This window comes from Nocardioides halotolerans DSM 19273 (genome assembly GCF_000422805.1).
Taxonomy (GTDB): Bacteria; Actinomycetota; Actinomycetes; order Propionibacteriales; family Nocardioidaceae; genus Nocardioides; species Nocardioides halotolerans.
In genome coordinates this window covers 185,996-301,338 of sequence record NZ_AUGT01000009.1, presented here as the reverse complement: position 1 = coordinate 301,338, position 115,343 = coordinate 185,996, and the positions used below count along the sequence as shown (strand labels likewise).

Here is a 115,343-nt window from a genome sequence, read left to right as displayed (position 1 = left end):
TCGAGCGCCTTGGCCGTGATCGAGCCGATGTAGCCGGCTCCGCCGGTGACCAGCACCTTCATCGCGAGACCTCCATGGGCCCCAGCGTAGGTGCGCCGGGCGCGCCCGTCAGATCCGCGCGGTCGCGGCACCGGCCCGCAGGCTGCGCCCGACGAGGACGGCCAGCGGGAACGGCACCACCAGCCACGCACCGGCCGCGAGGGCGATCAGGAGCGCGGTGGTCACGGATCGATGATGCCCCCCTGCTGGACACTTTCGGCGCATTCGCGCGCCACGGACGGGTGAGGATCCGTCCTCGCTGCGACGACGCGGGAAATCCTCCGGCACAGCGCCCGCAGCCGCGGGTCGGGATGCCGCGTCAGTGGTCCAGACCGGCCACCAAGCACCTGCTTGGGGAGTAACCCAGATCACCATTACCCGTTGGTAGGTCCGTGAGAAGACGCGGGTCTCGGGCGGCGTGACGTGACGCTGCTCGCCGAGACGCGGCTCTCCGTCATCACCGCGGCACCGCACCGAGCGCTGCGCTACCTGACGCCGACCGCGTTCGTCATCGACATGGCCGCCGTCTGCGTCGCGGGCGCCGCGGCCACGTTCGGCCGCGACCAGCTCACGATCTTCGACCCCTCGATCGTCCAGGTCTCCGACACCCTCGGCCTGGCCGGCCCGCTCATCATGGGCGGCTGGCTGCTGATGCTCTGGCTGGTCGGGGGCTACTCGCGCGACGTCTTCGGCGCAGGCACCGACGAGTACAAGCGGGTCCTCAACGCCAGCGTGCTCGCCGCCGGGCTGGTGGGGGTCGGCGCGTACCTCGCCAAGTTCCAGCTCTCCCGCGGCTTCTTCCTCCTGCTCTTCGCGATCGGCGTGCCGACGCTGATCCTCGGCCGGTTCCTCCTCCGCCGCGCGCTGTACGCCGCGCGCGCCCGCGGCGCGCTGCAGCAGCGCGTCGTCATCGCCGGCACGCCCTCCCACGTCGGCGACGTGGCGCGGGTGCTGCGCCGCGAGAAGTGGCTCGGCTACGACGTCGTCGGCGCGCTCGTGCCGCCGTCCGGTGACGCCGAGGAGACCTGCGCCGGAGTCCCCGTGGTCGGCACGCCCGACCAGCTCCTCCGGGCGATCGACCTGACCGAGGCCGACGTCATCTTCGTCGCCGGCGGTGCCCTCGACTCGGCCACCCAGCTGCGCCGGATCGCGTGGGAGCTCGAGGAGCGCGACGTGCAGGTCGTCGTGGCGCCGAGCGTCACCGACGTCTCCGCCGAGCGGGTGCGGGTCCGGCCGGTCGGCGGGCTGCCGCTCATGCACATCGACAAGCCGCGGGCCGTGCACGCCTCGCGCGCCGGCAAGCGGTGCTTCGACATCGCGGGCTCGCTGTTCCTGCTGGCGCTCTTCGCGCCGCTGCTCGTCGTCGCTGCGATGTGGGTCAAGCTGCACGACCGCGGGCCGGTGCTGTTCGCGCAGGAGCGCACCGGTCGCGACGGGTCGACGTTCCGCTGCCTGAAGTTCCGCTCGATGGTGGTCGACGCCGAGCAGCAGCTCGCGGCGCTGCACGCGCAGACCGGCTTCGAGGACGGCCTCTTCAAGATGGAGGACGACCCGCGGGTCACCCGGCCCGGTCGCTGGCTGCGCCGCTACTCCATCGACGAGCTGCCGCAGCTGGTCAACGTCCTCCTCGGCGAGATGAGCCTGGTCGGCCCGCGGCCGCCGCTGCCGACCGAGGTGGCGCGCTACGCGCAGGACACCGTGCGCCGGCTGCGCGTCCGCCCCGGCATGACCGGTCTCTGGCAGGTCTCGGGCCGCTCCGAGCTCGCCTTCGACGAGGCGGTCCGGCTCGACCTCTACTACGTCGACAACTGGTCGATGCTGCAGGACCTCACGATCCTGTTCCGCACCCTCGGTGCGGTGCTCGGCACCCGCGGCGCCTACTGAGCCGTCCGCCCCGGACTGAGCGACACTGAGCGGCATGAGCCGTCCTCCGCGCGCGCTGGTCACCGGTGTCAGCGGCCAGGACGGCAGCTACCTCGCCGAGCGGCTGCTCGCGGACGGCGTCGAGGTGCACGCGCTCTCCCCTGCCGACGACGCGCCGGTCGCCGGCGTACGCACGCACGCCGGCGACGTCGCCGACGTCGGCGCCACCCGCGCGCTGCTCCTCGAGGTCGCGCCCGATGAGGTCTACAACCTGGCCGCCGTCAGCTCGGTCGCGCGCTCGTGGGACGAGCCCGACCTCACCGCGCGGGTCAACGGCCTCGCCGCGGCCGGCCTGCTCGAGTCGGCGTGGCAGGTCCAGGAGCGCGAGGGCCGGCCGGTGCGCTTCGTGCAGGCCTCCAGCGCCGAGATCTTCGGGCTGCCCGACCGCTCGCCGCAGGACGAGGACACCCCCGTCCGCCCGGTGAACCCGTACGGCGCCGCGAAGGCCTACGCCCACCTCGTCGTCGACGTCTACCGCCACCGCGGCCTGCACGCCTCGAGCCTGGTCCTCTACAACCACGAGTCGCCGCGCCGGCCGGAGCACTTCGTGACCCGCAAGATCACCACCGGCGCCGCGGCGATCGCGAGCGGCCGGGCGTCGCGGCTGACCCTCGGCAACCTGGCCGCGGTCCGCGACTGGGGCTGGGCGCCCGACTTCGTCGACGCCATGGTGCGCGCGGCCCGGGCGGAGACCGCCCGCGACTACGTCGTCGCGACCGGCGAGAGCCACTCGGTGGAGGAGTTCGTCGCCGCGGCGTTCCGCTGCGTCGGCATCGCCGACTGGGCGTCGTACGTCGACGTCGACCCGGCCCTGCTGCGACCGGTCGACGCCGCCGCCCTCGTCGGCGACCCCACCCGCATCCGCGCCGACCTGGGCTGGCGCCCCACCGTCGCCTTCGACGAGGTCGTCCGGCTGATGGTGGAGGCCGACCTGGCCCGGGTGAGGGGATAGTCCCTGACCTTGGGGCCCCTGATGCGGACGACCAGGGGCCCGATCGTCAGGGACTATCCCGCCGGGGCCACCGAGGGCACGTGCGTCACCTGGTCCCAGGTGAACACGTAGGTGTCGCCGCCGGGGGGCACGGTGAGGACGAGGTTGGCGCCGCCCGCGGCGCCGCCGACGCCGTAGTTGACGTCCCACGAGTCGTTGATCGCGACCTTCCACTCGTAGCCGCCCTCGGGCAGCGTGAACGTGCCGTGCCACTTCCCGTCGGAGGTGTCGAAGGCCAGGTGGGTCGCCGCGCAGCCGGGCTGCCAGTCGTCGGGGCAGCCGAGCTCGGACTGCAGGCTCCCGGCCACCGTCACCGAGCCGACCGCCGGTTGCGGCGGCGCGGTGGTCACCGTGACGGGCGCGCTGGTCGCCTGCACCACGCCGTGCTCGCTCAGGACCGCCCGGTAGCGGACCGACGTGCCGAGCGGCAGCGCCGAGACGTCGTCGGTGGCGGTGTACGCCGGCGCCGAGGTGTCGGTGCCGAGGCTGGTCCACGGGCCGCCCGCGACGCTGCGCTGGAGCTCCACCGACTGGAGCGGCCGCTCGGGGTCGACCGTCGCGGTGAGCGCCACCGGGTCGATGCGGCTGACCGTGCCGCCGTCGGTCGGCGCGGCCATCGTCACGCGGGTGCGGGGGACGGTCGCGCTGCGCGGCGTCGAGCCACGGGTGTGGCCGCCGTTGTCGAGGACGGCCGCGCGGTAGGAGACGCCGCGACCCGGCGCGAGCGACGAGACGTCGTCGAAGACCTGGTAGGGGGCCGAGTCGTCGACGCCGATGGTCCGCCAGCCGCCGTGGCCGACCTTGCGCTGGAAGGTCACCTCGTAGAACGAGTCGCCGTGCACCTGCGCGGCGACGTGCATGCGCCCGTGGGACACCTCGGCCGGCGCGGGCTGGGCGAGGTCGATGCGCGGCGCGGAGTGCGACGCCGGGATCCGGCTGTCGGAGACGTAGACCGCCGTCGACAGCCCCGGCAGGCTCACCGGCAGCGTCCGGTCGTGGCCGGTCGCCAGGTGGGCCGGGCCCGCGCCGTACACCTTGTGGAAGCCGCCCTGGCGGACGAACGTCGGCACCGCCGCCGAGGCGGCCGACTCGCTGTTGTTGAGCGCGACGACGTACTCCTTCTGGTGCCGTCGGTCGACGCGCGAGAACGCGAAGACCCCGGGTCCGCTGGACGCGTGGCGCACCTGCTCGGCGCCGTCGCGGAGCGCCGGGTGCTGCTCGGTGAGCGCCGCCAGCGCCTTGATCGACTGGTACATCGGGTGGCCGGCGACGAAGCTGTCCTGCGCGTGGGTCCGGTCGGTGCCGATGAGGTCGTCGTCGAGGTAGTCGGGCACCTGGCTGGCGAACATCGTCTGGCGGGCGTCCTGGTCGCCGCCGGCGCCGGTGAATCCCTGCTCGTCGCCGTAGTAGACGACCGGGTTGCCGCGCGAGAGGTACATGAGCTCGTGCGCCAGCCGGTCGCGCGCGAGCAGCTCCGAGTCCGTGGCGCCGGGGTTGTCGGCCGTCAGGAAGTGCCCGATCCGGCCCATGTCGTGGTTGCCGAGGAAGGTCGGCAGCTCGTAGACGTTGGAGTCGCGGTCGGTGTACCAGTCGTCGTTCGCGAAGAACGCGGCGAGCTGCTGGTTGCCGAGCCCCTTCGACGCGAACCCGCGCGCGGCGTCCTGGAAGGGGAAGTCGAGGACGGCCTGCATGTCGTCGTGGGTCGTGTAGTGCGACGTGAAGCTCTTCTGGGCCGCACCGCTGCCGTCGAGGGCGACCTCGCCGAACATGAAGAAGTCGTCGTTGCCGTCGCGCGCGGCGATCTGCTGCATGCGCGGCCCGAACTCCTGCCAGAACTCGTCGTTGACGTGCTTCATGGTGTCGATCCGGAAGCCGTCGATGCCGAAGCCCTCGACCCACGCGCGGTAGATGTCGACCATCCCGTCGACCACCTCGGGCCGCTCGGTGAACAGGTCGTCGAGGCCGAAGAAGTCGCCGTACTGGCTGTCCTCGCCGGTGAACGTCGTGTTGCCGCGGTTGTGGTACATCGTCACGTCGTTGAGCCACGCGGGCGACTTGAGGTTCGTCTCCTCCGGCGTGAGCACCGGGTGGTAGGGGAACGACGTGTCGGCGTCGAGCGGTGGGAAGTCGTCGGACCCGGCGACGTCGCGGTCGTCGAACGGCTGGCCGCTCGCCGTTCGGTAGGGGCTCACGTCCTTCGAGACGTACGCCGTCCGGTCGCCCTCGGTGTAGCCGATCACGTCGGCGGTGTGGTTGGTGATGATGTCGAAGAAGACCTTCATGCCGCGCGCGTGGGCGGCGTCGACGAGCGCGGTGAGGTCCTGGTTGGTGCCGAGGTGCGGGTCGACCTGGGTGAAGTCGGTGATCCAGTAGCCGTGGTAGCCCGCCGACGGGCCGTCCTCGAGCTGGACCGCCTTGTTCTTGAAGATCGGCGTCAGCCAGATCGCGTCGGTGCCGAGCCCCTGGACGTAGTCGAGCCTCTCGCGCAGCCCCTTCAGGTCACCGCCGTTGTAGAACCCCTTCCTCGTGGCGTCGAACCCGCTCACCAGCGGGTCGCTCCCGAGCCCGCCGGTGTCGTTGCTCGCGTCGCCGTTCGCGAACCGGTCGCCCATGACGAAGTAGAAGTCCTGGTCGGTCAGCCCCGGCCGCGGCGCGTGCCGGGCGTAGCCACCGTGATGGTGGCCGTGCCCGTGGTGCCTGTGGGCGTCGACGTGACCGTGGTGGCCACTCGCGACGACGGGCGACGAGACGCCCAGGACCAGGGCCGCCGCCAGGGGTGCGGCAAGCAGGGTGCGCATGGGTTCCCTCCCGAGATGTGGACCACCAGCGTTGGTTGCACGCTAGGCCCGCCCGCCCCACCCGGCAAGGGGTCTCCTCCGCCTCACGCCGGTTGAGGTGCGGCGGCGTCCGGCTGCGGTCGTGCGGTGGTACGGCGCCCACGGTGGTTGAGGTGGGAGGCCGGCCACGGCCGAGCCTCGAAACCACCAAGCGAAGGCATCCGCTGAACCACCGCTGCCGCCCACCGCTGGTTGAGGAGGTCGCGCTAGCGACCGTCTCGGAACCACCAAGCGACGGCACCCGCCGCACCACCGCTGATCGAGCTTGTCGAGATCACCGCAGCGAAGGGCACGGAGCCGCCTCCGCCCGCTCTCGATGACCACTTATCGTCCACAACCACGGTCCCGGAACCCCTTGTCCACAGCCGGATTCGACCCTCCAGCAGGTGTCGGTGGTCGGTGCTGGAATGGGTCTCATGACAGCGCTCGCCCACCACACCCACCCGGTCACCCGGGCGGTCGCTGGCGTGCGCTCTGAACTGTCGGCAGTGACCGATGTCCCGCTGTGGTCGATGAACGCCGACGAGACCACTGCCGTGATCAGCGAGGTGATGGCCGCCGAGTCGCAGCTGGCCGAGCTCAAGGCGCGGCTGCTCTCCCACGCCACCCAGATCGAGCTCCCGAGCAACACGGCCGCATCGTCGACGGCGACCTGGCACGCCGCTACCACCCGCACCACCAGGGCCGCCGCCCACCGGTCGATGCGGCTCGCCGACGGACTCGAGAATCACCCGGCGACGCGGACCGCGCTCGCCGAAGGGCGTGTCCACGTCGAGCAGGCCGAGGTCATCCTCCGCGCCCTCGCCGACCTCCCCGACGACCTCGACCCAGCCATCGCCACCCAGGCCGAGGAGCGGCTGCTGGCGCTCGCCGGCCAGTTCGACGCCAAGGCACTGAAGATCCTCGGCCGCCGGATCCTCGAGATCGTCTCCCCCGAGACCGCCGACGCGCATGAGGCCAAGCTCCTCGAACGCGAAGAACGCGACGCCGCCGCAGCCACCCGGCTGACCATGTGGGACGACGGACACGGCAAGGTCCACGGCCGATTCACCCTCGACACCCTGCACGGCGCGATGCTCAAGAAAGCCCTCTTCGCCATCGCCGCCCCTAAGCACCAAGCCAGCAAGGGCCCGCTCGGGCAACGACGACCCACCCCCGAACGGCTCGGCCAAGCGTTCGCCGAGTACATCGAGCGCTACCCCACCAAGCGCCTCCCCAAGACCGGTGGGCTCAACGCCACCGTCGTCGCCCTCATCACCCTCGAGACCATCGAAGGACGCCTCAAAGCAGCCCAGCTCGACACCGGCGAGATGATCAGCCCCGGTGCTGCCCGCCGCCTCGCCTGCAACGCCGGGATCATCCCCGCGGTCCTCGGCGGGAAATCCGAAGTGTTGGACCTCGGCCGCACCCAACGCTTCGCCACCCCAGCCCAACGCCTCGCCAAAACCATCGAGGCCGGCGGCTGCGAGATCCACGACTGCGACTGGCCACCGGGTATGACCCACACCCACCACCTCAAGCGCTGGGTCGACGGCGGCACCACCAACCTCCGCGACCTGGTCTCCCTCTGCCCACACCACCACACCCGAGCCCACGACGAGACCTACCAGCTCACCCGACTCCCCACCGGCAAGTACACATTCCACCGACGCACGTGAGCCGGCCTCCGTCGTCGACGGGCGGGCGGCCCGCGTGGGACGCTGCCGACCATGGCTCGGGTCCTGTTCACGTCGTGCCCGGCCTACGGACACGTCCTGCCGATGCTGCCGCTGATCCGGGCAGCCGAGCGCGCCGGTCACGACGTCCACGTCGCGACCGGGCCCGACCTGGTCGGCGAGCTGACCAGCCGCGGCCTCGACGCGCACGCGGTCGGGCCGACGTGGGCGGAGGTGTGGACCGCGCACGGCGCGGTGTGGGCCGCCGAAGGCGCGCCCGACGAGCAGAAGATGATGGACGGGGTCGTGGTCCTGTTCGGTCGGCCCGCGACCGCACGGCTCGCCGACCTGCTCGCGATGGCGCAGGACTGGCGGCCCGACATCGTCATCCACGAGGTGCTCGAGGCGGCTGGGTCGCTGCTCGCGCATCGGCTCGGGGTCCCCGGGGTCGTGCACGGCATCGGGCCGATGTTCCCGCTCTACGCCGAGGTCCTCGGCCCGGTCGGCGCGGCGATCGGCGAGCCCGGCCTGTGGGAGCACGCCTCGTCGGAGGTGGCGCTCGACCTCTGCCCGCCGTCGCTGCAGCCCGACGGCCCGCTGCCCTGGCCGGCGGCCCGGCCGGTGCGGCCGAGTGCCGGTGAGCCCGGTGAGCTCCCGCCTGCGGTGGCGGAGGCGCTGGCCGCCGACTGGCCCGTCGCCTACTTCACCCTCGGGACGGTCAAGAACGCCGACGCGGCCGATTTCGCGGCCGGGCTGACCGCCCTCGCGGACTACGACGGTCTCGTCGTCGCCACGACCGGCCGGCCGCTCGATGCCGGAGACCTCGGCCCGGTCCCGGCGAACGCCGTGGTCGCGGAGTTCGTCCCCCAGGCAGCGCTGCTCGAGCGGGCCGACCTGCTGGTCTCCCACAGCGGGTCGGGGACGATGCTCGGTGGCCTCGTGCACGGCGTCCCGCAGGTCGCGCTGCCACGCGGGACCGACCAGCCGCAGAACGCCGAGCTCATGGCTCGCACCGGTGCCGGGGTGGTCGTCGCTCCGGAGGACTACTCCGCGGCCACGATCCGGTCCGCGGTCGGAGAGGTGACCGGCGACCCGTCGTTCCGGACGGCGGCCGAGCGCGTCAGCGACGAGATCGCCGCCATGCCCGACGCCGACGCCGTGTGGGCCGGACTGGCCGTCTGAGGGAGCTTGAAAGTCGGGTGAAGCCGGGGGGGCGGGCCGACTACGGTCCCGGTCATGACCTCGGAGGAGTTCGTGCCCGCCGGCTTCGAGCCGCCGACCTCGCTGGTGACCGACCGGTTCCGGCTCGAGCCACTCGGGCCGCAGCACAACGAGGCCGACCACGCCGCGTGGATGTCGAGCATCGAGCACATCCGCTCGACGCCCGGCTACTCGGAGAGCAGCACCTGGCCACCGCGCGAGGGGATGACGCTCGAGGCCAACCTCGGCGACCTGCGTCGCCATGCCGACGACTTCGAGCGGCGGGCGGGCTTCACCTTCACGGTGCTCGATCCGGAGGACGCGGACGACGTCGTCGGGTGCGTCTACCTCTACCCGTCGCGTTCTGACGAGGCGGTCGTCGTCGTGCACACCTGGGTGCGAGCCGACCGGGCGGAGCTCGACGTACCGCTCGCCGACGCCGTCGCGGCCTGGCTCAGCACCGACTGGCCGTGGGAGCGGGTGGACCGCCGCGGCCGCTGAGCGATCGCGTCACCGGTGGTCGAGCAGGCCCAGCAGGTAGGTGCCGTAGCCGCTCTTGACCAGCGGCTCGGCGAGCTCGCGCAGCCGGGCGTCGTCGATGAAGCCCATCCGCCAGGCGACCTCCTCGGGGCACCCGATCTTGAGGCCCTGGCGGTGCTCGATGGCGCGCACGTAGTTGCTGGCCTCGTTGAGGTCGTCGACGGTGCCGGTGTCGAGCCACGCCGCGCCCCGCGGCAGCACCTCGACCTGGAGCCGGCCCTCGTCGAGGTAGGTGCGGTTGAGGTCGGTGATCTCGAGCTCGCCGCGGGCCGACGGCTTCAGCGCCGCAGCCTTCTCGACGACGTCGGAGGCGTAGAAGTAGAGGCCTGGGACCGCGAAGTCGCTCTTGGGCTCCGCAGGCTTCTCCTCGAGCGAGAGCGCCTTGCCGTCGGCGTCGAACTCCACGACGCCGTACGCCGTGGGGTCGGCGACGCGGTAGCCGAACACCGCAGCACCCTCGAGGTCGTCGAACCGGTTGAGGCGGGCGCCGAGCCGGTCTCCGTAGAAGATGTTGTCGCCGAGGACCAGGCCGACGCGGTCGTCACCGACGTGGTCGGCGCCGATGATGAACGCCTGCGCGAGGCCGTCGGGGCTCGGCTGCACGGCGTAGGTGATGCGGACGCCGAACTGCGAGCCGTCGCCCAGCAGCCGGCGGAACTGCTCTGCCTCGTGGGGGGTGGTGATGACCAGCACGTCCTGGATCCCGGCCAGCATCAGCGTGGTGAGCGGGTAGTAGATCATCGGCTTGTCGTAGACGGGCATGAGCTGCTTGCTCACCGCGAGGGTGATCGGGTGCAGCCGAGAGCCCGTGCCGCCTGCCAGGATGATTCCGCGCATGGTGGTTCACCCTAGTTAGGCCGATCCGCCCGGAGAAATTAGGCTGATCGCCCGTGGCTGACCTTCTCGTGACCGGTGGCGCCGGCTTCATCGGCTCCAACTTCGTGCACCACGTCGTCAACAACACCGACAAGTCGGTGACGGTGCTCGACAAGCTCACCTACGCCGCGAGCCGCGAGTCGCTCGAGGAGCTCCCCCAGGACCGCGTCGAGCTCGTCGTCGGCGACGTCGCGGACGGCCCGCTGGTCGACAAGCTGTTCTCCGACCACGACGCGGTGGTCCACTTCGCCGCGGAGTCGCACAACGACAACTCCCTCGACGACCCGGGCCCGTTCATCCAGACCAACATCGTCGGCACCTTCACGCTGCTCGAGGCCGCGCGCCGCCACGACGTCCGCCTCCACCACGTCTCGACCGACGAGGTCTACGGCGACCTCGACCTCGACGACCCGAAGCGGTTCACCGAGGACACGCCGTACAACCCGTCGTCCCCCTACAGCGCCTCCAAGGCCGGCTCCGACCACCTGGTGCGCGCGTGGGTCCGCAGCTTCGGCGTGCGCGCGACGATCTCCAACTGCTCCAACAACTACGGCCCCTGGCAGCACATCGAGAAGTTCATCCCGCGGATGATCACCAACCTCATCGACGGCGTCCCGCCGAAGGTGTACGGCGACGGACTCAACGTGCGCGACTGGATCCACGCGGATGACCACTCCTCGGCGGTGCTGCGGATCCTCGAGCAGGGCCGCTCCGGCGAGACCTACCTCATCGGGGCCGACGGCGAGCGCAACAACCTCCAGGTCGTGAAGGCGCTGCTGGGGCTGTTCGGCCGCTCGGAGGACGACATCGAGTTCGTCACCGACCGCGCCGGCCACGACCGCCGCTACGCGATCGAGTCCGGCAAGCTGCGCGCCGAGCTCGGCTGGTCGCCGCGCTTCCAGGACTTCGAGGCCGGCCTCGCCGACACCGTCGAGTGGTACCGCACCCACGAGGACTGGTGGCGCCCCCACAAGCAGGCCACCGAGGCCTTCTACGCCACCAAGGGTCAGTGAGCCCGCAGAGCCCGCGAGGGACGAGCGGGCTCGTCGCGGGCGAAGGTCGAGAACGCCCCGCGACCGAGGAACGAGGTCGCGACGGGCGTCGAGACCACCGCAGCGAAGGCAGGGACTGAAACCATGGCCGACCTCTCCGTGGAGAAGACCCCGATCCCCGGGCTGCTCGTCGTCCGGCTGCCCCTGCACGAGGACAACCGCGGCTGGTTCAAGGAGAACTGGCAGCGCGCCAAGATGACCGCGCTCGGACTCCCCGACTTCGGGCCGGTCCAGCACAGCGTCGCCTACAACGCCCGGCGCGGGGTCACGCGCGGCGTGCACACCGAGCCGTGGGACAAGTTCATCAGCGTCGCGCACGGCCGGATCTTCGGCGCGTGGGTCGACATGCGCGAGGGCGACTCGTTCGGCGCGGTGTTCACGATCGAGGCCGACCCGTCGGTGGCGGTCTTCGTGCCGCGCGGCGTCGGCAACTCCTACCAGGTGCTCGAGGACGGCACGACGTACTCCTACCTGGTCAACGACCACTGGCGCCCCGGCCTGGCCTACCCCGCGCTCAACCTCGCGGACCCGACCGTCGCGATCCCGTGGCCCATCCCGCTGGGCGAGGCCGAGATCAGCGAGAAGGACCTCGCCACCCCGATGCTCGGCGACGTCGAGCCGATGAAGCCGCGCAAGACGCTGGTCGTCGGCTCGAAGGGCCAGCTCGGCACCGCCCTGCAGGCCGACTTCCCCGGCTCCGACCTGGTGGATCTCGACGAGCTGGACGTCACCGACCCCGAGCAGGTCGCCGCCTGGCCGTGGAACGAGTACGGCCTCGTGCTCAACGCCGCGGCCTACACCGCGGTCGACGCGGCCGAGACGCCCGAGGGCCGGCGTACGGCGTGGGCCGCCAACGCCGGCGCCCCGGCCACGCTGGCCCGGCTCGCGGCCGAGCACCGGTTCACGCTGGTGCACTACTCCAGCGAGTACGTCTTCGACGGCACCGTCGACCCGCACACCGAGGACGAGCCGCTCTCGCCGCTCGGGGTCTACGCCCAGACCAAGGCCGCCGGCGACGTCGCGGTGTCGACCGCTCCGCGCCACTACGTGCTGCGGACCTCGTGGGTGATCGGCTCGGGCAAGAACTTCGTCCGCACCATGCAGCAGCTGGCCGCCAACGGCGTCAGCCCGGCGGTGGTCGACGACCAGGTCGGCCGGCTCACGTTCACCGCCGAGCTCTCCCGCGCGACGAAGCACCTGCTCGACGTCGGCGCGGCGTACGGCACCTACAACGTCAGCAACGGCGGGGACCCCACGTCGTTCGCCGACGTGGCCAAGGCCGTCTTCGAGCTGAGCGGCCGCTCGGCCGACGACGTCTCGACGGTCACCACCGAGGAGTACTTCGCCGGCAAGGACCTCGCGCCGCGCCCGCTGCGCAGCGTGATGGACCTGTCCAAGCTCCGCGCGACCGGCTTCGAGCCCGAGGACGCGCGCGTCGCGCTCGAGAGGTACCTCGCCGGCTCAGCCTGACGCGGCGACGGAGCCGAGCGCTCTGCGCCTGAGCCTCGAAGCCCCGCGACGAGGGCACCCGACCGGGCCACCGCCGATCGAGCCTGTCGAGATCCCCCGCAGCAAAGGCACCCGACCGGGCCACCGCCGATCGAGCTTGTCGAGATCCCCGCAGCGAAGGCACCCGACCGGAGCCGGGCCCAGCCCCAGCTCACCAGGCTTCGAGGCTCGTCGCTGGCGCTCCTCGCACCTCAGCCACCGTAGTGCGCCACCACGACACAGCCGAGCAACGGCGCCCCTCAGCGGAGGCACCCGACCGGGCCACCGCCGATCGAGCTTGTCGAGATCTCCGCAGCGAGGGCACCCGACCCGTCAGCGGCGGCGGGTGAGGCCGGCGAGGGCCGGGCGGACGTCGACGAGGTAGACGAGCGCGGCCACGATGGTGGCGACGTTGATGATGACGCCGCCGACGGGGACGAAGGTCAGGGCGACCCCGAGGCCCAGGATGATCAGCCAGGCGGGCTTGGTGAGCTTGCCGGCGGCCTCGTAGGCGTCGCCCGAGAAGGTCAGCGCGCTGCCGAAGGCGAAGATCTTCACCACGAGGATCGCGAAGAACACGACCAGCCCGATCGTGCCCTCGATGGCGAAGACGCTGTCCATAGCAGGAAGCCTAGTGGTCGGCAGGGACGACGAGACCCCCGCAGGAGTCCTGCGGGGGTCTCGCGTAGTGCGGCGCTGCCGGCGGAGCCGGCCAGCAGGTCACTTGGCGGCGGTGGCCTTCTTGGCCGGAGCCTTCTTGGCGGTGGCCTTCTTCGCGGGGGCCTTCTTGGCCGGAGCCTTCTTGGCGGTGGTCGTCGTGCCGGTCGACTTCTTGACCGGGCCCGGGTCGACGGTCGCGGAGGTCTCCTTGCGGATCCGCTTCACGACCTTCTCGCCGCGCTTGGCGAGCTTGTCGAAGGTGCCGGTCGCGGTCTCGACGTTGACCGTCACGAACTTCTGCGCGTCGTTCTGCAGGTCGGAGACCCGCTTCTCGATGGCGGTACGGCGAGCCTTGGCGTCCTTGGACAGCTCGTCGACGCGGCTGGTCACCACAGTGGTGGCCTGCGAGCGCAGCGCCTTCGGCTGGAACTCGAAGTCCTTGACCGACTTCTGGGCGGTGGCGAGCGCCTTCTGAGCGTCCTTCTGGGCGGCCTCGAAGCGCTTCTGCGCCTTCTTCTGCGCCTCGGAGACGTACTCGCGCACGGTCTCGAGGGCGAGGTCCGCGGCGCCGACGCCGGCGTGCAGGCCGCGCTGGGCCTCGGCCTTCAGGTCGGACACGTTGAGGTCGAACTTGGTCTTGGTGGCCATCTTCTTCACTCCTTCTCGGTGGTGGTTGCGTCTGCGGCGGGCGCGTCGTCCGTGCCCTGCGCCGTCTCGTGGGCGCCGTTGAGCGCCAGGAACGAGGCGTAGACATCGAGCAGCGACTGCTTCTGACGCTCGGTCAGCCGGGTGTCGCCGAGCACGGCGAGCTCGACCGAGCCCCCCACCCCGTCGACCGGGTTGACGATCCCGGCCCGGACGTAGAGCGACTCCGCGGAGATCCGCATCGCCTTCGCGATCTGCTGGAGCACCTCGGCGGAGGGCTTGCGCAGACCGCGCTCGATCTGGCTGAGGTAGGGATTGGAGACCCCCGCCTGCTCGGCCAGCTGGCGGAGCGACAGCCGCGCCTGCAGCCGCTGCTCCTTGAGGTAGTCACCGAGCGCCTCGGCGGTCTTGTTGACCTGTTCGCCGACCCGCTCGACCCGTCCCTTTGCCATGTCTCCATAGTGCTAACTGGAGTTAGCAAATGCAAACTGAGGGGGTGTGCGTCGAGTCACATCCTCAATGCTCACGAGGGAAAACGAGGAGTGCGACTGCCAGCAGGAAGCCGCACAGGCTGACCAGGTCACCGGCCGTGAGGCCGTGCGACCCCGAGAACGAGTGCAGCACGCGGCCTTCCATCGAGTGGTTCACGAACAACGAGGCGACCGCGCCCACGCCCAGCAGGACCGCGGCCCAGCGGCCGCAGCGTCAGGCGAGCACGGCCAGCACGAGCAGCCCGCAGAACGCCACCGCTCCCGACATCAGAACGCCGCGCGGATCTCGCCCACCGGCTCACCCGCGCCCAGCACCGGCACCACGCCGGTGTCGTCGAGCGCACCGGCGTCGACGCCCGGCTCGGTCGGCACGCCGTCGCGGCGCAGCGCCTCCGCCATGACCACCGGCCTCGCGCGAGCGCCGCCGTCGTCGATCTTGAGCGCCCACGCACGGCCGTCGGGCAGCGCGACGGCGTAGCACGCCTCGGCCCCCGCCTTGCCGATCCCGCCCGGGACCGCGGTGAGCAGCTTGAGCTCGTCGCGCGTGGTGCCCGAGACGTACGCCGGGTGGCTCCGGATCGCCTCGGCGATGCGGTGCTCGGGGCCGTCGGTGGCGACCGCGAGCGCGCGGAAGGCGCGCGCCAGACCGGTCAGCGACGTCGAGAGGAGCGGGGCGCCGCAGCCGTCGACCGCGGTCACCTCGACCGGTTCGCCCGTCACCTCGGCGAACGTCTCGGCGATCGCCTGCTGGAGCGGGTGCTCAGGAGACAGGTAGGTCTCGGTGTCCCAGCCGTTGACGACGCAGGTGAGAAGCATCGCGGCGTGCTTGCCGGAGCAGTTCATGAACAGGGTCCGCGGCTCCTCGCCGGCCCGGATCGCGGCGACCTTGGCGGCGTCGTCGAGGGGGTAGTCGCGGACGTTGCGCAGCGCCGACTCGTCGAGGTCGCCGAGCGCGAGGATGCGGCGCACACCGTCGAGGTGGAAGGCCTCGCCGCTGTGCGAGGCGCACGCGAGCGCCAGCAGGTCGGGCGGCAGGTCGAGGCCGAGCCGGACCATGCCCAGCGCCTGGATCGGCTTGTTGCACGACCGCGGCAGCACCGCCGCGGTGACCTCGCCCACCGACCACGCGGTGGCGCCGTCGGCGGCCAGCGCCACGACCGAGCCGTGGTGGTGGCCCTCCACGAAGCCGGAGCGGACGACCTCGGCGACGACCACGGGTGCTGGCATGCGCTCACGATAGGAGCCTGAGAGGATGCGGCTCGTGCCGACCCCACCCGTGCCGCAGCACTGCCCGACGCCGGTGGAGCTCGACGACCTCGAGCTGCTGACCAGCGGCGCGCTGGGCGACGACGCGGCGTTCAACCGGCCCGGGAGCCCGGTCACGCTCACGCTGCCCGAGCCGGTCGCGGCCCAGGCCCGCTCGGTGGGCGCGGTCGAGCTGGTCGACCCGGAGGGGCTCCCGCTGGCGCGCGTGTCGTGGCCCGCCGGCGTGGTCGACCCGCTGACCCACCCGCAGTTCGGCCCGTTCCGCGAGCTCGCCCTCACCCCCGCGGCGTACCGCGCCCAGCACACCGGCCGCACAGTCGTCCCGCTGGCCGACCCGATCACGACCGCGCAGCTCGAGGAGCTCGCCGGACTCGGCCCGGTCACGCTGCTCGCCTTCACCGGCACGGGCACCCCGTGGCTGTCCCCGGTGGGACTGGTCCGCGCGACCCGGGCCGCCGCCGCCCTGCTGCCCGACGCCGTCGTGGTCACCGTCCCGGTGCCGACACACGGCGACCCCGAGGCCGACCACGCGCTCGGGGTGCAGGTGGTCGAGGCGTACGCCGCGGGCGACCCCGTCCACGGCCTGCGCGAGGACGACACGGACTACCCGCCCGAGGTCGCCGCAGTGGTCGACCACGACCGTCCGCCGGCCGACCGCCAGGGGCTGGTGCTGTTCTTCACCGGGCTCTCGGGCAGCGGCAAGTCCACCCTGGCCCGCGCGCTGGTCGACCTGCTGCTCGAGCAGGGCGAGCGGACGGTGACCAGCCTCGACGGCGACGTCGTGCGCCGCAACCTGTCGGCCGGGCTGACCTTCTCCCGCGAGGACCGCGAGACCAACATCCGCCGGATCGGCTGGGTGGCCGCCGAGATCTCGCGACACGGCGGCGTCGCAGTGGTGAGCCCGATCGCGCCGTTCGACGAGACCCGCAAGCAGGTGCGGGCCATGGTGGCCGACGCCGGCGGCGCGTTCTTCCTCGTCCACGTCGCCACGCCGCTGGAGGAGTGCGAGCGCCGCGACCGCAAGGGGCTCTACGCCCGCGCCCGCGCCGGCGAGATCCCGGAGTTCACCGGCATCTCGTCCCCTTACGAGGAGCCCGCCGACGCCGACGTCCGCGTCGACACGACCGGGCGCACCATCGAGGACGCGCTGGGCGACGTGCTGGCGGGGCTGCGCGAGGCCGGGTACCTCACGCTGTGAAGGTGCTGTTCGTCTGCACGGCCAACATCTGCCGCTCGCCCTCCGCGGAGGCCATGGCCCGGGCGGCGGGCCCGGCGGACGTGGAGTTCGGCAGCGCGGGCACCCACGCGCGCGACGGCGAGCCGATCAACCCCGACATGGTCGCGGTCCTGCCGGCCGACCTGGACACCTCGGCGTTCCGCAGCCGCCGGCTGACGACGGCGCTCCTCGAGGAGGCCGACCTGGTGGTCACGATGGAGGCGGCGCACCGCACGTTCGTCCTCGACGACCACCCCGCGATGTTCCGGAAGGTGTTCACGCTGGGCCAGCTCGCCAGGGCGCTCGAGCAGGCGCCCGAGGGCCTCGACCGCGACGGCCTGCTGGCCCATCTGGGCAGCACGCGCCGGAACGCCGATCCCGCACTCGACGTGCCGGACCCCTATCGTCGTGGGGAGGAGGCCGCCGCAGGGTGCGTGGCGCACCTCGACGAGCTGCTGCACACCGTGCTGCCCGCTCTGGCCCGCTGACGCGCCCGCAGACCAGACGAGGACGACCGGAAGCGCATGGACCTGTTCACGACCACGGCCCTGTCCATCCTGGCCGCCGGGTTCTTCGTCGGGGTCGTCGTCGGCCTCACCGGCATGGGCGGCGGCGCGCTGATGACGCCGGCCCTGATCTTCCTGGGCGTCGGCGAGGCGGCGACCGTGGTGACCGCCGACCTCACCGCAGCCGCGGTCTACAAGACCGGTGGCGCCGTCGTGCACGCGCGGGAGGGCTCCCCCAACTTCTCGCTGGCCAAGTGGCTGATCATCGGGTCGGTGCCGATGGCCCTGCTCGGGCCGCACCTCGTGGCCAGCCTCACCAGCGACGAGGACCAGCTCGACTACGTGCTCAAGATGGCGATCGGCTTCGCGTTGCTGCTGGCCGCGTCGACGTACGCCCTGCGCCTCTACATCAACCTGCGCCGCGTGCGCGGCGGCGCACCCGACGCGGACCCCGACCCCCGCATCCGGCCGGTGCCGACCCTGCTCGTCGGCGCCCTCGGCGGGCTGCTCGTCGGCATCACCAGCGTCGGCTCCGGCTCGGTGATCATGGTCGCGCTGCTGATGCTCTACCCCGGGCTGAGCGCGGTGAAGCTGGTCGGCACCGACCTCGTGCAGGCCGTCCCGCTCGTGCTCGCGGCGGCGATCTCCAACATCGCGCTGCACGGCATCGACTGGGAGCTGCTGATCCCGCTGGTGGTCGGCTCCGTGCCGGGCACCCTGCTCGGCAGCTCGATCGCGCCACGGGTGCCGCAGTCGATCATCCGGCGCGGCATCGTGGTGGTCCTGACGATGTCGGGCGTCGCGCTGCTCGACAAGGCCGGGTGGTCACCCCTCGGCAAGGACGAGACGCACCCGATCCTGATCGGCCTGATCGGCCTCGGCATGATCGTGCTGGTGCCGCTGGTGTGGGGCCTGCTGCGCCGGGGCCAGGGCCTCCCGATGTTCGGCGCGCCGACCGTCGCCGAGCTCGAGGGCGAGAAGCGCGGCCGTCAGACCGACAGGGTCGACCGGAAGTAGTCGATCGTCCGGGTCAGCCCCTCGACGAGCTCGACCGTCGGCTCCCAGTCGAGCTCCTGCCGGGCCAGGGCGATGTCGGGCTGGCGCTGCTTGGGGTCGTCGAACGGCAGGTCCTTGAAGATCAGCTCGCTGCGGGATCCGGTGAGCTCGAGCACCGTGTGGGCGAGCTCGAGCATCGTGAACTCGTGCGGGTTGCCCACGTTGACCGGCCCGGTGAACGACGGCGGGGTGTCCATCAGCCGCACCATCGCGTCGATGAGGTCGTCGACGTAGCAGAACGAGCGGGTCTGCTGTCCGTCGCCGTAGATCGTGATCGGCTCGCCGCGCAGCGCCTGCACGATGAAGTTGCTGACCACCCGGCCGTCGTTCGGGTGCATGCGCGGGCCGTAGGTGTTGAAGATCCGCATCACCTTGATGCCGAGGTCGTGCTGGCGGTGGTAGTCGAAGAACAGCGTCTCCGCGCAGCGCTTGCCCTCGTCGTAGCAGCTGCGGACGCCGATCGGGTTGACGTGGCCCCAGTAGTCCTCGGTCTGCGGGTGGATCTCCGGGTCGCCGTACACCTCGCTCGTGGAGGCCTGCAGGATCCGCGCCTTCACCCGCTTGGCGAGGCCGAGCATGTTGATCGCCCCGTGCACGCTGGTCTTGGTCGTCTGCACCGGATCGTGCTGGTAGTGGATCGGGCTCGCCGGGCAGGCCAGGTTGTAGATCTGGTCGACCTCGACGTACAGCGGGAAAGTCACGTCGTGCCGCATCAGCTCGAACATCGGGTCGCCCATCAGGTGGGCGACGTTGCGCTTGGTGCCGGTGAAGTAGTTGTCGACGCACAGCACGTCGTGGCCCTCGGCCAGCAGCCGCTCGCACAGGTGGGAGCCGAGGAAGCCGGCTCCGCCGGTGACGAGGACCTTGCTCACGGACCGCTAACGCACCGCAGCCCCCGCAGGTCACGGTCCGGGCGGGCGGACGCGCTCAGTCGCGGCCGTAGATGTCGCGCGTGTAGACCTTGTCTGCGACGTCCTCGAGCGCCGGCGTGCGCCGGTTGGCGACGATCAGGTCGGCCCGCCGCTTGAACTCCTCGAGGTCGTCGACGACCTCGGAGTTGAAGTACGTCGGCCCGGGGAGCGACGGCTCGTGGATGATCACCTCGACGCCCTTGGCCTTGAGGCGCTTCATCACGCCCTGCACCGACGACATCCGCAGGTTGTCGGAGCCGGACTTCATGATCATCCGGTGGATGCCGACGGTGGTCGGGCGTCGGCGCAGGATGTCCGCGGCGATGAAGTCCTTGCGGGTGGTGTTGGCGTCGACGATGGCGCTGATGAGGTTCTGCGGGACGTCCTTGTAGTTGGCCTGCAGCTGCTTGGTGTCCTTGGGCAGGCAGTAGCCGCCGTAGCCGAAGCTCGGGTTGTTGTAGTGCGTGCCGATCCGCGGGTCGAGCCCGACGCCCTCGATGACCTGCGCGGTGTCGAGGCCGCGCAGCGCGGCGTAGGTGTCGAGCTCGTTGAAGTAGGCCACCCGCAGCGCCAGGTAGGTGTTGGCGAACAGCTTGATCGCCTCGGCCTCGGTGGGGTCGGTGACGAGCACCGGCACGTCGGGGTCGAGCGAGCCCTCCAGCAGCAGCTCGGCGACCTGCTTGCCGCGCTCGGAGCGGTCGCCCACGACGATGCGCGAGGGGTGCAGGTTGTCGTGGAGGGCGCGGCCCTCGCGGAGGAACTCCGGGCTGAACACGATCGGCAGACCGGGCGTGGCCTCGAGCATCCGCTCGGTGAAGCCGACGGGCACGGTGGACTTGACCAGCAGGGTCGCGTCCGGCGCTGCCGCGTGCGCCTCGGCCAGGACCCGCTCCACCGAGCCGGTGTCGAAGTAGTCCGTGCGCGGGTCGTAGTCGGTCGGGGTCGCGATCACGACCAGGTCGACGCCGTCGTACGCCGTGGCGGGGTCGGTGGTCGCCACCAGGGACAGCTCCCCGTGCGCGAGCTGCTCCTCGAGCTCGGGGTCCTCGATCGGCGACTCGCCCCGGGAGAGCAGCTCGATCCGGGCCGCGTCGATGTCGAGCACGCGGACGTCGTGACGCCGGGCGAGCAGCACGGCGTTGGACAGGCCGACGTACCCCGCTCCGACCACGGCGATCCTCATGGCCGGGAGTCTAGGAGCCCGGGGAGAGCCCCGTGCATTCTCGTGTTTCTTGCCAGAGATTGGTCACGAATTAGCCCCTCTCCGGGGCTCCCGATACCCTGATGGCTGCCCTTCCTCGCGCGTCCGCCCACCGCGACGCGCACCACCCGTGCAGAAGAGGTCTCCCGCACTTCATGTCCGTCACGCATGCCGACTACCGGCTGAGCCAGCTCGACCAGCTCGAGGCGGAGTCGATCCACATCTTCCGCGAGGTCGCCGCGGAGTTCGAGAAGCCGGTCCTGATGTTCTCGGGCGGCAAGGACTCCATCGTCATGATGCGGTTGGCGGAGAAGGCGTTCTATCCCGCCAAGATCCCCTTCCCCGTCCTCCAGGTCGACACCGGGCTCGACTTCCCCGAGGTGCTCGCCACCCGCGACAACTGGGTCAGCCGGCTGGGCGTCCGCCTCATCGTCGCCAGCGTCGAGGAGGCCATCGCCAACGGCGTGGTCGTCGACGACGGCAAGACCAGCCGCAACCGGCTCCAGATCGGCACGCTGCTCAACGCCCTCGAGGAGGGCGGCTTCACCGCGGCGTTCGGCGGCGGTCGCCGCGACGAGGAGAAGGCCCGCGCCAAGGAGCGCGTCTACTCCCACCGCGACGAGTTCGGCCAGTGGGACCCGAAGAACCAGCGCCCCGAGCTGTGGAGCCTCTACAACGGTCGCCTGCACGAGGGCGAGCACATGCGGATCTTCCCGATCAGCAACTGGACCGAGCTCGACATCTGGGACTACATCGGCCGCGAGGAGATCGAGATCCCCTCGATCTACTACTCCCACCGGCGCCGCGTCTTCCAGCGCGACGGCATGTGGCTCTCGGAGTCCGACCTCAACCCGCTGCGCGAGGGCGAGGAGGTCGTCGAGAAGACGGTCCGCTTCCGCACCGTGGGCGACCTGAGCCTCACCGGCTGCGTCGAGTCCGAGGCCGACACCATCGAGAAGATCATCGCGGAGATCGCGGTGGCCACCGTCACCGAGCGCGGCGCCACCCGTGGCGACGACCGCTTCTCGGAGGCGGCCATGGAGGACCGGAAGAAGGAGGGCTACTTCTGATGTCCACCGACGACACCGCTGCCGTGCCCGAGCTGATCGGGCGTGAGGCAGACCTGCTCCGCTTCGCCACCGCCGGCTCGGTCGACGACGGCAAGTCGACCCTGATCGGCCGGCTGCTGCTCGACTCCAAGTCGATCTTCGCCGACCAGCTCGAGGCCGTCGAGGCGACCTCGGCGTCGAAGGGCTACGACTACACCGACCTGGCGCTGCTCACCGACGGCCTGCGCTCCGAGCGCGAGCAGGGCATCACCATCGACGTGGCGTACCGCTACTTCGCGACCCCCCACCGCAAGTACATCATCGCGGACACCCCGGGCCACGTTCAGTACACGCGCAACATGGTCACCGGCGCCTCCACTGCCGACCTCGGCCTGGTGCTCGTCGACGCCCGGCAGGGGCTCACCGAGCAGTCGCGCCGCCACGCGGTGATCCTGTCGCTGCTGCGGGTGCCGCACCTCGTGCTCGCGGTCAACAAGATGGACCTGGTCGACTACGACCAGGAGACCTTCAACAGGATCCACTCCGAGTTCACGCAGTTCGCGACGAAGCTCAACATCCCCGACCTCGAGGTCATCCCGATCTCGGCGCTCAAGGGCGACAACGTCGTCGAGCGGTCGGAGCACATGTCCTGGTACAGCGGCCCTACGCTCATGCACCACCTCGAGCACGTGCACGTCGCCTCCGACCGCGACCTGGTCGACGTCCGCTTCCCGGTCCAGTACGTCGTGCGGCCCAAGTCCGACGAGCACCACGACTACCGCGGGTACGCCGGCCAGGTGGCCGGCGGCGTGCTCAAGCCCGGCGACGAGGTCGTCGTACTCCCCAGCGGCATGACGTCCCGCATCGCGGGCATCGACCTCTTCGACAAGGAGGTCTCCGAGGCCTTCCCGCCGATGTCGGTCACCGTCCGGCTCGAGGACGACGTCGACGTCTCCCGCGGCGACATGATCGCCCGGCCGAGCAACGCCCCGCAGCCCAGCCAGGACATCGACGCGATGGTCTGCTGGATGACCCCGCAGCCGCTGCGCCCGCGCCAGAAGCTGGCGATCAAGCACACCACCCGCACCGCCCGGGCGCTGGTCAAGGACATCCAGTACCGCCTCGACGTCAACACGCTGCACCGCGACCAGGAGACCAAGGAGCTCGGCCTCAACGAGATCGGCCGGATCCAGCTGCGCACCACGCAGCCGCTCCTGTGCGACCCCTACAGCAAGAACCGCTGGACCGGATCGTTCATCCTCATCGACGAGGCCACCGGCGTGACCGTCGGCGCCGGGATGATCAACAGCGGCAGCTGAGGCCCTGTTCACGCCGAGGCTGGGACGCACCGAGCTCGGCCGAGCAGGTGCCCGCCCTGCGGTGGTTTCGAGACAGGCGCTAGCGCGCCTTCCTCAACCAGCGGTGCGTGCCGTCGGTGGTTGAGGAGGTCGCGCAGGTGCCCTCGTCGTCCGGTGGTTGACGAGGTCGCGCAGGTGCCCTCGTCGTCCGGTGGTTGAGGAGGTCGCGCAGCGACCGTCTCGAAACCTCGTACGCCGGGGCTGGGACGCAACCGACCTCGGTCCGGCGGGTGCCACCGCCGCGGGGGTCTCGACAAGCTCGACCAGCGGTGGGCGGGCTGGGTGCCCTCCCTGCGGAGGTTTCGAGACAGGCGCTAGCGCGCCTTCCTCAACCAGCGGTGCGCGCCGGTGGTCGTGGAGGTCGTGAGCCACCGCCCGTCAGGTGCGGCGTGACGTGCGTCGGCGTCGCCCGTTGAGACCTAGACCAGCCAGTACCCCGGGCGGAGGCGACTCGTTGACCGGTCATGGACCTGCAGACCCCCGGCAGGCACGCGAGAGCGGTTCCCGTGCCTGAGCCCGGTGGCGCGCACGCCGGGCTCTCGGAGCTCGAGCCGACCACGCGGGTCCGGGTCCGGCGGTCACGGCAGCGTGGCCCGTGGCGCCGGTTCAAGCGGTTCGTACGCCACCACAAGGCGCTGTCGGTCATCGTCGTGGTCGCGCTCGTGCTGCTCGCGATCATCGTCGGCTGGCTGCTCTGGCTCGACCACAAGCTCGACGACATCGAGCGCTTCCCGTTCGAGCCCGGCGGCACCCGGCCGGCGGCCGTCGGCAGCGCCCAGAACATCCTGCTGATCGGCGTCGACGACCCCGACGGCGAGGGTGGGCTGTTCGACGACCTCGCGACCGGCTCCTGGACGCCCGGCAAGTTCCGCAGCGACGCCGTGATGGTGCTGCACGTCTCGGGCGACCGGCGTTCGGCCCAGCTCGTCTCGATCCCCCGCGACTCCTTCGTCGACGTCCCCGACCGCGGTCGCACCAAGATCAACGCGGCGTTCTCCGACGGCGGCCCTGCCGAGCTGGCCGAGGTGGTCGAGAGCCTGGGCCACCTCCGCATCGACCACGCCGTCGTCATCGACTTCGAGCACCTCGCCGGCATGACCTCGGCCATGGGCGGGGTCGACGTCTACCAGCCCGAGGACGTCACCGACCCGCGCAACGGCTACACGTGGCAGAAGGGCCCGCTGCACCTCGAGGGCGACCAGGCGGTCTGGTACGTGCGCCAGCGCTACGGCATGCCGCGAGGCGACTTCGACCGGATCCAGCGCCAGCAGAACGTGCTCCGCGCGATGCTCGACAAGGTCGCCTCCGCCGGCACGCTGGCCAACCCGTTCCGCATCACGCGGCTCGTGACCGAGCTGGCGTCATTCGTCGCGGTCGACGACGGCTTCACGTCGTCGGAGATGCGCTCGCTCGCGGTCTCCTCGCGCAACATCAGGCCGGCCAACATGCGGTTCGTGACGGTGCCGGTGACCGGGACGCCCACCATCGACGGCGCCAGCGTGGTCACCCTCGACCTCGACCAGACGGCCGAGCTCTTCGACGCGCTCGCCGCCGACCGCTTCGAGGACTGGTATCAGGACCACTCGGAGGCGGTCGACGAGCTGCCGCCCGTGGGCCAGGTCCGCTGAGCCTCCTTCCCGCCGCGCCACCGCTCGTCTAGGTTGGCTTGCCGTGGCGCGCCTCAGAAGCACTCGGTCCCTCCTCGTCGCAGGCGCGCTGGTCGCCGCCGGTCTGGTCGCCCCGGCGTACGCCGGCGACGGCGTCGATGCCATCGACGGTCCGCTCACGTCGGGCGACTCGCTCTTCCCCAACCAGGGCAACGGCGGCTACGACGTGAGCCACTACGACCTCGACTTCGACTGGACCCCCAGCCCGACCGGCGGCACCATCGACGCCACCACGACGATCGAGGCGACCACGACGGGCGAGCCGCTGTCGTCCTTCGGTCTCGACCTCGAGGGGCTCACGGTCGGCTCGGTGACGGTCGACGGCATCTCCGTGCCGCCCGCGGGCATCGAGCGCATCAACCAGGCTGACGGCCCCTTCCCGGGCCAGCGCAAGCTCAGGGTCACCCCCACCGTCCCGGTCGAGGGCGACTTCACCGTGGTCGTGCACTACTCGGGCGATCCCACCGAGCGTGGCGGGGAGACCGCGGGTTCGGACGAAGGCTGGATCACGACGTCCGACGGGGCGACGTTCATGAACCAGCCGATCGGCTCGATGACCGGCTTCCCCAACAACAACACCCCCAGCGACAAGGCGACCTACACGATCAGCGTGACTGTCCCCGACACCTACGAGGTGGCCTCCAACGGCGAGCTCAGCGCGATCCCTCCGACCGGCGGCCCACGCACCTGGGTCTGGAACCAGACGCGGCCGATGGCGAGCGAGCTCGTCCTGATCTCGATCGGGCAGTACGACGTGAAGGAGGACACCGTCACCCTGTCCGGCGGTCGCGAGATCCCGGAGTGGTCGTTCGTCGACTCGGCGATGACCCAGCCTCAGAAGGCGACGTTCGAGTCGCAGCGTCAGCGGCTCTCAGCGGTGCTCACGGGGCTGGAGGCCTTCCTCGGGCCCTACCCGGGCCAGAGCACCGGCATCGTCCTCGACCCGACCGGGGTCGGCTACGCGCTGGAGACCCAGGACCGGCCGACGTGGTCGACGCCCAACTTCATCTCGAGCTCCTTCGTCCACGAGCTCGCCCACCAGTGGTACGGCGACGCCGTGGCACCGCAGGACTGGAACGGCATCTGGGTCAACGAGGGAATGGCCACCTGGGCGCCGGTGCGCTACGGAACCGGCAACGGGAACGGCAACACCGAGAGCGAGTTCTTCGGCGAGTGGAGCAGCACGTCGTCGGGCAACAACCTCTGGAAGACACCGCCCTCCGGCATGACCGACCCCGACCAGCTCTTCGGCTGGCAGTCCTACGACCGTGGCGCGATGACCTACGAGGCGCTGCGCGCGGCGATCGGCGACCCGGCGTTCTTCCAGCTGATCAAGCAGTGGCAGACCGACTTCGGCGGACAGTCGAAGAGGTGGACCGACCTGATCGACCTCGCCGAGGAGCTGTCCGGCAAGGACCTCACCGCGTTCTTCAAGGACTGGATCTACGACGCGGACAAGCCGGCGTGGCCGGGCAAGCTCAACCTCGCGCTCGCCGCCGCGCCCGGCGCCGGTCCGGTCGAGGCCGGGTCGAGCGTCAGCTACACGCTCACCGCGAAGAACACCGGCCGGGTGCCGCTGACCGGCGCCGTGGTCGAGGTCGACCTGAGCCACGTGCTCGACCACGCGACCATCGGCGCGCTGCCCGCCGGCGTGTCGCTCACGGGCACGACGCTGACGTGGACGGTGCCGACCACCGCGCTCGCCGGGGTGGCCACGACGTCGTTCCCCGTCACCGTGCTGCCCACCGCGGCCGGCACGGCGCTCGCCGCCACCGCGTCCGTCAAGACCCTCGGTGGCACCTGCGTCGCCTGCGCGGTCACGCACACGGTCGTCCCGTCCACCGCGCCTTCGGCGATCGGCGCGGCGTGCCAGGTGCGGATCACGGGCAAGGCCCGCGTGGGTCGCACCCTCCGCGCGGCGACCACCGGCTGCCCGCCCGGCGCCGCGTTCACCTACCGGTGGTTCGCCGGGAGCAAGGCGCTCAAGGGCGCGCACGGCGCGGCGTACAAGGTCAAGCGGTCCACGAAGGGCAAGCGGATCAGGGTCCGCGTGACCGTGAGCGCGCCCGGGTACGTGCCCGCGGAGCGGGTCAGCCCCCGCACGCGCAAGGTGCGGTAGGCACCGCCCAAGTGGGCCATTTTCCGCCCGGTTGTCGGACAAAATCGACGCAGGCCTATCGGAACGCGTCGTCGGCTCACTAGGTTCGCGGCGTTCGGCGCCTGAGGGAGGGGCCGCGTCTCGGATGACTCGAGGGAGACGCACGTGGCTCGTCGCACCGTCGGCACCGTCATTTCCAGCGCGGTCGTGAGCGCGCTGGCGCTCTCGGTGGGGGCGGTGGTGGCCCCACCGGCGTACGCCGCGGACGCGGTGGCCGGCGCCCTGACCGTCGGCGACTCGCTGTTCCCCAACCAGGGCAACGGCGGCTACGACGTGAGCCACTACGACATCAGCCTCAAGGCCGACTTCACGCCCTCGGCGACCGCGAACGCCGTCGGCACCTCCACCGTCAGCGCGACGACGACGATCGCGGCGAGCACCACGGGGGCTCCGCTGTCGTCGTTCTCCCTCGACTTCCAGGGGTCGACCGGCAACCTGGCCGACTCCAGGTACGACGTCGACACGGTCACCGTCGACGGGCTGCCGGCGACCTTCAGCCGCGTCGAGACGAGCAGCACCACCAGCGCGCTGGTCGACAACCACAAGCTGATCGTCACGCCGGCCGCGCCGGTCGACGGTCCGTTCACCACCGTCGTGACCACCCACGGCTCGCCCGTCATCCACTTCGACACCGACGGGTCGGCCGAGGGCTGGAACAACACCACCGACGGCGCGACGTTCCTCAACCAGCCCGTCGGCTCGATGACGCTGTTCCCCAACAACAACACGCCGCGCGACAAGGCGACCTACACCTGGACCGTCGACGCGCCGACCATGCTGCGCACCTCCAACTTCGCCAGCATGGGCGGCAAGCCGTACGCCGCGGGCGTGGCCAGCAACGGCGAGCTGATCTCCCGCACCCCGAACGGTGACGGCACCCGCACCACCTGGGTGTGGGACGAGACCAAGCCGATGGCCAGCGAGCTGTCGATGGTCTCGATCGGCCGCTACGACATCTACGAGTCCGACATCCACCTCGAGCTCTCCGACCGGACCATCCACGAGTGGACGTTCATCGACCCGGCCATCTCGGTGGCCAACCAGAACACCACCCAGGTCTCACGCAGCCAGTTCAAGTCTCTGCTCGACTTCTACGAGTCGAAGTACGGCCCCTACCCGGGCAACAGCACCGGCGTCGTGACCGACGTGGTGCCGAGCACCATCAACTACGCGCTGGAGACCCAGGACCGCCCGTTCTTCCCCAACAGCGCCGGCGGGTCCTTCTACCACGAGATCATGCACCAGTGGTGGGGCGACAACGTCGCGCCGTGGGACTGGAACGACATCACCCTCAACGAGGGCCCGGCGACCTACGCGCCGTTCCAGTTCGGCTACGAGAGCGCCGGCACCTCCGCGACGACCACCGAGCAGGCGGTCTACAACACCTGGAACTCCACCAGCGCCGGCTCCACCACCTTCACCGTCGCTCCCGCCGCGATGACCAACGGCAACCAGCTGTTCGGCAGCCAGGTCTACGCCCGCGGCGCGATGACGCTCGAGGCGCTGCGCACCGCCATCGGGGCGGCCGACTTCGAGACGCTGATGCGCCAGTACCAGCTGACCTACGGCGGCGGCCAGATCACCGGCCGGCGCACCGCGGCCTTCCAGGCGATGGCGGAGAGCATCTCGGACCGCGACCTCACCGCGTTCTTCCAGGCGTGGTGGTTCACCAGCGGCAAGCCCGCGTGGCAGGTGAAGTTCAACCTCAACCTCGCCGGACCGACCGGCGTGCTCGGCGCCGGCAGCGCGGCCGACTACACGCTGTCGGTCAAGAACACCGGCAAGGTCGTCATGCCCTCCCCCGGCACCACGATCACCCTCGATGCGAGCGACGTCCTCGACGACGTCACGCTCGGCACCCTGCCCAGCGGCGTCAGCCAGACCGGCACCACGCTGACCTGGATCGTGCCGAGCACGGCGCTCGCCGCCACGTCCAGCGTCACGATCCCGGCCACCGTCAACGCGGTCGAGGGCAACGGCGTCCTCAAGGCCACCGCCCGAGCCGCCACGCTCGGCGGCACCTGCCTCGACTGCACCGCGACCAACGTCCTGGGACGCAGCCAGATCTCGCCCGCGGTCACCGGCATCACCGGCGGCCCGCCGGTCGTGGGGGCCCCGCTGGCGGCAGACACCAGTGGCTGGGCCGCCGGGCCGGCCTTCACCTACCAGTGGTTCGTCGACGGCAACCCCGTCACCGGCGCCACCGGCCCGACGTACACGCCTACCCCCGGCACCGTCGGCCTGCCGGTCACCGTGCAGGTCACCGGGAAGCAGGCCGGGCTCAACACCACCTCGGCGACCAGCCCACCCACGGCGAACGTCGTCCGGGCCACGCAGTCGACCGGCACGCTGCCGAGCATCTCCGGCACCCCCAAGGTCGGCGGCAGCCGCCTCGTGGTCGACCGCGGGACCTGGGAGCCCGGCACGGTCTTCACCTACCAGTGGCGAGCCAACGGGACCAACATCTCCGGCGCGAGCGGCCCGTCGTACATCCCGTCCGTGGCCAGCCAGGCCGGGCAGACCCTGGACGTGGTGGTCACCGGCACGAAGGCCGGCTACACCACGCTGACGAAGACCAGCGCGCCGACCGGCCCCGTCGCCGCCTCCGACCCGCTGGAGTCCACGCCGACACCGGCGTTCACCGCCACGCCGAAGGTCGGCGTCGTCCTCACCCCGAGCTACGGCGCCTGGGACGACGGCACGACGCTCACCTTCCAGTGGGCGGCCAACGGCACCAACATCGCGGGCGGCACCGGGACCGCGGCGACGTTCACCCCGACCGCGGCCCAGCTCGGCCAGACGCTCACCGTCACCGTCACCGGCACCAAGCCCGGCGTGCCGGCGGTCGTCCGGCCCAGCACCGCGAGCCTGCCCGTCGTCGAGGGCACGCAGACGCTGCAGCCGACCCCCTCGATCACGGGCACCCCGAGGGCCGGCACCTCGAGCCCGGGCGTCCAGGGCACCTGGGACAGCGGCACGACCCGGACCAACAAGTGGTACGTCGACGGGGTCGAGATCCCGGGCGCCACGGCCACGTCGTACACGCCGACCGTGGACCAGATCGGCCAGGTGCTGACCTTCGAGGTCACCAGCACCCGCGCGGGCTTCACCACCGTCGTCAAGACCAGCGCGGGCAAGACGATCCTCGGCCTGGCCCAGACCCTCACCCCGACGCCCACCATCACCGGCACACCCGCGGTGGGCTCGGAGCTCACGGCCGTGCCCGGCACGTGGGACGACGACGTGTCGCTGTCCTACCAGTGGACCGTCGACGGTAGTGACGTCCCGACGGCGACCGCGTCGACGTACACGCCGGTCTTCGCGGACCTGGGGAAGCTGGTCACCGTCAAGGTGACGGGCACCAAGAGCACCTACGAGCCCGTCACCAAGGAGTCGGCCGCGACCGACCCGGTGGCCGCCGGGACGCTCACCGTCGTCGGCGACCCCGACATCGCAGGCGCGGCGGCCAAGGTCGGCGTGACGCTGACCGCAGTGCCGGGCACGTGGGACTCGGGCGTGACGTTCAGCTACCAGTGGACCGGCGACGGCACCGACCTCAATGGCGCCACCGGCTCGACCTACACGCCTGTCGTCGCCGACATCGGGACGTCGATCGGGCTGAAGGTCACCGGCCACAAGGAGGGCTACACCGACGTCACCAGGACCTCGATGCACTCGACGTCGCCGGTCCAGCCGGGCGACCAGACCGGGACGCCGACGCCGACGATCACCGGCACGCCGAAGGTGGGCGCGCTGCTGACGGCGGTGCCGGGCACGTGGGACGACGGGGCCGTGCTGACCTACCAGTGGACGGTGGACGGCACCGACGTCAGCGGCGCCACCGGCACGACGTACACCCCCGTGGTGGCCGACGTGGGTGACGTCGTGACGGTCAAGGTGACCGGGACCAAGACAGGCTTCGAGCCCGTCACGAAGGAGTCGCTCCCGACCTTGGCCGTGGTCGTCGGCGACCAGTCCGCCACGCCGACGCCGACGGTGGCGGGGTCGGCCATCGTCGGCCAGCTGCTGACCGCGACCGCCGGCACGTGGGACGCGGGGGTGACCCTGACCTACCAGTGGACCTCCGGCGGCACCGACGTCGTGGGCGCGACGGGGACGACGTACACCCCGGTCGCCGGCGACGTCGGCAAGGTGGTGACGGTCAAGGTGACGGGCACCAAGACCGGCTACGCGACCGTGATCAAGGAGTCGCTCCCGACGACGGCCGTGGACCTGGGTGACCTCGCGCTCACACCGGTGCCGACGGTCAGCGGCACCCCGGAGTACGGCCAGACGCTGACGGCCGCGGCCGGCACCTGGGACGCCGGGACCTCGCTGGCCTACCAGTGGCTCGTCGACGGCACGCCGGCGGCGGGTGCGACCGGCAGCAGCTACGAGCTCCGCGTCGCCGACGTCGGCAAGACCGTGGCGGTCGCCGTCACGGGCAGCAAGTCCGGCTACCACCAGGTCACGCGCACCAGCGCCGCGACGCCGGCGGTGGCCGCGGCGAAGCTCGCGGACGGCCAGTGCACGGTGACCATCGGCGGCAAGGCCAGGGTCGGCAAGAAGCTCACGGCGCGCGTCGCCGGCTGCCCGGCCGGCGCCACGGTCCGCTACGCGTGGTACGCCGGGTCGAAGCTGATCACGGGCGCCACCGGTGCGACGTACAAGCTCAAGAAGAAGTACGCCGGCAAGCGGATCAAGGTGATGGTGTCGGTGACCCTGGCCGGCTACGAGGTCGCCCTGCGGGTCAGCCCCCCGACCAAGAAGGTGCGCCGCTGACCCATCCGCCGCACCGAGCCCGGTCGCGTCCCAGCCCCGGCGTACGAGGTTTCGAGACGGTCGCTGCGCGACCTCCTCAACCAACGTTCGACGACGGTCGCTGCGCGACCTCCTCAACCACCGACGACGACGGTCGCGCACCGCTGGTTGAGGAAGGCGCGCTAGCGCCTGTCTCGAAACCTCCGCAGCGATGGCGCCCGAGCGACCGAGCGCGGTTGCGCCCCAGCCCCGGCGTACGAGGTTTCGAGACGGTCGCTGCGCGACCTCCTCAACCACCCACGACGACCGTCGCTGCGCGACTCCTCGACCACCGTACGAAGGCGGTCGCTGGGCGACCTGCTCAAGCAGCGGCAGGGAGGCCGAGGAGGGCGCGGGCCTCGGTGCCGCTCATGGGGGTGCGCTGGGCGAGGCGGCCGGCCTCGACGGCGCGTTCGACGAGCTGGCGGTTGGACTCGACCGGGACGCCCTTGCTGATCGTGAGCACGTCCTCCATGCCGACGCGCAGGTGGCCGCCCTGGGCGAGCGAGGCGAGCATGACGCTCAGGGTCGTGCGGCCGATGCCGGTGGCCGACCACGACGTGACGGCGTCGGGGAGGGCCGCGACGCCCGCGACGAGAGCCGCGGCCGTGCCCGGCATGCCGCCCGGCACGCCCATCACGAAGTCGACGTGCACCTTGCCGCCGTACGGCAGCCCGTAGCGGTCGAGGAGGCGGCGCAGGGCGGCGACGTGGCCGAGGTCGAACAGCTCGAACTCCGGCACCACCTGGCGCTCCTGGCTGAGCTGGTAGAGCTCGGTGATGAACGGCCACGGGTTCGAGAACACGTCGTCACCGAAGTTGGTCGTGCCCATCGTCAGGCTGCACGAGTCGGGCGCCGCGTCGAGCACCTTCAGCCGCAGGTCGAGCGGGTCGTGCACGGAGCCGCCGGTCGAGAGCTGGACCACGAGCCCGGTGCTCTCGTGGAGCGCGCTGACGGTGTCGGTGAGCCGCCCGAGGTCGAGCGTGGGTCGGTGGTCGGCGTCGCGGATGTGGACGTGGATCATCGCGGCTCCCGCGGCCTCGCACTCCTTGGCCGTCGCGACCAGCTCGTCGAGCGTGGTCGGGAGCTGAGGACAGTCCTCCTTGGCGGTCTCGGCGCCGGTGGGCGCGACCGTGATCAGCAGCGGGTCAGCCATGGAGGGCATGGTGCCAGATGGGCATCTCGCCTGATCACACGTGCCTTTCGGCCCAGCCGGTCGTTGTCCCTCTGACCAACATCCCCATGTCGGAAGAGACCCACCCCCGTGGACTTCAAGCAGATCATCCAGGTGCTGCGCCGCCGCTGGATGACGATCGCCGTCCTGTTCGTCATCGCGGTCGGCGCCAGCGCGGCGTACACGTTCACGGCGACGAAGCAGTACCAGTCGAGCGCCACGATCTTCATCTCGGCCAACATGCGCGACGCGTCGGACAACTACGCCGCGACCTACGCCATCTCGACCCGGATGGAGACGTACGCCGACCTGGCGACCAGCGGCGACCTGCTCGACGCGGTGCGGTCCGAGCTCGGTCTGGACCTGAGCGTCGGGTCGCTGGCCGACAAGATCGACTCCGAGGTGGTGCCGGCCACGTCGCAGATCAGGCTCACCGTCACCGACCGCAACCCGGCCGTGGCGCAGACGATCAACGCGACGCTCTCGCAGAAGCTCGCGGACTACCTCGGCGAAGTCGAGACGCCGACGGGCACGACCAGCTCCCAGATCATCGCGCGCGTCACCGACCCGGCCGACCACCAGTCAGACCCCGTCACCCCGCGCACCGTGCTCAACCTCGTGGTCGCGGGCCTGCTCGGGCTCGTGCTCGGCATCGGTCTCGCGGTCGCGCGCGACGTCCTCGACCGCTCGGTGAGCAGCCTGGAGCACGTCGAGGAGGTCAGCAACGCACCCGTGCTCGCGAGCATCGGCTTCGACAGCGCGATGAAGAAGAGCCCGCTGCTCACCGACCTCGGCGCGTTCGCGCCGCGCACCGAGGCGTTCCGGCTGCTGCGCACCAACCTGCAGTTCCTCGACCTCGAGCAGCAGCCGCGCAGCCTCGTGATCACCAGCGCGGTGCCGGGCGAGGGCAAGACCGTGACCTCGGCCAACCTCGCCGTGGCCCTGGCCCAGGCGGGGCGCAAGGTGCTGCTCGTCGACGGCGACCTGCGCCGGCCGCGGGTGGCCAGCCTCCTCGACCTCGACGGCGCGGTCGGGCTCACGAGCGTGCTGGTCGGCACCACCGAGCTCGAGGACGCGATCCAGGTGCACGCCGAGAGCGGGCTCAACTTCCTGGCCAGCGGGCCCAAGCCGCCGAACCCGACCGAGATCCTGCAGTCGAGGGTCACCCACGACCTGCTCAAGCGGCTCCGCGACGACTTCGACATGGTCATCGTGGACGCCCCGCCGCTGCTCCCCGTCGCCGATGCCGCCGTCATCGCGACCGCCACCGACGGCGCGATCGTCGTGGCCCGGCACGGCAAGACGACGCGCGACCAGCTGCGCGAGGCGGTCTCCCGCCTCGAGAACGTCGGTGCCCGCGTGTTCGGCGTCGTGATCAACATGATCCCGCGGCGTGCGGCGAACTCGTACTACTACTACTACTACGAGGACGCCACACCCGGCGGGGCGCGCAAGAAGTGACCGTCGTCGGGCGCGGCACCCTCGGCGCAGCGGCGGTCCTCCTGCTGGGCGCGCTCGTGGCGCTGTCGACCACGGGCCTGGTCGGGGCGCTGGCCGCGCTCACCTGCGCCGTGGTCGTGACCCTGCTGGTGGTGCTGGGGCCGGAGCGGCTCGGCACCGGCTTCGTGCTGCTCGCGCTGTTCACCGCGCCGCAGAACTCCGTCCGCCCGATCCCGACCGCCGACTTCGTCACCTTCTCCGACCTCTTCCTGGCCCTCGGCGCTGGGCTGCTGCTGCCGACCCTGCTCCGGCGGCGGAGCCGGTACCCGATGGGCTGGCTGGTCGGCTCCGTGGGCGTGATCGTGCTCGTTCTCATTGCGTCGATGCTGAGCGAGACCCCCGGTATCGACCTCTTCTACGGCATCCGCCTGCCCGCCGCGACCGTGGCGCTGCCGCTCTTCTTCCTGATGTGGGCGCCCAGCAGGCGCCTGATCGACGTGCTGGCCTGGTGCTACGTCGCCGGGCACGTCACCAGCACTGCGTACGCCGTGGTGACCGGGCAGGACCCCGCCACGGGGCGCTACGACGGGCTCACCACCCACTACAACTTCTTCGGGATCGCCGGGACGGTCACCGCCGGCCTGCTGATCCACCTCTACCACCGCACCCCGCGCCGGTGGCGGTGGGTCGTGTGGGGAGCGGGCCTCGCGACGGTCGGCTCGGTCAGCATGTCGGGGAGCCGCGCAGCCGTGCTGGTGCTGGCGATGCTGGTCGTGCTCTACCCGCTGCTGGAGCGGTCGCTGCTCTCCGGCTACCTGGTCGTGGCCGGGGGCCTGGGCCTCGTCTTCGTCGGCAACGCGCTGCTCGGCAGCACGAGCGAGGGCTCGGCGTTCAGCCGCATCCGTGGCGACTCGACCACCAGCTTCTCCGACAACGAGCGCACCGTGGCGATCAAGACGGGGTGGAGCAGGTTCCTCGAGCACCCGATCCTGGGCGGTGGCTTCGACGCGCACGCCTACGACGCCCACAACGTCTACCTCGAGATCGCCATCGGCATCGGCGTCGTCGGCCTGGCGTTCCACCTGCTGGTGTTCTCGACCGGCGTGCTCCCGCTGTTCGGCACCGGGCCGCTGCGGCGGCTGGGCTACGCGCCGCTCGGGTACGCCGCGATGTGCATGCTCACCAACAGCATCTGGGACCGGTTCGTCTGGATGGGCATCGCGCTCGCCGTCGTGGCCGCGGTCGACCGTCCTGACGACCCACCGGGAGAACAGGACGACATGACCACCACACCCACAGCGGTCCCGGCAGGGGCGTCAGCATGAGCCGCTCGCCCGCCCTGGCCGCCCGCCGGGTGCGCCAGACCCTCGGCTTCGCCAACGGTCCGCGGGTGCTCGCCGACCTCGGCTCGGCGCTGACCCCGTGGCGTCGCGAGGAGCTGACCTTCCGCACCCGCGACGGACTGAGGATCACGTGCCCCAACCACGCGGGCGCGCGGGTGCCGGTCTACGAGGTGTTCGCCGAGGACGCCTACCGGCTGGACGACCTCGCGGCCGGTCTGCCCGACCGGCCGGTCGTGCTCGACATCGGGGCGCAGATCGGCTGCTTCTCCCTCGCGGTCGCGACGCGTCTCGACGGCGCGACGGTGCACGCCTACGAGGCGTCCCCCTCGACCGCGCGCTGGCTGACGCGCAACGTTGCCTACAACGGCCTGGCCGACCGGGTCAGGGCGCAGGCCGTCGCGGTGTCCGACCACGACGGGACCCTCGACCTCGCCGACAACGTCCACGCGAGCGCGCTCAACGGGCTGACCAGCACCACGGGCTCGCTCGTGACGGTCCCGTGCCGGACCTTCGCCGGGGTTGTGGCGGACGCCGGCGGCCGGGTCGACCTGGTCAAGCTCGACACCGAGGGCGCGGAGTACGCCATCGTGCTCGGCAGCGAGCCCGGAAACTGGGCGGGCGTGCAGACGCTGGTCATGGAGTACCACGACGTGCCCGGCCACTCCTGGTCCGAGCTGTCGGCCTTCCTCGCCGCCGCCGGCCTGCGCGAGGTCGCCCACGAGCCCGCCGGTCCGCGCCAGGGCACGGTCTGGCTGCGGCGTACGGGGTAGGGCCCCGCGGGGCAGTTTCACCGGGTACCCGGTGAAACTGCCGCTGACCGCAAGGAACTCCATCCGGTCAGCGGCAGTTTCGTGGGGGCAGCTCGTCGGTCAGGCGGCGCAGCGCAGGACGCTGCGGATGCGCTGGCCGGTCGCCTCCTGCCGGAACAGCTCGGGCCAGATCACGCGGATGCACCGATAACCCGTCAGCTCGCGGAGCAGGTCCTCGCGCCGCTTCTCCCGAATGACTGTCTGCTCGATCGTCTCGCCCGGGCGGCGGTAGCGCAGATACTTCATCAGCCCGTCGAACTCGCCGAACACGCCGTAGTCCGGCCACGCCCAGTCGGTGCGGCCGGCGAGCCGCCCGTCGGGGTGGAAGATCTCGAACTGCTGCTCGGGACGGGGAAGGCGCTGGTTGCGACAGAGGAGGAAGCCCAGGGTCTCGCCGACCGACTCGGACTTGCCGGTGGCGAGAGAGATGACGAGCCGGAGGATGAGGGCGCCGGGCCAGGCCTTCACCTGCTCGTAGAGCTGCTCGAGCTCCGCCGTGGTGGTCAGACCACGGTGGATGAAGTCGTCGGCGACGACCACGCCTACCTCGAGGCCGTGGAGGATCGCGACGTCCAGCACGGTGCGTGCCGGTGCTGTCAGCCAGTGATCGTCCATCCTCGTGATGTCGAACGCGCCGCAACGCCCCTCGTGATGGATGACCTTCGCGCCACGGCGACCGCCGCCGTCGAGCAGGTGGGTGACATGGACGCTGGACAGGTCCAGACCGTAGTCGGGACCGTCGTGCTGCAGGACCGCGCTGCTGTGCGACAAGGCGATGGCGTCGTCGTACTGCGCCACGACGGCCTCGCACAACAGCAGGTGGCGATCGCGATCGTCGAGATTGCGCCACACGTCGGTCTTAACGTAGGCGCCCTGCCGGATGCGCACGATCTGCCCGGACAGGACCAGGCGACGCAGGTACTTGTCGTCGTACCCGTACGCGATGGCGTCCTTGCGCAGGAGCAGACCGGACGGTGTCATGAGCTCAACAACCATGCCGACGAGCGTTCCGCCCGGTGCGGTCAGTCTCCGTGCGACGACGAGCCGGCTGTGGACGACCGGGCTGGTCGCGAAGCTGTGGACGATTCGCGGACCGTGACGGCGGCCGCCCGCGAACTGGTGTCAAGAAACTGGCGCTGACCTGATGGAGTTCCAGCCGGTCAGCGGCAGTTTCACCGGGTACCCGGTGAAACTGCCCACCGCGAGGCCCCGCCGCCCAGCCTGCGATGCTGGCGACGTGAGAGCGGTCGTCCAGCGCGTGCTCAGCGCGGCGGTGACGGTCGACGGCGAGGTGGTCGGGTCGATCATCGGGCCGGGGCTGCTGGCCTACGTCGGCATCACCCACGGCGACGGGCCGGCCGAGGTCGCGTGGCTGGCCCGCAAGCTGTGGGAGCTGCGGCTGATGCGGGAGGAGCGGTCGGCGTCCGAGCTCGGCGCTCCGATCCTCGTGGTCAGCCAGTTCACGCTCTACGGCGACGCGCGCAAGGGCCGGCGCCCCACCTGGCAGGCGGCCGCGCCCGGCCCGGTCTCCGAGCCGGTCTACGACGAGCTCTGCGCCGAGCTCGAGCGGCTCGGCGCGCACGTCGAGCGCGGGGTGTTCGGCGCCGACATGCGCGTGGAGTCCGTCAACGACGGCCCGGTCACGCTGCTGCTCGAGAGCGGCTGAGTCTCACCAGGGCACGCCGAACGCCGGCTCGGTCCCTTCCGCCAGCTCCTCGGGTGTCACCCGCGCGATCTCGACCGGCCCGCCCCCCGCAGGACGCCGGCAGACGTAGATCTCGCCCGCGGCCGACGCGACCGCGCGCTGCGCCTCGGCGCCGCTCAGCAGCGACCCGTCGTCGGAGAACCAGTAGGTCCGTCCCATCGGTGGGTTGAACCGCTTCGCGACCTCCGCCGCCTGTGCGTGACTCAGCAACGCATGACCCCCCAGTCGTGTGTGTCGTCTCCTCAACGAGGCTGCGCGCCGGGCATGACGCGAACCCCGCCCGGCGCCCGCCGCGGTCTGGACCAGTCAGCCGGCGCGGTGCACCGGCTCGGCGAACCAGATCGTGCGGTGGCTCCAGTCGCCCGGCCCACGGCGTACGCCGGAGCAGACCAGGATCGCCAGCCGCGGCCGGCCCGACGAGTCGTAGTAGGAGGGCACGGACTGCTCGGCCCGCACCGAGACCCGCCGCACGACGCGGTAGCACATCCGCTTCCCCTTCGGCCCGGCCACCGCGAGCGTCGCGCCGACGCGGAGCCTGGTGAGCAGTCGGTTGCCGAGCGCCAGGCCGTAGGAGCCGTCCCGCGGGTAGGTGTGCGCCGTGAGGCGTACGACGCCGCGCGGGCTGCCCGCGCGGATGTGGGACTCCCTGTCCCAGCCGAACTGCCACTTGCCCCGGTCGGTGAGCGGCGGCGGCTTCGGCACGCCGTGCGCGTCGCGGCCCAGCGCGAGCACCCGGGTGGGGCCGACCACGCGCGGGATCGTGATCGAGGTCGGCGTGAACGGCCGGTCCGGTTGCGGGCACGTCAGCGCGCGCGGCGCGGCCGACGCACGGACGGCAGCCGCCGAGACGGCAGCCGCCGAGACGGCAGCCGTCGAGACGGGCGCCGCCGCGACCAGGACGCCGCCGAGCAGCGCCCCGGCCGTCAGCAGCGCTGCGACCCGGCTCGTCCTCACCAACCGAACCGTAGACCCGGGACCCGGACCCGGAAGCCCGTGTGCGGGAGGTTCGGCACCGCGGAGACCGAGATCGGTGCCGTGTCGCGGTTGTTCACCGGCGACACGTCGCCCGCAGCCTTGACCTTGGCCCTGTTCACGATCCGCCCCGACGCACCCGCGGCGACCTTGGCCACGACGTGGATGGCGGGTGCCTTCTTGCCGGCGGCGAGGTCGCCGTCGCGGCGGCAGACCACCACGTCCGAGGCCTTCTTGACCGTGCAGCGCCAGCCCTTGCCACGTGCCGACACCAGCTCCAGTCCGGCCGGGAGGGCGTCGCGCACCACGATCGGTGCGGGCGCGGTGTCGGGGCCGCGGTTGCTGACGCGGAGGCGGTAGCGCACCGAGTCGCCCGGCTCGACGGTGCTGCTCGAGACCACCCGCTTGTCCAGCCTGAGGTCGAACTCGAGCGGCACCACCTGGTTGAGCGTGCAGTCGGCGTGGGCGTCGGCCTTCGGGCTGCCGACCGAGCACGACGCCGGCGGCTGCTGGCCCGGGTCGAGCAGGAAGTTGCCGAGCCGGTCGTCGCCGCGCTGGCCGTCGTGCTTCACCTCGACGGTGTAGGTCACCGTCGCGGATGTGCCCGCGGGCAGCGTGCCGGCGACGGCGATCCGGCCCGCGGTCGGGCCGCTGACGGCGAGCGCCGGCGAGGAGGACGTCGGCGCACCGACCAGCGTCGCGTCGTCGAGCACGCCGCTGAGGTCGTCGACCCTGGTCACGGTGACCGGGCCGGTGCCCACGCTGGCGAAGTGCAGCGTGTAGGTGAGCCGGCGGCCGGGCTTGACCGCGCTCCCGCTGGCCGGGTCGACGGTCTTCCAGTCGTCGAGGTCACCGACCGGGTGCGCCGTGGCGGGCGGCGGCACCGGCGTGCACGGGAACGGCGGGCAGGTCACCTGCGGCGTGTCCGGGGTCAGCACGTTGGCGAGGTTGTTGTCGCCGTGCTGGCCCGACGGCTTCACCTTGACCTGGTAGGTCACGGTCACCGTGTCGCCGGCCGCGATCGGGCCGGCCACGCGCAGGCTCGCGCCGGTGCGGGTCGCGGTCACGGCCGGGTCGGAGCTCGTGGGCTCGCTGACCACGGTGGCGTCGTCGAGGACGCCGGTGAGGTCGTCGGTGCTGTCGACGACGCCGGGCGCGTGCCCGTCGTTGGTCCACGACAGCGTGTAGGTGACCACGTCTCCCGGCTGCACGGGGCCGGCCGGCGTCGACGTCTTCTCCGGGACGACGTGCGGCAGCGGCGTGACGACCGGGGGCGGCGTGCACTCCGGCAGCGGGCAGCCGGTCACCGACGCGGTGTTGGTGAGCCGGTGGCCGCCCTGGTTGGTCACCGTGACGCCGTAGGTGATCGTCACCGTGTCGCCGTGCGCCAGCGCTCCCGACCAGGCGAGCAGCGGGCTCGCGAACGAGACCGTGCCCGCCGAGGCGGTGGCCGTGTCGTCCCAGGTGGCGTCGTCCAGCACGTCGGTCAGGTCGTCGACCACGGCCGCCGGGTCGGCGCCGGTCCAGTCGCCGGTGCCGTCGTTGTGCACGGTCAGCGTGTAGGTCACCGTGTCCCCGGTGTCCGGAGCGGCAGGCGAGGTCCTCACCTTCGTGAGCACCACGTGCCGCACCGGGTTGGTGGTCGTCTCCGGCGCGCACGGGTCCGGCTCGCCGGGCTCGCAGGCCAGCGCGTTGGTGATGACGTGGTCGCCCTGCTGGGCGAACGGCTTCACCGTGACCTGGTAGGTCACCGTGCGCGTCGCACCCGCCGGCACCGCACCGGTCACGGCCAGCGCCGTGGGCGCACCGACCGGCGTCGGCGCGGCGTTCAGCCCCGCTCCCGCCGTGATGGAGGCGGTGTCGAGCGTCGCGTCGTCGAGCACGGCGGACAGGTCGTCCTCGGTGTCGACGGTCGCGGCGGTCTGGCCGAGGGTGTTGTCGAAGGTCAGCGTGTAGGTGAGCACGTCACCGACCTCGACCGCGGTCCCCGCGGCCGGGCTGACGGACTTGTGGTGCACCAGGCCGGAGCCGGGCACGGAGACCGTGTCGCAGCTCTGCGCCGGGACCTGCGCCTCCGAGGCCGGGATGCACGCCGTGTTGTCGAGCACGTGGTTGCCGGTGGCCCGGTAGGTGAAGGTGTAGGTGATGGTCGCCGACTGGTGCGCCACGAGGACGCCGCTCCACGACAGGGTCGTGCCGGTGATCGACGCGGCGCCCACGGTGGCCCCGACGACACCCTCGAGGGTGGCGTCGTCGAGCACCTCGGACAGGTCGTCGCTGAACGTCGCGGGATGGGCGGCGGTGTAGTCGCCCGGGCCCTCGTTGGTCACGACGACGGTGTAGGTCACGTCCTCACCGGTCGCCGGCAGGTCGGCCCGGTCCGCGGACTTCGCGACGCTGAGCTTGGGCAGGTCGAAGGACTCCTCGTCGCACGGCAGCGGCGACGTGGCGCAGTCGGGCGTCGGCCCGGGCGGACCGTCCGGGTCCCAGGCCACGTTGCGGACCAGGCCGTCGCCGCCGCCTGTGAGCACCACGGTGTAGGTGACCGTCACCGTGTCGCCGTGGGCCAGCGCGCCGGCCCACGTGATCCGCGGGGCGGCGTACGTCGGCGCGGCGCCGCGGTCGGAAGCCGCGTCGTTGCCGTACGTCGCGTCGTCGAGGACGCCGGTGAGGTCGTCGACCAGCGTGGCCGGGTCGGCCGCGGCGAAGTCACCGGGACCGTCGTTGTGGCCGGTCACCGTGTAGGTGATCGTGTCGCCCGGCTTGCTGTCGACCGTCCGGTCCGAGGACTTGTCGACGTCGAGGTGCGCGACGGGGTTGCTCGTCGTCTCCGGGCTGCACGGCTGCGGGTCCCCCGGCTCGCATGCGAGAGCGTTCGCGAGCACGTGGTCGCCCTGCTGGTCGAACGGCTTCACGACGACCTGGTAGGTCACCGTCGCGGGCACGAGGAGGGTGCCCGTCACGACCAGGTCCGTGCCGTTGACGGTCGCGGTCAGGCCCGGGCCAGCCTGCACCGAGCCGGGCACCAGCGTCGCGTCGTCCAGCACGCCGGACAGGTCGTCGACCGTGTCGACGAGCGCCGGCACACCGTTGCTCTTGGTGAAGCCCAGCGTGTAGGTCAGGACCTGGCCCACCTGCACCGGCGTGCCCGACGCCGGGCTCACGCTCTTCGCGTGGGCGAGCGTCGAGCCGTTCGGGATGACGCTGTCGCAGCGCTCCCCCGGCGTGCGCGCCTCGCCGGCGGGCACGCAGGCGGTGTTGGCGAGGACGTGGTCGCCGGTGGCACGGTAGGTCGCCCGGTAGGTGATCGTGGCCGAGTCACCCGCCCCCAGGACGCCGGTCCACACGAGCAGCGGGCTCAGGTAGGTCGCCGTGCCGCTCGAGGTCGTGACGGACGCCGGGTCGAGCTCGGCGTCGTCGACCACGTCCGACAGGTCGTCGCTGAACGCCGCCAGATGGTCGGCGGTGTAGTCGCCGGGTCCGGGGTTGGTCACGACGACCGTGTAGGTCACCACCTGGCCGGTGGCGGTCAGCTCGGACCGGTCCGCGCTCTTGCTGATGACGAGCTTGGGCAGGTCGAACGACTCGTCGGCGCAGGGCACGACGGCCGTGGCGCAGTCCGGCGTCGGGCCCGGGGTCCCGGGGTCGACCGGCGCCCAGGCGACGTTGTCGACGTGGCCGTCGCCGCCGCCCTTGAGGACGACCTCGTAGGTCACGCGCACCTCGTCGCCCGCGGCGAGCGGGCCGGACCACGTGATCCGCGGCGCGGTGTACGTCGGCGCCGGGCCTTGGCTGGCGTGGGCGACGCCGTCGAACGTCGCGTCGTCGAGGACGCCGGTCAGGTCGTCGACCAGCGCGGCCGGCTGCGCGACGGTGTAGTCGCCGGCGCCGTCGTTCTCGAGACGCACGGTGTAGGTGACGGTGTCACCGGGCTTGCTGTCCGCGGTGGCGTCGGAGTTCTTGGTGACCTTCAGGTGCCGCACCGGGTTGGAGGTGGTGGTCGGCACGCACGGGACGTCGAAGGGCTCGCAGCCGAGGGCGTTGGCCACGACGTGGTCACCCTGGTCGGCGTACGCCTTGACCGTGACCTGGTAGGTCACGGTGAGGGTCGCCCCCACCGGGACCGTGCCGGTGACGTCGAGCCGGTCGCCGGCGCCGTTGAGCACCGCCGTGAGGCCGGCGTCCGCGCTGAGCGAGCCGGGCACCAGCGTCGCGTCGTCGACGACGCCGCTGAGGTCGTCGCTGTTGTCGACCGCGGCCGGTGCCGCGCCGACGTTCTGGAAGGTCAGCGTGTAGGTCAGCACCTGCCCCTCGGCCACGGGCGTGCCGGTGGCAGGGTCGACGTCCTTCTTCTCGCGCAGGCCCGAGCCCGGCGTCTTGACCGTGCTGCAGCGGTCCGCCGGGTCCAGGGCCTCCGAGGGGGGCACGCACACGAGGTTGTCCACGGCGAAGTCGCCGCCGAGCGTGCTGTCGTAGGTGACGGTGTAGGTCACGGTCGCCGACTGGCCGGGGGCGAGGACGCCGCTCCAGTCGAGCGTCGTGCCGGTGAACGTCGCGGTGCCGGTCGTCGCGGTCTCGGAGCCCACGTCGAAGGCCGCGTCGTCGAGCACGCCGGAGAGGTCGTCGCTGAACGTCGCCGGGTGGGCGGCGGTGTAGGCGCCCGGTCCCGGGTTGGTGACCGTGACGGTGTAGGTGATCCGGTCGCCGTCGGCGTTGATCGTGGTCCGGTCGGATGTCTTGTCGACGGTCAGCTTGGGCAGGTCGTACCCGTGCTCGGCGCACGGCACCGACGCGGTGCTGCAGTCGGGGGTCGGGCCCGGGGTGCCGGGGTCGGCCGGCTGCCAGACGACGTTGTCGACGTGGCCGTCGCCTCCGCCGGTGAGCGTGACGGCGTAGGTGATCGTCACGGTGTCACCGTGCGCGAGCGCGCCGGTCCAGGTCAGCCTCGGCGCGGCGTACGACGTGGTGCCGGCGCTGGCCGTGGCCGTGCCGTCGTAGGTCGCGTCGTCGAGCACCCCGCTGAGGTCGTCGACCACGGACGCCGGGTCGAGCGCCGTCCAGTCACCGGTGCCGTCGTTCTCGATCGTCACCGTGTAGGTCACGGCGTCGCCGGGCTTGCTGTCGGCCGTCGCGGTCGAGGTCTTGGTCAGCGTGGCGTGACGCACGGGGTTGGTCGTCGTCTCGGGGGCGCAGCCGGCCGGCTCGCCCGACTCGCAGCCCAGCGAGTTGGCGACCTGGTGGTTGCCCTGGTCGGCGTAGGCGCGCACCACGACCTGGTAGGTCACGGTCCGGGTCTCGCCGGCGGGGACGGTGCCGTCGACGTCGAGCTGGGTGCCGTTGACCGTCGCCGTGAGCCCCGGCCCGGCGGTCGGCACGCCGACGAGCTGCGCGTCGTCGAGGACGTCGGACAGGTCGTCGCTGCTGTCGACCGTCGCGGGCGCGTTGCCGACGTTCTCGAAGGTCAGCGTGTAGGTCAGCACCTGGCCGACCTCGACCGGCGTGCCGGACGCCGGGGACACGCTCTTGTGGTGGCGCAGCCCGGAGCCCGGCACCGACACCGTGCGGCAGTCGTCGCTCGGGTCGGCGGCCTCGTCCGAGGGCACGCACGCGGAGTTGTCGAGCTGGTGGTCGCCGGCGCCGGTGTAGGTCAGCGTGTAGGTGATCGTCGCCGACCCGCCCGACGGCAGCGTGCCGGTCCAGGTGAGGTTCGGCGAGGTGAACGTCGCCGTGCCGCGGGTGGCCGTGACGTCCGACTGGCTCAGCGTCGCGTCGTCAAGGACCTCGCTGAGGTCGTCGGCGAACGTCGCCGGGTGGGCCGCCGTGTAGTCGCCGAGCCCGGTGTTCTCGACCGTCACCGTGTAGGTGATCGTCTGGCCGACCGCGGGCAGCTGGGTGCGGTTGGCGACCTTGGTGACCGTCAGCTTGGGCAGCTCGTGGTCGACGGTCGCACACGTGGGCGCCGGCGTGGTGCAGTCGGGCGTGGGCGGGTTCGGGTCGCCGGTCGGCGGCGCGAAGGCGGTGTTGCGGACGTGTCCGTCGCCACCGCCGCCGAGCACGATCGAGTAGGTCACGACCACGGCCTTGCCCGCGGCGAGGGGGCCGGACCACGAGACGCGCGGGGCGGCGTACGTCGGAGCACCGACGGCGACTCCGTCGAGCGTCGCCACGGCGTCGTTCTGGTACGTCGCGTCGTCCAGCACGCCGGTCAGGTCGTCTACCAGCCGCGCCGGGTTGGCCGCGGTGAACGCGCCGGTCCCGGTGTTGGTCAGCGTCACCGTGTAGTGCACGGTGTCGCCCGGGCCGCTGCTGGCCGTGGCGTCGGAGGTCTTCTCAACCTTCAGCGACGGGGTCAGCGTGGTGACCTGGTGGTCCTCGACCTCACCGGCCGTGGCCTGGCCGGCCGGCTGCGGGTCGGTCACGACGCCCGGGAACAGCCGGAACCGGGCGTAGGTCGACTGCGAGGTCGTCACCGTGCCGGCCCACGTGAGCGTGACCGTGCCACCGGTGGTCATCGGCGCGACGGTCGCGACCGCGCGCTCGTCGGCGTCGAACGTCCCGGACTTGTCGAGGTCGACCCAGCCGGCGATCGTCGCCGGCGCGGCCGTCGAGTTCGTCACCTGGACCGTGATGCTGGGGGCACTGCCCTTGGTCACCGTGACCGGCGCGACGCCGTCCTCGTCGTCGACACCGGCGAGGTCGTCACCGGTCGCCGTCGCCCCGGGGGCACCGTCGGCCTCGGCGTCCACCCTGGCGCCGATCATCAGGTCGGCGGTGTGGGTGCTGTCGTCGTAGCCGAGCAGGCCGTGGCTCGCGCCGGTGACCCCGGTCGTGCCGTAGCCGTCCGGCGCGTCACCGCGGTCGGTGCACAGCGCCTTCGCGTTGATCTGCGCCAGGAAGCCGACCGCCGGCGCGCCGCTGGCGACGCGGACGACGACCGTGTTGAGCCCTGTCTGGAAGCCGTGGCTGAGCGACGTGGCCGCCTTGTTCGCGAGCTGGTAGCCGGCGTACTGGTACGGGTCGCCCGTGGTCATGGGCAGGCCGGACTCGAACGGGTCCTGCGACACGCCGTTGACCCACACGTCCGGCACCGAGTTGTCGGCGAAGAACTCCATCGGCAGCGCGAAGCTGCCGAGCGACACCTCGGGGGCGATCCGGAAGGTGTACCTGAAGTAGAGGTCCTCGCTGTTGCCGACCTGCTGGTTGTCGGCGTAGCGGGAGATCCAGGTCGCGTTGCCGAAGGTGCCCGGGTACCACGCCGGGTGGGGGGTGACCACCCACGCCGGTGCGTAGGCGCCCGCGCTGGCGGGGCCGGTGGCGTTGCCCAGGGCGACCTGCCAGTTGCGGTCGAGGGTGCCCGCGGCCGCCTTGGCAGAGCCGTCGTAGCCGGTGTTGAACAGTGCCGGGTCGGTCATGCAGGTGACGACCGGGACGGCCCCGGCCACCCGGTGGTCCTCCACCTCGCCCGCCGTGGCCGCGCCGGTGGGCAGCGGGTCCGCAGGGGCTCCGGGGAGCAGCCGGAACCGGGCGTAGGTGTCGGCGTTCGTCACGGCGGCCGGGAACGCGAGGGTGTACGTCGCCGTGCCGCTGTTGGCCGGCACCGGCTTCGTCACGCGCTCGGCCGCGTCGAACGAGCCGTTGGAGTTCAGGTCGATCCAGCCGGCCAGCGTCGCGCCGGCGCCGGTGGTGTTCGTGGCGGAGACCGTCACCGTCGTCGTCTGGCCCGTGGCCTGGGTGATCGGGGCGGCCACGCCGTCCTCGTCGTCGATGCGGTTGGTGTCGTCGCCGTCGGCGCCGACGGTCGGCTGACCGTCGCCGTCGAACTCCGAGTCCGCGCCCAGGCGCAGGCCGGGGGTGACCGTGTGGTGCGGCCCGTCAGACCCGAGGAGCGTCTTGTAGGAGTCGGGGGCGTCGCCGTAGTCGTCGCAGCTCGGCGGCACCGAGAGGTCGCCGTCACCGTCGAGCCAGAAGCCCGAGCCGACCCAGGTCGTGGTGAGCTGGCTCTGGCCGATGAACCAGGCCTGGTAGCGCTGGGTGGGGTCGCCGTTGCCCGACACGCCGCCGGCGAGCTTCACGGTGGTCGGGGTCTCGGTGAGGACGACCTTGCTGCCCGGGGTGATGGCCACCCCGGCGAGCTGCGACTTCGAGTAGACCGTCGCCTCGCCCAGGTCCATGTCGTTGACCGACCAGACACCGTTGATCGCGATGGGCGTGGTGGTGCCCGAGCGCACGAAGGTGAACTGCAGGTCCATCGCCAGGCTGCCGTTCGACAGGTTGAACAGCGCGTCGTCACCGAGCAGGGTGAAGCCGGCAGCGGTGAGGCTGCCGCTGGTGACCTTGGCCAGCATGTCGACGACCACGCCGCCGACGACGGTGACTCCGGGGTAGCGCGCCGCGTCGGGAGCGGTGGCCTTCTCGGTCACCGACGTGTAGGTCAGCGCGTAGAACGGGGTGCTGACCGGCGCGCACGCCGACGGCACGATGAGTCGCTCGACGAGCACCCGGTAGTCCTCGACCTCGCCGTTGGGCGCCGCGCCCGTGGGCGCGTGGATCGAGGCCGCGTCGGTGCTGTAGCGCACGCGCACGTAGGTGCGGATGTCGGCGGGGATCGTGGCGTTGCTGAACGTGAGGTCGTTCGCGCCCGTGGTGACCGGCGTCGCGTCGGCCACCCGCTCGCCCGCGTCGAGGAAGTCGCCGTCCTCGTTCCAGTCGACCCACATGCTCGCGAAGCCTGCGGCGGAGGCGTTGACCGTCACGTGGTTGACCGGTGCGGCGAGCGTGACCGGGTCGGTGCCGGTGCGGATCGTCGGGCTGGGGTAGCCCAGCGCGGGGTTGAACGTCACGCCGTCCTCGTCGTCGGTCGCGTTCGTGTCGTCGCCGTCGGCAGCGGCATTCGGCTGGCCGTCGGCCTCGTAGTCCACCGTGGCGCCGAGGTGCGGCGTGCCGAAACCGTGGGCCGGCCCGTTCGCGGCCTTCGTCGTGGCGTACGACGCGGGTGCGTCGCCGTAGTCCGTCGCCTGGTCGACACTCGCGAGGAGGTCCTCGACCTCGCCGTCCGACGCCGGGCCCTGGGACCGGTCGTCGAAGTTGATGGTGACGGGGTTGTCAGTGAGTGCGGTCGAGGTGAGGCGCAGCCGCACCACCGGCTGGGTGCCGGGGGTGATCGCGGGCAGCCCGGTCCAGCCGAGCGTCGCCGAGGTCGCGCCGTTCGGCACGCTCGCGGTCGCGGTCTCCGAGGTCTGGAAGGTGCCGTCGCCGTTGGTGTCGACGAAGCCGTAGAGCGTCGCCGCGGCCCCGGTGCTGTTGACCACCGGGACGGTCGCCGACGCGGTGGTGGCACCCGGCGTGAGCGCGAGCGAGCCGAGGGCGTCCTCGTCGTCGGTGCCGGTGGTGTCGTCACCGGTCGCACCGGCGGTCGGCACGCCGTCGGCGTCGTCGTCGACGTGGGCGCCGAGCATCAGCGTCGACGTGTGCGCCGCCGAGTCGTAGCCGACCAGCGTGTGGGACGGCCCGTTCTGCGCCTGGGTCGTGGTGAAGGTGCCCGGGGCGTCGCCGTAGTCCTTCTTGGGCAGCGCGTTGGTGAAGGTGCAGAGCACCACCGCGGTCGCCGTCCCGGCCGGCAGCGTCACCGTGCCGGTGATGCCGGTCCCCTGGGCGAGCGTGGTGCCGCTCGTGGTGTTCACGCACTTCCAGCTCTTGATGTACGACGCGCCGGTGGCCAGGCCGCTCTCGGACACCGTGTAGGTGTCGCCGTTGAGGCCGAGCACCGGACCCGCGGTCTCCGCCGGGTCGTCCTGCAGCCCCGTGTCGCTGCCCGTGGTGGTGGCGGTGACCGCAGCGGCCAGGCCACCGCCCGAGATCGACAGCGTCGCCTGGTCGAGGACCCCGGCGCGACCGTCCGGGAGGTTCTTCACCACCTCGATGGTGCTCGGGACGGCGCACGACGCGAGGTCGACGGAGCCGGTCTGCGACAGCGCCTGGCCCGCGTCGGCCTGGCCGCTGCTCGGGTTGACCTTGTAGATCCGGGTGCCGCTCGCGATGTAGAGATATCCGTCGCCGCCGAACGCGATGCCGTTGATCGCCGCGTTGACGGTCGACGTCGCCAGGAGCGTGCCGGTGAGGGCGACCGGCGTCGCCTGGGTCGTGGCGGGGATCGCCTGGTTGACGACCGAGATCCGGTTGTCGCCGGCATCGCCGGCGACGACGTAGAGCCGGCCCTGGGTGTCGAACGCCCAGTCGCCGTTGCCGCCACCGTTGGGGATCGGGCCGGAAGCGACCAGCCCGATGGAGCTGTTGGTGGTCGTGTTGAACCCGTAGACGTTGAGCGTCCCGCTCGAGACGCCGCCGTAGTAGTAGAACCCGTTCGCGGGGTTGACCGCGCCGTGGGTCACCGCCGCGCTGGCGACGCCTGCGCCCAGCAGGGTGGTCGTGTTGGCCGCGCGCGTGTGCACGTAGATCGAGCGCCCGGACCCGGACGAGTTGGCCGGCAGCACGCCGTAGACCTTCTCGCCGTCCGCGGAGATGCCCAGCCCGTTCAGGTTGCCGGTCAGCGAGCTGCCGATCGTGAAGCTCCCGACGCTGGTCTGCACGCCGGTGCCGGTGTTGACCGACCAGAGGTTGCGGGGGTCGGTGCCCTGGATCGAGTAGACGGTGTTGCACGGCAGCGCGGCCAGGTCAGCAGCGCCGGCGTCCTGGGCTCGACCGGCAGGCACCTCCGAGTCGGACGGGTCCGGCTCGGCACCGGTCGTCTCGGCGGTCGTCTCGGCACCGGTCGTCTCGGCGCCGGTCGTCGCCTGCGCCGGCCCGGAGTCGGTCGGACCGACGGGGTCGGTGCTCACCGACAGGCCCGACGAGGGCACGGACTCGTCGGCGTGGGCCTGGACAGTGACCACGCTCAACGTGAGGGCGGTGGTCGCCAGGGTGCTGGCGAGCGGGTACAGCCACCGCCGGGCGCGACGGGTGCGGTGCTGGTGCTGGGAGGAGGGAGCCACTGGGGTGCCTGTCTGCGTCCGGGCCGCGGTCGCGCGGCCCTGGTCACGGTGGGGTCATGTCGGCGAGCAAGGCGCTCGGAGACGGGCAGGAGAAGAACGCTGGAGCGGTGGCCGGCGTCACCTCACCACCGGGCGCGGTCCAGACGACCGGACAGGCTCGTAGCCATCCCCGTTCGCCCTGTTGCCATCCCCGTACGTGGTTCGGTCACACTGGTCACAGGAGCACCGCGACGCTAGCTCCGGCGTGCGTGCCGCCGAGGCGTTTCCGGTGACTGCCCGCGAACCCGCAGGACACCGGTCCAGACCACCCGAGTACGCGTAGTCACTACGGGCCATCGGCACGGCCCGGACGGGTCAGGTGACGCAGTGCCGCACGGGCGAGGGGCTCACTCCGGTCGGAGCTCGGCCCAGATCACCTTGCCGCGCGGCTGGGCCTCGATGCCCCACGACGCGGAGATCGCCGAGACGAGCACGATCCCGCGGCCGCTCTCGGCGACCGCGCTGAACGGCTGCGGCTCGGGGGTGCCGGCGTCGTCGTCGCCGACCTCGATGCGGACCACGCCGCCCGAGTGGCTGATCCGGACGTCGTACGGCGTGCCGGCGTGCAGCACGGCGTTGGCGGCCAGCTCGGTCACCACCAGCGAGGCCTCGTCCGACAGGTGGTCGGCGCCCCACCGGTCGAGCCATCCGCGGACGAACTCGCGGGCCAGCGGCACGGTGCTGGCATCCGGCTCGAACCGCGCGGTCTCGATGCGGCCCAGGTCGCTGCCGATGTCGTCGAGCAGCCCGACGAGGTAGTCGAGCTCGCCACCTTTGAGCACGTAGCCCGCGACGTGCTCCTCGTACCACGCCCGGTCGTCGTTTTCGGCGCCGGTGAAGACCACGACCTTCGCCTCGGGCACGACCTCGCGCAGCCGGGTCAGCACGTCACGGCCGGCCAGGTCGGGGAGGCCGAGGTCGAGCAGCACGACGTCGGGGCGGTGCTGGCCGGCGAGCTCGATCGCCTGCAGTCCCGCCTTGGCCTCGGCGACGACGTCGAACCCGCCGTGGAAGCGCAACGCGATGCGCACCAGGCGACGCACGTCTGCCACGTCGTCGACGAGCAGGACGCGGACGGTCACGACACCGCGGCTGCTCTTGGGAGGCGGACCACGAAGGCATTGTCCTCGGCTGCGTAGGTGGCGTCTCCCCCCTGTGCGCGCGCGAGCTCCCGGACGATGTTGAGACCGAGGCCGGTGCCCTGCCCGCCCCGGGTCGCGAAGCGCTCGAAGAGCCGCTCACGGAGGTCGTGGGCGACGCCGGGGCCGGCGTCGAGCACCCGGATCTCGACCAGGTCCTCGAGCTCGCGGAGATCGACCCGGATCGGGCTCTGGCCGTGGGAGACGGCGTTGGCCACCAGGTTGTCGACGATCTGCCCCAGCCGGTCGGCGTCGAACACGGCACGCACCCCGGGCGGGAGGTCGTCCTCGATCACGGCGTCCGGGTGGGCGACGCGCAGTCGCTGCAGCACCGGACCGAGCGCGCCGGCCACGTCGCGCTCCTCGATGCGGAGGTCGAGGGTGGCCGCCTGCAGCCTCGACGTGGTCAGCAGGTCGCCGAGCAGGCGCTGCAGCCGGGCCGAGCTGTCACGCATGCCGGCCAGCAGCTCCTCGCGCTCGGCGTCGTCGAGGCCGGCCCAGTTGTCGGCCAGCATCTGGCCGGACATGCTCAGGACGCCGACGGGGGTGCGCAGCTCGTGGGCGGTCAGCGCGAGGAAGCGCGACTGCTCCTCAGCAGTGGCGGCCAGCTCGACGTTGGCCTGCTCGAGCCGCGCGTTCGCCTCACCGAGGGCCTGGGCGTACTGCCCCTGCTGCTCGAGCATCTGCATCCGCTCGGTGTGGTCGCGCGTCACCTTGGCGAAGCCGATGTGCTGGCCCTCGTCGTCGGTCATCTTCGTGATCGTCACGTGCGCCCAGAAGCGGCTGCCGTCCTTGCGGACCCGCCAGCCCTCCTCCTGGTAGACGCCGTCGCGGACCGCGATCGCGAGCTCGTGCTCGGGGTGCCCGGCCTGCTGCTGCTCGGGCGGGTAGAAGATCCGGAAGTGCTTGCCGATGATCTCGGAGGCGGTCCAGCCCTTGCTGCGCTGCGCGCCGCGGTTCCAGCTGGTGATCCGGCCGTCGGTGTCGAGCATGAAGATGGCGTACTCGCGCACGGCGTCGACCATGAGCCGGAACCGCTGCTCGCTCTTCCTCAGCTCGAGCTCGGCGAGCCGCTGGGCCGTGACGTCCTGGCACTGCGCGAAGAGGTAGAGCGGGTTGCCGCTGCGGTCGCGCACCACGGTCAGCGTGGTCCGGCGGTGGACCTCCTCCCGCTGCGGGTGCTCCAGCGTGACGACGTCGGCGCCGCGGTCGACGATGGCCGACGTGGCATCGGCCAGCCCTTCTTCGTCACCGAGCGCCTCGCCGTAGGGGCTGCCGAGGAGATCGTCGGCGGCCACGCCGAGCATCCGGCAGAGGGCGTCGTTGGCACGCACGATGCGTCCCTGCAGGGTCATCGTCGCCATGCCGATGGCGGCGTCCTCGAAGACGCTCTGGAAACGCTCGACCTGCTCCTCCAGCGCGGACTCGTCGAGGGTGTCCTCCTCGGAGGTCGGCTCCGGCTCGGCCGTGGTCGTCCCGGTGTCGCCCGGCGCCGCAGCGTCCTGCTCCTCGCCTCCAGCCTCGCGCGCACCCTGGCCATCGGTCTGGCCCTCCGTCTGGCCGCCCGTGACGGCGAGCACCAGCTCGGAGACCACGTCGTCGAGGGAGGAAGTCTTGGTGAGGTAGGACGTCGCGCCGAGCTCGAGCGCGCGCAGCGCGAGGGGCTCCTCGTCGAACCCGCTGAACATCACGACCCTGGTCCGGGGTGAGTGCTCGAGCACCTGCGGCAGCGCTGCGAGGCCGTCCATGCCGGGCATCGACACGTCGAGCAGCATCGCGTCCGGCGTGAGCCGGCGTGCGAGGTCGACGGCGTCGGCGCCGTCGGAGCCCTCGCCCTCGACCACCGCCTGCCCGGAGAGCCGCAGCTTGGTCCGCACCAGCGTCCGCACCTCGGTGGAGTCGTCGACGAGGACGATGCGCAGCGGACCGGTGGGTCCGTGGCTGATCCGGCCGGATGAGGGGTAGCCGGTCAGCGACCACCCACCCGGCTGGCGCCATGCGCGCCAGCGCCGCCCCTGTTCAGCCATGTCCGCCCGACTCTATGGTCCGCCTCCGAACCCGTTGTTCACCCGACCGGGTGATGAGTACCCAACCGCCACGATCGCACACGCCCGACCGTGGGGTGCGCTCACGCGGACGCCGAGCGGCGCTCCGGAAGGACTAGACGGCGACCGTCACCTCCGCGACCGATCCGACCTGCGCGTGCACCGGGTGGTCGACGGGGTCCGTCTGGGGCACCAGGGTCCGCAGCGTCCAGTCACCCTCGCCGGCGAAGAACCGGAAGTGGCCGGTGGCCGAGGTCGGCACCTCGGCGGTGAACTCGCCCGTGCGGTCGAGCAGGCGGACGTAGGCGTTGCCCACCGGATGGCTCTGCCCGTCGGGTCCGGCCTTGAGCACCTGCCCCTGGATCACGGCCTCCTTGGCGACGTTGACGCCGTCGAGCGACAGGCCGCCCTCAGTGGCGCCGCACATCAGGCGCCCTGCCCGTCGGCCTGCCCCGGCTCGTCGCCCAGCGCGATCGGCACACCCACGAGCGAGCCGTACTCGGTCCAGGAACCGTCGTAGTTCTTGACGTTCTGGTGGCCGAGCAGCTCCTTGAGCACGAACCAGGTCAGCGAGGAACGCTCGCCGATGCGGCACAGGGCGATCGTGTCCTTGGAGTCGTCGAGGCCGACCTCGTCGTAGAGCGCCTTGAGCTCCTCGTCGGACTTGAAGGTGCCGTCGTCGTTGCAGTTCTTGCTCCACGGAACGTTGAGCGAGGTCGGGATGTGACCGCCTCGCTGCGACTGCTCCTGGGGCAGGTGTGCCGGGGCCAACAGCCGGCCGGCGTACTCGTCGGGGCTGCGGACGTCGATGAGGTTCTGGACTCCGATCGCCGCGACCGCGTCGTCGCGGAACGCGCGGATCGAGCGGTCCTGATCGACGGCGGTGTACGTCGCCGGCTGGCGGGTCGGGACCTCGTCGGTCAGCTCGCGGGAGTCGAGCTCCCACTTCTTCCGGCCGCCGTCCATCAGCCGCACGTCCTGGTGGCCGTAGAGCTTGAAGTACCAGTACGCGTAGGCGGCGAACCAGTTGTTGTTGCCGCCGTAGAGGATCACGGTGTCGTCGTTGGAGACGCCCCGCTCCGAGAGGAGCGCCGAGAACTGGTCGCGGCCGATGAAGTCGCGGCGGACCTGGTCCTGGAGGTCGGTCGTCCAGTCCAGCTTGATGGCGCCCTTGATGTGGCCCTTGTCGTAGGCGGTGGTGTCCTCGTCCACCTCGATGAGGACGACCTTGTCGTCGTCCAGGTGCTCCTCCACCCACTGGGCGGTGACGAGCGAGCTCTCACGGGTCATGTCTGGTTCCTTCTGGTCGGTGGTGCGTTGGCGTGGTGGGTGGGGCCGGCGTCAGCCGGTGGCCCGCTTGAGGAGCAGGTAGAGCTCGCAGCCCAGGCAGAGCCGGAAGACCGCGTTGAGCAGCGCCGCGACGAGGGCGAACCCGATCGCGACCTGGCCGAGCAGGGTCACGCCGCCGACGCCCTGCCCGATCGAGAAGGCCACGAGCGCCACGAGCGTGAACGCGAGCCCGACGCCCTGCGCGAACCTCGGCGGCGCCGGGTCCTCGAGGTCGTCCGGCGCGGCCAGCCGGGGCCGCACGAGGGTGCGGAACACCCAGGCGTGCGGGGTGTGCTGGACGCCGCGGGTCGCCCCGACGGCGAACAGCACGGCCTGGACGCCGGTCAGCACCGCCGCCCAGGGGCTGGGCAGCAGCAGGACGACGACCAGCACGACGGCCGTGATCGCGGCGGTCACCTGCGGGCCGCGCGGGTCGATGCCGGCCGCGTCCTGCACCGCGCCCCGCACGGCTGCGTCCGTGCTCGGGCGCGCCGCCGTGAGGCCGGGGCTGTGGTCGGTGGTGGTCATGACTCTCCTGGGTCGCGGGTTGGCGGGCAGGGCCCGGCGCACGACGACACCGCGGGTGGTCAGGAAGGACCGGAGGGAGGCGGTGTCGTCAGGAGAGCCGACACAGGGACGAGCGCACGCGGCAGTGGTCGACTGCGCGCCGCTTCGTCAGCCAGGTCGTGGACACGATTCGAGAGTAGGTGCCGGCGTAAGGGCTACCCAGTGCGAATCTCAGTCAGTGGACTGTCGTCTCGTATGTCGAGATCGAGATTCGTCGCGGTCCGGGCTGCCCCCACGAAACTGGCGCTGACCGGATGGAGTTCCTTGCGGTCAGCGCCAGTTTCACCGGGTACCCGGTGAAACTGCCGCACGACCGGCACCCCCACAGCCCGCCCCAGGATCTCCTCGAACCGCGTTGCGCACCCGTCGAGGGCGAACTCCCGCTCGGCCAGGGCCCGGGCCCTGCGGCCGAGCTCCTCGCGGCGTACGCCGTCGGTGAGCACCGACGCGACCCACCGGCCGGCCTCGGGCAGCGCACCGTCGACCGGCGGCAGCACGCAGCCGTCGACCTCCGCGACGAGGGTCGCCGCGAGGTTCTCGGCCGGCATCAGGCCGAGCACCGGACGGCCGGCGCAGAGGTACGAGAGCGTCTTCGACGGCACCGAGAAGGCGCCCGCGGACGCATCGAGCAGCACCACGAGGACGTCGCCACTGCCGAGCACCTCGGGCAGCCGCTCGTAGGGCTGGAACGGCAGCAGCGTGATCGGCACGTCGAGCCGCTCGGCCTCCGCGCGCAGCACGTCGAGCGCCGGCCCCTCGCTCACCACGGTCAGGTGCACCGGCACCCCGGCGTCGCGCACCTGCCGTGCCAGGCCGACCAGGAGCGCCGGGTTGTGCTTGAGCCCGAGGGTGCCGGAGTAGACGAGGCTCGGCTTCCAGGCGATGCCCTGCTGGCGGGCCCAGGCGTTGTCCCGATCCGTGGGCACGATCTCGTCGAGCGGCGCCCAGTTGGGGATCACCGTGGTCCTGTCGGCGGTGCCCCACCGACGGTGCACGTCGACGAAGGACTCGGCGATGACCACGACCGCCGCCGACCGGCGGGCGACCCAGCGCTCGCCGCGACCGACGACGCCGGCCACGAGCCGGAAGGCCCGGCCGAGCTTGGCGCCGGCGAAGGACTGGATCGCGATGCCCTGCACGTCCTGGTGCCAGAGCACCAGCGGGATCCGCCGCAGCCGCAGGTAGGCCGCGAGCAGGACCATCGACGGCACCGGGGTGTTGGCGACCATCACGACCTCGGGCCGCCGCCGGCGCACCTGCCGGGCCAGCTGCACGCCGAACCTGAGCTCCTGGACGATCCGCTTCCTGAACGCGAGCTTGTCGACGACCTCGCCGCGCCCGATCGCCTCGAACTCGACCGGGGAGCCGGGGTCGTCGAGCTTCCCCTTGCCGGAGACGTACGCCGCGCAGTAGGAGTGCGTGACGTCGTGACCGCGGCGGGCCAGCTCCGAGCTGAGCTCGGCCTGGAACGGGTGGCCGGCGTAGTCGTGGACCAGGATGCGCATCGGTGTGTGGTGGTCGCTCAGCCGAGCGAGCGCTTCACCTGGTCGAAGACCCAGCGGTAGGTCTGCTCGAGCCCGTCGAGCAGCGTGATCGAGGGCTCCCAGCCGTAGGTCGCCAGGATCTGGGTGTTGTCGCTGTTGCGCCCGCGCACGCCCTGCGGCGCGTCGAGCTGGTACTCGCGCTGGCAGCGGATGCCGGCGATGCCCTCGACGATGTCGACGAGGCCGTTGATCGAGACCAGCTCGGAGCTGCCGAGGTTGACCGGCTCGGGGCTGTCGCCCTCGAGGATCATCTGGCTGCCGCGCACGCAGTCGTCGACGTACATGAAGCTCCGGGTCTGCTCGCCGTCGCCCCAGATCGGGATGCGGTGCTCGCCGGTGATCGCCGCAGTGGCGACCTTGCGGCAGATCGCGGCCGGCGCCTTCTCGCGGCCGCCGGTCCAGGTGCCGTGCGGGCCGTAGACGTTGTGGTAGCGCGCCACCCGGGTGGTGAGGCCGAAGTCCTCCAGGAAGTGGCGGCACATCCGCTCGGTGAACAGCTTCTCCCAGCCGTAGCCGTCCTCGGGCATGGCCGGGTAGGCGTCGGACTCCTTCAGCGCGGTGATGTCGGTGTCGGTCTGCTTGTCGGCGGCGTAGACGCACGCCGAGGAGGAGTAGAAGTAGCGCTCGACCTCGTGCTGCCGCGCGGCCTGCAGCATGTGCGTGCTGGTGAGCACCGTGAGCATGCAGAGCGCCTTGTTGTTCTCGATGAAGCCCATGCCGCCCATGTCGGCCGCGAGCATGTAGACCTCGCGGGCGCCCGCCGTCTGCGCCATCGCGTCGTCGAGTACCGAGAGGTCGGCGACGACGTTCTGGGCGTCGGGGTGCACCTGGTGCCACTCGGACCGGGGCTTCACGTCGACCACGCGGACGCTGCGCCCCTGGCTCAGCAGGTCGCGCACCAGGTGGCCACCGATGAAGCCGCCGCCACCGGCCACGAGGACGTCGACGGGCTCGCTCATGGATGTCTCCTCGACTGTGGGACCACCGGGCACGCGCAGCCCCGAGATGCCGCGCCGACCCCATGGAGACGGGGTCGCGATCAGTGACCCAACGAGCCCGAGGCGCACCGGTTATGGACCAGCCGTCCGGCCGGCGCGGTCCCGGTGTGCCCGCGCTCCGGTCCAGACCACCTCTCGTGCCGCCCGGGACGCCACCGGGGGATCGCGCGTTGCCTCCCCGCACGACCACATATCCTCACCACCGCCGGGGTCATCGACACCCTCAGGACGGAGCACGTACGCGTGGCCAAGCGCGCATTCATCACAGGCATCACCGGCCAGGACGGGTCCTACCTCACCGAGCTGCTGCTGGCGAAGGGCTACGAGGTCCACGGCCTGGTCCGGCGCGCCTCGACGATCAACCGGGGCCGGATCGACCACATCGACAGCCCCGACCTGCACCTGCACTACGGCGACCTGACCGACGGCGTCAGCCTGGTCAACCTCATCCACCAGGTCGAGCCGCACGAGGTCTACAACCTCGGCGCGCAGAGCCACGTCAAGGTCTCCTTCGAGATGCCGGAGTACACCGCGTCGACCGACGGCACCGGCGCGCTGCGGCTGCTCGAGGCGATCCGCGCCGCGGGACTCGACTGCCGCTACTACCAGGCGTCGACCTCGGAGATGTTCGGTGCGAGCCCGCCGCCGCAGCACGAGCGCACGGCGTTCTACCCCCGCTCGCCGTACGGCGCCGCGAAGCTCTACGCGCACTGGGTGACGGTCAACTACCGCGAGGCCTACGACCTGTTCGCGGTCTCGGGGATCCTGTTCAACCACGAGTCCCCCCGCCGGGGCGAGAGCTTCCTGACCCGCAAGGTGACGCTCGGCGTCGCGGCGATCGTGCTCGGCGCACGCGACTCGCTGCACCTCGGCAACCTCGACGCGGTCCGCGACTGGGGCTACGCGCCGGAGTACGTCGAGGGGATGTGGCGGATGCTCCAGCACGACGAGCCGGACGACTACGTCCTCGCGACCGGCGAGGGCCGCACCGTGCGCCAGTTCGTCCGGGCGGCGTTCGCGCACGCCGGGCTGGACTGGGAGCAGTACGTCACCTACGACGAGCAGTACGAGCGGCCCACCGAGGTCGACGCGCTGATCGGCGATGCCTCCAAGGCTCGCGAGGTGCTCGGCTGGAAGGCCGAGACGAACGCCGACCGGCTGGCCGAGCTGATGGTCGACGCGGACATCGAGCAGCTGTCCCGGCTCCTCAAGGCATGAGCGACGAGTTCGAGCCGCCGCCCCCGCTGGTGCGGCTCTACCCCGAGGCCAACGTCGGTGGCTACACGAAGCTCGACGGGCTGGTCGAGTTCTACACGCGGATCGGCACCCTCGTCGACGATGAGAGCGAGGTGCTCGACTTCGGAGCCGGCCGCGGCGTCTGGGCCCTCGAGGGCACCACGGAGCTGCACCGGCGGCTGCGCACGCTGCGCGGCCGGGTCGGTCGCGTCGTCGGCACCGACGTCGACCCCGTCGTCATGACCAACCCGACCCTCGACGAGGCACACGTGGTCGGCCTGGGCGACCCGCTGCCGTTCGAGCCCGGCACCTTCGACCTCGTCATCGCCGACCACGTGCTCGAGCACGTCAACCGCGAAGACGCACCCGAGGTGGCAGCAGACATCCTGCGGGTGCTCAAGCCGGGTGGCTGGCTGGCCGCCCGGACGCCCAACAAGTGGGGGATGATCGGCCTCGCCGCCCGGGCCGTCCCCAACCGCCTGCACGTGCCCGTGCTCAGGAAGCTCCAGCCGGGACGGCTGGCCGAGGACGTCTTCCCCGTGCGCTACGAGATGAACACCCGCAGGGACCTGCGCCGGCTGTTCGCCCCGCACGCGGTGCACGTCTACGGCCACGCCAGCGAGCCGCGCTACTTCGGGAGCTCGCCGACCGCCTGGCGGTTGGCGGCGGGCGTCGACCGGCTGACCCCCAGCCGGCTCGCACCCACGCTGATGATCTTCGTGCAGAAGGCCGGCCGGAAAACGGCCCCGTGAGGCTGCTCGTGGACGCCGCCGCGGCGGACTACGGCGGGATCCGCACGTACGTCGACCAGCTCCTGCCGGCGTGGGCGGCAGCGTTCCCGGAGGACCGGCTGCTGGTCGTCGTGCCGCCCGGCTCGACGGTCGACACCGCGAGCCACGAGCGGCACGAGCTGCGGGTGGCCGGTCCGTCGGTCGTCGGCCGGCCCGTCGCCCAGACCCGCGCCGTCCCGGCGCTGGCCCGGTCCCACCGCGCGGACGCGGTGCTGGCCACCAACCCGACCACGACGCTGCGGCACCCCGGTGCGCCGCTCGCCGTCGTCGTGCACGACCTGCGCCATGAGCTGCGGCCCGAGCAGTTCGGCCGCGGCCGGCGCGCGCTGCGCTGGGGCGCCTACCGGCGGTCCTACGCCGTGGCCGACGGCTTCGTGGCCGTCTCGCAGCGGACCCTCGACGACCTCCACCGGCTGCACCCGTCCACGGCGGCGAGGCCGGCCGCCGTCGTCCACCACGGTGCGGACCACGCCCTCGACTGGCCCGCACCCGGCCGCGCCGGCCCCGCGATCGCGTTCGGCCACCAGACCAACAAGAACCCCGGCCTGGTCGTCGACGCGTGGGCCGAGCTCGCCCGCCACGGCGAGCCGCCGCGGCTGACCGTCCTGGGGCTCTCCGCCGGCGACCGGGCCGCGCTGGCCGCACGGGTCGGGCGGCTGGGGCTGGACCCGTGGGTCGAGCTGGCGGCCTACCTGCCGGAAGAGGCGTTCCGCGCCACCGTCGCGGCCGCCGAGCTGGTCGTCTACCCCTCCGACCTCGAGGGGTTCGGGCTCCCGATCGTGGAGGCGATGACGCTCGGCAAGCCCGTCGTGATCGGCCCCGACCCGGGCACGGTGGAGGCGGCCGGCGGCCACGCGGCCACGGCCTCGGCCTGGACCCCGACGGCCGTGGCCGACGCGGTCCGACGGGCGCGCGCGATGGACGCGGCGGCGCTCGAGGCGGCCCGGGCCCACGGCTCGACCTTCACCTGGGAGCGGTCCGCCCGCGCGACGCGGGCGCTGCTGGAGGGGCTCCGGTGAGCCGGCTCCCCCGCCGTCTGCAGCCCCTCTGGCCGCTCGTGAAGCGGCTGCACCGACTGGCGACCCGGCTGCTCGGGGCGGTCTTCCGCCTCACGTCGCGGCGCAGCGGCGACCGGTCGCTCCCGACGTCCGCGACGGCCACCTCGGCCGAGACGGCCGCGCTCGACCCGGACCACGTCGTGCTGCACCCAGGGGGGCCGCCCGAGACCCTCGACCGGGCGATGCCCGCGGGTGAGCCGGCCGGGCACGCCGCCTTCGAGCCCTGGTTGCACCGGACGGTGTCGGCCCGCTACGTCCTCGACGTGCGCGGGGGGCTGCTGGTCGGCGACTACGCCGCGGCGATCGCACCCGGCCGGGTGCTCGACTACGAGACCAGCGGCTACTTCGGGATCGGCTCCTGGCGCGAGCACCCGGTCTTCCTGCGACCCCGGCTGCCCGAGCCGCAGCCCTTCGCGGGCACGCTGCTCTCCCTCGCCACCCGCGGCACCGCGACGAACTACTACCACTTCCTCACCGACCTGCTGCCCCGCTGGGGGATCTTCCGCGAGGCCTGCCCCGACGTCGAGGTCGACGGGGTCTACCTCTCGACGCGGACGGGCTACCAGCGCCAGCTGCTCGCGCTCACCGGGCTCGACGCCCTGCCCGTCGTCGAGGTCGCGAAGCACGCGTGCCTCGCCCCGGACCGGCTGCTGGTCCCCTCGACGCCCAACCAGGACCTGATGGCACCGCGCTGGGTGGTCGACTGGCTGCGCACGCACCTGCGGCCCTCGGCCGACCTGTCGGCGTACCCCCGCGGCCTCTATGTCACCCGCGGCGACGCGCCGAACACCCGGCGCTACGTCGAGGAGGCCGAGCTGTGGCCGCGGCTGGCCGAGCGCGGCTTCGCCCGCCTCGACCCCGGCACGGTCTCGGTGCAGGAGCAGATCGACCACTTCGCGGCCGCCGACACGATCGTCGCCCCGCACGGCGCCGCCCTGGCCAACCTGGTCTTCGCCCGGCCGGGCGCCCGCCTGCTCGAGCTGTTCGCCCCCGACTACGTCAACCCCTGCTACTGGGCGATCGCCGACACGGCAGGCATCGGCTACCGCTACCTCGTCGCCGGGGACCCCGACCCCCGCGCCGCCACCCCCATGACCGGCGTCCTCCGCGACATCTCGATCCCCCCGGAACGCGTGCTCGCGGCGCTCGACCAGCTCACGGCCCGATAGTCCCTGACGTCCTGACGCCGCCTACGGCGTGTCGGCCGCCATCTCGTCAGGGACTATCGGTCCCGGGCCGGCGGCCCGGCCCCTACTTCCAGATCCCGCCGGGTCTGAACACCCTGCCGCGGACGGCGTCGGCGACCTGGGGGAACCGCTTGCGGAGGCGGCCGTACTCGTCGGGGAAGGCCAGGCGGGCGCTCTTCATGACATCGCCGGCGAGCTCCCTGGCCTCGGTCTTGAGGGCGCGGCGCCGCCAGGCCTCGAACGCGTCCGCCTCCTCGGCGAGGAAGGGCGAGGGCAGCGGGTCGGCGCCCTCGGGCAGGTCGCCGGCCTGGATCCGCCAGGCGCGCCGCAGGTGGCGCGAGATGGTCCGGCCGCGGGCGTCGGTGGCGTAGGGGTACGGCGCCGCGGCCGGGAGCGAGCGCTCGTGCTCGACCAGCGCGGCGGCGTACTCGCGGCAGAGCGCGTCGATCGCGGTGCCCTCGGTCCGCAGGTGTGCGGTGGACGACGCCAGCCGGGTCGAGAGCTCGGTGGGAGCTGCGGTGTCGAACGCATGGAAGTGGAAGAGCCGGAGCCGGTCGGGGTGCCCCACGAAGCCGAACCCCTCGCCGTCGAGCATCAGCGGCCGCTCGTGGAGGTTGGTCACGCTGACGTTGTAGCCCCGGTGCTGCCAGGCGCCGGCGCGGAACATGACCGACCCGATGTCGCACCACTTCTGGTCGACGAACAGCCCGGAGAGCGGCTCCCACAGGCACTCGTCGACGAGGTGCCCCCACCACCAGTCGAGGAACGGCAGCGCCCTGCGGTCCACCGCGCAGAAGCCGAGGTTGTAGACGCCGACCGTGAGCAGGTGGGTCTCCTGGAGCTCCGCGTCCGGCGGCACCGGCTCCAGGAAGTGCGGGGTCAGCAGGATGCCGCCCTCGGTCGCCTCGAGCGCCGGCGAGAGCTCGGTCATCGGGCTGGTGACGTAGGTGTCGGGGTCGAGGTACGCCGCCTGGTCGGCGCCCTGGAGCAGCCCCTTGAGCAGCAGCGGCTTGACCGCCGTCGCGAACTCCACGAGGTCGTAGATCGTCGCCAGCCGCAGCACGTCGCGGTGGGGCAGCCCGAGCACGTCGGTGCCGACGACGTCCACGCCGTCCCGGCGCACGCCGGCGAGCTGCGCGGCATCCGGGGAGTCGATGACCAGGACCGTCAGCCGGGCCCCCGGGTGGTGCCGCTGCAGGGTGTCGGCGAGCGTGAGTGCCTTGGCGAGGTAGTTGGTCGACAAGATGGTGCAGTAGGCCATCCGCTGGTCCGGCACGGCTGCACAGTAACGGTCCGTCCACGTCGGCGTTGTCCTACCGTGCTCGACTCCATGGCCGGCTCCGCGGCGCTCACCGCCGAGCTGCGTTCGCTCTACCTCGACCTGACCAAGCGCAGCCTGACGGGCGCCCTGGCGGAGGACAACGACTCGATCCTCGGGGGCGTGCGGACCGCCGGCTCACCGTCCTTCAAGAAGCGGGTGGCCGCGGCCGTCGGCGACCTCGCGCAGAAGGCCAACCTGGAGATCGCCTACAAGAAGCCCTACGACCCGACGCTGCGCGAGAACGGCCTCGACTGGCCGTCCCGGGCGGAGTCGATGATCGGGCTGCGCCGGATGACCAACATCCAGGAGTGCATCGCGCAGATCGTCGCCGACGACGTGCCGGGCGATCTCATCGAGACCGGCGTCTGGCGCGGCGGTGCGTGCATCTTCATGAAGGCCAACCTGAGGGCGTGGGGCGACACGACGCGGACCGTGTGGCTGGCCGACTCGTTCGAGGGGCTGCCCGCCCCCGACGCCGCGCGCTACCCGGCCGACGCGGGCGACCGGCTGCACGAGCAGACCGGTCTCGCCGTCGGTGCCGACCAGGTGCGCCACAACTTCGAGCGCTACGGGCTGCTCGACGACCGCGTGCGGTTCCTGGTGGGCTGGTTCAAGGACACGCTCCCGACGGCACCGGTCGAGCGGCTCGCCCTGATGCGCCTCGACGGCGACATGTACGAGTCGACCATCCAGGCGCTCGAGCCGCTCTACCCCAAGCTGTCCCCGGGTGGCTTCTGCATCATCGACGACTTCGGCAGCCACGCCTCGCAGGCCGGCCAGGCGGTGCACGACTACCGCGCCCGGCACGGGATCACCGACGAGATCGTCCAGATCGACGAGTTCGGCGCCTACTGGCGCAAGAGCTGAGGGGGCTAGTCGGGACGCCGGCGGCGCGTCGCCTCGACCCCGAAGTCGGAGCGCAGCCGGCCGCGCTCGAAGGCGTGCTGCAGCAGCGGCGACTGGTGGGACCAGTAGGTGAAGACCTCGACGTCGAACCGCTCCGCGAGCAGCGCCTCGATGGCCTGCTCGTCGCAACCCTGCCGGACCACGTGGTACTCGACCAGGTCGGACTCGGCGGTCTCGCTGTAGCCGCCGCGCAGCCGGCGTACCCGGGTCGCAAGCCCGCGCCGGTAGTTGCCCTGCGCGAGCCGCCAGGCGAAGTAGCCGCCCCGGCTGACCAGGTGTGAGGTCCGCGAGCGGCGAGGGTACCAGAGCGGGTCCTGGACGGTGAAGATCGCGCCGCCCACGGCCACCACGTCCTGCAGCCCGCGGAAGAACGCGAGGTAGTCGGGGATGTGGTGGACGACGCTGATGAGCACGGCGAGGTCCCAGCGTGCGGCCTGGTCGAGCAGGAACGTGCCGCTCTCGTCGTGCACGACCTGGACCCGCTCGTCGCCCGCGAACTCGTGGGCCAGGTGCTCGGCGCTGGCCTTGCTGGCCTCGGTGACGGTGACCGTGGCACCGGCCGCCAGAAGCGTGTGGGTGAAGGTGCCGTGACCCGCGCCGATCTCGAGCACCCGGCAGCCACCGGTGCGCGCGACCGCGTCGCGGACCAACCGGCTCAGCCGAGCCTCGATGTCGGCGCGCAGCCTCGGGTGCCGCAGGTGCGGCGAGCCCTTGACGTAGTCGTGGCCCTCGGCGTGCGCCTGGTCCTGCGCCCGCAGCACCTGCTCGTCCGGGAGCGGCACGTCGCTCATCAGCAGCGCCCCTTCGCCCGCTGGTCGCGGGCCCACGAGATGAACTCGTCGATGTCGGTGCCGCTGAGCAGTGGCACCGCCTCGAGCACCAGGTCGTCGGGCCAGTCCCACCACCGGATCTCGAGCAGCGCCGCGATCTGCTCCTCGCTGAACCGGTAGCGGATCACCTTGGCCGGGTTGCCGCCCACGATGGCGTAGGGCGGGACGTCCCTGTTGACCACCGCGCCCGACGCGATGATCGCGCCGTCTCCGATGGTGACGCCGCTGCGCACGAAGGTCCGCATGGTCAGCCAGACGTCGCTGCCGATGCGGGTGTCACCGGTCGGCACGGGGATGCCGTCCTGCCCCGCACCGGGCAGCTTGAAGCGCATCCGCAGCGGGAAGGTCGTGACCCGGTCGATCGCGTGCTCGCCGCCGAGCATCACGATCGCCTCCTCCGACAGGGCGGAGTAGGAGCCCACGACCAGCCTGGTCGTGTCGTGGTCGTAGCTCTTGATCACGGGGATGCCGTAGGTGTGCTGGCCGATCGTCATCCGGCCCTGCTTCACGAGCCGGCGCTGCTGGGCGAGGTTCGCCCCGATCACGGCGTCATGGGCGCGCCGCAGGGCGTGGCGCAGCCAGCGGAGGAAGGTCAGCACGGGACTTGCTCGCTCCTCGAGGGGTCGGGGTGGGCGCGGCGGAGGTAGGCACCCCACCACATGATCGCAACGACGGCCTGCCCCGCCGCGAGGAACCAGAACGCTCCCAGCGACCCGTCGACGAACGCGCCGACCACGGTCGCGCCGAGCGTGATCGCCGTGCCGGACACGTCGAGGGCGGTGGTGGTGCGCACGACCTTGAGCCCGAGCAGCGCCGACCGGACGCCGCTGATCAGCCCGAGCATCACCATCTGCACGCACGCCGGCCACAGCAGCCGCTCGGTCGGCGCCCACGTCGCGCCGAGCACCAGCCGGCCGAGGGCGTCGGGGAGCAGCAGCAGGACCACGGCGTTCGCGACCGCGGCGCCGGCGGTCAGGGCCGTCGTACGCCGCACGTGCCGCGCCACCGCCGCGGCCTCGGCCGGCATCCGCGACACCTCGGCGACCCCGGCCGCGATCGCCGCCGCCTGAAGCTGCGTGAACGGGCCCAGCAGCAGGAGCGCCCCCCGCACCGCGCCCAGCGCCCGCGACCCCGCGATGCCGACGATCGCGACCGAGACGCCGAGCGACGCGGCCTGCATCGACGCGAACGACAGCGCGTAGCGCCACGAGAACGGCCAGGTCTCCCGCAGCCAGCCGAGGCCCAGCCGGACGGGGGAACGACGGTAGGGCAGCGGCGTCAGCAGCCCGGCGACCGCGCCCGACCCGGCCCACGCGACCACGAAGACCACGAGGCTCTCCGAGCCCGAGACGAGCACGGCTCCGACCGCGACCACCAGCAGTCCGAGCCAGGTCAGGTCGAGCACCAGCGCCCGGCCGGGCCGGTGGGTCGCGAAGGCGAGGTAGCGGCCGAGGTCCTGCAGAAAGACCAGCGGGATGAAGACGCCCAGCGCCACCAGTCCGAGCCCGAGGTCGCGCTGCGCCAGCGAGGTGAGCAGGCCGACGGCGACCACCAGGACGGCGATGCCGGCCGAGAGCACCAGCCCGGTGCCGATCGCCTCGCCCGGGCGACTCTCCGCCTCCGCGGGCCGGACGAGGAGGGGCTCACCGACGAGGGCGCGCGCGGCTCCCTGCGTGGCGACGTAGGTGATGAGCACCAGCCCGAACCACCCGAAGTCGGACACCCCGAGGGCCCGGGCGGCCAGGACCGAGACGAGGACGTTGGACGCGCTGGAGATCGCCTGGTCGACGGTGATCGTCCGCAGCCGGCGGCCGGCCGAGGACGGCGCGCCGTCGCTCACGCTCACCTGCTCTCCCGTCGCCGTGGACACGGGGAGTCAACGGCCACCGGAGCCGGGTGTCACGCCGGGTCAGGGAAGCGCGGCGGCGAGCGCGTCGTAGACCTGCGCCCTGGTCGGCGCTCCGGAGGCCCGGACGACCTCGTGGCCCCGGGCGTCGAGCACCAGCGTGGTCGGGGTGCGCAGGATGCCCATCCGGCGTACGACGTCGAGGTGGTGCTCCGCGTCGACCTCGATGTGGATGACGCCCGGCACCTGCTCGGCGACGTCGGTCAGCACGCGGCGGGTCGCGCGGCACGGCGCGCAGAACGCCGAGGAGAACTGCAGCAGCGTGGCCCGCTCGCCGAGCTGCTCCTGCCACGGCGAGCCCTCCAAGGCCGAGGCCGGGCCCGCTCCGCTCGCCTCCTCCGCCCCGCGCACGGCGTGGGTGCCGCGGAACCGCCCGTTGCGCAGCGCCAGCGCGCCGCCGGCCGCGAGCGCGACCAGCACCGCGGCCAGCACGACGTACATCCCGCTGCTCACGTCGTGGTCAACCAGCGCCGGCGTCGAGTTCTTCCGCCGGCCCCTCGCCGCGGTGGAAGTAGGCGAGGTGGTCGGGCAGCTCGCGCACCAGCTCGGCCGGGTTGCCGCGGTAGAGCGCCTGCTCGGTGGTCAGCCTCGTCGTCACCACCGAGCCGGCCGAGATGATCGCGCGCGCCGGGACCCGGGTGCCGCTCTGCAGGATGCAGCCCGACATCACCGCGCAGTGGTCGCCGAGCACGACCGCGCCGGTGGTCTGCCGGTCGGTGACCAGGTTGAGGCTGTGGGTCAGGACCTGCGACGAGAACCCGGCGAGCGCCGCGTGCCGACCCAGCTCGACGCGGTCGGAGCAGTCGATCTCGTGGTTGTCGGTCACCTTCGCGCCGACGCCGAGGACGAGCACCGGCTCGCGGTCCGGCGAGTGCGGGAACACGTCCTTCGACAGCTCCGCGGCCTTGGGGAACGCGGTGATCGAGTTGCGGGTCGCGATGTTGCTGTCCTCGGCCATCCGCAGCTCGGACAGGCCGCGGATGTTGTTGCGCGGGCCGATGATCGCGCGCGGCCCCATGCTCACGTGGCCGACGCGGATCAGGCTCCGGCCGAGGTACGCCGTGGGGTGGATGTCCCAGCCGAGGGCGACCCTGGCGACCCGCCTCGCCAGGGGCGAGGGCAGGTAGCAGACCAGGAGCGCCCAGAGGAGCTGCACCCGGGGATCGTAGCCATCTGGAATCCGGCTCGTTTGCGGTTCGTGAGCAGCGAGACGACCACCGTGCGCCAGACCGTCAGCGACTTCCTGGTGCGCGTCAAGAAGGGGCGCGACGACCTGCCCGACGACCTCGCACTCTTCGGCGACGGCCTCGCGCTCGACTCGCTCGAGGCCGCCGAGCTGTCCGTCGTGCTGGAGGACACCTACGGCCGCGACCCGTTCTCGGCGGGCGGCGACCTCCCCCAGACCGTGGGCGACGTGCTGGCGTTCTACGAGGCCGCCACGACGCCATGATCGAGCTGCTCCGCGCGGCCGCGGAGGAGGCACCCCACCGCGTGGCGCTGGCCAGCGCGGCCGGCGTGACGACGTACGCCGAGCTGGTGGCCCGCGCCGAGACCGCGGCGGCCGAGCTCCGCGCCCGCGGCGTACGCCGCCTCGCCGTGCTCGACCCCGACCACGCGACGGTCTGGGCGCTGCTGGCCGCCTGCTCGCTCGCGCAGGTCGAGTCGTGCGTCTACCCCGTGGCCGCCACCGAGGAGACCGTGGCCGAGCTGCGCGAGCGCCTCGACCACGACCTGCTGGCCACCACGCGCGAGCTGCCCGGCCCGGGGCTGCTGTGCCCCGACGAGCTGTGGGCCGGCGCAGAGCGGGAGGACGGTCCGGTGCCCGACGGGCCGCGGCCGCTGCTGGTGCTGACCTCCGGCACCACCAGCGGCCGCCCCCAGGCCGCGAGGCACGACTGGTCGCGGATCCTGCGGGTCGCCCTCCGCATCCGCCCCACCCCCGAGCAGCGGTGGCTGCTGGCCTACGCGCCCAACCAGTTCGCCGGGCTGCAGATGCTGCTGCACGTCGCAGCGGCCCGCGCCACGCTGGCCGCCGGCCGCTCGTTCCAGCCGCGCGACGGGCTCGAGGCGATGCGCCGGTTCGGGGTCACCCACGCCAGCGGCACGCCGACGTTCTGGCGCTTCCTGCTCGCCGAGCTGCGCACCGACGGCGAGCCGCCCCCGCCGCTCGAGCAGGTGACGCTCGGCGGCGAGGCGGTGCCGTCGGCGGTGGTCGAGGCGCTGCGCGCGACGTTCTCGCGGGCGCGGATCTCGCAGCTTTACGCCGCGACCGAGATGGGGCTCAGCATCAGCGTCAGGGACGGCGAGGTCGGGCTGCCGCTCAGCGTGCTCGACGAGACCGACGGCGAGGCCGAGCTCCGCATCCTCGATGGCGAGCTGTGGGTGCGCTCGCGCTCCTCGATGCTCGGCTACTACGGCGACGAGCCCGTGCCCGACGACGGCTGGCGCGCCACCGGCGACCTCGTCGAGGTGGTCGGCGACCGGATCCACTTCCGGGGCCGGGCGACGGAGGTCATCAACGTCGGCGGCGTGAAGGTGCACCCGCTGCCCATCGAGGAGCGCGTCGCCCGCGTGCCCGGTGTCGCCCTCGCCCACGCGCACGGCCGGCCGAATGCGCTCGTCGGCCAGGTGGTCGCGCTCGACGTCGTGCTCGGCGGCGGTGCCGACGCCGACGCGGTCGACGCCGCGATCCGCGAGGAGTTCGCCGGCGACCCGCCCGCGCACCGGCCGCGGAGCATCACGTTCGTCGAGAGCATCGACACCCACGGCGGCAAGCTGCTGCGAGGCAGGACGTCATGACCGACCCCACGACCGGCCGCGTCGTCATCGTCACCGGCGGGAGCCGCGGCCTCGGGGCCGGGATCGTGCAGTCCTACCTCGACTCCGGCGACCGGGTCGCGACGTGCGCCCGCTCGCGCACCGACGAGGTGGCGCGCTGGGAGTCGGAGGCGGCCGACCGGTTCCTCTTCCAGGAGGTCGACCTGGCCGACCGTGCTGCGTGCGCGTCGTTCGTCAAGGCCGTCGTCGAGCGCTGGGGCGGCGTCGACGTGCTGGTCAACAACGCGGGCGTGGCCCGCGACGGAGTCATCGCGCTCGCGGACGACGACGACGTCGACACGGTCGTCGACCTCAACCTCAAGGGCACGCTGCAGATGACCAAGCTCGTGGTCCGCCGGATGCTGTCGGGCGGCCACGGTCACATCGTCAACATCTCCTCGATCGTCGGCCTGTCGGGCTACCGCGGCCTGGTCGTCTACAGCGCGACCAAGGCCGCCCTCGACGGCATGACCCGCGCGCTGGCGCGCGAGCTGGGGTCGCGCGGCATCACGGTCAACTCCGTCGCGCCCGGCTACCTGCGCACCGAGATGTCGCACGGCCTCGACGAGGACCAGCTCGACCAGATCGTGCGTCGTACGCCGGCCGGCCGGCTCGGCGAGCCGGCGGACATCGCGCGGGTGGTGCAGTTCCTCACCGCGCCCGGCCAGGACTACCTCACCGGTCAGGTGATCGTCGCCGACGGCGGTCTCACGGCCTGAGGGGTGGCGCTCAGCCAAGACCAGATCAGCGCAAAGGCGCCCATCCGGCCGCGTTTCACGCGTGAAACAAGACCGATCCGGCGCATTCGCGCCGAATCGGGCTTCACACGTCTAGCCGACCTTGACGGCCGTCACCAGCCCGTAGCCGAGGGTGCCGTCGTCCCAGAACGCACGCAGGATGTCGCAGGACTCGTCGAACTGGTCGACGCTCTCGGCGCCGAGGATCGCGGTGACCTCGTCGCGATGGGCGGCGACGTTGTCCTGCCAGCGGTCGAACGTCGGCCGCGTCTCGGTGGTGACGTCCTCGGTCTGCACGTCGGTCAGGCCGGCCGCCTCGGCGTACGACGCGTAGTCGGCCAGCGGGTCCATCCGCGCCGACCCGAACGCCGCGCGCAGCACCCCGAACTCCCGGGTCCGCTGCCGCAGCTCGAGGAACGGGATCTCGCGGCGCCGCACCAGGTCGCACAGCACCAGCCGGCCGCCCGGACGCAGCACCCGGGCGCACTCGGCGAGCAGCCGCTCGCGCTCGGGCATCAGGTGCGACGACTCCATCACCCAGACCCGGTCGAACGACGCGTCGGGCAGCTGGTTGTCGGTGCCGTCGCGCACCTCGAACGTGGCACCGGGCAGGCCGGCGCGGCGCGCCCGCCCGGTCGCCGCGGCGACCCCGACCGCGCTCGTGGTGATGCCGAGCACCTCGACCCCGAGGTCGGCGGCCAGGCGGCACGCCGGCGCGCCGGTGCCGCAGCCGACGTCGAGCACCCGCTGGCCAGGCTCGAACCGCGCGTTGTCGATCATCCGCGAGGTGAGCGCCGCGGTGGCCGCGGGCAGGTCCTCGTCGCCGGTCGCGAAGTAGCCGTAGTGCAGCTCGTCCCCGAGCAGCAGCCCCCACGCGGCGGTCACCCGGTCGTAGTGGGCCGCCGGCTCGTAGTCCTCGCTCATGGTGGCCGGAGCCTAGGCCATGGCTGTCAATCCATGGCGGCGCCGGACGCCAGCCGCATCCACCAGCAATGGAGAGTCGGCGAGAGGGGTCAGGGCGTGACGGGGAGCTCGACGCGGAAGATGCTGCCGTGTCCGTGGATGCTGTCCACCTCCACGTGCCCACCGTGCGCCTCCACGATCGCGCGCACGATGCTGAGCCCGAGGCCCGCGCCCGGGATCTGGCGCTGGGTGGCCTGGGCGCCGCGGAAGAACCGCCGGAAGAGCCGCTCGTGCTCCTCGGGGGCGACGCCGATCCCGGTGTCCGACACCGAGAGCTCGACGACCTTCCCGCGCTGCCGCAGGCGCACCAGGATCGACCCGCCGGGCTCGGTGTACTTCACGGCGTTGCTCAGCAGGTTGTCGACGACCTGCCGCAGCCGGTGTGCGTCGACCTTCGCGACCAGCGGCTCCTCGGGCACGTGCGCGTCGAGGGTGAGCCGGGCGCGGTGCGCGGACGGTCGCAGCGCGTCGGCCGCCTCGACCACCATCTCACCGAGGTCGACCGGCAGCCGGTGCAGCTCCAGGCGACCGTCGGTCATCTGGGCGACGAGCAGGAGGTCGGCGACCAGCTCGCGCAGGCGTACGGCGTTGCGCTCGACGACGTGGAGCCGCTCCCGGGCGTCCTCGCTCAGGTCCGGCGAGTCCGACACCAGCTCGAGGTTGCCGAGCACGGAGGTGAGCGGGGTGCGGAGCTCGTGCGACACCGCGGCCACGAACTGGTCCTTCGCGGCCAGCGCCCGCGCGAGGTCGGTGACGTCGGCGTAGGCCAGCACAGCGCCGGAGAACTCGCCCCCGTCGCCCCGCACCGACCGGGCCGACACCGACAGCGCGCGCTGGGTGACCGGGTCGGCGCCGACCCAGATGATCACCTCGTCGAACTCCTCGCCCTGCGCCGCCCTCGTGGAGGGGAGCTCGTCTGCGGCGAGCTGGCGCCCGCCCTCGGCGAACAGGTCGCCGGGCTTCCCGGCCATGTCCTCGCTGCCCTCGGGATGCGCGAGGTCGATGAACTGCTGGTGGCGGCGGTTCGCGACCACGACGCCGCGGTCGGAGTCGAGCACGGCGACGCCCACGTCGACGGAGTCGAGGATCGCCTCGAGGTAGCGCCGCTGGCGATCGAGCGCGCGCGACGTCTCGGCCAGCCGCTCGGCGTACTCGTGCGCCTCGGTGACGTCGAGGATCTGGGAGATGAAGTGGATCGGCGTCCCGTCGGGCGAGCGCAGCAGCGCCACCGACAGGTCGCCGTGCACCACGTGGCCGTCGGCGTGGAGGTAGCGCTTGCGCAGGCGGTACGACGAGCGGTGGCCCGCCAGTGTCGCCTCCAGGAGGGCCAGGTCCTCGGCGAGGTCGTCGGGATGGGTGATCTGCTGGAAGGTCAGCGCGCGCATCTCGGCCTCGCTGTAGCCGAGCATGTCGCAGAGCGCCTGGTTGGCGCTCAGGAGCCGGCCGTCAGGGGCGACCAGCGTCGTGCCGACCGGCGAGTGTTCGACGGTGAGCTGCCACAGCTGCTCCCCGCCGGCGACCTGCGTCGTCACGATCTCTCGCCTCCTTGCGACCCCGACCGCCCGAGCGTCGGGTCCACGGTCGCAGACAGCGGCCCGTTGCGGGCCGAAATCGCCGACACCGTGACCGCGTCGCGACCCGGCGCAGGGCTGGGCGGGGCGGGCTCAGCCGCCCGCGAACGGCGGCAGGAACTCCACGGCCGCCCCGGGCTCGATGACGTACGACGCGGGGTCGGCCCGGCCGACCGGCTGGTCACCGACCAGCGTCGAGCAGGCGGCGAGCACCTCGGCCAGGCGGGTCCCGGGGTGCAGAGCGGCCGCCGCAGCCCGCACCTCGGCCAGCGTGGCCGGCCCGGTCACCGGCAGGTCATCGGCGTCCGTGCCGGCCGCAGCCTTGGCGGCGGCCCAGTAGCGGACCCGGATGACGCTCGTCTCAGCCACGGTCGAGTTCCTTCACAGTGAGGTCGGGTGTACCTAAACTTCTCAGACAACTCGGAAGAACCGGAGCCCAGCGCCGTGCCTCGGTCCCACTCCGCTCCCTCGGAGAGGCCTGGTGTCCAGATGAGCGTCCTGCTGCTGCTGACCAACGCGCTGCAGCCCTCGGCCGAGGTGCTGCCCGGGCTGGCCCTGCTCGGCCACCAGGTCAAGATCCTGCCCGCCGAGGGCAGCGCGCTGCTCGAGGCCCCCGAGTCCGACCTCCTGCTCGTCGACGGGCGCCAGGACCTCGCCCACGCCCGCGACCTGTGCCGGCTGATCCGCACGACCGGCACCGACGTCCCGGTGCTCCTCGTGGCGACCGAGGGCGGCCTGTCCGTCGTCACCCATGACTGGGGCATGGACGACGTCCTGCTCCACACCTGCGGGCCGGCCGAGCTCGAGGCGCGGATCAAGCTCGCCATCGGGCGGCTGACCGCCCAGCGCGAGGCGGCCGACCCCGACGCCCACGTGATCCGCTCCGGCGAGGTGATCGTCGACGACGCGACGTACACCGCCAAGATCGGCAAGCGCCACCTCGACCTCACCTTCAAGGAGTTCGAGCTGCTGAAGTTCCTGGCGCAGCACCCGGGCCGGGTGTTCAGCCGCCAGCAGCTGCTCCAGGAGGTGTGGGGCTACGACTACTTCGGCGGCACCCGCACGGTCGACGTGCACGTGCGCAGGCTGCGGGCCAAGCTCGGCCCCGACAACGAGACGCTGATCGGCACGGTGCGCAACGTCGGCTACCGGTTCGTGATCCCGGCGAAGGAGACGACGAACTCCGTCGCGGAGGTCGCCGAGGTCGCCGAGGTCGCCGAGGCCTCGGAGCACAGCACCGCGTAGTTCGCCTAGGGTCGGCGGCGTGGTGACCCGGATCGACGACGGCAGGTCCGAAGGCACGGCCGACGGCACGGCGGGCGACTGGCGCGGCGTCCTCGAGGCGGTGCGCGCGGCGGTCCGCGACGCGGGCGAGCAGGACCCTCTCGACGAGGCCGCCCAGCTGCGGGTGAAGAACCACGGGCTGGCCGGCAGCACGCTCTGGCTGGCCGGCGAGGACGGGTTCGCCGTCGCGCACGACGGCGGTGTCGACCTCGCGGTCGCCCCCGCTGCCCGGGGGCGCGGGCTGGGCCGCGAGCTGGCCGCCGAGGCGCTGGCGGGCGACGCCGCGGTGACCGCGTGGTCGCACAACGACCACCCCGCCGCCGCGGCCCTCGCCGCGAGGCACGGGCTGCGCCGCGCCCGCGAGCTGTGGGTCATGCGGCGCCCGACCAGCGAGCCGCTGCCCGACCTCGTCGTGCCCGACGGCGTCACCGTGCGCGGCTACCGCGACGACGACCGCGACGAGGTGCTGCGGGTCAACGGCGCGGCGTTCGCACACCACCCCGAGCAGGGGTCGCTGGACGCCGAGGGGCTCGCGGCCCGGATGGCCGAGCCGTGGTTCGACCCGGCCGGGCTGCTGGTCGCCGACTCGGGTGACGGGCTGCGGGGGTTCCACTGGACCAAGCAGCACAGCAGCGACCTCGGGGAGGTGTACGTCGTCGCGATCGACCCGGCCGCGCAGGGGCAGGGCCTCGGGCGGGTGCTGACCCTCGCCGGGCTCGAGCACCTGCGCGGGCAGGGCGCGGCCGAGGTGCTGCTCTACGTCGAGTCCGACAACGCCCCGGCGGTGCACGTCTACGCGGGGCTCGGCTTCACGCACGCCGACGCGGACACCCACGTGCAGTACCGCCGCCCCTGACGCCGCGTCGCCCGGAACTCGTCACCCCGGCGCGGCTGCGTCGTTAGCCTCGATGTGATGAGCTCGGCGACCTCCGACGCGGAGCGGACACCCTCCGACCCCGCGGAGGCACCGTCCGCCGGCGGGTCGCGCCTGCGTCGCTGGCGCCGTCACCAGGAGCAGGCCGAGCCGCCGCAGCTCGGCGAGCTCGACGAGAGCCAGGCCACCGAGGTGGTCCGCCGCTCGGCCGAGATCTCCCGCGACACCACTGACGACACCACTGACGAGGGCACGGACGTCGAGGCCGTCAGCGCGGAGACCGCCGAGATCGACGAACCCAGCGACGAGGGCGTCGTCATCGAGGTCCAGCGCTGGGCCGAGCCCGCGCCCACGGCCGAGGAGCTCGCCGAGCTCGAGGCGCGACGCGAGGCTGCCGAGGCCGCCGCTGCGGCCGCCACCGAGCGGGTGATCGCCCAGGCCCTCGCCAACGGCATGACCGACCCCGACGAGCTCCCCCAGGTGCGCCGCGGGCTGCTGCGCCGCAAGACCGGCTACTACTCGCCGGCACCGGCCCGTCCCCACGTCGACACCGCGGCCGCCGAGGCCGCGGCCGCGCGTGCGCAGGAGCTCACGCTGCCGCGCAAGGTGCGCCGCGAGATCGAGCGCGCGACCCGGGAGATGACCGAGGCCGCGGAGGCCGCGCACGCCGCCCGGGCCGCCGCCGAGCAGGCCGCCGTGCGGCACGCCGAGCAGACCGCGCGGGCCGAGGCAGCCGCCACCCAGGCGGCCAGGGGCCGCGAGGCCGCCGAGCAGGCCGCTCGTGAGCAGGCCGCCCGGGCTCGCAGCGAGGCGCAGCGGCGCGCCGTCGCCGAGCAGCTCGCCTCCGAGACCGCCGAGCAGATGGCCGTCGCGAACGCCGACCGGATCCGGGTCGAGCGCGAGGCACGGGAGGCGGCCGCCGCCGCCGAGGCCGCGCACCTCGCGCGGGGCGAGGCCGAGGAGGCCGCGCTGCGCGCGAGCCTCGAGCGCGAGGCCGCCGAGGCCCACGCCCGCGCCCAGGCCGAGGCAGCCGCCAAGGCGCTCGCCGACCGGTCCGCCGCCGAGGCCCGCGCCCAGGAGCTCGCCACCGCACTGGAGGAGGCTCGCGCCGCGCTGCTCGAGCAGACGCAGGCGACGGTCGCGGCCGAGCAGGCGCGCCGGGCCGCGCCGCCCGTCGTACCCCCCTCTCCGGCGGCGCCCGCGGCTCCCGTCGCCGTGACCGCGCCACCCGCGAAGCCCGCCCCCAAGCCGGCGGCGCCCCGCATCCAGCCCGAGGGGGTGCCGGAGCTCGTGGAGTTCCGCTCGCCCAGCAGCTCGGCGGTCATCACGGTGCTGCTCGGTCTGGCGGCGCTCGCGTCCGCCGCGACCGCGGTCTACGAGGCCTACCTCGACCAGCTCACGACCACACCGGGCATCGTCGCCAGCGCGGTCACCCTCGTCCTGGTGGTCGTGGTCGGCCGCTCCAAGGGCTCCGCCGGCCAGGTGTGGCTGGAACACGGTGTCGTGCACGTCGACGAGGGCGACAGCCACCGCCGGTTCGACCTCACCACCCCCAACACCAAGGTCGAGATGGTCGGCCGGCCGGGCGAGCGGCGCTGGAAGGTGCTGTTCCTGCGCAAGGGCATGGCGCCGTACGAGATCGACTCCCGGCTCGTCGACCCGCAGCCGTTCGTCGAGGCGATCACGCCCTGGCGCCCTGGTCTGGGTGGCAGCTGAGCGGTCCGGCGTCTTGCGTCGAGTGACCCACTTCGCAGGTCTGGAGCGCTCCCACACCTGCAGATCCGGTCACTCGACGGCAAATGACCGGGCCCAGGCCCTACCGCAGCGGGCGCACGTGCAGCCCGACCTCGGGGTCGACCACGACCTCCTGGGCGGCGGGCATGCCGTCGACGGTGAGCTCCGCGCCGAGGTCGACGTTGCGCTTGACGAGCCCCAGCGCGATCGGGCCGAGCTCGTGGTGGCGGGCGGAGGAGCCGACGAACCCGACCACCTTCTCCCCCAGCAGCAGGTCGGCGCCGGCCGGAGGGAGGCGGTTCTCGCTGCCGTCGAGGTGCAGCAGCGTCAGCCGCCGAGGCGGGCGGCCGAGGGTGTGCACGCGCGCGACGGTCTCCTGGCCGCGGTAGCAGCCCTTGTCCATGTGCACGGCTGACCCGATCCACCCGACCTCGTTGGGGATCGTGCGCGCGTCGGTGTCGACGCCGAACCGCGGCTCCCCCCGCGCGATCCGCAGCGCCTCGAAGGCCCACAGTCCGGCGGCGGGGCCGGCGGCCTCGGCGTACGACGTCAGCTGGTCGCGCGGCACCAGCTCGTAGCGCTCGTAGCCCTCGCCGCGCGCCGGGCGCCAGGTCACGGCGTGGGACGCCGTCACGTCGGTGAGCTCGGCGCGCATCATGAACTTCATCCGCTCGAGGAACTCCACCAGCGCGGCCGCCTGGCCGGGCTCGGTGTGCAGCGTGAACGCCGTGCCGTCGTCGGCGCCGACGAACGCGTGCTCCACGTGGCCCTGCGGGTCGAGCACCAGACCGGGCAGGGTGAGGCCCGGGGCCAGCGACTCGAGGTGCTGGGTGGTGAGCGAGTGCAGCCAGGTCAGCCGGTCGGGCCCCTCGATCCGCACGACGTCGCGGTGCGAGAGGTCGACGAAGCCCTCGCCGGCGTCGAGCGCGCGCTGCTCGAGGTTGAACGAGCCGTAGTGCGCGGCGACGGGTGCGTCGACGCCGTCGCCGGCCACGGCACCGGGCAGGCCGAGGAGCGGGCTGGTCGGCGCGGTCACGAGCAGCTCCCGCAGGTGCCGAACACGGTCAGGTGGCCGACGTCGGCGGTGAAGGCGTGGTCGGCGCGGAGCCGTTCGAGCAGTGGTGAGAGCACATCTGGGTCAACGGACACGACCTCGTGGCAATTCCGGCAGACCAGGTGGAAGTGCTCGTGGTCGCGGACGGAGTGGTACGTCGGGGCGCGGTCGCTGAGGTGGGCGTGGCGGACGAGGCCGAGGCCTTCGAGCACCTCGAGGGTGCGGTAGACGGTCGAGATGTTGAGCGCGGAGGACCGCTTGCGCACCTCGGCGAGCACCTCGTCCGGGGTGGCGTGCCCGAGGGTGTCGACCGCGTCGAGGATCAACTCGCGCTGCGGGGTGAGCCGGTAGCCCCTGCCCCGGAGCTTCTCGCGCCAGTCCTCGGTCATCGCCTCAGCCGTGCGACGGGGCGCGCTGGAGCCGGGCCCACGTGTGGGGCTGCAGGGCCTGGCCCATCGCGGCCATGTCGAAGGCGTAGAGCAGGTCGCCCTCCACGTTGCCGTAGAGGCGGTGCCCGGCGACGTACTCCTTGGCCGACTCGGTGCGCGCCACCGCGTCGGTCTGGATCTCGAGCTTGCCGTCGGCGGCCTCGCCGTACCAGATCTCGACGAAGCCGGTGTTGTGGGCGAGCAGCAGCTCCATCCGCCCCTCGGGCCGGCAGCGCAGGAACCCGGTCTCCAGCGCCGCGTCGCGCACCTTCTCGCCGGCCTCGTCGATGATCCACGCGCGCGAGAAGTAGTGGAAGAACGGGCGGCCGTCGTGGGCGAAGACCAGCTCCTGGCCGAACTGGTGCGGCTCGATCGTCGGGTAGTCGAGGTGCCCGTTGCCCCGCCACGTGCCGAGCAGCCACGCGACCGGCGCGCAGTCGGGGTGGAGGTTGTCGGGCAGCTCGAACGGCACACCACCAGACTAGGGCGTGCTGGGAACCCCTGGCGGCGCCAGCGCATCCACCCGGAGTTCCCAGCACGCCCTGGGCGTGCCGCGCCGTAGTCTCGGGCCGTGGTGAGATCGCTGGTCGTCAAGGTCACCTGCGGCGCGGAAGCGGCGGAGCGCTGCAACCAGGGGTTCACGGTGGCCGCGACGGCGGTGTCCGCGGGCGCCGAGGTATCGCTCTGGCTGACCGGCGAGGCGGCCTGGTTCGGCGTCCCGGGCCGGGCCGCGGCCTTCACCCTCCCGCTCGCGACGCCGCTGGACGACCTGCTCGACGGCGTGCTCGCCGAGGGCATGGTGACGGTGTGCGCGCAGTGCGCGGCCCGGCGCGAGATCGGCGCGGACGACGTCCTCCCCGGTGTCCGGATCGCCGGTGCGGCGGTGTTCGCCGAGGAGGTCCTCCGCGAGGGCGCGCAGGCGCTGGTCTACTGAGCCGGGCGGGCTGGCTGGCGGGGTAGCGGGCGGGATAGTCCCTGACGTAAGGGCCCCTCTTGACCGGTCCAGCGGGGTCGTTGCGTCAGGGACTACCCCACCCTTCCGGGCGAGGTACCCCCACCCGTTCCGGCGAGTCGCTTGACTGCGCCCGCGCAACTAGACTCGCCGCGATGACTCGAGCGGCCGACCCCCAATCGACCGCGCCGACCGCCCCACCCGACGAGTTCTCCGAGGCACCTGACGCCGACCACGCCAGGGGCGAGGAGTCCCCCGATGTCGAGTCGGTGCAGGCGCGGCTTCTCGACCACGCCCGGGCCGCCGAGCGCTCGGCCCACCTGCGCCGCATCGCCGAGGAGGCCGCAGCCCTCCAGGCCGCGGAGCGGCTGGCCGCCGAGGAGGCCGCGCAGCTCGCGGCCGAGGCCCGGCATCGCGCCGAGGAGCTCGCCGAGCAGCACGCCGCGGCCGCCCGCGAGGCGCACGAGGCCCGGACCGCCGCCGAGCTCGCGACGGCCGAGCTGAGCGAAGGACGGCGTACGGCGGAGGAAGCCGCGCTGGCCAGCGCGCGCGAGCGCGAGGTGGCCGAGCAGGCCGCGCTCGAGCAGGCACGTGCCGCCGAGGCGGCCGCGGCCGAGCGGGTCCGCGCCGAGCAGCTCGCCGAGGCCCAGACCCAGGCCAGGCTGGCCGCCGAGGAGTCGGCCCGGCAGTACGCCGAGCAGTCCGCCGAGGCCCATGCCGGCCGCGCCGAGGCCGAGAGCCAGGCGCAGGCGCAGCACGAGGCGGCCGCCGCCGCGCTGGCCGCCCGCGCCGAGGCCGACGAGCAGGTCCGCCAGCACGCCTCCAGCGCCGCGCAGGCGCTTCGCGAGCGCACCGAGGCCGAGGCCCGGCTGGCCGCGCTGGCGCAGGAGCTCGAGACCGTCCGCGGGCAGGCGCTCGAGGAGACGCAGATCGCGACCCTGGCGCGCGAGCGCGCCGAGGCCGCAGCCCGCGAGCAGGCCACGCTCCGCGAGGAGGCCGAGCGCGCGGCCGCCGAGCACGCCGAGGCCCGCCAGATCGCCGACGAGGCCGCGGCCCGGCACGCCGAGCACGCCCAGGCCGCGCACGAGGCCCGCCTCGCGGCCGAGGAGAGCGCGCGCGACTTGGTCGCGTCGGCCGAGGAGACCGCGCGCGCCGTGGTCACCGAGGCCGAGCAGCGCGCCCGCGCCACGATCGCCCGGGCTGAGGCGAGCGCTCGCGACGCCCTGGCCCTCGCGCAGCACACCGCCGAGGAGGCGCGCGTCGGCGCCGAGGCCGCGCACGCCGCCCGCACCGAGGCCGAGCAGGCGGCCGCCGAGCACGGGCTGCTGGCGAGCAGCGCCGCCGCCGCCGAGCACGCCGCCCACGAGGCCGCGCGAGAGCGTGCCGAGGAGGCCGAGCGGGCCCAGGCCGCGCGTACGACCGCGGAGGCGCTCGCCGCCGAGCACGCCGAGCTGGCCCGCACCGCCCACGAGGCGCGCGCGGAGGCCGAGGGCCTCGCAGAGGCCGCCCACCAGGCCCGCACCGGCGCCGACGAGGGCGCGGCCGAGCACGCCCGGCTGGCCCAGGACGCCTACGCTGCCCGCACCCGGGCCGAGACCGCGGCCGACGCCGCGCTGCAGTCGCGCACCGCCGCCGAGGAGCGGGCCCGCGAGCACACCGCGCGCGCCGCCGAGGCGGCCGAGGCCGAGCGCCTCGCACACGAGGCCGCCGAGGCCAGGGCGGCCGAGGCCGCCGAGGCCAGCGCCGCGCGCCTGGAAGCCGAGGCGGCCGCCGCCGAGCAGGCCTGGCAGGCGCGCGCCGCCCACGAGGGCCGGGTCACCGCCGACGACATCGCGCAGTCCGCGCAGACGCTGCGCACCGCCGCCGAGGAGTCCGCGGCCGAGCAGGCCGAGCTCGCCCGCCAGGCCCACGAGGCGCGGCTCGCCGCAGAGCGGGCTGCCGACGAGGCCCAGTCGGCGCGCTACGCCGCGGAGTCCGCCGCCCTCGAGCACGCCGCCGCGGCCGGCCAGGCGGCGGCCGCGGAGCACGCGTCCCACCAAGCAGCCGAGGCCCACGCGGTGGCGGCCGAGGCCGCCGAGGCCGCGCGCGCCCAGGCCGAGGCCCGCGCGTCGGACCACGCCGAGACCGCGCGCCAGGCCCACGAGGCACGCACCGCAGCGGAGGAGCTCGCTCGCGAGGCCCACGAGGCACGTTCGTCGGCCGAGCAGTCGGCGGCGGAGCACGCCCGGCTCGCCGAAGAGGCCCATCGCGCCCGCGCCGTGGCCGAGGAGGCGGCGCTGGCCGCCGCCGGCGCCGGCGAGGAGGCGCAGCGGGCACGCGAGCAGGCGGAGCAGTCCGCCGCCGCCCAGGCGGCGCTCGCCGAGCAGGCCGGGACCGCCGCGCAGGCCGCGCACGAGGCGGCCGAGGCGCGCGCCGCCGAGGCGTCCGACGCCCTCCGCGCCCGTCAGGCTGCCGAGGCCGCGGCCGCGGAGCAGGCCTGGCAGGCGCGGCTCGCGCACGAGGGCCGGGCCACCGCCGAAGACATCGCGCAGTCGGCCCAGGTGGTGCGCGCGGCCGCCGAGGCCGCGGCCACCGAGCAGGTCGAGCTCGCCCGCGAGGCGCACGAGGCGCGGCTGGCCGCCGAGCGCGCGGCAGACGACGCGCACGTCGCCCGGCTGGCCGCCGAGGAGACCGCCGCGACCCAGGCCACGGCCGCTGCCGAGGCCGCCGAGGCCGAGCTCGCCGCCCACGAGAACGCCACCGAGCACGCCACCGCCGCGCAGGCCGCGCACCAGGCGCGCGTGGCCGCCGAGGACGCGACCTCCGAGCAGGCGCAGGCAGCGCGCACCGCCCACGAGGCCCGGGTCGAGGCCGAGGAGCTCGCGCGCGCCGCACACGAGGCCCGGACCCAGGCCGAGGCGGCGGCCACGGAGCAGGTCGAGCTCGCCCGGCAGGCCCACGAGGCGCGCCTGCTCGCCGAGCAGGCCGCGGACGCCGCCCACACCCAGCGCGCCGAGGCCGAGCAGGCCGCCGCCGAGCAGGGCAGCCTCGCCGGCCAAGCCGCTGCCGCCGAGCTCGCGGCGCACGAGGCGGCTCAGGCCCAGGCCGACGCCGCCACCGTGGCCCATGACGCGCGGGCCGAGGCCGACGCGGTGGCCGCCCAGCACGCCGAGGCGGCCCGGCTGGCGCACGAGGCCCAGGTGGAGGCGGAGGCGGCCGCGCAGTCTGCGCACGACGCGCGCCGGGCCGCAGAAGACGCGGCGCGCCGCCAGGCCGAGGCCGCGCGGGCCGCCGTCGCCGAGCGGGCCGCAGCCGAGCAGGTGGCGAGCATGCAGGCCTCCGACGCCGAGGCCGCGCACGCCGCGAGGACGGTGGCCGAGGAGGCGAGCACCAGGTCGGCCGAGGCCGCCCGGCGGGCCGCGGAGGCCGAGCGCGCCGCGCACGAGGCCGCCGAGGCCCGGGCGACGGAGGCAGCGACCGCCCATGACGACCGCCGCGCCGCGGAGGAGCTGACGGCGGCCCAGCTGGCCGAGGCCACGGCCGCCCACGACGCACGTGCGGCGGCCGAGCGTGCCGCCGAGGCAGCCGAGCAGGCCCGTGAGGCCGCCGAGGCGACCGCGCGCGAGCACGCCGCGAAGGCCGCCGAGGCCCATGAGCTCCACACCGAGGCCGAGCGCCTCGCCGCCGAGGCCGCCGCCACCGCGGAGGAGGCGCAGCGCCTGCGCGCCGACGCCGAGCAGCGCACGCTCGACCAGCACGCGCTCACCGTCGCCGCGGCGGCCGCCGAGGAGAGCGCGCACCGCACCGCCGAGGAGCACGCCGAGCTGGCCCGCGCGGCGCACGCCGCCCGCACCGCCGCCGAGGAGACCGCGCGCGCCAACGCCGACGCGGCGGCCGAGGCGCACCAGGCCCGCACCGAGGCCGAGCAGGCCGCGCTCGAGGCGCAGGAGGCGCGGCGTACCGCCGAGGAGACCGCGAAGGCCCAGGCCGAGCGGGCCGCGCGGTCCGGCAAGGAACGAGCCACCGCCGAGTGGCGCACCGCCGAGGCGCTCGCCAACCTCCAGGTCGCGGCCGAGGAGCACGACGCGCGGCTGCAGGAGGCCATCGACGCGCGGGTCGCCGCCGAGGAGGCCGCCACCGAGGCGATCTCCGCACGCGCCGCCGCCGAGCGCGCCGCCGCCCGCCTCGCCGAGGAGCTCACCGAGGCCCGCGCGCGCCTGCTCGAGCTCGAGGACGCCGACGCGCGGGGGTAGTCCTAGCCCAAGGCCCGCAGCGCCTTCGCGAGCTTGCGGCCGCAGACGCGGTGGCCGGCTGGGGTCGGGTGGTCGTAGTCGGCGCCGACGAGCTGGGGGCGGCCCTCGAGCCAGCGCTGGGCGTTGACGTAGGGGATGCCGAGCCGGCGGGCGGCTGCCGCGAGGGCACCGATCACGCCGTCGGTGTCCGCGAAGCCGTCGACGGTCGGGTCCATCGTGCCGACCAGGACCACTCGCGCCTCCGGGTGCCGCTTGGCCGCGGCCTTGAGGGTCCGCACCGCCCGCCGGGTGATCAGGCCGGGGGCGTAGCCCTTGTCGTTGCCGCCCCCCTCGATGACCAGCCAGTCGACCGGGCCGACCTCGAGCGCGCCCTGCCGGATCTGACCGAGGAACGACGGGATGTCGTAGTCGCGGTTGCCGGACACGAAGCCGGTGCCGCCGCCGCCGCGGATCTCGTAGCGCCAGCCGAGCCGGCGGGCGGCGACGGCGCCCATGGAGTTGTCCGGGCCGGTGTAGGCGCCGCCGACGATGTAGGAGTCGCCGAAGAACAGCGACGTGGTCGCGCCCGACCGCTGCGGGGTCTGCGTCGGCGTCGACGAGGCGGACGGCGATGCCGGAGGGGCCGGGGACGTCGGCGAGGAGGACGGCGCCACCTCGCCCACCGGACGGGCCTGCGAGGTCTCGTGCCCTTCGGACACACACCCCGCGAGGACCAGCAGCAGCGGCGCCGCGAGCGAGGTCAGCACTCGGACCCGGCTCGCCACGGGACCACTGTAGGTGCGCCGCCGAAGTGCCCTTCCAGCGTCGAGGGGTGCTGCTCCGCGCTGCGGGCTAGGCGCCGCGCCTCGCCAGCGCCCTCGCGAGCCGGGCGCCGAGCGGGACCTGCGCGGCGTACGTCGGGTGCACGTAGTCGTCGCAGAGCCACTCCGGGTGCCCACCCAGCCAGGTCATGTCGTCGACGAACGGCACGTGGAGCCGCTCGGCCACCGCGCGCAGCGCGTCGCGGATCGGGATGCTGTCGGCGTACCCGCCGTAGGGGTCGAGCGGGCCGACCAGGACCAGCAGCGCGCGGGGGTACTTCGCGCGCGCGATCCGCAGGATGGTGCGGGCGTTCTTCTTGAGCTGCGTGACCGGCTGCCCGACGTCGTTGGAGCCGCCGGCGATGACGACCAGACGCGGGTGGCGGACGTCGAGGGCGCCGTCGCGGATCTGCGCGAGGTACGGCGGCAGGTCGTAGTCCGGGTTCGCGGCCACGAAGCCGGTGCCGCCCGCGCCGCGGACGGTCGTGCGGTAGCCGAGCGTGGTGCCGGCGAGGTAGGCCATGTCCTGCTTCGCGTCGGGGCTGCAGCCGCCGCCGACGAAGTAGGAGTCGCCGAAGAACAGCGCCCGCGGCTGGGCGCGGTCGGCGGCCGGGACGGTGCGCGGCGCCATCGCGTGGGCGGGCGCGGCGAGCGACGTCGACCCGAGCAGCGCGGCGACGACGAGGGCTGGAGCGAGGACCCGGCGCACCCGCCGAGGGTAGCCGCGCACGGGGACGGGCTCAGGACATCGCGGCGGCCAGGTCGCTGGCCACCCGCGCGTTGGCGGCGCGCGACGAGCGCCCGGCGAGGATGTTCGCGAACCCGTGGATCTGGTCGTCGAAGCGGGTGAGCGCGACGTCCACACCTGCGATGCGCAGGCGCTCGGCGTACGCCTCGCCCTCGTCGCGGAGCGGGTCGAAGCCGGCGGTGTAGACGAGCGCCGGGGCCAGCCCGGCGGGGAGGTCGGCGTGCATCGGCGAGAGCCGCGGCTCGTCGGCCGGGACCTCGGGCGAGTAGAACCGGTCGGCGCGGTCCATGAACGCGCGGGTGAGGTAGAAGCCCTGCCCGAACAGCTCGAGGCTGCGCGTCTCGCGCCTCGACTGGGTGGCCGGGTAGACGAGCAGCTGCACCGCGCACGGCCACCCGCGCCGCGCCGCCTCGATCGCGACGACCGTGGCGAGGTTGCCGCCGGCCGAGTCGCCGCCGACCGCGAGCCGGTCGGGGTCGGCGCCGACCTCGGCGGCGTGCTCGAGCGTCCACTCGTACGCCGCCACCGCGTCGTCGTGCGCTGCCGGGAACGGGTGCTCGGGCGCGAGTCGGTAGGCGACCGACAGCACCCGCACCCCGGCCCGCTCCGCCAGGAAGCGGCAGCCCGGGTCGTGGGTGTCGAGGTCGCCGCACCAGAAGCCGCCGCCGTGGAAGAACACCACCAGAGGTCCGGGCCCCGAAGCACCCGACGGGACGTAGAGCCGCGCCGGCAGGCCTGCGGCCTGCAGCGCGCGCACCGCCCCGACCGGCTGGTCTCCCCCGGTGAGCCGGGTCGTCCGCCGGAGCACCGCGCGTCCGTCCTCGAGCGGCAGGTCCTCGGCGCCGCGCAGCCCGACGAGCCGCTGCATCCTGAGCATCAGCTGCACGTCGGTCGCCAGCGTGAGCCCGTCGATCCGCACCGGCCGGCCGGCCAGCACTCGCTGCGCCGAGAGCGGCAGCGACATCGCCGCGGTGAGCCCACCGCGCTCCACCCAGGTCGGCACGTGCATGGTTCCCAGACCATATGGGGTAGGAACACCGCGTGCTCCGCCTGCTGTCCGCCCTCTGGGCGCTCGTCGCGCTCGTGGCCCCGGTGACCGACGCCACGGCGTACGTCGCCGAGACGGTCGCGACGTGGCAGGGCGGCGACCCCGTCTACCTCAGCCCCGAGAGCGGGGCGCTCGCCGCCGACGACGCCGACGCGCTCCGCGACCGGATCACCGGCTGGCGCGACGACGTGTTCCTCGCCGTGCTCCCGGCCGCGGCGATCCGGCAGGGCGAGGGCGCCGACGTCGACGAGGCGTCCGCCCTCCTCGACCAGCTCCACGAGGCGATGGGCGGCGTCGACGGCATCTACGTCGTCAACCTCAGCGGTGCCGGCACCTACGCGGCCGGGTACGGCGACGCCCCGGGCGCGGTCGACGTCGGCCGGATCGTCGCGCGCGAGGTGCGCGACCACACGCTCGGCCAGGTCGCACAGGTGCTGGAGGGCACGCTCGACGAGCTCGGCGCCCCGGAGAGCGGCGGCGTCTCCCTGGTCTGGGTCGTCGTCGCACTCGCCGTCGGGGCCGCGGTGGCCACGGCCGCGACGATGCTGTGGCTGCGCCGCCGGCGGCGCCCCCGCCGGCGGGCCTCCGGTGAGACCTGGGCAGGCCCGGCGGACTACCACCCCAGCTTCCCGACGTACGGCGACCAGCGCGACACCGTCGAGGACCGCGCCGCCCTGGCCCGCGAGGACGTCACCCGGCTCGGGGAGGAGCTCGACGCCGCCGACCCGCCGCTGACCGACCCTGCGGTCGCCGCCCATGTGCAGGCCGCGCTCGACGCCTACGCCGACGCGTCGCGGCGCGTCGACGACCTCACCGGCGACGACGAGCTCCGCCAGGTCGGCCAGGTCGCGGAGTACGCCCGCTGGCAGCTCGCGTGCGCGCAGGCCCTCGTCGCGGGCACCGCCCCACCCCCACGCCGGCTGCCGTGCTTCGTCGACCCGGGCCACGGTCGCTCCGTCGCGGACGTGTCGTGGGCGCCGCCCGGGGACACGCTCCGACCGGTCCCGGTCTGCCGGGCCTGCTACGACCGGCTGACCAGCGAGGGGACCGCGTGAGGATCAACCTGGCCAAGGTGGTGCCGTTCCTCGGCGTCGTCGTCGTCTTCCTGCTCTGGGCAGCAGCCCAGAACACCGGCACCGACGAGAGCCCGGGCGACGGCTACGACTACGGCTACGACACGCCCGACACGGGCCGCGCCGACGCCTACTTCGACCAGGTGGCGACCCGGCTCGCCCGCCCCGGGGTCTACGTCGACCCGGCCGTCACCGAGATCCCGGCCGAGGAGGCGGCACGTCTCGACCGGATCGCGGCGGAGACGCCCGGACCGGTCCGGGTGCTGGTCGTGCCCGCCGACGCGCTGCGCGAGCGCGACCCGGGCGACCCGGAGGCGGCCTTCGACAACGACCTCGCGTACGCCGACGACGAGCTGCCCGGCCAGCTCTACGACCGCGTCGGAGTCGACGGCACCTACGCCGTGCTGGTCGACGCGGCGTCGTCGTACGACGGCCGGTCCTTCACGGCGTACCAGTTCGCGGAGGAGCGGCCGTTCTACGAGGTCGACGTGGCCGTGGACCGCGCCGTCGACTGCTGCGCCCCCGACTACGCGTCGATGCTGGAGACCTTCCTCGAGCACGCCGGCGACGAGGAGACCAACCCCTGGCCGATCATCGGCTGGGTCGTCGCAGGGATCGCCGCGCTGGTCGGGCTCGTCATCGGCGGGCGCCGCTGGCGGCGCTGGCGGCGCCGCAAGGCCGACGACGCCCAGGTCGCCGACGCCCTGCGCCCGGCCCTCCAGGAGGAGGTCGTCGAGCTGTCCACGACGGTGGCCGCGCTGCCGCCCGCGCCGGCATCGGCGTCGGGCGCGGCTGACGACCTCCCCGACCGCACCCGCCGGGTGCTCGACCTGGTCGAGGAGGCTCGGCACCGCCTCGACGCTCAGTCCGACGCTGGCGACGGCGAGGGCCGGATGGACACCCCCGACGAGGTCGAGGACGTCGTGCGCCGCCTCGCCGACGCGCGCTACGAGCTGGCCGCCATCGACGCCCTGCGCCGCGGCCTACCGCTGCCAGAGCAGACCGCGCCGTGCTTCTTCGACCCTCGGCACGGCCCGAGCGTCGCCGAGGTGCCGTTCCGGCCCGAGGCGGGCCTGGAGCGGCCGGTGCCGGTGTGCGCGCGCTGCCGCGACGAGCTCGCCGCGGGCCGGGTGCCGCCGACGCGGACGCTGAAGATCGGCGACGTGGTGCAGCCGTACTGGAAGTGGGAGCGCTACACCCGCCCCTACGTCAACGGCTACTGGCAGCGGCACACCTTCGCCGACCGAGGCGTGCAGGCCAGCCGGTTCGCGCCGGCGCCGGTGGTGGCGCGGCACGACGAGCCGGGCTGGGGCGGGATTCAGTTCGTGTGGGAGAGCGACGGCGGCTCGGGCGGCTCGGGCGGCTCCGGGTCGGGCTCGAGCCGTCGCCGGTTCTCCGGCAGCTCGGGCTCGCGGCGGTCCTTCGGCGGCGGCAGCTCCAGCCGCTCGACCCGCCGCTCGGGTGGGTCGCGCCGCTTCTGACCGCCCTGCCGGGGTGGTCGTCCGACAGCGGACTTTCGGACACCGCGCGTTCACGCGGCGGTGACACACTGGCGGCATGACGCTCGACCACGCCGACCCCGCCGCAGTCGCCCGTGGCAACGGCGTGCCCGAGGACACCTTCGACGTGGAGCCGCCGTACGTCGCGACGGAGGCTGCGCTCGCCGCGGTCGAGAAGTTCGAGGACCGCTTCCTCGACCGCGAGCTGTCCTGGCTGGACCTCAACCAGCGGGTGCTGGAGCTGGCCGAGGACGAGCGTCAGCCGCTGCTGGAGCGGGTGCGCTTCGCGGCGATCTTCACCAGCAACCTCGACGAGTTCTTCATGGTCCGGGTGGCCGGGCTCAAGCGCCGGATCGCCGCCGGGCTCGCGGTGAAGGCGGCCTCCGGGATGCACCCCCGCGACGTCCTGGAGGCGATCCTCGACAAGGCGCAGGCGCTGAGCGACCGGCACGCGCGGCTGTTCGCCGACCAGCTGGTGCCGGCCCTGATCGACGCCGGCATCCAGCTCGTGCGCTGGGGCGACCTCGACCGCGAGGAGCAGAAGTACTGCAAGAAGCTCTTCAAGGAGCGCATCTTCCCGGTGCTCACGCCGCTCGCGGTCGACCCGGCGCACCCGTTCCCCTACATCTCCGGGCTCTCGCTCAACCTCGCCGTCACGATCCGCAACCCCAAGACCGGCAAGGAGCACTTCGCCCGGGTCAAGGTGCCGCCGATCTTCGCCCGGTTCGTGCCGCTCGGCAACCAGCGGTTCGTCCCGCTGGAGGACGTCATCGGCGAGCACCTCAAGCGGCTGTTCCCCGGCATGGAGGTGCTCGAGGTCCACACCTTCAGGGTGACCCGCAACGAGGACCTGGAGGTCGAGGAGGACGACGCGGAGAATCTCCTCGCGGCGCTCGAGAAGGAGCTGCTCCGCCGCCGGTTCGGCCCGCCGGTGCGCCTCGAGGTCGAGGAGTCGATGACCCAGGGCGTGCTCGACCTGCTGGTCACCGAGCTCGGCGTCAGCGAGCGGGAGGTCTTCCGGCTCCCCGGCCCGCTCGACCTGCGCGGGCTGCACGGCATCGCCGACCAGAACCGCGAGGAGCTGAAGTACGCCGCCTTCGTGCCGACCACCCACCCGCTGCTGGCCGAGGTGGAGTCGTCGGCTCCCGTCGACGTGTTCAAGGCGACCCGGCGTCACGACGTGCTGCTGCACCACCCCTACGACTCGTTCGCCACGTCGGTGCAGCGGTTCATCGAGCAGGCCGCCGCCGACCCGCACGTGCTCGCGATCAAGCAGACCCTCTACCGCACCTCGGGCGACTCGCCGATCATCGACGCCCTCATCGACGCCGCCGAGGCCGGCAAGCAGGTGCTGGTGCTCGTCGAGATCAAGGCCCGCTTCGACGAGGAGGCCAACATCCGGTGGGCCCGAAAGCTCGAGCAGGCCGGCTGCCACGTCGTCTACGGGCAGGTCGGGCTCAAGACCCACTGCAAGCTCGCGCTCGTGGTGCGGGACGAGCCCGACGGCATCCACCGCTACACCCACATCGGCACCGGCAACTACAACGGCAAGACCGCGCGCAGCTACGAGGACCTCGGGCTGCTGACGACCGACGACCTGATCGGCGAGGACGTCGCGCACCTGTTCAACAACCTGTCGGGCTTCGCGCGCAACCCGTCGTACGAGCACCTGCTCGTCGCACCCGACGAGGTGCGCACCGGCCTGGTCGACCGGATCCACCGTGAGATCGAGCACCACCGCGCCGGGAGGCCGGCGCGGATCCGGATGAAGATGAACTCCCTGGTCGACGAGGGCGTCATCGACGCGCTCTACCTCGCCGCCCAGGAGGGCATCCCGGTCCAGCTCCTCACCCGGGCGATCTGCGCGCTCCGGCCGGGCGTGCCCGGGCTCTCGGAGTCGATCGAGGTGCGCTCGATCCTGGGGCGGTTCCTGGAGCACAGCCGGGTCTACTGGTTCGACAACGGCGGCGAGCCCGAGGCCTGGATCGGCTCGGCCGACATGATGCACCGCAACCTCGACCGCCGGGTCGAGGTGCTGGTGCGGCTCCCCGAGACGCCGCTGGTCACCCAGGTCGGGGAGCTGCTCGACCTCGCCTTCGCGCCGGACACGTCGGCGTGGGAGCTGCACAGCAACGGCGACTGGGTGCACAACGGCGGCGCGACCGACTTCCAGGACACCCTGATCGAGCGGCACCGGCGGCGCCGTACGTGAGGCTGCCGGCCGCCGACGCGGCCCTCACTTGTGCGAGGGGCCGGGGCACCCCCTAGGCTGTTGAACGGCCGGTCACCGGCCTCGACATGGCCCCCCGCCGACCCGCCAGGAGAAGTCGTGGCATTGCGTTTCCGCCCGGTCGACACGGGTTTCTACGACCTGTTCACCGAGTCGGCGCAGCACCTGGTCGTCGGGGCCGGGCTGCTCGCCGAGATGCTCAGCGAGGCCGCCGTCCACCAGGACGTCGCCGCCCGCATGCGCCAGGCCGAGCATGAGGCCGACGAGACGACCCACGCGCTGTTCAAGCGGGTCAACTCGACGTTCGTGACGCCGTTCGACCGCGAGGACATCTACCGGCTCGGGTCGGGCCTCGACGACGTCATGGACATGATGGACGAGGTCGTCGACCTGATCCTGCTCTACGAGGTCAAGGTGCTGCCGCCCGAGCTGTCGCAGCAGGTCGAGGTGCTCCAGCGGTGCGCCGAGCTCACCGCCGCCGCGATGCCGGGGCTGCAGAGCCCGCAGAAGCTCGAGGAGTACTGGATCGAGATCAACCGGCTGGAGAACGCCGGCGACAAGAACCACCGTCGGATGCTCGCCAAGCTCTTCTCCGGTGAGTTCAAGACCATCGAGGTGCTCAAGCTCAAGGACATCGTCGAGGCCCTCGAGCGCGCGATCGACAAGTTCGAGAACGTCGCGAACATCGTCGAGCAGATCGCCGTCAAGGAGAGCTGAGCACCACTCATGGAGCTCGCGATCGTCGTCGCGGTCGTCGTCGTTGCGCTGGCCTTCGACTACACCAACGGATTCCACGACGCGGCGAACGCCATCGCCACGTCGGTCTCGACCCGCGCGCTGACGCCGCGCGTCGCGCTGATCCTGGCCGCGGTGATGAACTTCGTCGGCGCGCTGCTCGGCCAGGAGGTCGCCAAGACCGTCCAGGGCGTGCTCACGATCGACGGGGTGTCGCGCAACCACGGCCTCGTGATCGTGCTGGCCGGGCTCGTGGGGGCGATCGCCTGGAACCTCACGACGTGGTACTTCGGCCTGCCCTCGTCGTCCTCGCACGCGCTGATCGGCGGGCTGGTGGGCGCGGGCCTCGCGGGCGGCGTGACCATCGAGTGGTCGACGATCATCGAGAAGGTCGTCATCCCGATGATCGCCTCACCGGTCGTGGGCTTCACGATCGCGTTCGTGGTCATGCTCGCGATCATGTGGATCTTCCGCCGGCGCAACCCCCACCGCGTCTTTCGCGGCTTCCGGATGCTGCAGACCCTCTCGGCCGCCGGCCTGGCCCTCGGACACGGGCTCCAGGACGCCCAGAAGACGATGGGCGTGATCTTCCTGGCCGTGACGACCGCGGGCTACTACTCGGCAAACGACGACCACCTCCCGCTGTGGATCGTGCTCTCCGCGGCCGGCGCGATCTCGCTCGGCACCTACTCCGGCGGCTGGCGGATCATGCGCACCCTCGGCCGCCGGATCATCCACCTCGACCCCGCCCGCGGCTTCTCCGCCGAGACCGCCGGCACGATCGTGCTCTACACGACGGCCTTCGCCTTCCACGCGCCGATCTCGACGACGCACACCATCACCTCGGCGATCATGGGTGCCGGCGCCACCAAGCGCTTCTCCGCCGTCCGCTGGGGCGTCGCCCGCTCCATCGTGACCGCCTGGGTCCTCACCTTCCCCATGGCCGGCTCCGCCGCCGCCCTGGTCTACGTCGTCTGCCGTTACGTCCTCCAGCTGCCCTGAGGCCCCGATAGTCCCTGACGCTCGTGTCGCCGCCGCGCCGCAGGATCGACACCGACGTCAGGGACTATCGGGTCAACCGTGGCGATAGCGCAGCCAGACCTCGCGATCGCCATCTCCCAGCTGCCGCCGCTGCGCCACCGTCCAGGTCGGCGCCCACCACGCGGGCGGCTCGAGGGTCCAGCGGCGCTCGTCGGCCGCCTGCCGGGACGCGGCGGCGTACGCCGACCGGACCCGCGCGTGGAACGCCGACTGGTCCCGACGCTCCGCGGACACCATCGTCACCGGGTGGAGGCCGTGCTCCCGGAAGGCAGCCTCCCTGCGCAGGTCGGCGGCGCGGCGGCCCTCCGCGAGATGGACCGGCCCGTCGAACTCGCCCACGACGCCCGTCTGCGGATCGACCACGTCCGGGGTGCCGAGATGCCGGCCGCTGAGGTCGAAGATCGGTCGATTGGTCATGGGGCGGCGCCCGACGAGCTCGGTCCAGTCCAGACGGAAGTCGACCTCCGCGGGCGACCACGCGTTCTCGTCGCCGAGCGGGATCGCGAGCCGCGCCTGCTCGATGCCGGTGTAGCTGGGGTGGACCGACACCCACGCGCTCACCTCCTCGATGGAGACCAGGTCGTCGTAGCACGCCATGTCCAGGGCGCGTACGGCGGCTCGGAGGTTCGGCGCGTAGCGCATCTCGAAGCACGTCGCTCGAACAGCGTCGGTGACGCGCAGGCCGTCGACGACGACCACCTCGCGCGGGTCGAACCGTTCCTCGCACACGAGGACCTCCGGTCGCGGACGGAACAGGCGACGCGGCGACGCGATCACGACGGGACGTGGCGTCAGGTCGCCGTACGTCCCCTCGAACCAGCGCGCCCCCTGCCAGGCGAGGCTCCCCCAGCCCGTGACCGCCGACGGCGGGACGAGGAGGACCCCGGCTTCGGCCACACGCTGGCGGGGGCTCCCCCCCGCGACGCGCAGGACGTACCAGCCACGCCAGCACCGGCGATGCTCACCCCATTCGCTCGATGCGGCGCGTCGTTGCGCCTGGGTCAGCTCGCGCGCCGGCACGGGCCAGACCACCCCTTGGCCGGCTCCCCACGTCTCCATGCCTGGGGTCCTGCCCGCACGGCGGTCGAGCCAATTTCGCTGTCCACAACCCCGCCGCCGGGATAGTCCCTGACGCTGGTGTCGCCGACAACGGCGTGTCGCACACCCGAGCGTCAGGGACTATCCGACCGACCCCGCGCCCCGACGCCGGGATAGTCCCTGACGTCGGCGCCACCAGAACGGCGTGTCGCCCACCCGAGCGTCAGGGACTATCGGTCCGGGCGACCTCCGGCGAGACGTTAGCCGAAGCGGCCCGAGATGTAGGCCTCGGTCGCCGCGTTGTCCGGGTTGCTGAACATCTTCCGGGTCGCGTTGAACTCCACCAGGTGGCCGGGCTGGCCGGCCGCCTTGAGGTTGAAGAAGCCGGTGTCGTCGGAGACGCGGGCGGCCTGCTGCATGTTGTGGGTCACGATCACGATCGTGTAGTCGGCCTTCAGCTCGTGGATGAGGTCCTCGATCGCGGAGGTCGAGATCGGGTCGAGCGCCGAGCACGGCTCGTCCATCAGCAGCACCTGCGGCTCGACGGCGATCGCCCGCGCGATGCAGAGCCGCTGCTGCTGGCCGCCGGAGAGACCCATGCCGGGTCGGCCGAGGCGGTCCTTGACCTCGGCCCAGAGGTTCGCCCTGCGCAGCGAGCGCTCGACGACGTCGTCGGCCTCGGCCTTCTTCATCCGCCGGGAGTTCAGCCTGTTGCCGGCCAGCACGTTGTCGTAGATCGACATCGTCGGGAACGGGTTGGGCCGCTGGAAGACCATGCCGATCTGCCGGCGTACGGCGACCGGGTCGATCGAGGGGTCGTAGAGCGACTGCCCGTCGACCATGACCTTGCCCTCGACCCGGGCGCCGGGGATCACCTCGTGCATCCGGTTCAGCGACCGCAGCATGGTCGACTTGCCGCACCCGGACGGGCCGATGAAGGCGGTCACCGACCGCGCCCTGACGGTGAGGTTCACGCCCTGCACGGCGAGGAAATCGCCGTAGTAGATGTCGAGGTCGGAGACGTCGATGCTCCTGGCCATGGCGGGTCAGCCCTTCTTCTGGTTCGTTCCGGGGGCGAAGATCCGGCCGACGAGGCGCGCGACCAGGTTGAGCGCCATCACGATGGCGATGAGGACGAGGGCGGCACCCCACGCACGCGCGATGCCCGGCGCCTCGGTGCCGGGCGGGGCGTCGAAGGGCACCGTCCCCGGCTGCGTGAACTGGTAGTAGATGTAGACCGGCAGCGTCGTCATCCGCTCGCCGAACAGGTTGACGTTGACCGAGTCGGTCTTGCCTGCGACCACCAGCAGCGGGGCGGTCTCTCCGATGACCCGCGCCGTGGCGAGCATGACGCCGGTGATGATGCCGCCCAGGGAGGTCGGCAGCACCACCTTCACGATCGTGCGCCACTTCGGCACGCCGAGGGCGTACGACGCCTCGCGCAGGTCGTCGGGCACCAGCCGCAGCATCTCCTCGGTCGACCGCACGACGATCGGCACCATCAGCAGCGACAGCGCCACCGACCCGCCGAACCCGAGCCGGATCTCCGGGCCGAAGAGCAGCACGAACAGCGCCAGGGCGAAAAGCCCCGCCACGATCGACGGGATGCCGGTCATCACGTCGACCAGGAACGTCACCCACCGCGCCAGCCGCTTGCCCTTGCCGTACTCGACGAGGTAGATCGCGCAGAACAGGCCGATCGGCACCGAGATGGCGGCCGCCGCGAGCGTGACCAGCAGGGTGCCGATGATCGCGTGGTAGATGCCGCCCTGCTGGTCGCCGACGACGTTGCGCATGTCGAAGGTCAGGAAGCTCGCGTTGACCTCGGGCAGGCCGTGGCGGACCACCGTCAAGACCAGCCACGCCAGCGGGACCACGGCGACGCCGGACGCCGTCCACACCAGCGACGTCATCAGCCGATCGGTCGCACTCCGCTGTCCCTCGACCGCCAGCGACCACAGCGGGAGCGCGACGAGGAAGCCCAGCACCGCGAGTGCGAACACCGCGACAGCACCCCAGCCGGCCAGCAGCGCGAGCAGGCCCGAGCCGCACACCGCGAGGACGCCGACCAGCACCGGAGCCCAGCCGGGGAGCCGCGGCGCGGTCATCGTGAGCGGCCGGCGGGGCGGCGCCTCCTCCAGGGTCGTGGTCATCGTCGGAGCCTCTGCTCGCTGCGGGCCACAACCGCGCGGGCCGCGAAGTTGACCGCGAACGTGAACACGAACAGCACGAGCCCGGTGGCGATCAGGACCGCGAGCTTGTCGGGCGTGGCCTCCTGGAAGCTCGAGGCGATGTTGGAGGCGATCGTCGCGGGGTTGGTGCTGGAGATCAGGTTGAGGGTGTAGACCGGGCTCGCCGACAGCACCATCGCCACCGCCATCGTCTCGCCGAGCGCGCGGCCGAGGCCGAGCATCACCGCGGAGACGATGCCCGAGCGGGCATAGGGGAAGACCGAGAGCCGGACCATCTCCCACCGCGTCGCGCCGAGCGCAAGGGCGGCTTCCTCGTCCAGCCGGGGCGCCTGGACGAACACCTCCCGGCAGATCGCGGTGATGATCGGCAGGATCATGATCGCGAGCACGGTGCCGGCGGTCAGCACGGTCTTGCCGGTCACCGAGCCCGGCCCCGCGAAGAACGGCAGCCACCCCGCGTGCTCGTCCAGCCACGCGTGCACCGGCACCAGGTGGGGCCCGAGCACCCGCGCGCCCCAGAGGCCGAAGACCACCGACGGGACGGCGGCCAGCAGGTCGACCACGTAGGCCACCGGCACGGCGAGCGCCCGGGGCGCGTAGTGCGAGATGAACAGCGCGATCCCGAGCGCGAACGGCGCCGCGATCACGAGCGCCACGAGCGCGGCGAGGACCGTGCCGAACAGCAGCCTGCCGACGTACGGCCAGAAGCTCTCCAGGGGCCGGTAGCTCGACGCGGGCTTGCCGATGCCGGGCACACCCTCGATGGCGAGGAAGACGAAGACCGCAGCGAGGGCGGCCAGGATCGTGATCCCGGCCGCGGTGGCCAGGCCCTGGAAGACCCGGTCACCGCGACCGGTGGCCGGCCGCGGCTGCGGCTCGGCCTCGGTGGTCGTGGTCACGCTGCTCCTGCTCGACCCGATCCCTACTTGCCGGCGATCTCGTCGACGATGCCCGCGGCCTCGTCGGCGAGGCCGGCGTCCAGCGGGGCGGACCCGGCCTGGTCGGCCGCGGCCTGCTGCCCGTCGGGCGACACGGCGTACGAGAGGAAGCCCCGCACCAGCGCGGCCTCATTGGCGTCGTCGTAGTGCTGGCAGGCGATGAGGTACGACGTGAGCAGCAGCGGGTAGGCGCCGGAGTCGGTGATCGTGCGGTCGATGTCGATCGCCATGTCGACGTCGGCGCGACCCTCGGTGCGCGGCGAGCTCGCGAGCACCATCGCCGCGCCCTCGGCCGTCGGCTTGCTGAACTCCGCTCCCACGCCGATGGCCGCGATGCCCAGGCCACCGGCCTGGCTCTCGTCGGCGTACCCGATCGTGCCGTCGCCGGACTTCACCGCGGCGACCAGCCCCGAGGTGCCCTCGGCCGCCTCGCCGCTCTGCTTCGGCCAGACGCCGTCGGCGTCGTAGCCCCACGCACCGGCTGCGGCCTTCGCCAGGTAGTCGGTGAAGTTCTTGGTCGTGCCGGAGTCGTCGGAGCGGTGCACCGGCGTGATGGCGGTGTCCGGCAGGTCGGCGTCGGGGTTGGTCGCGGCGATGGCCGGGTCGTCCCAGGTGGTGACCTCCTCGTCGAAGATCCCGGCGATCGTCTCCGGCGAGAGGTTCAGCTCGTCGACGCCGTCGAGGTGGTAGACGACCGCGATGGGGCTGACGTAGGCCGGGATCTCGATCGGGTCCTCGCCCCCGCAGCGCTCCTTGGCGGCGGCGAGCTCGCCCTCGTCGGCGCTGAGCGCCGAGTCGCTGCCCGCGAACGAGTAGGCCTTGCTGAGGAAGTTCTCGCGCCCGGTGCCGGAGCCAACGGGGTCGTAGTTGACGGTCACGTCGGCGTTCTCGCCCTGGAAGCCGGCTCGCCAGACCCCCTGTGCCGCCTCCTGCGCCGACGAGCCGCCGCCGTTCAGCGTGCCGCTGAGGCTCTCGCCGCCGGCGAGCGAGCCCCGGTCGTCGCTGCCGCCGCTGTCGTTGGCGGCGCCGCAGCCCGACGCCACGAGGGCGAGTGCTGCGATGGTCGCGGGCACGATCCCGCGGTGGGTCCTGCGCGCGTTCACAAGCGTGCTCTTCACACGTATCTCCTGAGTCGTCTGGACGTACGCCGTGAACGTAGGGAGACGAGGTGTCCGGCCCTGGGGGCGCGGGTGAACGACGCGTGAACGGCGGCGGGCGGTCTCGTGTCGCGGCCGTCGGCCGGGTCAGCCGGCCCGGTGCCGCTCGGTCGCGACGACCACGCCCTTGCGGCGGTGGGCGACCAGGAACTCGCCCTTCTCCAGGCCGGGGTCCGCCAGCTCCAGTGCCTCGAACACCCAGGGCAGCACCGGCCGGTGGGTGCACAGCACGAGGCCGCCCGCGCGGGCCGGTGCGTCGTCGACCGCCTGCACCCGGTCGCGCACCAGCCGGCGCACACCCGACCGCGTCGCGCTCTCCTCGGTGAGGCCGTCCAGCTCCTCGATCGGCGCCGCGCTCTCGCGCGAGTAGGGGTCGAGCGTCTGCACGCAGCGGGTGCTGCTCGAGCTCACCAGGGTCCGCACGTCGTACGCGGCCAGCACGGGCACCAGTCGCTCGGCCTGCCGCTCACCGGCGGCGACGAGCGGCCGGCGGCTGTCCTTGCGCGACCACGAGCGCTTCGACCGCGCCACGGCGTGCCGCAGCACGACGACGGTGCGGGTCTTGCGGGGCAGGTCGAGCGCCTCGTGCAGGGTGGCGACGTCGCGCTCGTAGGTCAGCACGCGAGCGGCCTCGTCGACGCCGACCCACGCGACGTCGTCGATCTCGGCGTTGGGCGCGTAGCCGCTGACGTCGGGGTCGCCGACCACGCGACCGGTCCAGTAGTGGACCGTCTTCATCCCCTCGCGCACCGGGTAGCGCTGCCCGCCCAGCGGCGGCCCGAGCCGCACCCGCAGGCCGGTCTCCTCCTCGACCTCCCTGACGGCCGCGGTCGTCGCCCGCTCGCCCGGGTCGAGCTTGCCCTTCGGGAAGGACCAGTCGTCGTACTTCGGCCGGTGCACGAGGAGCACCGAGCCGCGCCTGCCGAACACCACGACGCCCGCCGCCTGCACGTCGCGGGGCGAGCCGGAGGACATGGCGGCTAGTGTCACACCTTCGGTGCGCGAGAAGGAGACGTGCGGGTGCCCAGGCTGCGGTGGCGACTCGTCGCCGGCATCGTCGTCGTCGCACTCGTCGCGGCGGGCTCGGTCGCCGGCCTGCGCTGGTGGGAGCGCAGCCACCGCACCGACCTCGAGAAGGCGCTCGCCTACGCGCCGTCCGGCACCGCGCGCTTCTCGTGGACCGACTGGGCCGGCGTACGCCGCGAGCTCGACGCCGACCTCGACGGCCGCTCGTCGGCCGACGAGCTGGATGCGTTCCTCTCCGACGGCTTCGACGCCGACCTCACCTCCGGCTCCGCGATGGGCGAGTCCGCGACGGTGCTCCAGCAGGCCTTCGGCTTCTCGCCGGCCACGGTCGACTGGGAGCTGCTCGCCCAGGGCGACGAGGGGTCGGTGCTGCTCGCCGGGCTGCCCGACGACCTCGACCTCGACGACCTCGCCGACGACCTGGAGGCGCTCGGCTACGAGCGCCCCGACGACGAGGACGGCGTCTGGAACGGCGGCGAGGAGCTCGTCGCCCGCATCTCGCTGGCCAACGGCAGCAGCCTGTCGCCGCAGTTCCAGTACCTCGCGCTCGACGGCGACCGACACCTGCTGCTCGCCAGCGACAGCGGACCCTACCTGCGCGACGCGGTGGCCGGGATCGACGACGAGCTCGACGACCAAGGGTTGCGCGACGTGGCGTCCGCGGTGTCGGAGCCGCTCTCGGCGGCCGTCTACACCGGCGACTTCGCCTGCCGGTCGCTCGCCATGGCGCAGGCCGACGCCGACGATCAGAGCACCGCCGACCAGCTGGTCGCGCAGGCCGGCCGGGTCGACCCGATGACCGGCTTCGCGATGGGTGTCGAGCCGGACCGGACGGTGACGGTCGCGATGGCCTTCGAGAACGACGACCAGGCGCGCCGCAACGCCGACAGCCGGGCCACGCTCGCGTCCGGCCCGGCGCCCGGCCAGGGCGGCGACTTCCCGGAGCGGTTCACGCTCGGGCCGGTCACCGCCGACGGGTCGGTGGTGCGGATGCAGCTCGACCCGGTCGACGGCAGCCCGGTGCTGTCCGACCTCTCGACCGGGCCGGTGCTGTTCGCGACCTGCTAGACGAGGCTCAGACGATGCTGAGCGTGTGCCCGAGCGCGAGGCGCAGGCGCTGCCACCACCGAGGCTTGTGCATGCCCTCGAGGTAGCCCGCCGACCCGGTCGCATCCTCGCCCGAACGGGTGTTCCTCAGGAGCGGTGACGGGTCAGCGGAACGACCTGAGCCGCAGGCTGTTGCTCACCACGAACACCGACGACAGCGCCATCGCCGCCCCCGCGAGCATGGGCGTCAGCAGCCCGGCCGCGGCGATCGGCAGGGCCGCGACGTTGTAGGCGAACGCCCAGAACAGGTTGCCCCGGATCGTCGCGAGCGTCCGCCGCGCCAGCCGCACCGCGTCGGCGGCGACCCGCAGGTCGCCGCGCACCAGCGTCAGGTCGGAGGCCGCGATCGCCGCGTCGGTGCCCGTGCCCATTGCCAGACCGAGGTCGGCGGTGGCGAGGGCCGCGGCGTCGTTGACGCCGTCGCCGACCATGGCCACGACCCGGCCGCGCGCCTGGAGCGCGCGCACCGCCTCGACCTTGCCCTCGGGCAGCACACCGGCCACGACCTCGTCGATGCCGACCTCGGCCGCGACCGCCCGCGCCACCTGCTCGTGGTCGCCGGTGAGCAGCACGGGCTCGAGGCCGAGCCCGCGCAGGCGCCGCACCGCGTCGGCCGAGCCCTCCTTGACGGTGTCGGCGACCTCGAGCACGCCGCGGCCACGACCGTCCCAGCCGGCCACCACCGCGGTGCGGCCGAGCGCGCGAGCGCGCGCGACCGCGTCGTGCAGGTCGGCGGGCACCACGAACCCCTCGTCGCCGAGCAGCTCGGGGCGGCCCACCAGCACGTCGCGACCCTCGACGGTGCCGCGCACGCCACGGCCCTCGAGGTTGCGGAAGCCGGTCACGTCGGGGTGCGGCCCGGCACCGGCCAGCGCCCGGCCGATCGGGTGCTCGGAGGCCGCCTCGAGCGCGCCGGCCAGGCGGCGTACGTCGTCGGCGTCCTCGCCGTCGGCCGCGACGACGCCCACGAGCTCCAGCCGGCCGGTGGTCACCGTGCCGGTCTTGTCGAGCACGACGGTGTCGATGCGGCGGGTGGCCTCGAGCACCTCGGGGCCGCGGACCAGGATGCCGAGCTGGGCACCCCGTCCGGTGCCGACCATCAGCGCGGTCGGCGTGGCCAGCCCCAGAGCGCACGGGCACGCGACGATCAGCACCGCCACCGCCGCGGTGAAGGCCGTCGCCGCCTCCGCGCCGGTGCCGAGCCAGAAGCCGAGCGTCGCCACCGAGAGCGCGATCACCGCGGGGACGAAGACGCCCGATATGCGGTCGGCGAGCCGCTGCGCCTGGGTCTTGCCGTGCTGTGCCTCCTCCACCATCCGGGCCATCCGCGCCAGCTGGGTGTCGCTGCCCACCCGGGTGGCACGGACGACGAGTCGTCCGAAGGTGTTCACCGTGGCACCCGCCACCGACATCCCCGGACCCACGTCCACAGGCACCGACTCACCGGTCAGCAGCGCGGCGTCGAGCGCCGACGTGCCGCTCTCCACGACGCCGTCGGTCGCGAGCTTCTCGCCCGGCCGGACCACGAAGAGGTCGCCCTCCCGCAGCTCGGCGACCGGGATCCGCGCCTCGACGCCGTCGCGCAGCACCGTGACGTCCTTGGCGCCGAGCTCCATCAGGGCCCGCAGCGCCGCACCCGCGCGCCGCTTGGAGCGCTTCTCGAACCAGCGCCCGGCCAGCAGGAACGTCGTCACGCCGGCGGCGGCCTCGAGGTAGATGTTGTCGAGGCCGTCGGTGCGCTCGAGGGTGAACCGGAACGGGTGCTTCATGCCGATCACGCCGGCCGAGCCGTGGAGCAGCGCGACCAGCGACCACCCGAACGCCGCCAGCACGCCGACCGAGACGAGGGTGTCCATGGTCGTGCTGCCGTGGCGGAGGTTGACCGCGGCGGCCCGGTGGAACGGCCAGGCGCCCCAGACCACGACGGGGGCGGCGAGGGTCAGGGACAGCCACTGCCACCCGTCGACCTGGAACCGCGGGACCATCGCCATCGCGATCACCGGGACGGTGAGCAGCGCCGAGACGAGTAGCCGCTGGCGGAGCGCGTCGAGCTCCGGGTCGTGCTCCACGTCGTCGTCGCCGGTCGCGGGCGGCTCCACCTCCGGCAGGCGAGCGCCGTAGCCCGCCGCCGCGACGGTCTCCAGGAGCTGGTCGGTCGAGACGGTCGCCGGGTGGGTGACCCGCGCCCGCTCGGTGGCGTAGTTGACGCTCGCGGTGACGCCCTCGAGCTTGTTGAGCTTGCGCTCGATCCAGTTGGCGCACGAGGCGCAGGTCATGCCGGTGATGTCGAGCTCGACGATGCCCTCGGCAGGGGGCGTGACCAGTCCGGTGATCGTGTCAGTGTTCATCGTGGTCCTCCGCCGTCTCCACGGTGGTCGTGAACGCCACCGTGTGCACGGTCCCCGCGTGCTGGAACTGGAGGAACAGCCGGTAGCGGCCCGCCGACGGGAACTCGGTGCCGAACGCGATCTCCGGGCCGGGCGCGCCCTCCTCCGGGTGCACGTGCAGGTAGCCCAGGTCGCCCTCGCGGAGCGCGACGAGGTGGCCGTACGCGCCGAGATAGGGCTCGAGGTCGGTGACCGGCGCACCGTCACGGGTGACGGTCGCGGTGAGGAGCGACCCGCCGTCGGCGTCGTCCGTGCGGTCGAGCCGCACGTCGTAGCCGTCGGCCTGCGCGACCACGACGTCACCGCCCAGCGGCTGCGGCTCGAAGTCGCCCGCCACCAGGAGGTCCGCGCCCAGGACCAGCTTGTCGCCGCCGGCCGGCACGAAGTCGGCCAACACCCGCCAGGCGCCGGGGTCGAGGTCGACGTCGGTCGTCCACTCCCCCGTGGTGGGGTCGAGGTCGGGGTGCACGTGCTGGAAGCCGGTCAGGTCGCGCCGCACGACCACGAGGTGCAGGTCGCGCTCGTGTTGCTCGTCGTACGCCGTGACCCTGGCGCCGTCCGGACCCGTGACCGCGAAGGTCAGGGGCTGTCGGCCCGCCTCGAGCCCGGCGCTCGTGAGGGCGAGCGAGTAGCCGCCGGCAGCGGCCTCGAGGCCGCCCACGCCGTGGTCCGTCCCCATGTCGTCCATCCCGGCCATGTCGTCCATGTCGTCCGAGCCGCCGTCGCCGCCCATGCCTCCGCCGTGGTCGGCCTCGGCCGGCTCGGTGTTGATCGGTCCCACGACCGAGCCCACGCCGAGCGCGACGGCGAAGAGCGCAGCGCAGCCGACGGCGAAGGCGAGCACGCGGGCGGCGCCGTTCATGTCAGCGTGTAGCCGGCTTCCTCGACGGCGGCCGCGACGGCGGCCCGGTCGAGGGGCTCGGCACTGGTGACGGTGACCTGGCCGGTCGCGTGGTCGGCGCTGACCTCGAGGACTCCCTCGAGCTCGCCGACCTCCTCCTGCACCGACATCTCGCAGTGACCGCAGGTCATGCCGGCGACGGCGTACGTCGTGGTCGTGGTCATGCTCATGCTTTTCGGGGCCCCCGCGGAAGCGAGAGCATCCGCGCGCGCAGCGCGCTCCTCCGAGCGCTTTCGTGGGGAAATCATGAGCGCACCAGCCTTCCGATCGCGTCGACGGCCTCGGTGACCTTCTCGCGCCCCTCGGCCTCACCGGCCTTGGCGGCGTTGACGACGCAGTGGTTCATGTGGTCCTCGAGCAGGGAGAGCGAGACGGCCTGAAGGGCCTTGGTGACCGCGGCGACCTGGGTGAGGACGTCGATGCAGTACGTGTCCTCATCGACCATGCGCTGCAGCCCGCGGGTCTGACCCTCGATGCGCCGCAACCGCTTGAGGACGTCGTCCTTGCGATGCGTGTAGCCATTGATGGTGTCCATGAGCGCTACCCTACCCCCCTAGGGTATGAAGTCAAGTGCAGACGCCGGCGGCCGCCCAGACGAGCCATGCGGGTCGAAGACGCAATGGGAGCAATGGGAGCGAAGCGACCCGGTAGTTCCGAGCGAAGCGAGGCGCCCCGCGATCGGCCTCCGAGCCGCGGCGCCCGCGCCGCAGCGAGTGCAGCGAGCGAGGCGCCGCGAAGCTGGCGCCGCGGATTGGGGGCCGAAGCTCGCGGGGGTATCAAGCGACGAGCTCGCGGGGGTATTAAGCCAGCCCGAGGATCCGGTCGATCTCCGCCGTCGAGAGGTGCTCGTCGGCCTCGCTGGCCGCGATGATGAGGTTGGTGGTGAGCTCCACCTCGCGCAGGAGGTCGGCGTCCTCGAGCGTCACGTCGAACTGGTCGTGCATGCCGGGTCCTCCCTCCGCGGTGATCTGTGCACCCGGGTGTGACAGGGACCCGGGACGCTCCTGCTGGTATCCAGCGTAGTGGGCGCGGTCGACCTAGACAGTGATCCGAACGGGTGGTGGGCACACCACCCGAACAACGCACGAGGCCCCACCCGACAGGGTGGGGCCTCGCGAGGTTGATCCGGGTCAGAGAGGACGAACGTTCTCCGCCTGGGGACCCTTGGGACCCTGGGTGACGTCGAACTCAACCTTCTGGTTCTCGTCGAGGGACTTGTAACCCTGCGACTGGATCGCCGAGTAGTGCACGAAGACGTCGTCGCCGCCGTCCTCCTGCGCAATGAAGCCGAAACCCTTCTCGGCGTTGAACCACTTCACGGTGCCCTGAGCCATTGCTCGATTACTCCTTAGTCGGGGCGTGAGGCCGCCAACTCGACGGCCCCGCAATAGATGCGGTGACTCGCCGCTCCCGACCTGCAGGAAGCCCTACAAGCAAGAACGCCGTTGGTCCCAAAACCCCACCGGCGTCAGACCAGCTGGATGTTGCACCTGTTGCTGTGGCAAACAGTACCAACTCACGGCCGTGGGGGAACCCGTCGGAGGCCACTTCTGGACCCGACCACGCCCAGGTACGGCGACGGGGCCGCGACCGCACGGAGAGCCGGCTCGCCCCGCCACGGGCAGGCCGCCACGGGTGTCACCGTTCTGTGGATTTCGGTGGTCTAGTCGTTACCTCTGTCTATACCGCCTGCGTCCTCACGACCCTCGACTGTCCCTCTGAGTCACACCTGTCACACGTTACGGGGCTAATCGGACTAGTCCGAAATGACTATGCCGTCGACGATCTACTGATCATCTACAGAACGTCTTCACGCGCTGTTACCCGGTGGCGAACCTAAGGGCGTGACCAACCCCCCTGAGGTCACGGACCCCCCACCGGTCACGCCTTCCGTGAACCCCCGGCCGCCCACGACCTCCTGCGACGAGGTCCGGCGGCCCACGGACGACGGACCACGACCCCTGGATGGCCCCGATGTCCACCACCCTCTCCACCGCCGCCCGACTGGCTGTCGTCGCCGTCGCCGCGGCCGGCGCCTCCCTGACGCTGCCGACGTCCGTCGCGCAGGCCGCCGGTGCCACGACGTACTACGTCTCACCAGACGGCAGCGACTCCAGCACCGGCACCTCGCCCGGCACCGCCATCAAGACGCTCGCCCGGGCGTCCGGCCTGCCGCTCGGGCCGGGTGACCAGGTGCTGCTGCAGCGCGGCGCGACGTTCTCCGGCAAGCTGGCGATCTGGAAGTCGGGCACCGCCGGCGCCCCGATCACGATCGGCGCCTACGGCTCCGGCGCCAGGCCGGTCGTCACCGGTGACTGCCTCGAGGTGGGCGGCTCCTACGTCACCATGACGGACTTCACCGTGGCCTACTGCACCACCAACGGCATCTGGACCGACGGCACGGGCAACGTGGTCAGCAACGTCGAGGCGACGCACAACATCCACGGCATCGACGTCGCCGAGCACGCCAGGAACACCAAGGTCGTCCGCAACTACCTGCACCACAACGACCGGATGGCTCCCAACACCCCCGGCGAGTTCGACGACTACGGCGCGGTCGGCGTGGTCGTCCAGGGCGACAACACCGAGGTCGCCTACAACACCATCACCGACAACTGGGCGCCGTCGGCCGACTTCGGCACCGACGGGTCGGCGGTCGAGATCTACGGCGGCATCGGGTCGCTCGTGCACCACAACACCGCGAGCAACAACCGGACCTTCACCGAGCTCGGCAACAACCGCTCCGCCGACACGACCTACGCCTACAACCAGGTCACCTCGACCTTGAAGGACACCGAGTTCCTGATCACCCGCGGCGACGCCGACTTCTTCGGCCCGGTCCGCGGCACGGTCGCGGTGAACAACTCGGTGAAGCTCACCGGCTCCAACTCCCTGGGCTTCTCCTGCTACGCGGGCTGCACGGCGTCGTACTTCATGCTCTACAACAACGTCCTCGACGTCGCTGGCCGGATCGGCTACCTCGAGGGCACCATGTCCGGCGGCAACAACGTCTACTGGCGCGGGTCGATGAACGGCATCCACCTGATGAACGGCGACCGGTACGTCGACCCGGGGTTCAGGGGCAGCAAGCTCGTCCCGGGCCCCCGCAGCCCGCTCGTCGACGCCGGCCGCCCGGCGCCGATGAAGAAGGACCTGCACGGCCGCCGGGTCGGTGTCGACGGCAACGGCGACGGCAAGCGCGGCGCCGACATCGGCGCCTACGAGGCCCGCGCGAAGGGTCACCGCAACAACCACGGCACCCGCGGCGGCAAAGGCGGGAAGGGCGGCAAGGGCCACCCGCACTCCGCCCACCACGGCGGCAAGGGCCACCACGGTCACGGCCACGCTGCGCACCACGGCGGCAAGGGCGGCAAGGGTGGGAAGGGCGGCAAGGGTGGGAAGGGCGGCAAGGGCCACCCGCACTCGGCGCACCACGGCGGCAAGGGCCACCACAACCACCCGCACTCCGCGCACCACGGCGGCAAGCACCACGGCGGGAAGCACCACCACAGCACCCAGAGCCGAACCCGCCACACCTAGAGACCTGGCCCGGGGGACCCCAAGGGGTCGGGGTTCCCCGGGCCCGGATGGGAGCTTCGGCTCCCAACCCCCGCGAGAGCTACAACTCCCGCACCGGACCACGTTCTCCTACCGCCAGCCCGGGGGTGACAGGAAGCGCGGCCCAACGGACGTCCCGGCCCAGGGGGGCCGGGACGTTCCGCTGTCCGCCGGACCCGTTGCCTGACGGAGCGCGCGAGCGCACACTGCGAGACGGCGAGGGGAGGGACCCGCGTGACCGAGTCCACGTTGTCGAGGGCCGCAGGCTGGGCGGCGATCGTGTCCGGCGTCTGCTTCGCGGTGAGTGCCGTTCGGGCGGCGCTCCTGCCGACCGGCTGTGTGGGCGACGAGTGCCTGAGCCATCCCATGAGGCCGCAGTCGGCCCTGGTGAACGTGCTGTACGCCGCTGGCGCGCTCGCGCTGCTGGTCGCCGTGGCGGGGCTGATGTGGATCCTCAAGAGGCTCGGACTCCTCGGCCGGACCGGGTCCGCCGGGCTGGCCAGCTGCGGGCTGGCCGTCGTCGTCCTCGCCGCCGGCGCGGGCCTCCAGGCGGTCGCGCACGACGCGATGGAGGACCTGATGCCGGCGTTCGTCCTGCCGGGCGTCGCCCTCCTGGTCGTGGGGGTGGCACTGGTGGCCGTGACGGTGCTGCGGTCCGGGCTGCTCCCGCGGAGCGCCGGAGCGCTGCTGCTGGTGTCCGCGTGCATCCTCGCCTTCGTCAACGAGGAGGATGCCCGGATCCTGCTGCTGGTCCCGTTCGCGCTCGCCTGGGTGGTGACGGGAGTGCTGCTCCTCCGCACCGCACCGCTGTCACGCCGCCTCGACGCCCGGAGCGGATCCCGAGCCTCCTCGTCGCTATCCTGAGCGCTCGCCAGGGCACGTTCCTGGCCCCGGGCCCTTGGGGGGTCTGGGGAATAACTCTGACCTGCGAGTTGCGGACAATTGCAGTCCCAAGTTCGGTGGAGGTCGGAATATCCCGACATCAGAGTCGGAACGCCTGGAGTCGAGTGGCACGCAGTTGCTACCGACCCGAGGCGACTGTCTGAGGGTCGGGGGTACTGCTCGGGACTCGGCAGGGCCCAGCACCCGTGCCCCTTCTCAGCGCAACCTGATGCCGAGAGTCGCGGCGGCCTGCTTGAGGGCCTTCTCAGCCTCGGTCATTGTCTTGTCCTTGCGGCCCTTCTTGTACAGCGGGTTCTCGCTGTCCTCCACCTGGGCGAGACCGGCAATCATGAGCTGGAGCGCCTGCTGACGGGCGAGAAGCTGGCGGCCGCCCTTGCGTTTGCGGTTGCTGATGGGTTCGTTCGCTGCGGCCTGGATCTGTCGTGCCCACTCCAGGGCTCGTTCCTGACGACCTTGCCTGGTCAGCTGGCCCAGCGCGCCACGTTGCGGCCCGGGCGAGGGTGGTGCCTGAGTGGCCATCAGCGTCTGGGCCGGACCGTTGACCGCGACCACATCACCGGAGGTGGTGAACTGAAACGCAGCCACGCCTAGTGTCTCCGCGGCCGCGAACGCCTCAGTGGTGTATCCGGTGGCGTAGAACAAGCGGATCGCGAAGGCGTCGGCTGCGCCGCGCAACCGTTGGATCTCGGGCCCGCCGGTGGCTGCGACGTGGTACTTGACCTGCGCGGCGCCGGTCCGTGCGATGACATCGAGCCCGTTGTCTCGCCCGGGAGGGGTCAGCATCACGCCGTCGAACCTCAGGTGCCGCATGTGGTCGGCGGCCATCTGCTCCGCTTCCTGCCAGGAGAAGACCGGGCGTCCCCACCGCCAGGCTCCGCCGGCCGCGGCCTGACCGTACGTGGGCCGTCCAAGCTCGTCGGTTCCTTCTGCGCCTCCCCGCGGGACGATCCCGAGATCGGAGTCTGCCGGGTTGCCGACGCCGGCTGGGTCGCTGCTGAAGTCCAGGAGTGTCCCGGCGGCGCGGCGTAGCTCTTGGAGGTCCAACAGCGGCAGGTTGAGGTCGGCTCGTGCCCCGTGTCGGTCCCGAACGGTCACGGCCTGCCCGATGACCTTCTTCCTCCCCTCCTCGAGCGTGTACGGCGCAACCAGCAACTGCGTGGACGGGTCGAGCTCGTTGAGCGGGAACAGGATCAACCGGGAGCCGGTGATCACGCCGACCTTCGGTTGCATGCCCGCGCTCATCAGCGCCCACACGGCCTGCTCTCCAGGGCCGAGAATCGCGAACAAGACTTGAGCTCTCTTTGCAAGAGCGCGGCGGCTGCTGCGTGAACCTTGCACGGTTGCGGTGCGCGGATCGGCGTCGAGCTGGTCGGGTGGCATCGCCGACATCCTCACCTCTCACGCCCACGTTGCCAACCGACAGGCGGCACGAACTGAGGCCTCCAGGCTGACCGTGTCGCCGACGCTGTAAAGCGGCCGCCACGTCCCTTCAACACGGGCCCTGGCAGCTACAGGTCATCCTCGCTAGTCGCGGTCTCGTGAGTGGACGGTCGGACGTGTTCGTCCAGGCGTTCGAGCGGGTGCCCGTCGAAGATGGTGGCGCACTCGGGGCATCTCACGCACCAGCCGCCGTAGTCGCTGCGATCGAGGAGGACCACGGGCCCGCCACTGCCGGGACAGACATCGCGGCCAGGCGTCGGCCCGACGCCAGCCGCTGTACCTGTCGGCTTGACTGTGCGCGGCAGCCCGTACGGTTGGCTTCGTCCCTCCCTTTGGGCCGACTCGTTCGCCTGGTCGTGTAGGTCCCAGAGCCGTTCGTGCCGGAACGGGACATCGTCGGGGGGCTCTGTGCCGTACCCCAGCCAGACGTGGTGGTTGATGTGCATGGCGACGACGGGATCGATCGGTGTCCGCTTCGCGTAGGAGTTGCGTAGTTCTTGTCGCCAGTCGTGGCCATCAGTCTCGGTGAACTCGTCCCAGCCGTCCCCGGGTGTCATGCCGGCTCGCGCCATGTCCATCGCATCGCCCGGGTCCATCTTCGCGAACACACGACGGGCGTGCTCAAAGTCGGGGTTGGTCTCGCGATCGATGAACTCGTTGAGGAGCCAGACGTCGAACGGATGCCAGCCCAGGTCGCGGAACATCTGAGCACCCTCTGGTGACTCAGCGGGGCCGGGCCAGGAACCGGACCACGGCGCCGCTTCCTGCGCGGTGAATCCTCGGTCGCGCCAGTCTCGAGCCGAGTGAGCCAGATCGGGTCCACTCAGGCTCTCGCCGAGGAGCCCCCACCATTCCTCCGCCTCCGAAGGAGAGAAACCAGCGACCTTCCAAGGGATCGCGATGTCCAGAATCTCCTGCTCTGTCATCCCCGTGTCGTGGTGCTCTTTCGCCACGCGTGGGACAAGCTCACGCCATTGGTCTTCTTCGGCCCTTGGAAAGCCGGCCGCCCACCACGCGCGATCGGTCTGCTCATCACGGTCCGCGGGAGGGTGCGAGTCCAGCCAGGCCGCCTGGTCGACCGACGTGGGTAGCCGCGGTGTCCCGATCGACTCCGGTCCGTCGAGGATGACACTGCGAGTGACGGCGATCCGGACCCTCGGCAGAAGTTCGACGGACGCACCGTGCTCGTCATGACGGACCTCGTCGTCTGGCACTCTTCCGAAGCCGAGCCTGCGGACCACACTGCGCATGCACATGGCGGTGCGGCCGTGCGCAATTCCCTCGCTGGTTTCGGGGAGCACGTCGACCACCCCGACTAGAAAACAGCCATCGCCGTTCGGCGGGCCGAACTTCAGGGTGAGTTCCTCAGCTAGATCCATCGCCACCCTCTTGAGCCTGCCATCGAGCCCCGGCATTGGAGGGATCGCCACCATCTCCTCCGGTGGTTCCCAGAGGGGTCCCGCCCTCAACGAAGAAGACCATGTCCACGACCTTGGCTCGGGTGTAAAGCCGGCTGCTCGGGAGTCCCGTTGTGAAGTCGAGCGTCGGCTCTCGAAGTCCATCAATCCTCGCCGCGTTCGCCCGATAGAACTCCCCGACCAGGTGCAACGATCCCGTGTTGAACGTGGAGACACCGAAGCCCTTCTTGAAGTAGGTGTCGAACGCCGGCACGCAGCCGAACACGCCGAGCATGACCTTGGTGACCAAGATGTCGGATGCCTCGACCGGGCGGAGAGCGCGGCGAATCTCGAGCGACGTCCGGTAGATCAGATCAACGCTCTCCGCGTCGTACCTGTTGAGGTCGAGATCCCACAGTTCGGCCGGAGCGTCGGCCACGGTCTCGACCAGAGGGACCAGGTGACGGGCGCTTCGCTGCAGCAGCTCAGATGACCCGCGTAGCATGCCCCAGCTAGCGAGGTAGAAGCCGAGGTGGAAGCAGCTGGCTTCCATCCCGGTCGGCTCATCCCAGCCAGCGACGGCACTGCGACGCTGCTGGAAGTGGTTGAAGCAGTAGTCGAAGGAGGTGTAGCGGGCCGTTGGGTCGCGATGCCGCAGGTACCTGTCGACAGCATCCTCGATGTCGACCTCCCGCGGCCGGCGCGTCATCGCCGTGCGGCGGTGAGCTCCCGGCCGGACGTATTCTGCTTCACCGTCATACCGGCGGTAGACGCCATGCTCGACCCGTGTGATGAGAGGTCGCCGGTTCGCGAACATTCCCCGTGATTCGGCCGACGCATTCGAGGTAGCGACCTGGATGTGCGCCCGCAGCGACTGCTCCTTCACCTCCGGATAGTGACGTCTGAACCAGCCCACGATCTCTGAGGCGCGAAACGGCTCTGACAGATACCCCACGCACTCTTCGAGTCGAGCCCAGATGGTGTCGGCCACAGGGACATCGTCGTACAGACTGCGGGTCTGGTCATTCCGCCGTGCAGCCTCACCATGGCACCACCACTTGGCGCCTTCGCCACCTGTCGCCAGGTCGGCGGCTGGAACGGTGGATCTGGACTAGCCCCTCGTGTGGGTGTGCCCACCATCGTCGCGGGCGGGCCCCACCGCCGGCGGATCCCGGCCGTTCCGACTACGTGCGGGGCAGCAACGAGTCGTCGCCCTACCCTCTGGACCTGTGGGCTCCAGGAGCAGCAGGCACCGCCTAGCTCTCACCGACCTCGAACCACAACGGCGCGTGGTCGGATATCTCTCCGGCGACAACGCGATCCCGAGACCATCCCGGATCCACACGGGGCGACCGTCTCACCTCTGCCGCCACGGCCGGCGAGGCCAGCACGTGGTCGAGCTGGTACTCCAGCCCGTCGTGAGTGAACGCGGTCTGCGTCTCCGACGCGCCGCTGCGGTGGGTGAGGGAGACCAGTCCAGCCTCGGTGACCCGCGCGAAGTACTCCTTCCCCCACTGCCCCCGATGGGTTGTGTCCCAGGCCAGGCACTCGTTGAAGTCTCCAGCGGCGAGCACCGGCGACTCTTCGCTGAGCCCGGCAAGAGTCGCCAAGACCAGATCTGAGTCCCACAGTTCCCCTGCTCGGGCCGCGGGCCGCGGCTTCGGTGGCGGGAGCCCGGTCTCGAGCCACTTCTCGAGATACCGAGCCTCCACGGGCGAGGGGCTGGCATGCACCGAGACGGCAGTGGTCTCGCCAACGTTCGGGAGACTCAGTCGCACCGCAACGAGGTACGAGCCGTGATAGCCAGCGGTCGGCAGCGTGAACGGCTCCGCAGTCACCGTGTGGTGACGCCACAACAGCGCCGACCGCACCCGGTAGGTCGGGGTGGCATCGGTCGCGACACCGAACCCGGCGGCCTCAGCAGCAGCCGCCCAGCCCCCGCCGAGCGGCACCTCCTGGAGAAAGAGAAGGTCCAGCGCCTCGTCGCCGACCAGGCCGAGCACTTTTCGAACCCACGCTGCGGCGGCAATGCGGCGCCCTAAGTTGGCGGAGACAGCCCGAAGCACTACCGCAGAGTAGATCCGCGCGGTGACAAGGCGCTTCGACCGGAGGCCGGTCGTAGGTGCTGACGGTCCTGTGTCGAGCTCGCCGCTGTGCGGAGGATCCGGGGATGTCTGCGCATGAGAGTCTCGTCAGCGCTTGAGCGCATGTCGCGCCGCCGCAGCGGTGTCGGTGATGCTGCGTCCGAGCATTGGGCCCAACGGGTCGCGACCGGCACCCTCGCCGGTGATGTCGGGGAGGGTGTCATCGACGTAGCGGCGACGAAAACTCGTCGCCCACCATGCGAGGTCCGGGGACAGCTCCTCGGTGGCGCTCAGGATGTCTTCCACGGTGATGAAGCAGAGCCGATCCGCGTGGCTCGAGGAGAGCGCGGGCGCAACCAGACCCTGGGCCTTGCTCACCCCGCCATCGTCGGCCAGGGCAACGACTGCCACCTGCCCCCGGCCAAGGCTCTTCTGCTGGTCGATGCGCGCGGCGAGCATCGTGTTTCGCCACAGCTGGTTCGCCGCCGCTCCCTTCAGCGCCTCAAGTGGGGCCGAAGGGGCGAACCAGCCCGACTTCCTGGTCACTTCCTCGTACCTGTTGGTATTCGAGGGTGCGTAGACCTTCCGGCTGAACGGCTCGGTGTACTTGGTCTCGATGCCGCAGAAGGCCGGCCCATCCGTTGCCTCGTAGAGGACGACCGCGTCGAACGCCGTCCGGTCGCCGAGGCGAGCGTCCGGGTCGGCGGGGGTCCACTCGCACACGATGTCGGTGATCGCGGTTGCGCGCGCATCGAAGAGCTGCTGGAAGACGGGCAGGAACGAGGCGTGCTCCTCGCGCATCGCGCCGAACAGGTTGAAGCACATCGGCATGCTCGAGAGCATGTTGTGAAAGAGCCTCGTCGTCTCCAGCGTGCCGCCCTCGCGCTGGACCTCGTCCTTGCGTTGCTCGGCGTGGCGGTACGCGGCCGGGTGGAGGAAGTTCAGGTCGCGTTGGCCGGCGACGGCATCAGGGTGAAGCCAGCTGCCCAGCTGGTCGTAGCTCATAAAGGCTCCGGCGGGAACTCCGAGCTGGACCGCGCGATACCACGACTGCAGCCGCCTGTACCGGCGCGTGCGATTCGAGTCAGACTTCGGCAGCATGCCTGGCGCATCCCACACCAGGCCATGTCGAGTCGCGTTCGTGGGATCCATCAGACCAGTGTGCGTGCACCCGCTGTCGGGACACCTGCTCGCGCCACTGACCTTTCGCCGCGCTTCCTAGTTGAAGAGCGTGATCACGCCTTGCCTGACGGTCTCAGACAGCGCGACCGTGGCCAACGTTCCGAGGATCGACAGAAACCACAACCAGACCTTCACCGCGGTCTTGTGAAGGAACAGAGAGGCGGTCACGGTCGCCCCCCAGAGGGACAAGAGACCGACCGTCATTAGTTCGAGGATCACCGGCACGGAACGAATGCTAAGTAGCGCAACAACCCGAGGCGAGACTTATCGACGACCTGCTTCTCGGCAGCTCCGCCCAGTCGCGGCCGGCTGTCGGTGCCAGGACGTTTGGGGGAGCAACCGGCGGATGTCGGCTAGTACGCGGTCCATTCGTGTCCGCAGTCCTCGCAGCGGCGGTTGTCCAACCCCCAGCCCGAGTGGAACTCGACCCATGATGGTGCCGTGGATCTGTCGATCCACTCCGGACAGTCGTAGACGAGGTGGACGACGTCCGTGCTGTCGCAAGACTCGCAGCAGCCCTGCCACGCATTGCTCTTCCAAGGGCTGTCGTCGTCATCGGAACCGGAGAGGGCCGCCAGCAGTCCGAGCAGCGCGATACCGCCGAGGACCCACCGCTTTCGACCGGGCTCAGATGGCTCATCCTCGGATCCGGCAACCGGGGTGAGCGCGCTGCCCGCGTGCGATGCCAGCTGATGACGGTGGTTGGTCCACTGCCGGCCGTCCCACCACCGCAGGCCATCGGCCGTTTCTCGATACCAACCGGGCGGTGCCGCGGGGTGATGGGGTATCGGGTGCCGGTACTCGGTCCACTGCTGGCCGTCCCACCACCGCAGGCGATCCGCCGCCTCTCGATACCAACCAGGAGGCGCAGCGGAGGCGCTCGTGCTCGGATGACGATGAGGAGTCCATTGTCGACCGTTCCACCACCGAAGCGAACCGTCAGCTGCCCGGTGCCAGCCCGGTGGCGGAAGTCGGCCCACGGGTCGAGTATCCCTGCGCCCTGACCCCGTCGCGAACACCTCACAGGACAGCGCAGACCCATGCGCCGCTCCCGCGCGGCAACGTCAGGCACGAAGGCCCCCTTTCAGGACTTGCCGCCCCGAACTGTCGGCCGACCCGACCAGCGGCCACGCGAGGACGTGACACGCGGGGATCATGCTTTGTCGCCCCAGACGCGCGAGCCCCTTGTGGACGACAGACGGACAGACTGAGTAGCCGTCTCGTTGGCGACCGCATTTGAGGCGCAGGCGACACCCTGACAGCGACTCTCTGACAACCAGATCTAGCCCTGACAGGGTGTA

Annotated in this window: 95 protein-coding genes (1 of these 95 cut by a window edge); 40 read left to right on the top strand and 55 right to left on the bottom strand. The window is 72.2% G+C overall.

The window, feature by feature from the left end:
- On the bottom strand, positions 1-62 hold the 5' end (the start) of the coding sequence (galE, locus tag G514_RS0101350) for a UDP-glucose 4-epimerase GalE (RefSeq protein ID WP_028650290.1). The gene continues 952 nt to the left of window position 1, outside the view; only the first 62 of its 1,014 coding nucleotides appear in the window; its start codon is at positions 60-62; the stop codon falls past the left edge of the window.
- Positions 63-462: 400 nt separating this feature from the next.
- Between galE and G514_RS0101340 the strand changes: the two genes are divergently transcribed.
- A complete protein-coding gene (locus tag G514_RS0101340; RefSeq protein WP_028650289.1) occupies positions 463-1,923 on the top strand; it encodes a sugar transferase in 1,461 nt (486 codons plus the stop codon).
- 34 nt (positions 1,924-1,957) lie between these two features.
- The gene (locus G514_RS0101335; RefSeq protein WP_028650288.1) at positions 1,958-2,914 is read left to right on the top strand and encodes a GDP-mannose 4,6-dehydratase; all 957 of its coding nucleotides are present in this window, start codon (positions 1,958-1,960) and stop codon (positions 2,912-2,914) included.
- A 53-nt stretch (positions 2,915-2,967) separates the two neighbouring features.
- Here G514_RS0101335 and G514_RS0101330 read toward each other — a convergent pair whose 3' ends face one another.
- On the bottom strand, positions 2,968-5,751 hold the full coding sequence (locus tag G514_RS0101330; RefSeq protein WP_028650287.1) for an alpha-amylase family glycosyl hydrolase: 2,784 nt from the start codon (positions 5,749-5,751) through the stop codon (positions 2,968-2,970).
- Positions 5,752-6,278: 527 nt separating this feature from the next.
- Here G514_RS0101330 and G514_RS0101325 point away from each other — a divergent pair.
- From G514_RS0101325 to G514_RS0101315, 3 genes are read left to right on the top strand one after another with little or no spacing between them, the layout of a single operon-like run.
- Positions 6,279-7,448 (top strand): HNH endonuclease signature motif containing protein, encoded by a 1,170-nt coding sequence (locus tag G514_RS0101325; RefSeq protein WP_028650286.1) that lies wholly within the window; start codon positions 6,279-6,281, stop codon positions 7,446-7,448.
- Positions 7,449-7,499: 51 nt separating this feature from the next.
- Complete coding sequence (locus tag G514_RS28850; protein ID WP_051246434.1) at positions 7,500-8,627, top strand: glycosyltransferase; 1,128 nt, start codon at positions 7,500-7,502, stop codon at positions 8,625-8,627.
- A 54-nt stretch (positions 8,628-8,681) separates the two neighbouring features.
- A complete protein-coding gene (locus G514_RS0101315) occupies positions 8,682-9,146 on the top strand; it encodes a GNAT family N-acetyltransferase (protein ID WP_028650285.1) in 465 nt (154 codons plus the stop codon).
- A gap of 9 nt (positions 9,147-9,155) precedes the next feature.
- Here G514_RS0101315 and rfbA read toward each other — a convergent pair whose 3' ends face one another.
- Positions 9,156-10,022: a glucose-1-phosphate thymidylyltransferase RfbA gene (gene rfbA / locus G514_RS0101310; protein WP_028650284.1), complete on the bottom strand. Its 867-nt coding sequence runs from the start codon at positions 10,020-10,022 to the stop codon at positions 9,156-9,158.
- A gap of 53 nt (positions 10,023-10,075) precedes the next feature.
- Here rfbA and rfbB point away from each other — a divergent pair, with 53 nt between their 5' ends.
- Positions 10,076-11,074, top strand: coding sequence for a dTDP-glucose 4,6-dehydratase (rfbB, locus tag G514_RS0101305; RefSeq protein ID WP_028650283.1), 999 nt, complete (start codon positions 10,076-10,078; stop codon positions 11,072-11,074).
- Positions 11,075-11,197: 123 nt separating this feature from the next.
- Complete coding sequence (locus G514_RS0101300; RefSeq protein ID WP_028650282.1) at positions 11,198-12,583, top strand: sugar nucleotide-binding protein; 1,386 nt, start codon at positions 11,198-11,200, stop codon at positions 12,581-12,583.
- 351 nt (positions 12,584-12,934) lie between these two features.
- On the opposite strand, the gene G514_RS0101295 is transcribed toward G514_RS0101300, so the two are convergent.
- From G514_RS0101295 to G514_RS0101275, 4 genes are all read right to left on the bottom strand, one after another.
- The gene (locus G514_RS0101295) at positions 12,935-13,222 is read right to left on the bottom strand and encodes a DUF2516 family protein (RefSeq protein WP_028650281.1); all 288 of its coding nucleotides are present in this window, start codon (positions 13,220-13,222) and stop codon (positions 12,935-12,937) included.
- Positions 13,223-13,321: 99 nt separating this feature from the next.
- On the bottom strand, positions 13,322-13,909 hold the full coding sequence (locus G514_RS30820; RefSeq protein ID WP_211222007.1) for a hypothetical protein: 588 nt from the start codon (positions 13,907-13,909) through the stop codon (positions 13,322-13,324).
- A 5-nt stretch (positions 13,910-13,914) separates the two neighbouring features.
- Positions 13,915-14,358, bottom strand: a complete 444-nt coding sequence (locus tag G514_RS24235; RefSeq protein ID WP_036563172.1) for a helix-turn-helix domain-containing protein — start codon at positions 14,356-14,358, stop codon at positions 13,915-13,917.
- Between the two features lie 306 nt (positions 14,359-14,664).
- Positions 14,665-15,624, bottom strand: coding sequence for an asparaginase (locus G514_RS0101275; protein ID WP_028650279.1), 960 nt, complete (start codon positions 15,622-15,624; stop codon positions 14,665-14,667).
- A 34-nt stretch (positions 15,625-15,658) separates the two neighbouring features.
- On the opposite strand from G514_RS0101275, the gene cysC reads away from it, so the two are divergent.
- From cysC to G514_RS24230, 3 genes are read left to right on the top strand one after another with little or no spacing between them, the layout of a single operon-like run.
- Positions 15,659-16,861, top strand: coding sequence for an adenylyl-sulfate kinase (gene cysC / locus G514_RS0101270; protein ID WP_028650278.1), 1,203 nt, complete (start codon positions 15,659-15,661; stop codon positions 16,859-16,861).
- Positions 16,858-17,367 (top strand): arsenate reductase/protein-tyrosine-phosphatase family protein, encoded by a 510-nt coding sequence (locus G514_RS31040; RefSeq protein WP_028650277.1) that lies wholly within the window; start codon positions 16,858-16,860, stop codon positions 17,365-17,367. Before cysC ends, G514_RS31040 begins: the two co-directional genes overlap by 4 nt.
- A gap of 36 nt (positions 17,368-17,403) precedes the next feature.
- On the top strand, positions 17,404-18,402 hold the full coding sequence (locus tag G514_RS24230; protein ID WP_051246431.1) for a sulfite exporter TauE/SafE family protein: 999 nt from the start codon (positions 17,404-17,406) through the stop codon (positions 18,400-18,402).
- On the opposite strand, the gene G514_RS0101255 is transcribed toward G514_RS24230, so the two are convergent.
- Both G514_RS0101255 and G514_RS0101250 read right to left on the bottom strand, forming a co-directional pair.
- Positions 18,375-19,313, bottom strand: coding sequence for a UDP-glucuronic acid decarboxylase family protein (locus G514_RS0101255; RefSeq protein WP_028650276.1), 939 nt, complete (start codon positions 19,311-19,313; stop codon positions 18,375-18,377). The two genes, G514_RS24230 and G514_RS0101255, sit on opposite strands and share 28 nt — an antisense overlap.
- A gap of 55 nt (positions 19,314-19,368) precedes the next feature.
- Positions 19,369-20,535, bottom strand: a complete 1,167-nt coding sequence (locus tag G514_RS0101250) for a nucleotide sugar dehydrogenase (RefSeq protein ID WP_028650275.1) — start codon at positions 20,533-20,535, stop codon at positions 19,369-19,371.
- Positions 20,536-20,708: 173 nt separating this feature from the next.
- On the opposite strand from G514_RS0101250, the gene cysD reads away from it, so the two are divergent.
- The 5 genes from cysD to G514_RS28845 all read left to right on the top strand — a co-directional run bounded on the left by cysD (position 20,709) and on the right by G514_RS28845 (position 31,567).
- Entirely contained in the window at positions 20,709-21,623 is a 915-nt protein-coding gene (gene cysD / locus G514_RS0101245) for a sulfate adenylyltransferase subunit CysD (protein WP_028650274.1), read from the top strand.
- The gene (gene cysN / locus G514_RS0101240) at positions 21,623-22,921 is read left to right on the top strand and encodes a sulfate adenylyltransferase subunit CysN (RefSeq protein ID WP_051246428.1); all 1,299 of its coding nucleotides are present in this window, start codon (positions 21,623-21,625) and stop codon (positions 22,919-22,921) included. The genes cysD and cysN overlap by 1 nt, the downstream gene beginning before the upstream one ends.
- A 545-nt stretch (positions 22,922-23,466) precedes the next feature.
- Complete coding sequence (locus G514_RS24225) at positions 23,467-24,588, top strand: LCP family protein (RefSeq protein ID WP_169576264.1); 1,122 nt, start codon at positions 23,467-23,469, stop codon at positions 24,586-24,588.
- Positions 24,589-24,631: 43 nt separating this feature from the next.
- Positions 24,632-26,746, top strand: a complete 2,115-nt coding sequence (locus G514_RS24220; RefSeq protein ID WP_051246422.1) for a M1 family metallopeptidase — start codon at positions 24,632-24,634, stop codon at positions 26,744-26,746.
- 144 nt (positions 26,747-26,890) lie between these two features.
- Positions 26,891-31,567 carry a M1 family aminopeptidase gene (locus tag G514_RS28845; protein WP_051246420.1) on the top strand — a complete coding sequence of 1,559 codons (4,677 nt, stop codon included), beginning with the start codon at positions 26,891-26,893 and terminating at the stop codon, positions 31,565-31,567.
- Between the two features lie 340 nt (positions 31,568-31,907).
- On the opposite strand, the gene G514_RS0101215 is transcribed toward G514_RS28845, so the two are convergent.
- A complete protein-coding gene (locus G514_RS0101215; RefSeq protein WP_028650272.1) occupies positions 31,908-32,741 on the bottom strand; it encodes a beta-keto acid cleavage family enzyme in 834 nt (277 codons plus the stop codon).
- A gap of 108 nt (positions 32,742-32,849) precedes the next feature.
- On the opposite strand from G514_RS0101215, the gene G514_RS24200 reads away from it, so the two are divergent.
- From G514_RS24200 to G514_RS0101200, 3 genes are read left to right on the top strand one after another with little or no spacing between them, the layout of a single operon-like run.
- Positions 32,850-34,220 carry a tyrosine-protein kinase domain-containing protein gene (locus tag G514_RS24200; protein WP_051246417.1) on the top strand — a complete coding sequence of 457 codons (1,371 nt, stop codon included), beginning with the start codon at positions 32,850-32,852 and terminating at the stop codon, positions 34,218-34,220.
- A complete protein-coding gene (locus G514_RS0101205) occupies positions 34,217-35,524 on the top strand; it encodes an O-antigen ligase family protein (protein ID WP_028650271.1) in 1,308 nt (435 codons plus the stop codon). Before G514_RS24200 ends, G514_RS0101205 begins: the two co-directional genes overlap by 4 nt.
- Positions 35,521-36,312 carry an FkbM family methyltransferase gene (locus G514_RS0101200; protein ID WP_028650270.1) on the top strand — a complete coding sequence of 264 codons (792 nt, stop codon included), beginning with the start codon at positions 35,521-35,523 and terminating at the stop codon, positions 36,310-36,312. Before G514_RS0101205 ends, G514_RS0101200 begins: the two co-directional genes overlap by 4 nt.
- Positions 36,313-36,411: 99 nt before the next feature.
- Here the strand turns inward: G514_RS0101200 and G514_RS28840 are convergent, their stop codons facing one another.
- On the bottom strand, positions 36,412-37,332 hold the full coding sequence (locus G514_RS28840) for a type IV toxin-antitoxin system AbiEi family antitoxin domain-containing protein (protein ID WP_028650269.1): 921 nt from the start codon (positions 37,330-37,332) through the stop codon (positions 36,412-36,414).
- Positions 37,333-37,588: 256 nt separating this feature from the next.
- Here G514_RS28840 and dtd point away from each other — a divergent pair, with 256 nt between their 5' ends.
- Positions 37,589-38,017, top strand: a complete 429-nt coding sequence (gene dtd / locus G514_RS0101190) for a D-aminoacyl-tRNA deacylase (protein WP_028650268.1) — start codon at positions 37,589-37,591, stop codon at positions 38,015-38,017.
- A 3-nt stretch (positions 38,018-38,020) separates the two neighbouring features.
- Here the strand turns inward: dtd and G514_RS0101185 are convergent, their stop codons facing one another.
- From G514_RS0101185 to G514_RS0101140, 10 genes are all read right to left on the bottom strand, one after another.
- Entirely contained in the window at positions 38,021-38,215 is a 195-nt protein-coding gene (locus tag G514_RS0101185) for a hypothetical protein (RefSeq protein ID WP_157544542.1), read from the bottom strand.
- A 147-nt stretch (positions 38,216-38,362) separates the two neighbouring features.
- Positions 38,363-39,010 carry a class F sortase gene (locus G514_RS0101180; protein WP_028650266.1) on the bottom strand — a complete coding sequence of 216 codons (648 nt, stop codon included), beginning with the start codon at positions 39,008-39,010 and terminating at the stop codon, positions 38,363-38,365.
- On the bottom strand, positions 39,007-50,016 hold the full coding sequence (locus tag G514_RS0101175) for a DUF7927 domain-containing protein (RefSeq protein ID WP_028650265.1): 11,010 nt from the start codon (positions 50,014-50,016) through the stop codon (positions 39,007-39,009). Before G514_RS0101175 ends, G514_RS0101180 begins: the two co-directional genes overlap by 4 nt.
- A gap of 386 nt (positions 50,017-50,402) precedes the next feature.
- Positions 50,403-51,137: a response regulator gene (locus G514_RS24190; protein ID WP_036563170.1), complete on the bottom strand. Its 735-nt coding sequence runs from the start codon at positions 51,135-51,137 to the stop codon at positions 50,403-50,405.
- Entirely contained in the window at positions 51,134-53,221 is a 2,088-nt protein-coding gene (locus tag G514_RS0101165) for a PAS domain S-box protein (RefSeq protein ID WP_084151691.1), read from the bottom strand. The genes G514_RS24190 and G514_RS0101165 overlap by 4 nt, the downstream gene beginning before the upstream one ends.
- A 133-nt stretch (positions 53,222-53,354) precedes the next feature.
- Entirely contained in the window at positions 53,355-53,666 is a 312-nt protein-coding gene (locus G514_RS0101160; protein WP_028650263.1) for a DUF1416 domain-containing protein, read from the bottom strand.
- Positions 53,666-54,529 (bottom strand): sulfurtransferase, encoded by an 864-nt coding sequence (locus tag G514_RS0101155; RefSeq protein ID WP_028650262.1) that lies wholly within the window; start codon positions 54,527-54,529, stop codon positions 53,666-53,668. Before G514_RS0101155 ends, G514_RS0101160 begins: the two co-directional genes overlap by 1 nt.
- A gap of 51 nt (positions 54,530-54,580) precedes the next feature.
- Entirely contained in the window at positions 54,581-55,096 is a 516-nt protein-coding gene (locus tag G514_RS0101150) for a DUF4395 domain-containing protein (RefSeq protein WP_084151690.1), read from the bottom strand.
- Positions 55,097-55,290: 194 nt separating this feature from the next.
- Positions 55,291-56,640: a glycosyltransferase family 4 protein gene (locus tag G514_RS24185; protein WP_084151689.1), complete on the bottom strand. Its 1,350-nt coding sequence runs from the start codon at positions 56,638-56,640 to the stop codon at positions 55,291-55,293.
- Between the two features lie 17 nt (positions 56,641-56,657).
- On the bottom strand, positions 56,658-57,638 hold the full coding sequence (locus G514_RS0101140) for an NAD-dependent epimerase/dehydratase family protein (protein ID WP_028650260.1): 981 nt from the start codon (positions 57,636-57,638) through the stop codon (positions 56,658-56,660).
- Between the two features lie 282 nt (positions 57,639-57,920).
- On the opposite strand from G514_RS0101140, the gene gmd reads away from it, so the two are divergent.
- From gmd to G514_RS0101120, 4 genes are read left to right on the top strand one after another with little or no spacing between them, the layout of a single operon-like run.
- Positions 57,921-58,895: a GDP-mannose 4,6-dehydratase gene (gene gmd, locus G514_RS0101135; protein WP_028650259.1), complete on the top strand. Its 975-nt coding sequence runs from the start codon at positions 57,921-57,923 to the stop codon at positions 58,893-58,895.
- Entirely contained in the window at positions 58,892-59,665 is a 774-nt protein-coding gene (locus tag G514_RS24180; RefSeq protein WP_051246414.1) for a class I SAM-dependent methyltransferase, read from the top strand. Before gmd ends, G514_RS24180 begins: the two co-directional genes overlap by 4 nt.
- On the top strand, positions 59,662-60,723 hold the full coding sequence (locus G514_RS0101125) for a glycosyltransferase (RefSeq protein ID WP_028650258.1): 1,062 nt from the start codon (positions 59,662-59,664) through the stop codon (positions 60,721-60,723). Before G514_RS24180 ends, G514_RS0101125 begins: the two co-directional genes overlap by 4 nt.
- A complete protein-coding gene (locus tag G514_RS0101120) occupies positions 60,720-61,931 on the top strand; it encodes a glycosyltransferase family 61 protein (RefSeq protein WP_028650257.1) in 1,212 nt (403 codons plus the stop codon). The genes G514_RS0101125 and G514_RS0101120 overlap by 4 nt, the downstream gene beginning before the upstream one ends.
- An 82-nt stretch (positions 61,932-62,013) precedes the next feature.
- On the opposite strand, the gene G514_RS0101115 is transcribed toward G514_RS0101120, so the two are convergent.
- On the bottom strand, positions 62,014-63,225 hold the full coding sequence (locus tag G514_RS0101115) for a hypothetical protein (RefSeq protein WP_028650256.1): 1,212 nt from the start codon (positions 63,223-63,225) through the stop codon (positions 62,014-62,016).
- Positions 63,226-63,279: 54 nt separating this feature from the next.
- On the opposite strand from G514_RS0101115, the gene G514_RS0101110 reads away from it, so the two are divergent.
- On the top strand, positions 63,280-64,137 hold the full coding sequence (locus G514_RS0101110; protein WP_028650255.1) for a TylF/MycF family methyltransferase: 858 nt from the start codon (positions 63,280-63,282) through the stop codon (positions 64,135-64,137).
- A gap of 5 nt (positions 64,138-64,142) precedes the next feature.
- Here G514_RS0101110 and G514_RS0101105 read toward each other — a convergent pair whose 3' ends face one another.
- The 5 genes from G514_RS0101105 to G514_RS0101080 all read right to left on the bottom strand — a co-directional run bounded on the left by G514_RS0101105 (position 64,143) and on the right by G514_RS0101080 (position 68,068).
- On the bottom strand, positions 64,143-64,967 hold the full coding sequence (locus tag G514_RS0101105) for a class I SAM-dependent methyltransferase (RefSeq protein ID WP_084151724.1): 825 nt from the start codon (positions 64,965-64,967) through the stop codon (positions 64,143-64,145).
- On the bottom strand, positions 64,967-65,605 hold the full coding sequence (locus G514_RS31255; RefSeq protein WP_281167590.1) for a CatB-related O-acetyltransferase: 639 nt from the start codon (positions 65,603-65,605) through the stop codon (positions 64,967-64,969). The genes G514_RS0101105 and G514_RS31255 overlap by 1 nt, the downstream gene beginning before the upstream one ends.
- A complete protein-coding gene (locus G514_RS24170; protein ID WP_157544541.1) occupies positions 65,599-66,846 on the bottom strand; it encodes an MATE family efflux transporter in 1,248 nt (415 codons plus the stop codon). The genes G514_RS31255 and G514_RS24170 overlap by 7 nt, the downstream gene beginning before the upstream one ends.
- 69 nt (positions 66,847-66,915) lie before the next feature.
- Entirely contained in the window at positions 66,916-67,365 is a 450-nt protein-coding gene (locus G514_RS0101085; protein WP_028650253.1) for a TlpA family protein disulfide reductase, read from the bottom strand.
- A gap of 7 nt (positions 67,366-67,372) precedes the next feature.
- Positions 67,373-68,068: an acyltransferase gene (locus G514_RS0101080; protein ID WP_028650252.1), complete on the bottom strand. Its 696-nt coding sequence runs from the start codon at positions 68,066-68,068 to the stop codon at positions 67,373-67,375.
- A 42-nt stretch (positions 68,069-68,110) separates the two neighbouring features.
- On the opposite strand from G514_RS0101080, the gene G514_RS24165 reads away from it, so the two are divergent.
- The 3 genes from G514_RS24165 to G514_RS0101065 are packed head-to-tail and all read left to right on the top strand — an operon-like array spanning position 68,111 to position 70,448.
- On the top strand, positions 68,111-68,362 hold the full coding sequence (locus tag G514_RS24165) for an acyl carrier protein (protein ID WP_036563167.1): 252 nt from the start codon (positions 68,111-68,113) through the stop codon (positions 68,360-68,362).
- Positions 68,359-69,711, top strand: coding sequence for a class I adenylate-forming enzyme family protein (locus G514_RS0101070; protein ID WP_028650251.1), 1,353 nt, complete (start codon positions 68,359-68,361; stop codon positions 69,709-69,711). The genes G514_RS24165 and G514_RS0101070 overlap by 4 nt, the downstream gene beginning before the upstream one ends.
- The gene (locus G514_RS0101065; RefSeq protein ID WP_028650250.1) at positions 69,708-70,448 is read left to right on the top strand and encodes an SDR family NAD(P)-dependent oxidoreductase; all 741 of its coding nucleotides are present in this window, start codon (positions 69,708-69,710) and stop codon (positions 70,446-70,448) included. Before G514_RS0101070 ends, G514_RS0101065 begins: the two co-directional genes overlap by 4 nt.
- A 111-nt stretch (positions 70,449-70,559) precedes the next feature.
- Here the strand turns inward: G514_RS0101065 and G514_RS28835 are convergent, their stop codons facing one another.
- From G514_RS28835 to G514_RS0101050, 3 genes are all read right to left on the bottom strand, one after another.
- The gene (locus tag G514_RS28835; RefSeq protein ID WP_051246411.1) at positions 70,560-71,390 is read right to left on the bottom strand and encodes an SAM-dependent methyltransferase; all 831 of its coding nucleotides are present in this window, start codon (positions 71,388-71,390) and stop codon (positions 70,560-70,562) included.
- Positions 71,391-71,479: 89 nt separating this feature from the next.
- Complete coding sequence (locus G514_RS24155; protein ID WP_051246407.1) at positions 71,480-72,961, bottom strand: sensor histidine kinase; 1,482 nt, start codon at positions 72,959-72,961, stop codon at positions 71,480-71,482.
- Between the two features lie 132 nt (positions 72,962-73,093).
- A complete protein-coding gene (locus G514_RS0101050) occupies positions 73,094-73,369 on the bottom strand; it encodes a MoaD/ThiS family protein (protein WP_028650249.1) in 276 nt (91 codons plus the stop codon).
- A 120-nt stretch (positions 73,370-73,489) separates the two neighbouring features.
- Here G514_RS0101050 and G514_RS24150 point away from each other — a divergent pair, with 120 nt between their 5' ends.
- The 3 genes from G514_RS24150 to G514_RS28830 are packed head-to-tail and all read left to right on the top strand — an operon-like array spanning position 73,490 to position 76,874.
- Positions 73,490-74,245 (top strand): response regulator transcription factor, encoded by a 756-nt coding sequence (locus G514_RS24150; protein WP_036563166.1) that lies wholly within the window; start codon positions 73,490-73,492, stop codon positions 74,243-74,245.
- Between the two features lie 19 nt (positions 74,246-74,264).
- A complete protein-coding gene (gene mshD, locus G514_RS24145) occupies positions 74,265-75,140 on the top strand; it encodes a mycothiol synthase (RefSeq protein WP_245582058.1) in 876 nt (291 codons plus the stop codon).
- A gap of 57 nt (positions 75,141-75,197) precedes the next feature.
- On the top strand, positions 75,198-76,874 hold the full coding sequence (locus G514_RS28830) for a hypothetical protein (RefSeq protein ID WP_051246404.1): 1,677 nt from the start codon (positions 75,198-75,200) through the stop codon (positions 76,872-76,874).
- Positions 76,875-76,974: 100 nt separating this feature from the next.
- Here G514_RS28830 and ygfZ read toward each other — a convergent pair whose 3' ends face one another.
- The 3 genes from ygfZ to G514_RS0101020 are packed head-to-tail and all read right to left on the bottom strand — an operon-like array spanning position 76,975 to position 78,846.
- Positions 76,975-77,928, bottom strand: a complete 954-nt coding sequence (ygfZ, locus tag G514_RS0101030; RefSeq protein WP_028650248.1) for a CAF17-like 4Fe-4S cluster assembly/insertion protein YgfZ — start codon at positions 77,926-77,928, stop codon at positions 76,975-76,977.
- A complete protein-coding gene (locus tag G514_RS0101025; protein WP_028650247.1) occupies positions 77,925-78,335 on the bottom strand; it encodes a Fur family transcriptional regulator in 411 nt (136 codons plus the stop codon). Before G514_RS0101025 ends, ygfZ begins: the two co-directional genes overlap by 4 nt.
- A gap of 4 nt (positions 78,336-78,339) precedes the next feature.
- Positions 78,340-78,846, bottom strand: coding sequence for a heme-binding beta-barrel domain-containing protein (locus G514_RS0101020; protein WP_028650246.1), 507 nt, complete (start codon positions 78,844-78,846; stop codon positions 78,340-78,342).
- Positions 78,847-78,945: 99 nt separating this feature from the next.
- Between G514_RS0101020 and G514_RS0101015 the strand changes: the two genes are divergently transcribed.
- Complete coding sequence (locus tag G514_RS0101015) at positions 78,946-79,308, top strand: DsrE family protein (RefSeq protein WP_028650245.1); 363 nt, start codon at positions 78,946-78,948, stop codon at positions 79,306-79,308.
- A gap of 173 nt (positions 79,309-79,481) precedes the next feature.
- The gene (locus G514_RS28825; protein ID WP_051246401.1) at positions 79,482-83,558 is read left to right on the top strand and encodes a hypothetical protein; all 4,077 of its coding nucleotides are present in this window, start codon (positions 79,482-79,484) and stop codon (positions 83,556-83,558) included.
- 2 nt (positions 83,559-83,560) lie between these two features.
- On the opposite strand, the gene G514_RS0101005 is transcribed toward G514_RS28825, so the two are convergent.
- From G514_RS0101005 to G514_RS0100995, 3 genes are all read right to left on the bottom strand, one after another.
- Positions 83,561-84,322, bottom strand: a complete 762-nt coding sequence (locus tag G514_RS0101005) for an SGNH/GDSL hydrolase family protein (RefSeq protein ID WP_169576263.1) — start codon at positions 84,320-84,322, stop codon at positions 83,561-83,563.
- Positions 84,323-84,389: 67 nt separating this feature from the next.
- Positions 84,390-85,067 carry an SGNH/GDSL hydrolase family protein gene (locus G514_RS0101000; RefSeq protein WP_157544540.1) on the bottom strand — a complete coding sequence of 226 codons (678 nt, stop codon included), beginning with the start codon at positions 85,065-85,067 and terminating at the stop codon, positions 84,390-84,392.
- Between the two features lie 31 nt (positions 85,068-85,098).
- Positions 85,099-86,115, bottom strand: a complete 1,017-nt coding sequence (locus G514_RS0100995; RefSeq protein WP_051246399.1) for an alpha/beta hydrolase — start codon at positions 86,113-86,115, stop codon at positions 85,099-85,101.
- A gap of 32 nt (positions 86,116-86,147) precedes the next feature.
- On the opposite strand from G514_RS0100995, the gene G514_RS0100990 reads away from it, so the two are divergent.
- The 5 genes from G514_RS0100990 to G514_RS0100970 all read left to right on the top strand — a co-directional run bounded on the left by G514_RS0100990 (position 86,148) and on the right by G514_RS0100970 (position 92,693).
- Positions 86,148-87,209 (top strand): hypothetical protein, encoded by a 1,062-nt coding sequence (locus G514_RS0100990; RefSeq protein WP_028650241.1) that lies wholly within the window; start codon positions 86,148-86,150, stop codon positions 87,207-87,209.
- Positions 87,206-88,708 (top strand): hypothetical protein, encoded by a 1,503-nt coding sequence (locus G514_RS0100985; RefSeq protein ID WP_028650240.1) that lies wholly within the window; start codon positions 87,206-87,208, stop codon positions 88,706-88,708. Before G514_RS0100990 ends, G514_RS0100985 begins: the two co-directional genes overlap by 4 nt.
- Positions 88,709-88,784: 76 nt before the next feature.
- On the top strand, positions 88,785-90,938 hold the full coding sequence (locus G514_RS24120) for an RNA degradosome polyphosphate kinase (protein WP_051246396.1): 2,154 nt from the start codon (positions 88,785-88,787) through the stop codon (positions 90,936-90,938).
- A gap of 117 nt (positions 90,939-91,055) precedes the next feature.
- Positions 91,056-91,673 (top strand): DUF47 domain-containing protein, encoded by a 618-nt coding sequence (locus tag G514_RS0100975; protein WP_157544539.1) that lies wholly within the window; start codon positions 91,056-91,058, stop codon positions 91,671-91,673.
- 9 nt (positions 91,674-91,682) lie between these two features.
- Positions 91,683-92,693 carry an inorganic phosphate transporter gene (locus G514_RS0100970; protein WP_028650238.1) on the top strand — a complete coding sequence of 337 codons (1,011 nt, stop codon included), beginning with the start codon at positions 91,683-91,685 and terminating at the stop codon, positions 92,691-92,693.
- Positions 92,694-92,765: 72 nt separating this feature from the next.
- Here G514_RS0100970 and G514_RS24115 read toward each other — a convergent pair whose 3' ends face one another.
- The 6 genes from G514_RS24115 to G514_RS0100940 all read right to left on the bottom strand — a co-directional run bounded on the left by G514_RS24115 (position 92,766) and on the right by G514_RS0100940 (position 99,032).
- The gene (locus G514_RS24115; RefSeq protein WP_051246393.1) at positions 92,766-93,629 is read right to left on the bottom strand and encodes a hypothetical protein; all 864 of its coding nucleotides are present in this window, start codon (positions 93,627-93,629) and stop codon (positions 92,766-92,768) included.
- 401 nt (positions 93,630-94,030) lie between these two features.
- Positions 94,031-94,810: a phosphate ABC transporter ATP-binding protein PstB gene (pstB, locus tag G514_RS0100960; RefSeq protein WP_028650237.1), complete on the bottom strand. Its 780-nt coding sequence runs from the start codon at positions 94,808-94,810 to the stop codon at positions 94,031-94,033.
- Positions 94,811-94,816: 6 nt separating this feature from the next.
- The gene (gene pstA / locus G514_RS0100955; protein WP_036563165.1) at positions 94,817-95,923 is read right to left on the bottom strand and encodes a phosphate ABC transporter permease PstA; all 1,107 of its coding nucleotides are present in this window, start codon (positions 95,921-95,923) and stop codon (positions 94,817-94,819) included.
- The gene (pstC, locus tag G514_RS0100950; RefSeq protein WP_028650235.1) at positions 95,920-96,861 is read right to left on the bottom strand and encodes a phosphate ABC transporter permease subunit PstC; all 942 of its coding nucleotides are present in this window, start codon (positions 96,859-96,861) and stop codon (positions 95,920-95,922) included. The genes pstA and pstC overlap by 4 nt, the downstream gene beginning before the upstream one ends.
- 23 nt (positions 96,862-96,884) lie before the next feature.
- Positions 96,885-98,018 carry a phosphate ABC transporter substrate-binding protein PstS gene (locus G514_RS0100945; protein ID WP_084151685.1) on the bottom strand — a complete coding sequence of 378 codons (1,134 nt, stop codon included), beginning with the start codon at positions 98,016-98,018 and terminating at the stop codon, positions 96,885-96,887.
- A gap of 126 nt (positions 98,019-98,144) precedes the next feature.
- Positions 98,145-99,032 (bottom strand): NUDIX hydrolase, encoded by an 888-nt coding sequence (locus tag G514_RS0100940; RefSeq protein WP_036563164.1) that lies wholly within the window; start codon positions 99,030-99,032, stop codon positions 98,145-98,147.
- A gap of 45 nt (positions 99,033-99,077) precedes the next feature.
- On the opposite strand from G514_RS0100940, the gene G514_RS0100935 reads away from it, so the two are divergent.
- Positions 99,078-100,151: a hypothetical protein gene (locus G514_RS0100935; protein WP_157544538.1), complete on the top strand. Its 1,074-nt coding sequence runs from the start codon at positions 99,078-99,080 to the stop codon at positions 100,149-100,151.
- Between the two features lie 143 nt (positions 100,152-100,294).
- Here G514_RS0100935 and G514_RS0100930 read toward each other — a convergent pair whose 3' ends face one another.
- The 6 genes from G514_RS0100930 to G514_RS0100905 form a co-directional block, all read right to left on the bottom strand.
- Complete coding sequence (locus tag G514_RS0100930; RefSeq protein WP_028650231.1) at positions 100,295-102,538, bottom strand: heavy metal translocating P-type ATPase; 2,244 nt, start codon at positions 102,536-102,538, stop codon at positions 100,295-100,297.
- Positions 102,528-103,439 (bottom strand): hypothetical protein, encoded by a 912-nt coding sequence (locus tag G514_RS0100925; RefSeq protein WP_028650230.1) that lies wholly within the window; start codon positions 103,437-103,439, stop codon positions 102,528-102,530. Before G514_RS0100925 ends, G514_RS0100930 begins: the two co-directional genes overlap by 11 nt.
- A complete protein-coding gene (locus tag G514_RS0100920) occupies positions 103,436-103,642 on the bottom strand; it encodes a heavy-metal-associated domain-containing protein (protein WP_028650229.1) in 207 nt (68 codons plus the stop codon). Before G514_RS0100920 ends, G514_RS0100925 begins: the two co-directional genes overlap by 4 nt.
- Positions 103,643-103,722: 80 nt before the next feature.
- Positions 103,723-104,013 carry a metal-sensitive transcriptional regulator gene (locus tag G514_RS0100915; RefSeq protein ID WP_211222006.1) on the bottom strand — a complete coding sequence of 97 codons (291 nt, stop codon included), beginning with the start codon at positions 104,011-104,013 and terminating at the stop codon, positions 103,723-103,725.
- Between the two features lie 265 nt (positions 104,014-104,278).
- Positions 104,279-104,422 (bottom strand): hypothetical protein, encoded by a 144-nt coding sequence (locus G514_RS30560; RefSeq protein ID WP_169576261.1) that lies wholly within the window; start codon positions 104,420-104,422, stop codon positions 104,279-104,281.
- A gap of 186 nt (positions 104,423-104,608) precedes the next feature.
- The gene (locus G514_RS0100905) at positions 104,609-104,812 is read right to left on the bottom strand and encodes a cold-shock protein (protein WP_028650227.1); all 204 of its coding nucleotides are present in this window, start codon (positions 104,810-104,812) and stop codon (positions 104,609-104,611) included.
- Positions 104,813-105,452: 640 nt separating this feature from the next.
- On the opposite strand from G514_RS0100905, the gene G514_RS28820 reads away from it, so the two are divergent.
- Both G514_RS28820 and G514_RS0100895 read left to right on the top strand, forming a co-directional pair.
- Complete coding sequence (locus G514_RS28820) at positions 105,453-107,018, top strand: right-handed parallel beta-helix repeat-containing protein (RefSeq protein ID WP_157544537.1); 1,566 nt, start codon at positions 105,453-105,455, stop codon at positions 107,016-107,018.
- 252 nt (positions 107,019-107,270) lie between these two features.
- Entirely contained in the window at positions 107,271-107,900 is a 630-nt protein-coding gene (locus G514_RS0100895) for a hypothetical protein (protein WP_028650226.1), read from the top strand.
- Between the two features lie 234 nt (positions 107,901-108,134).
- On the opposite strand, the gene G514_RS28815 is transcribed toward G514_RS0100895, so the two are convergent.
- The 7 genes from G514_RS28815 to G514_RS31355 form a co-directional block, all read right to left on the bottom strand.
- Positions 108,135-109,319 carry a restriction endonuclease gene (locus G514_RS28815; RefSeq protein WP_169576259.1) on the bottom strand — a complete coding sequence of 395 codons (1,185 nt, stop codon included), beginning with the start codon at positions 109,317-109,319 and terminating at the stop codon, positions 108,135-108,137.
- A 128-nt stretch (positions 109,320-109,447) separates the two neighbouring features.
- The gene (locus G514_RS0100885) at positions 109,448-110,758 is read right to left on the bottom strand and encodes a hypothetical protein (protein WP_157544535.1); all 1,311 of its coding nucleotides are present in this window, start codon (positions 110,756-110,758) and stop codon (positions 109,448-109,450) included.
- Positions 110,745-111,767 (bottom strand): DUF7669 domain-containing protein, encoded by a 1,023-nt coding sequence (locus G514_RS28810; protein WP_051246381.1) that lies wholly within the window; start codon positions 111,765-111,767, stop codon positions 110,745-110,747. Before G514_RS28810 ends, G514_RS0100885 begins: the two co-directional genes overlap by 14 nt.
- Positions 111,768-112,032: 265 nt before the next feature.
- Positions 112,033-112,842, bottom strand: a complete 810-nt coding sequence (locus G514_RS0100875; RefSeq protein WP_169576257.1) for an endonuclease/exonuclease/phosphatase family protein — start codon at positions 112,840-112,842, stop codon at positions 112,033-112,035.
- A 126-nt stretch (positions 112,843-112,968) separates the two neighbouring features.
- On the bottom strand, positions 112,969-114,012 hold the full coding sequence (locus tag G514_RS0100870) for a PGN_0703 family putative restriction endonuclease (RefSeq protein WP_157544533.1): 1,044 nt from the start codon (positions 114,010-114,012) through the stop codon (positions 112,969-112,971).
- Between the two features lie 66 nt (positions 114,013-114,078).
- Complete coding sequence (locus tag G514_RS0100865) at positions 114,079-114,267, bottom strand: hypothetical protein (protein WP_157544532.1); 189 nt, start codon at positions 114,265-114,267, stop codon at positions 114,079-114,081.
- A 128-nt stretch (positions 114,268-114,395) separates the two neighbouring features.
- Positions 114,396-115,022 carry a DUF2510 domain-containing protein gene (locus G514_RS31355; RefSeq protein ID WP_157544570.1) on the bottom strand — a complete coding sequence of 209 codons (627 nt, stop codon included), beginning with the start codon at positions 115,020-115,022 and terminating at the stop codon, positions 114,396-114,398.
- Positions 115,023-115,343 lie beyond the last annotated feature (321 nt).

Excerpts from the sequence above, each read along its gene's own strand:
- pstB (WP_028650237.1), bottom strand. The coding sequence starts at position 94,810 with ATGGCCAGGAGCATCGACGTCTCCGACCTCGACATCTACTACGGCGAT.
- pstA (WP_036563165.1), bottom strand. The coding sequence starts at position 95,923 with ATGACCACGACCCTGGAGGAGGCGCCGCCCCGCCGGCCGCTCACGATG.
- G514_RS24150 (WP_036563166.1), top strand. The coding sequence starts at position 73,490 with ATGAGCGTCCTGCTGCTGCTGACCAACGCGCTGCAGCCCTCGGCCGAG.
- G514_RS0100885 (WP_157544535.1), bottom strand. The coding sequence starts at position 110,758 with ATGGATCTAGCTGAGGAACTCACCCTGAAGTTCGGCCCGCCGAACGGC.
- G514_RS28840 (WP_028650269.1), bottom strand. The coding sequence starts at position 37,332 with ATGACACCGTCCGGTCTGCTCCTGCGCAAGGACGCCATCGCGTACGGG.
- G514_RS0100925 (WP_028650230.1), bottom strand. The coding sequence starts at position 103,439 with ATGAACGGCGCCGCCCGCGTGCTCGCCTTCGCCGTCGGCTGCGCTGCG.
- G514_RS30820 (WP_211222007.1), bottom strand. The coding sequence starts at position 13,909 with ATGGCCACCAAGACCAAGTTCGACCTCAACGTGTCCGACCTGAAGGCC.
- cysN (WP_051246428.1), top strand. The coding sequence starts at position 21,623 with ATGTCCACCGACGACACCGCTGCCGTGCCCGAGCTGATCGGGCGTGAG.
- cysD (WP_028650274.1), top strand. The coding sequence starts at position 20,709 with ATGTCCGTCACGCATGCCGACTACCGGCTGAGCCAGCTCGACCAGCTC.
- G514_RS0101250 (WP_028650275.1), bottom strand. The coding sequence starts at position 20,535 with ATGAGGATCGCCGTGGTCGGAGCGGGGTACGTCGGCCTGTCCAACGCC.
- G514_RS28820 (WP_157544537.1), top strand. The coding sequence starts at position 105,453 with ATGTCCACCACCCTCTCCACCGCCGCCCGACTGGCTGTCGTCGCCGTC.
- G514_RS0101110 (WP_028650255.1), top strand. The coding sequence starts at position 63,280 with ATGGCCGGCTCCGCGGCGCTCACCGCCGAGCTGCGTTCGCTCTACCTC.
- G514_RS24235 (WP_036563172.1), bottom strand. The coding sequence starts at position 14,358 with ATGGCAAAGGGACGGGTCGAGCGGGTCGGCGAACAGGTCAACAAGACC.
- G514_RS0101025 (WP_028650247.1), bottom strand. The coding sequence starts at position 78,335 with ATGACCGAGGACTGGCGCGAGAAGCTCCGGGGCAGGGGCTACCGGCTC.
- G514_RS0101070 (WP_028650251.1), top strand. The coding sequence starts at position 68,359 with ATGATCGAGCTGCTCCGCGCGGCCGCGGAGGAGGCACCCCACCGCGTG.
- G514_RS0100930 (WP_028650231.1), bottom strand. The coding sequence starts at position 102,538 with ATGAACACTGACACGATCACCGGACTGGTCACGCCCCCTGCCGAGGGC.
- G514_RS24185 (WP_084151689.1), bottom strand. The coding sequence starts at position 56,640 with ATGCGCATCCTGGTCCACGACTACGCCGGCCACCCGTTCCAGGCCGAG.
- G514_RS28850 (WP_051246434.1), top strand. The coding sequence starts at position 7,500 with ATGGCTCGGGTCCTGTTCACGTCGTGCCCGGCCTACGGACACGTCCTG.
- G514_RS0100870 (WP_157544533.1), bottom strand. The coding sequence starts at position 114,012 with ATGGATCCCACGAACGCGACTCGACATGGCCTGGTGTGGGATGCGCCA.
- G514_RS0101200 (WP_028650270.1), top strand. The coding sequence starts at position 35,521 with ATGAGCCGCTCGCCCGCCCTGGCCGCCCGCCGGGTGCGCCAGACCCTC.
- G514_RS0100940 (WP_036563164.1), bottom strand. The coding sequence starts at position 99,032 with ATGTCCTCCGGCTCGCCCCGCGACGTGCAGGCGGCGGGCGTCGTGGTG.
- G514_RS0101215 (WP_028650272.1), bottom strand. The coding sequence starts at position 32,741 with ATGGCTGACCCGCTGCTGATCACGGTCGCGCCCACCGGCGCCGAGACC.
- G514_RS0100915 (WP_211222006.1), bottom strand. The coding sequence starts at position 104,013 with ATGGACACCATCAATGGCTACACGCATCGCAAGGACGACGTCCTCAAG.
- G514_RS0101165 (WP_084151691.1), bottom strand. The coding sequence starts at position 53,221 with ATGGCTGAACAGGGGCGGCGCTGGCGCGCATGGCGCCAGCCGGGTGGG.
- G514_RS0100995 (WP_051246399.1), bottom strand. The coding sequence starts at position 86,115 with ATGCACGTGCCGACCTGGGTGGAGCGCGGTGGGCTCACCGCGGCGATG.
- G514_RS28815 (WP_169576259.1), bottom strand. The coding sequence starts at position 109,319 with ATGCCACCCGACCAGCTCGACGCCGATCCGCGCACCGCAACCGTGCAA.
- G514_RS0101150 (WP_084151690.1), bottom strand. The coding sequence starts at position 55,096 with ATGACCACCACCGACCACAGCCCCGGCCTCACGGCGGCGCGCCCGAGC.
- G514_RS24120 (WP_051246396.1), top strand. The coding sequence starts at position 88,785 with ATGACGCTCGACCACGCCGACCCCGCCGCAGTCGCCCGTGGCAACGGC.
- G514_RS0100920 (WP_028650229.1), bottom strand. The coding sequence starts at position 103,642 with ATGACCACGACCACGACGTACGCCGTCGCCGGCATGACCTGCGGTCAC.
- G514_RS28835 (WP_051246411.1), bottom strand. The coding sequence starts at position 71,390 with ATGAGCGAGGACTACGAGCCGGCGGCCCACTACGACCGGGTGACCGCC.
- G514_RS0101335 (WP_028650288.1), top strand. The coding sequence starts at position 1,958 with ATGAGCCGTCCTCCGCGCGCGCTGGTCACCGGTGTCAGCGGCCAGGAC.
- G514_RS0101065 (WP_028650250.1), top strand. The coding sequence starts at position 69,708 with ATGACCGACCCCACGACCGGCCGCGTCGTCATCGTCACCGGCGGGAGC.
- G514_RS0101160 (WP_028650263.1), bottom strand. The coding sequence starts at position 53,666 with ATGTGCGGCGCCACTGAGGGCGGCCTGTCGCTCGACGGCGTCAACGTC.
- G514_RS28830 (WP_051246404.1), top strand. The coding sequence starts at position 75,198 with ATGAGCTCGGCGACCTCCGACGCGGAGCGGACACCCTCCGACCCCGCG.
- G514_RS0101330 (WP_028650287.1), bottom strand. The coding sequence starts at position 5,751 with ATGCGCACCCTGCTTGCCGCACCCCTGGCGGCGGCCCTGGTCCTGGGC.
- G514_RS0101185 (WP_157544542.1), bottom strand. The coding sequence starts at position 38,215 with ATGGGACGGACCTACTGGTTCTCCGACGACGGGTCGCTGCTGAGCGGC.
- G514_RS0101275 (WP_028650279.1), bottom strand. The coding sequence starts at position 15,624 with ATGCCAGCACCCGTGGTCGTCGCCGAGGTCGTCCGCTCCGGCTTCGTG.
- rfbA (WP_028650284.1), bottom strand. The coding sequence starts at position 10,022 with ATGCGCGGAATCATCCTGGCAGGCGGCACGGGCTCTCGGCTGCACCCG.
- G514_RS28825 (WP_051246401.1), top strand. The coding sequence starts at position 79,482 with ATGACTCGAGCGGCCGACCCCCAATCGACCGCGCCGACCGCCCCACCC.
- G514_RS0101315 (WP_028650285.1), top strand. The coding sequence starts at position 8,682 with ATGACCTCGGAGGAGTTCGTGCCCGCCGGCTTCGAGCCGCCGACCTCG.
- G514_RS0100905 (WP_028650227.1), bottom strand. The coding sequence starts at position 104,812 with ATGGCTCAGGGCACCGTGAAGTGGTTCAACGCCGAGAAGGGTTTCGGC.
- G514_RS0101140 (WP_028650260.1), bottom strand. The coding sequence starts at position 57,638 with ATGAGCGAGCCCGTCGACGTCCTCGTGGCCGGTGGCGGCGGCTTCATC.
- G514_RS0100970 (WP_028650238.1), top strand. The coding sequence starts at position 91,683 with ATGGAGCTCGCGATCGTCGTCGCGGTCGTCGTCGTTGCGCTGGCCTTC.
- G514_RS24180 (WP_051246414.1), top strand. The coding sequence starts at position 58,892 with ATGAGCGACGAGTTCGAGCCGCCGCCCCCGCTGGTGCGGCTCTACCCC.
- G514_RS0101295 (WP_028650281.1), bottom strand. The coding sequence starts at position 13,222 with ATGGACAGCGTCTTCGCCATCGAGGGCACGATCGGGCTGGTCGTGTTC.
- G514_RS0101105 (WP_084151724.1), bottom strand. The coding sequence starts at position 64,967 with ATGAGCGACGTGCCGCTCCCGGACGAGCAGGTGCTGCGGGCGCAGGAC.
- G514_RS30560 (WP_169576261.1), bottom strand. The coding sequence starts at position 104,422 with ATGCACGACCAGTTCGACGTGACGCTCGAGGACGCCGACCTCCTGCGC.
- G514_RS0101155 (WP_028650262.1), bottom strand. The coding sequence starts at position 54,529 with ATGACCCGTGAGAGCTCGCTCGTCACCGCCCAGTGGGTGGAGGAGCAC.
- G514_RS0101300 (WP_028650282.1), top strand. The coding sequence starts at position 11,198 with ATGGCCGACCTCTCCGTGGAGAAGACCCCGATCCCCGGGCTGCTCGTC.
- G514_RS24230 (WP_051246431.1), top strand. The coding sequence starts at position 17,404 with ATGGACCTGTTCACGACCACGGCCCTGTCCATCCTGGCCGCCGGGTTC.